At 46.3% G+C, this 87,585-nt stretch carries 90 protein-coding genes; 51 read left to right on the top strand and 39 right to left on the bottom strand.

The features are described 5' to 3' along the window. The 3 genes from PKI34_08220 to PKI34_08230 form a co-directional block, all read right to left on the bottom strand. The coding region (locus tag PKI34_08220; GenBank protein ID HNS17790.1) for a hypothetical protein at nt 1-220 on the bottom strand (220 nt) is incomplete at its 3' end. A gap of 36 nt (nt 221-256) precedes the next feature. Then, nucleotides 257-901 carry a LysE family transporter gene (locus tag PKI34_08225; protein HNS17791.1) on the bottom strand — a complete coding sequence of 215 codons (645 nt, stop codon included), beginning with the start codon at nt 899-901 and terminating at the stop codon, nt 257-259. 11 nt (nt 902-912) lie between these two features. Beyond that, nucleotides 913-2,448 (bottom strand): GH3 auxin-responsive promoter family protein, encoded by a 1,536-nt coding sequence (locus tag PKI34_08230; protein HNS17792.1) that lies wholly within the window; start codon nt 2,446-2,448, stop codon nt 913-915. A gap of 91 nt (nt 2,449-2,539) precedes the next feature. Between PKI34_08230 and PKI34_08235 the strand changes: the two genes are divergently transcribed. Then, complete coding sequence (locus PKI34_08235) at nt 2,540-3,613, top strand: endonuclease/exonuclease/phosphatase family protein (GenBank protein HNS17793.1); 1,074 nt, start codon at nt 2,540-2,542, stop codon at nt 3,611-3,613. Here the strand turns inward: PKI34_08235 and hemW are convergent, their stop codons facing one another. After that, nucleotides 3,614-4,747, bottom strand: coding sequence for a radical SAM family heme chaperone HemW (gene hemW, locus PKI34_08240; GenBank protein ID HNS17794.1), 1,134 nt, complete (start codon nt 4,745-4,747; stop codon nt 3,614-3,616). It abuts the gene before it with no gap. After that, nucleotides 4,747-6,249, bottom strand: a complete 1,503-nt coding sequence (locus tag PKI34_08245) for a HAMP domain-containing sensor histidine kinase (protein HNS17795.1) — start codon at nt 6,247-6,249, stop codon at nt 4,747-4,749. The genes hemW and PKI34_08245 overlap by 1 nt, the downstream gene beginning before the upstream one ends. Before the next feature lie 105 nt (nt 6,250-6,354). Here PKI34_08245 and PKI34_08250 point away from each other — a divergent pair, with 105 nt between their 5' ends. The 6 genes from PKI34_08250 to lipB all read left to right on the top strand — a co-directional run bounded on the left by PKI34_08250 (nt 6,355) and on the right by lipB (nt 11,154). Beyond that, entirely contained in the window at nt 6,355-6,567 is a 213-nt protein-coding gene (locus PKI34_08250) for a hypothetical protein (protein ID HNS17796.1), read from the top strand. A gap of 62 nt (nt 6,568-6,629) precedes the next feature. Continuing rightward, a complete protein-coding gene (menA, locus tag PKI34_08255) occupies nt 6,630-7,589 on the top strand; it encodes a 1,4-dihydroxy-2-naphthoate octaprenyltransferase (GenBank protein HNS17797.1) in 960 nt (319 codons plus the stop codon). Next, nucleotides 7,586-8,239 (top strand): type II CAAX endopeptidase family protein, encoded by a 654-nt coding sequence (locus PKI34_08260; protein ID HNS17798.1) that lies wholly within the window; start codon nt 7,586-7,588, stop codon nt 8,237-8,239. The genes menA and PKI34_08260 overlap by 4 nt, the downstream gene beginning before the upstream one ends. Nucleotides 8,240-8,260: 21 nt before the next feature. Next, complete coding sequence (locus PKI34_08265) at nt 8,261-9,286, top strand: GntG family PLP-dependent aldolase (protein HNS17799.1); 1,026 nt, start codon at nt 8,261-8,263, stop codon at nt 9,284-9,286. Between the two features lie 213 nt (nt 9,287-9,499). Further along, nucleotides 9,500-10,372 carry a lipoyl synthase gene (gene lipA / locus PKI34_08270; GenBank protein HNS17800.1) on the top strand — a complete coding sequence of 291 codons (873 nt, stop codon included), beginning with the start codon at nt 9,500-9,502 and terminating at the stop codon, nt 10,370-10,372. Nucleotides 10,373-10,461: 89 nt separating this feature from the next. After that, on the top strand, nt 10,462-11,154 hold the full coding sequence (gene lipB, locus PKI34_08275; GenBank protein ID HNS17801.1) for a lipoyl(octanoyl) transferase LipB: 693 nt from the start codon (nt 10,462-10,464) through the stop codon (nt 11,152-11,154). A 1-nt stretch (nt 11,155) separates the two neighbouring features. Here lipB and recO read toward each other — a convergent pair whose 3' ends face one another. Together recO and PKI34_08285 are read right to left on the bottom strand one after the other, a co-directional pair. Further along, on the bottom strand, nt 11,156-11,887 hold the full coding sequence (recO, locus tag PKI34_08280) for a DNA repair protein RecO (GenBank protein ID HNS17802.1): 732 nt from the start codon (nt 11,885-11,887) through the stop codon (nt 11,156-11,158). Nucleotides 11,888-11,926: 39 nt separating this feature from the next. After that, nucleotides 11,927-14,251 carry a hypothetical protein gene (locus PKI34_08285; GenBank protein ID HNS17803.1) on the bottom strand — a complete coding sequence of 775 codons (2,325 nt, stop codon included), beginning with the start codon at nt 14,249-14,251 and terminating at the stop codon, nt 11,927-11,929. 178 nt (nt 14,252-14,429) lie between these two features. Here PKI34_08285 and PKI34_08290 point away from each other — a divergent pair, with 178 nt between their 5' ends. The 4 genes from PKI34_08290 (at nt 14,430) to PKI34_08305 (ending at nt 18,098) form a co-directional block, all read left to right on the top strand. Continuing rightward, nucleotides 14,430-14,645 carry a DUF4492 domain-containing protein gene (locus PKI34_08290; protein ID HNS17804.1) on the top strand — a complete coding sequence of 72 codons (216 nt, stop codon included), beginning with the start codon at nt 14,430-14,432 and terminating at the stop codon, nt 14,643-14,645. Further along, complete coding sequence (locus PKI34_08295) at nt 14,642-16,177, top strand: cytochrome ubiquinol oxidase subunit I (protein HNS17805.1); 1,536 nt, start codon at nt 14,642-14,644, stop codon at nt 16,175-16,177. The genes PKI34_08290 and PKI34_08295 overlap by 4 nt, the downstream gene beginning before the upstream one ends. A gap of 11 nt (nt 16,178-16,188) precedes the next feature. Beyond that, the gene (locus PKI34_08300; protein ID HNS17806.1) at nt 16,189-17,316 is read left to right on the top strand and encodes a cytochrome d ubiquinol oxidase subunit II; all 1,128 of its coding nucleotides are present in this window, start codon (nt 16,189-16,191) and stop codon (nt 17,314-17,316) included. Between the two features lie 173 nt (nt 17,317-17,489). Further along, the gene (locus tag PKI34_08305) at nt 17,490-18,098 is read left to right on the top strand and encodes a helix-turn-helix domain-containing protein (GenBank protein HNS17807.1); all 609 of its coding nucleotides are present in this window, start codon (nt 17,490-17,492) and stop codon (nt 18,096-18,098) included. A gap of 13 nt (nt 18,099-18,111) precedes the next feature. Here the strand turns inward: PKI34_08305 and PKI34_08310 are convergent, their stop codons facing one another. Further along, complete coding sequence (locus PKI34_08310) at nt 18,112-18,867, bottom strand: DUF2202 domain-containing protein (protein ID HNS17808.1); 756 nt, start codon at nt 18,865-18,867, stop codon at nt 18,112-18,114. Nucleotides 18,868-19,088: 221 nt separating this feature from the next. On the opposite strand from PKI34_08310, the gene PKI34_08315 reads away from it, so the two are divergent. The 8 genes from PKI34_08315 (at nt 19,089) to ispG (ending at nt 28,693) form a co-directional block, all read left to right on the top strand. Further along, nucleotides 19,089-19,880: a T9SS type A sorting domain-containing protein gene (locus PKI34_08315; protein HNS17809.1), complete on the top strand. Its 792-nt coding sequence runs from the start codon at nt 19,089-19,091 to the stop codon at nt 19,878-19,880. Nucleotides 19,881-19,925: 45 nt separating this feature from the next. After that, the gene (locus PKI34_08320) at nt 19,926-20,174 is read left to right on the top strand and encodes a PqqD family protein (GenBank protein HNS17810.1); all 249 of its coding nucleotides are present in this window, start codon (nt 19,926-19,928) and stop codon (nt 20,172-20,174) included. Further along, on the top strand, nt 20,167-21,213 hold the full coding sequence (locus tag PKI34_08325) for an ATP-grasp domain-containing protein (protein ID HNS17811.1): 1,047 nt from the start codon (nt 20,167-20,169) through the stop codon (nt 21,211-21,213). Before PKI34_08320 ends, PKI34_08325 begins: the two co-directional genes overlap by 8 nt. A gap of 59 nt (nt 21,214-21,272) precedes the next feature. Beyond that, nucleotides 21,273-22,619 carry a hypothetical protein gene (locus PKI34_08330; GenBank protein ID HNS17812.1) on the top strand — a complete coding sequence of 449 codons (1,347 nt, stop codon included), beginning with the start codon at nt 21,273-21,275 and terminating at the stop codon, nt 22,617-22,619. Next, on the top strand, nt 22,616-24,823 hold the full coding sequence (locus PKI34_08335) for an urea transporter (protein HNS17813.1): 2,208 nt from the start codon (nt 22,616-22,618) through the stop codon (nt 24,821-24,823). The genes PKI34_08330 and PKI34_08335 overlap by 4 nt, the downstream gene beginning before the upstream one ends. After that, on the top strand, nt 24,814-26,160 hold the full coding sequence (locus tag PKI34_08340) for a hypothetical protein (GenBank protein ID HNS17814.1): 1,347 nt from the start codon (nt 24,814-24,816) through the stop codon (nt 26,158-26,160). The genes PKI34_08335 and PKI34_08340 overlap by 10 nt, the downstream gene beginning before the upstream one ends. Beyond that, on the top strand, nt 26,157-26,780 hold the full coding sequence (locus PKI34_08345) for a tetratricopeptide repeat protein (GenBank protein HNS17815.1): 624 nt from the start codon (nt 26,157-26,159) through the stop codon (nt 26,778-26,780). The genes PKI34_08340 and PKI34_08345 overlap by 4 nt, the downstream gene beginning before the upstream one ends. Before the next feature lie 260 nt (nt 26,781-27,040). After that, nucleotides 27,041-28,693 carry a (E)-4-hydroxy-3-methylbut-2-enyl-diphosphate synthase gene (ispG, locus tag PKI34_08350; protein ID HNS17816.1) on the top strand — a complete coding sequence of 551 codons (1,653 nt, stop codon included), beginning with the start codon at nt 27,041-27,043 and terminating at the stop codon, nt 28,691-28,693. A gap of 68 nt (nt 28,694-28,761) precedes the next feature. On the opposite strand, the gene PKI34_08355 is transcribed toward ispG, so the two are convergent. Further along, nucleotides 28,762-29,949, bottom strand: a complete 1,188-nt coding sequence (locus PKI34_08355) for a class I SAM-dependent methyltransferase (GenBank protein HNS17817.1) — start codon at nt 29,947-29,949, stop codon at nt 28,762-28,764. Nucleotides 29,950-30,086: 137 nt separating this feature from the next. On the opposite strand from PKI34_08355, the gene PKI34_08360 reads away from it, so the two are divergent. Beyond that, nucleotides 30,087-30,893 (top strand): methyltransferase domain-containing protein, encoded by an 807-nt coding sequence (locus PKI34_08360; GenBank protein ID HNS17818.1) that lies wholly within the window; start codon nt 30,087-30,089, stop codon nt 30,891-30,893. A 7-nt stretch (nt 30,894-30,900) separates the two neighbouring features. After that, nucleotides 30,901-33,492 (top strand): glycoside hydrolase family 2 TIM barrel-domain containing protein, encoded by a 2,592-nt coding sequence (locus PKI34_08365; GenBank protein HNS17819.1) that lies wholly within the window; start codon nt 30,901-30,903, stop codon nt 33,490-33,492. On the opposite strand, the gene PKI34_08370 is transcribed toward PKI34_08365, so the two are convergent. After that, nucleotides 33,478-34,131 carry a SprT family zinc-dependent metalloprotease gene (locus tag PKI34_08370; GenBank protein HNS17820.1) on the bottom strand — a complete coding sequence of 218 codons (654 nt, stop codon included), beginning with the start codon at nt 34,129-34,131 and terminating at the stop codon, nt 33,478-33,480. The genes PKI34_08365 and PKI34_08370 overlap by 15 nt on opposite strands. Nucleotides 34,132-34,264: 133 nt before the next feature. On the opposite strand from PKI34_08370, the gene PKI34_08375 reads away from it, so the two are divergent. Next, nucleotides 34,265-35,494, top strand: coding sequence for an aminotransferase class V-fold PLP-dependent enzyme (locus PKI34_08375; GenBank protein HNS17821.1), 1,230 nt, complete (start codon nt 34,265-34,267; stop codon nt 35,492-35,494). An 89-nt stretch (nt 35,495-35,583) separates the two neighbouring features. Here the strand turns inward: PKI34_08375 and PKI34_08380 are convergent, their stop codons facing one another. Genes PKI34_08380 through PKI34_08390 form a run of 3 tightly spaced genes read right to left on the bottom strand, consistent with a single transcriptional unit; the run spans nt 35,584 to nt 41,015 of the window. After that, nucleotides 35,584-36,921 (bottom strand): TolC family protein, encoded by a 1,338-nt coding sequence (locus tag PKI34_08380; GenBank protein HNS17822.1) that lies wholly within the window; start codon nt 36,919-36,921, stop codon nt 35,584-35,586. Then, the gene (locus PKI34_08385; GenBank protein HNS17823.1) at nt 36,899-39,973 is read right to left on the bottom strand and encodes an efflux RND transporter permease subunit; all 3,075 of its coding nucleotides are present in this window, start codon (nt 39,971-39,973) and stop codon (nt 36,899-36,901) included. The genes PKI34_08380 and PKI34_08385 overlap by 23 nt, the downstream gene beginning before the upstream one ends. A gap of 19 nt (nt 39,974-39,992) precedes the next feature. Beyond that, nucleotides 39,993-41,015 (bottom strand): efflux RND transporter periplasmic adaptor subunit, encoded by a 1,023-nt coding sequence (locus PKI34_08390; GenBank protein HNS17824.1) that lies wholly within the window; start codon nt 41,013-41,015, stop codon nt 39,993-39,995. 169 nt (nt 41,016-41,184) lie between these two features. On the opposite strand from PKI34_08390, the gene PKI34_08395 reads away from it, so the two are divergent. The 5 genes from PKI34_08395 to cobO all read left to right on the top strand — a co-directional run bounded on the left by PKI34_08395 (nt 41,185) and on the right by cobO (nt 44,347). Further along, nucleotides 41,185-41,889, top strand: a complete 705-nt coding sequence (locus PKI34_08395; protein ID HNS17825.1) for a superoxide dismutase — start codon at nt 41,185-41,187, stop codon at nt 41,887-41,889. Between the two features lie 278 nt (nt 41,890-42,167). Further along, a complete protein-coding gene (locus PKI34_08400; protein ID HNS17826.1) occupies nt 42,168-42,893 on the top strand; it encodes a CDP-alcohol phosphatidyltransferase in 726 nt (241 codons plus the stop codon). Next, nucleotides 42,886-43,293 carry a GtrA family protein gene (locus PKI34_08405; GenBank protein ID HNS17827.1) on the top strand — a complete coding sequence of 136 codons (408 nt, stop codon included), beginning with the start codon at nt 42,886-42,888 and terminating at the stop codon, nt 43,291-43,293. Before PKI34_08400 ends, PKI34_08405 begins: the two co-directional genes overlap by 8 nt. Before the next feature lie 95 nt (nt 43,294-43,388). Continuing rightward, nucleotides 43,389-43,829 carry a DUF134 domain-containing protein gene (locus PKI34_08410; protein HNS17828.1) on the top strand — a complete coding sequence of 147 codons (441 nt, stop codon included), beginning with the start codon at nt 43,389-43,391 and terminating at the stop codon, nt 43,827-43,829. After that, nucleotides 43,826-44,347 (top strand): cob(I)yrinic acid a,c-diamide adenosyltransferase, encoded by a 522-nt coding sequence (gene cobO, locus PKI34_08415; protein HNS17829.1) that lies wholly within the window; start codon nt 43,826-43,828, stop codon nt 44,345-44,347. The genes PKI34_08410 and cobO overlap by 4 nt, the downstream gene beginning before the upstream one ends. Here the strand turns inward: cobO and tsaA are convergent. After that, on the bottom strand, nt 44,344-44,844 hold the full coding sequence (gene tsaA / locus PKI34_08420) for a tRNA (N6-threonylcarbamoyladenosine(37)-N6)-methyltransferase TrmO (protein ID HNS17830.1): 501 nt from the start codon (nt 44,842-44,844) through the stop codon (nt 44,344-44,346). The genes cobO and tsaA overlap by 4 nt on opposite strands. Nucleotides 44,845-45,110: 266 nt before the next feature. On the opposite strand from tsaA, the gene PKI34_08425 reads away from it, so the two are divergent. From PKI34_08425 to PKI34_08435, 3 genes are all read left to right on the top strand, one after another. Continuing rightward, nucleotides 45,111-45,890, top strand: coding sequence for an MBL fold metallo-hydrolase (locus PKI34_08425; protein HNS17831.1), 780 nt, complete (start codon nt 45,111-45,113; stop codon nt 45,888-45,890). A gap of 264 nt (nt 45,891-46,154) precedes the next feature. Next, nucleotides 46,155-46,514, top strand: a complete 360-nt coding sequence (locus PKI34_08430) for a DUF5320 domain-containing protein (GenBank protein HNS17832.1) — start codon at nt 46,155-46,157, stop codon at nt 46,512-46,514. Nucleotides 46,515-46,704: 190 nt separating this feature from the next. Continuing rightward, a complete protein-coding gene (locus PKI34_08435; GenBank protein HNS17833.1) occupies nt 46,705-46,986 on the top strand; it encodes a hypothetical protein in 282 nt (93 codons plus the stop codon). A gap of 342 nt (nt 46,987-47,328) precedes the next feature. Here PKI34_08435 and PKI34_08440 read toward each other — a convergent pair whose 3' ends face one another. Beyond that, complete coding sequence (locus tag PKI34_08440) at nt 47,329-48,087, bottom strand: Crp/Fnr family transcriptional regulator (GenBank protein ID HNS17834.1); 759 nt, start codon at nt 48,085-48,087, stop codon at nt 47,329-47,331. Nucleotides 48,088-48,198: 111 nt separating this feature from the next. Between PKI34_08440 and PKI34_08445 the strand changes: the two genes are divergently transcribed. The 16 genes from PKI34_08445 (at nt 48,199) to PKI34_08520 (ending at nt 62,147) form a co-directional block, all read left to right on the top strand. Next, the gene (locus PKI34_08445; GenBank protein HNS17835.1) at nt 48,199-48,624 is read left to right on the top strand and encodes a DsrE/DsrF/DrsH-like family protein; all 426 of its coding nucleotides are present in this window, start codon (nt 48,199-48,201) and stop codon (nt 48,622-48,624) included. A gap of 19 nt (nt 48,625-48,643) precedes the next feature. Next, on the top strand, nt 48,644-48,892 hold the full coding sequence (locus tag PKI34_08450) for a sulfurtransferase TusA family protein (GenBank protein ID HNS17836.1): 249 nt from the start codon (nt 48,644-48,646) through the stop codon (nt 48,890-48,892). A gap of 5 nt (nt 48,893-48,897) precedes the next feature. After that, nucleotides 48,898-49,311, top strand: coding sequence for a hydrogenase iron-sulfur subunit (locus tag PKI34_08455; GenBank protein ID HNS17837.1), 414 nt, complete (start codon nt 48,898-48,900; stop codon nt 49,309-49,311). After that, nucleotides 49,308-50,609 (top strand): CoB--CoM heterodisulfide reductase iron-sulfur subunit A family protein, encoded by a 1,302-nt coding sequence (locus tag PKI34_08460; protein ID HNS17838.1) that lies wholly within the window; start codon nt 49,308-49,310, stop codon nt 50,607-50,609. Before PKI34_08455 ends, PKI34_08460 begins: the two co-directional genes overlap by 4 nt. A 59-nt stretch (nt 50,610-50,668) precedes the next feature. Further along, entirely contained in the window at nt 50,669-52,555 is a 1,887-nt protein-coding gene (locus PKI34_08465) for a CoB--CoM heterodisulfide reductase iron-sulfur subunit A family protein (protein ID HNS17839.1), read from the top strand. A gap of 31 nt (nt 52,556-52,586) precedes the next feature. Beyond that, a complete protein-coding gene (locus PKI34_08470) occupies nt 52,587-52,865 on the top strand; it encodes a hypothetical protein (GenBank protein HNS17840.1) in 279 nt (92 codons plus the stop codon). After that, nucleotides 52,858-54,006 carry a 4Fe-4S dicluster domain-containing protein gene (locus PKI34_08475; GenBank protein HNS17841.1) on the top strand — a complete coding sequence of 383 codons (1,149 nt, stop codon included), beginning with the start codon at nt 52,858-52,860 and terminating at the stop codon, nt 54,004-54,006. The genes PKI34_08470 and PKI34_08475 overlap by 8 nt, the downstream gene beginning before the upstream one ends. A gap of 136 nt (nt 54,007-54,142) precedes the next feature. Next, entirely contained in the window at nt 54,143-54,835 is a 693-nt protein-coding gene (locus tag PKI34_08480) for a Crp/Fnr family transcriptional regulator (protein ID HNS17842.1), read from the top strand. 305 nt (nt 54,836-55,140) lie between these two features. Beyond that, complete coding sequence (locus PKI34_08485; GenBank protein HNS17843.1) at nt 55,141-55,629, top strand: hypothetical protein; 489 nt, start codon at nt 55,141-55,143, stop codon at nt 55,627-55,629. Between the two features lie 52 nt (nt 55,630-55,681). Further along, nucleotides 55,682-56,218, top strand: coding sequence for a class I SAM-dependent methyltransferase (locus PKI34_08490; protein HNS17844.1), 537 nt, complete (start codon nt 55,682-55,684; stop codon nt 56,216-56,218). A 406-nt stretch (nt 56,219-56,624) separates the two neighbouring features. Beyond that, a complete protein-coding gene (locus PKI34_08495; GenBank protein HNS17845.1) occupies nt 56,625-56,945 on the top strand; it encodes a hypothetical protein in 321 nt (106 codons plus the stop codon). 755 nt (nt 56,946-57,700) lie between these two features. Continuing rightward, nucleotides 57,701-58,357 (top strand): class I SAM-dependent methyltransferase, encoded by a 657-nt coding sequence (locus tag PKI34_08500; protein HNS17846.1) that lies wholly within the window; start codon nt 57,701-57,703, stop codon nt 58,355-58,357. A gap of 156 nt (nt 58,358-58,513) precedes the next feature. Further along, entirely contained in the window at nt 58,514-60,367 is a 1,854-nt protein-coding gene (locus PKI34_08505) for an FAD-dependent oxidoreductase (protein HNS17847.1), read from the top strand. A gap of 36 nt (nt 60,368-60,403) precedes the next feature. After that, nucleotides 60,404-60,628 (top strand): hypothetical protein, encoded by a 225-nt coding sequence (locus tag PKI34_08510; GenBank protein ID HNS17848.1) that lies wholly within the window; start codon nt 60,404-60,406, stop codon nt 60,626-60,628. 12 nt (nt 60,629-60,640) lie between these two features. After that, the gene (locus tag PKI34_08515) at nt 60,641-61,516 is read left to right on the top strand and encodes a pyridoxamine kinase (protein HNS17849.1); all 876 of its coding nucleotides are present in this window, start codon (nt 60,641-60,643) and stop codon (nt 61,514-61,516) included. 43 nt (nt 61,517-61,559) lie between these two features. Continuing rightward, nucleotides 61,560-62,147: a uracil-DNA glycosylase gene (locus PKI34_08520; protein ID HNS17850.1), complete on the top strand. Its 588-nt coding sequence runs from the start codon at nt 61,560-61,562 to the stop codon at nt 62,145-62,147. A gap of 269 nt (nt 62,148-62,416) precedes the next feature. Here the strand turns inward: PKI34_08520 and PKI34_08525 are convergent, their stop codons facing one another. The 23 genes from PKI34_08525 to PKI34_08635 form a co-directional block, all read right to left on the bottom strand. After that, nucleotides 62,417-62,926 (bottom strand): NifB/NifX family molybdenum-iron cluster-binding protein, encoded by a 510-nt coding sequence (locus PKI34_08525; protein HNS17851.1) that lies wholly within the window; start codon nt 62,924-62,926, stop codon nt 62,417-62,419. A 78-nt stretch (nt 62,927-63,004) separates the two neighbouring features. Continuing rightward, on the bottom strand, nt 63,005-63,367 hold the full coding sequence (locus PKI34_08530; protein HNS17852.1) for a DUF1684 domain-containing protein: 363 nt from the start codon (nt 63,365-63,367) through the stop codon (nt 63,005-63,007). 66 nt (nt 63,368-63,433) lie between these two features. Then, a complete protein-coding gene (locus PKI34_08535) occupies nt 63,434-64,579 on the bottom strand; it encodes a cytochrome c peroxidase (GenBank protein HNS17853.1) in 1,146 nt (381 codons plus the stop codon). Between the two features lie 37 nt (nt 64,580-64,616). Then, nucleotides 64,617-65,465 (bottom strand): hypothetical protein, encoded by an 849-nt coding sequence (locus PKI34_08540; GenBank protein HNS17854.1) that lies wholly within the window; start codon nt 65,463-65,465, stop codon nt 64,617-64,619. A gap of 102 nt (nt 65,466-65,567) precedes the next feature. Next, nucleotides 65,568-65,942, bottom strand: coding sequence for a hypothetical protein (locus tag PKI34_08545; protein ID HNS17855.1), 375 nt, complete (start codon nt 65,940-65,942; stop codon nt 65,568-65,570). Between the two features lie 12 nt (nt 65,943-65,954). After that, nucleotides 65,955-68,270: a TonB-dependent receptor gene (locus tag PKI34_08550; protein HNS17856.1), complete on the bottom strand. Its 2,316-nt coding sequence runs from the start codon at nt 68,268-68,270 to the stop codon at nt 65,955-65,957. Between the two features lie 81 nt (nt 68,271-68,351). After that, on the bottom strand, nt 68,352-69,533 hold the full coding sequence (locus PKI34_08555) for an aminotransferase class I/II-fold pyridoxal phosphate-dependent enzyme (protein ID HNS17857.1): 1,182 nt from the start codon (nt 69,531-69,533) through the stop codon (nt 68,352-68,354). 62 nt (nt 69,534-69,595) lie between these two features. Continuing rightward, nucleotides 69,596-70,474, bottom strand: coding sequence for a 4-hydroxy-tetrahydrodipicolinate synthase (dapA, locus tag PKI34_08560; GenBank protein ID HNS17858.1), 879 nt, complete (start codon nt 70,472-70,474; stop codon nt 69,596-69,598). 177 nt (nt 70,475-70,651) lie between these two features. After that, nucleotides 70,652-71,512: an ATP-binding protein gene (locus tag PKI34_08565; protein ID HNS17859.1), complete on the bottom strand. Its 861-nt coding sequence runs from the start codon at nt 71,510-71,512 to the stop codon at nt 70,652-70,654. Next, nucleotides 71,487-72,377, bottom strand: a complete 891-nt coding sequence (locus tag PKI34_08570) for an ATP-binding protein (GenBank protein ID HNS17860.1) — start codon at nt 72,375-72,377, stop codon at nt 71,487-71,489. Before PKI34_08570 ends, PKI34_08565 begins: the two co-directional genes overlap by 26 nt. Further along, nucleotides 72,370-72,813, bottom strand: coding sequence for a CGGC domain-containing protein (locus tag PKI34_08575; GenBank protein ID HNS17861.1), 444 nt, complete (start codon nt 72,811-72,813; stop codon nt 72,370-72,372). The genes PKI34_08570 and PKI34_08575 overlap by 8 nt, the downstream gene beginning before the upstream one ends. A 14-nt stretch (nt 72,814-72,827) precedes the next feature. Continuing rightward, entirely contained in the window at nt 72,828-73,199 is a 372-nt protein-coding gene (locus PKI34_08580; GenBank protein ID HNS17862.1) for a NifB/NifX family molybdenum-iron cluster-binding protein, read from the bottom strand. Between the two features lie 21 nt (nt 73,200-73,220). Next, nucleotides 73,221-73,457: a DUF5320 domain-containing protein gene (locus PKI34_08585; GenBank protein ID HNS17863.1), complete on the bottom strand. Its 237-nt coding sequence runs from the start codon at nt 73,455-73,457 to the stop codon at nt 73,221-73,223. A 13-nt stretch (nt 73,458-73,470) separates the two neighbouring features. Then, nucleotides 73,471-73,788, bottom strand: coding sequence for a NifB/NifX family molybdenum-iron cluster-binding protein (locus tag PKI34_08590; protein HNS17864.1), 318 nt, complete (start codon nt 73,786-73,788; stop codon nt 73,471-73,473). A gap of 1 nt (nt 73,789) precedes the next feature. Beyond that, nucleotides 73,790-74,383 (bottom strand): DUF134 domain-containing protein, encoded by a 594-nt coding sequence (locus tag PKI34_08595; GenBank protein ID HNS17865.1) that lies wholly within the window; start codon nt 74,381-74,383, stop codon nt 73,790-73,792. 80 nt (nt 74,384-74,463) lie between these two features. After that, nucleotides 74,464-75,516 (bottom strand): ACR3 family arsenite efflux transporter, encoded by a 1,053-nt coding sequence (gene arsB / locus PKI34_08600; protein ID HNS17866.1) that lies wholly within the window; start codon nt 75,514-75,516, stop codon nt 74,464-74,466. A gap of 17 nt (nt 75,517-75,533) precedes the next feature. Next, complete coding sequence (locus tag PKI34_08605; protein HNS17867.1) at nt 75,534-75,974, bottom strand: arsenate reductase ArsC; 441 nt, start codon at nt 75,972-75,974, stop codon at nt 75,534-75,536. Nucleotides 75,975-76,008: 34 nt separating this feature from the next. Then, complete coding sequence (locus PKI34_08610) at nt 76,009-78,492, bottom strand: multiheme c-type cytochrome (GenBank protein HNS17868.1); 2,484 nt, start codon at nt 78,490-78,492, stop codon at nt 76,009-76,011. 121 nt (nt 78,493-78,613) lie between these two features. Continuing rightward, a complete protein-coding gene (locus tag PKI34_08615; protein ID HNS17869.1) occupies nt 78,614-79,954 on the bottom strand; it encodes a permease in 1,341 nt (446 codons plus the stop codon). A gap of 55 nt (nt 79,955-80,009) precedes the next feature. After that, on the bottom strand, nt 80,010-80,708 hold the full coding sequence (locus PKI34_08620) for an aromatic aminobenezylarsenical efflux permease ArsG family transporter (GenBank protein HNS17870.1): 699 nt from the start codon (nt 80,706-80,708) through the stop codon (nt 80,010-80,012). 4 nt (nt 80,709-80,712) lie between these two features. Next, nucleotides 80,713-81,141: a nitrophenyl compound nitroreductase subunit ArsF family protein gene (locus PKI34_08625; GenBank protein ID HNS17871.1), complete on the bottom strand. Its 429-nt coding sequence runs from the start codon at nt 81,139-81,141 to the stop codon at nt 80,713-80,715. 14 nt (nt 81,142-81,155) lie between these two features. Next, entirely contained in the window at nt 81,156-81,395 is a 240-nt protein-coding gene (locus tag PKI34_08630; protein ID HNS17872.1) for a thioredoxin family protein, read from the bottom strand. A gap of 13 nt (nt 81,396-81,408) precedes the next feature. Then, entirely contained in the window at nt 81,409-81,753 is a 345-nt protein-coding gene (locus PKI34_08635) for a winged helix-turn-helix domain-containing protein (GenBank protein HNS17873.1), read from the bottom strand. 374 nt (nt 81,754-82,127) lie between these two features. Between PKI34_08635 and PKI34_08640 the strand changes: the two genes are divergently transcribed. From PKI34_08640 to PKI34_08660, 5 genes are all read left to right on the top strand, one after another. Beyond that, the gene (locus PKI34_08640; GenBank protein ID HNS17874.1) at nt 82,128-83,426 is read left to right on the top strand and encodes a tyrosine-type recombinase/integrase; all 1,299 of its coding nucleotides are present in this window, start codon (nt 82,128-82,130) and stop codon (nt 83,424-83,426) included. After that, nucleotides 83,419-84,222, top strand: a complete 804-nt coding sequence (locus tag PKI34_08645) for a hypothetical protein (protein ID HNS17875.1) — start codon at nt 83,419-83,421, stop codon at nt 84,220-84,222. The genes PKI34_08640 and PKI34_08645 overlap by 8 nt, the downstream gene beginning before the upstream one ends. Before the next feature lie 166 nt (nt 84,223-84,388). Beyond that, nucleotides 84,389-84,658 carry a helix-turn-helix domain-containing protein gene (locus PKI34_08650; GenBank protein HNS17876.1) on the top strand — a complete coding sequence of 90 codons (270 nt, stop codon included), beginning with the start codon at nt 84,389-84,391 and terminating at the stop codon, nt 84,656-84,658. A 3-nt stretch (nt 84,659-84,661) separates the two neighbouring features. Then, on the top strand, nt 84,662-85,951 hold the full coding sequence (locus PKI34_08655) for a phage/plasmid primase, P4 family (protein ID HNS17877.1): 1,290 nt from the start codon (nt 84,662-84,664) through the stop codon (nt 85,949-85,951). A 270-nt stretch (nt 85,952-86,221) separates the two neighbouring features. After that, a complete protein-coding gene (locus PKI34_08660) occupies nt 86,222-87,220 on the top strand; it encodes a toprim domain-containing protein (protein HNS17878.1) in 999 nt (332 codons plus the stop codon). A 67-nt stretch (nt 87,221-87,287) separates the two neighbouring features. Here the strand turns inward: PKI34_08660 and PKI34_08665 are convergent. Beyond that, nucleotides 87,288-87,585 (bottom strand): hypothetical protein (locus PKI34_08665; protein ID HNS17879.1); only part of this gene is annotated, 298 nt, incomplete at its 5' end.

The following is an 87,585-nucleotide window of genomic DNA, read 5'->3' on the forward strand; positions in this document are numbered from 1 at the left end:
CAGAAAATGTCATCAATCCTCCCCACCCCTTGTTGTCTTTTTTATTCATCAGTGACAGCCCCAGAATGATGATGCCTCCCAGAAGGATGATCAATCCCATCAAGAATAAGATCTTCTGCGGGGTCTCTTTTGGATAAAAGGTCAGCAGGCCCCCGAACAGGATGAAAACACATCCCAGGATGAAAAGGAACCACCAGTTTTTTGATAAATTTGATTTCATAGGCCACTTTTTATGTTGAATGAATCCGAATTGGGGTCAAAGCCATTCAAGAGAAACTTTAACAATGAGAAAAATGCCAAAAGCAATGAGTGCGATTCCAACGGCGCGGTTGATCCAGAGCTGGGTCCTGGGCCGGATATAGAGACTGATTTTGTTACCGATGAAACTTTTTAGCAAGTCGAGGGAGAAGGTGGTCGCCAGGGTTCCGCTAAAAAATACAAGTGTGTAGATCAATAGTTTTCCTTCCTCAGCCCTGGAAGCGACCCAGCTTATGGCTGTAAACCAGAAGATCAGAAGGAAGGGATTCAGAAAATTAAGGAAGAAACCCTTGAAGATATAGGTCAGCGGGCCGGGTCTTTTGGTGGGGGTTTTGTACTTGGGACTTCGGCGCAGCAGAATCTCCGGTTTTCGGTTGAAGGTCCATAATCCAAATGCGATCAGAATTATTCCCCCGATCATTCCGATATAAATCCGGCTTGATGGGGTAGTGATGATGATACTTGCTCCAAGGTAGCAAATGGTAATGAGGACTGCATCGCTTAAAAGAACGCCCAGTGCGATGAAGAAAGCCATGTTGAAACCTCGCTGCAGGCTTGTCTGGAGGATGGTGATGAAGGATGGCCCGGCCGTAACGGAAATCAGTAACCCAAGTATGACACCCTGAAGAAAGATGTTGAACATTTTCTGTCCAGTTATTTGGTTAAACTATCCAGATAAGCTGCCCATTTCTCTAAGGATTCATTTCGTAACACACGCGGAAATTTATGCTGGGCACCTTCTTTACCACAGATCTTCATCCAGTCGTAAAAAACCCTTGAGGGATGGATCTCCACGATCACATCACGGATGGCAGCTTTGCGTTCAACACGGTAATCATCGTTGAGCACTTTCAGGTATTCATCAATTTTTTTTGCAGCAACTTCCGGACTGATCGCACTATCGGTTCCAAGGTACCATTTATGCGCGAACAGTGACCCGGACTGAATGGGTGTGACGGTGAATTCGCGCACTTCGATCTTGCACTCATCCTCAAGCATCTTGACCGCCCTGTTCATGTTCTCCAGCGAAAGATGCTCTCCGCATATGTTCAGATAATGCTTAGTGCGGCCGGTGATGACAAGCTCGCACCACTCAGCGGAGGTAAACTTGATCGTATCACCGATCACATAACGCCAGGCACCGGCACACGAACTGAGCAACAACACGTACTCGACACCTTCCTTCACCTCTGCTAACGTAAGTGTTTCAGGTTCTGCCTTCAGATTCCCAAGCTCGTCGATGTTCCGGTCGTTGAATGGTATGAATTCATAGAAAAGCCCGTTGTCGGTGACCAGCTGCATCGCATGTGGAGCCGGATAGGACTGATACGCAATGAATCCCTCGCTGGCAAGGTAAGTCTCCATATAGGTCAGTGGGTGGGACAGCAATTTTTCAAAGCCGTTTTTGTAAGGATCAAAGGACACCCCTCCGTGAACAAAGATTGAAAGGCTTGGCCATAGTTCATGGATGGTTTTCAACTGGTAATGCTGGATGATCTTCTCCATCAGGATCTGCAACCACGCGGGTACACCGACAATGACTCCAATATCCCAGTTTATGGCATTTTTGACGATCTCATCCAGTTTGGTGGCCCAATCCTTTTCTTTGGCGATTCGCTTACCGGGCTTGTAAAAATGCTGGAACCAGAAGGGTATCCCACTGGCTGTTATGCCTGAGAGATCTCCCTCATAATAAGTGCCATTATAGTTGAGGTGGGTGCTGCCGCCGAGCATCAGGACCCCCTTGTCGTAAAACTCGGGAGGGAAGTCATAGTGGACCAGCGACAGAAGCTGACGGACACTGGTCTTCCGGATGGCTCTGACCATGTCGTTGGTCACGGGGATGTACTTGCTTGAAGCCTCGGATGTCCCGGAACTCAATGCAAAATATTTCACCCTGCCCGGCCATGTTACATAGGCTTCCCCATTCAGTGCCCGATACCACCAGTGTTTGAAAATCGAATTATAATCCTGGATGGGAATTCTTTCCCTGAATTCATTCACGATATCATCCGACCGAACAATGCTGTTGAAGTCATAGTGTTCACCAAAATGGGTGAACTGGGCCTTTTTCAACAACTTCTTCAGAACCCCTTTCTGTTCTTCATATCGATCCCGGTGCCTGATCTCTTTGGGTAACTTACTCCGTAACTCAATCGTTTTTTTCAGGATAGATCCAAGGATAGGCATGAACCAAAGATTTTAAAGTGGAGTAAAAGTACAAAAATTAATAAAAGGCACAATCGGTCAGAATGATGTAATTTTATACAAAATATGCGACATGGTTGAATGGATAAAAATCGCCCTGTGGATCGTACTGGTCCCTCTGGGCCTGATCATTCTCTATCTGGCAGGTGTCATCATCTGGGGAATGATTACCCTGTATGCCCCACCCCCGGTTGAAAACAGTGCTGTTCCTAAACCCTGCACGGATAACACGCTCCCGGAGGATACACTGACACTGATCACCTGGAATATTGGTTATGGAGGACTTGGAAAAGAGATGGACTTTTTTTATGAAGGCGGTGTAAGGGTCCGGCCGGAACGAGATCTGTATGATCGTTACCGGAAGGGAATTTTGGATCAATTGTACCGCCTGGGGAATATTGATCTGTTTCTTTTTCAGGAAGTTGATCAAAGCGCAAAACGGAGTTATCACGATGACCAGGTGAAACGGATCCAGGGTGTCCTACCCGGATACCACACGCTGTTCGCGTTCAACTACCGGGTCAGGTTTGTGCCTCTGCCATTTTTGCATCCCATGGGTGACGTGCAAAGCGGCCTGTTGACTGCAAGCCGGTTCTGTCCGCAGACAGCCAGTCGGTATGCCTTCCCCCCCGATGAATCCTGGCCCACGCGGTTGTTCATGTTGCAGAGGTGTTTCCTGCTGACAGAACTAACCGTGAATGATCAGCCGTTAACATTGATCAATACGCATCATTCCGCTTACGATGAAACCGGGGAAGCCAAGTCAATGCAGCTCGAGATACTCCGGAAGGAGGCAACGGATGCTTATCAAAAGGGTCACTATGTGATCGCCGGTGGCGACTGGAACCAGAATCCGCCGGATTTCCGCCAGGAAAGGATCACCAGCGGCGATGCCCTGAAAACCATCGATCCCCTTATCCCCGCCGGGCTGATGCCCTCCGGATGGAAATGGGTCTATGATCCCTCCCAGCCCACCAACCGGGACGTCGATAAGCCTTATGCAAAAGGAGCGACCCGCACAACACTCATCGATTTTTTTCTGGTCTCTCCCAATGTGGAAGTGGTTGAAGTGAAGACGGTCCCGGTGCATTTTGAGTTTACCGACCACCAGCCTGTGGTGTTGAAAGTCAGGCTTATCAGGGATTGATCATTCACCCATCAGAAAGAGATCAGAGGTGATGCGGTCGGCAAACAGTTTCCCGGTATGGGTCAGTTTCAGAACATCCTTCTCTGAAATAAGATGTCCTGATTTTATCCAGCCGGCTGCCTGCCCGAGCAGATAGTCATTGTACATTCTGCCGAACCGTTCCAGAACCACCTCAGTGTTGCATCCCCACACCGTACGGAGGGAGGTCATCACATATTCATTGTACTTCTGATCCCGGCTCAGTATCTCCACTTCAATATCAGGTTGACCGTTCCGGATGGATTCAATATAGGTCCTGACATCTACCCGGTTCCATTGCCTGGAAATACCGTTGTACGAATGTGCCGACGGACCCAGTCCCAGGTAAGGTTCACCGGTCCAGTAGCCAATGTTGTGACGTGATTCGTTTTTTTCTTTGCAGAAGTTGGAAATTTCATAATGGGCATATCCATTTTTCCGCATTTCATCACAAAGCAGGTTAAAATGGTCCACCATGGCCTCTTCATCGGGGGAAACGGCTTTTCCTCTGATGATTAGCTTTTCCAGAGATGTTCCGGGCTCAACGGTCAGTGCGTAGGCAGAGATGTGGGGGATATCCAGTGAAAAAGCGATCTGAAGATTTTCAGCCCATTTCTCTCTGGTCAGGGTGGGTATGCCATAGATCAGGTCGACGCTGAGATTGAGAAATCCTTTATCCTGTGCCCGTTTTATGGAATCAAGGGCTACCCTTGCAGAATGGATCCGGTTCAGGAAATGAAGGTCGTCATCAAAGAAGGATTGGATGCCTATGCTTAAACGATTGACTGGCAGGGTGCGGAGGTCGCTCAGGTATTTTCCCGTCAGGTCGTCCGGATTGGCCTCAAGGGTGATCTCTGCGTCATCTGCAATTTGAAAGATACGGTTCAAATCCCCGAAGATCCGTGCCAGGTCTCCGGCCGTCAGAAGGGAAGGCGTCCCCCCGCCGAAATAGACCGTTTGCACAGGTACGGTTGAGAGATAGTTGCTGCGCAGGATGATCTCCTTTGTCAGTGCATCAGTGAAATACTGTTTATGCTGCAACAGGGTTGAGGAATAGAAATTACAGTAATGACATTTCTTCCTGCAGAACGGGATATGAAGGTAGATGCCGGGCATTACCTGTTCAAAACGATGCGAAACGTGGTTCCCTGGTCCACAACGGAGGATTTGACGAAGATCTTTCCATTGTGATAATCCTTGATGATCCGCTTGGAAAGTGTCAGTCCAAGCCCCCAGCCTCTTTTTTTACTGGTGTAGCCCGGTGAGAAGATCGTTTTTTGATGTGACCGGGGAATGCCTTTTCCGGTATCGGTCACATCAACGAACACCCGTTTGATGTCTTCGGAAACCGTGATGCTGATCGAACCATTTCCGCCCATGGCATCAATGGCATTTTTACACAGATTTTCAATGACCCAGCCAAAAAGGTTTGTATTCAGGGGCAGAATGATTTCATGCTCCCGGGGTACATTGATCGTATAGTGTATCTTTTTGGAAGACCTGTTTTTAATGTATTCAATGGCATCATAGATCGCCTCCACAACGTTTTCAGGTGAGAGTTTCGGGGGAGAACCAATTTTGGAGAACCGTTCGGTGATATTTTCAAGCCGGTTCACGTCTTTTTCAATTTCCTGGACGATTTTGTTGTCGAGTTGCTTCAGTTTGAGCAATTCGATCCAGGCGATCATGGAGGAAATGGGCGTGCCGAGCTGATGGGCGGTTTCCTTCGACATACCAACCCATACCTGGTTTTGTTCCGATCTGCGGGCGGTGCTGAACAGTAAATAGGCGATGATCAGAAACAGCCCGATCACACCGAATTGAACATAGGGGTAGTACCGGAGCTGTGTCAGGAGATACGAATCTTTCCAGAAAATAAACCAGGTACCCTGCTCCACAAGGTCGAGCCGGATAGGCTCGTTCTGACTGGCCATTTCGTCAAGGATCTGCCTGACATAATTCGTGTCGGCAATTTTAAGGGAATCAATATTCCCAAATTCCAGCACCCTGGATTTGGTACTGTCGGTGATAATGACAGGGACCGATGCGGAGTTGAGGACCACCTCGGAGATAAACGACCTGACCATATCATCCAGGTAGGACCGAAGCTCTGAATAGGTCTTGGAATCCCTGTAATAAAGATAGCTGACATTCCCGTAAGTACTGACCTTTACAGGTTCATAAAGGGAGAACTCCTCCTTGAGCTTTCCATCCAGGTATTGAATGTCCCCTAACAAAAAATCAACATTTTTTACTCCGAGGATCCGGCCCATACTATCGGTTTGAATGACCGGAATGGTGGTGTTGCCTGCAATGATATCGGAATAGAAGGTCAGTTCTTCTGAGTTTTCTGCATAGATGAGACGCTTCGTGGCCTCGGCAAGCAATTCCACCCTTTTTCGTTCTTCGGCCTTGAGTGACTCAAAAAAATCTTCCGTATAATCCACCAGGCTCACCCGCCGCTGAATGGCATTTGCCCATATCCGGATATTGCTTTTTTCCTCACTTGCAATCTTACTCACCGTGTTATTGGAGTACCAGAGGGAAGCAGCCACGATCACCGCGGCTATCACAAAAAGACTGAGCTTCCAGCGTTTTTTTTGAGTATAGATGTTCAATTCCCTTGAAAACTATAAGATCAGGTCACAAACTTTTATAATTTTGACAAAAATAAGGTAAATCAGATATTTAACTACTGAAGCAACGGTTTTATTGTTCAGGCCATGGCGGAAAAAAAATCCAGAAGTGCTGTCGGATACTATCGTTCCAGAGCTGGTCTGCCACCGGGAACACTGACCTATTATGATCCATCCGGGTCGCCGGAAACCAACATCCACCTTACGATTTACAACAGATCAGATTTTGAGTTTTCGCTTGCTGAAAAGAAAGCGGCGGTTGTGAACAAGGTCGTCTTCAGAATGTTTATTGTTCGTTGATGAAATATGATCCCGTTCCTCTGGTAACAGAGCAACGGCAGAATAAAAAACCGAATTTAAAAATGGATCGACCGGTCAAAATGAATTTCTTTAAAAAATGGCTCATCTGCAGCCGCCCATTTTCTTTTCCGGCAAGCACGATGCCTGTGGTATTTGGTTCAGTAGGCGCTGCAGCCTATGGCGGTAACGCATTCAAACCCGGATTATTCATCCTGTCTCTCCTGGGAATGGTCGTTCTTCATTCGGCTGCCAACATTCTCAGCGATATCAACGATTATAAAAAAGGGCTTGACCGGGTTCCGATACCTGTGAGCGGGGGTGTGGTAAGGGGAATGATTACGCTGAAAGAGGCGCTGGTCGCTTCTGCAATTCTGTTTCTTGCCGGGGCGCTGATCGGTTTCTATCTTGCCTGGAAGAGCGGACCCCTGCTGCTGGCTATTGGGGGACTCGGTCTTCTGGTAGGCATCTTCTATACCCGCGGGGGAAAGATATCCCTGAAATATCACGCGCTGGGTGATCTGGCCGTATTTCTGAACTTCGGCATACTGGGTTCCCTGGGCTCCTGGTATGTCCAGTCCGGCTCATTCTCCTGGATACCCGTAGTGTGGGCCGTTCCCATGGCAATGCACGTGATCGCCATCCTGCACGCCAACAACTGGCGCGACATTGTGTCGGATAAGAAAGGAGATATTACCACGATAGCGTCTTTGCTGGGGGATAATGGATCGCTGCGGTACTATGCCTTTATGATCTTCGGACCTTTTGCCATTGTACTGGGATTGATCTTCGCACCGAGGATCTTACCCGGAGATATCCCGGCCATGCCACTGCCGTTCCTGTTGACCCTGATGGCCCTTCCCCTGGCCGTCAAACTCTGGCACAAAGCCATCCGGCGGAAAGAACCTATTGATCCGCTCGACTTTATAGCCCTGGATGGAGCCACCGCTAAGCTTAACCTGTTGTTTGGCACCCTGTGCACGGTGGCACTGCTGCTCAATGTCGTAATCCTTAATTTAAAATGAAACGGAACTTCCTGCCGCACCACAGATTGGTCTGGATGGTCATTCTTCTGGGTGTGGGAATCTTTGTCCCACTGTTTGTCATTCAGCACATCGGAGGGCTGGATTTCTGGTGGTGGATGAGCCTCAATCTGTTCATTCTTGTTTTGCTCGGTTTTCTACTGGACAGGAACTGGCTTTCTTCCCTGTGCTCAGATTTTTCGAGCCATGTTTCCCGAAAACTGATCATCGCCCTCGCATCGGTTATCGTCCTTTATTTTGTGTTTTATATCGGTAACCTCCTCTCGCGTGCGTGGTTTTCGTTTGCAGGCGATCAGATAACAGGGGTTTATCATTTCAAGGGTGCAACCTCCCCTGCAAGGATCCTCGTTTTGATGGCACTGGTGATCGGCCCTGGGGAAGAACTTTACTGGAGGGGATTTGTACAGCGGCATCTGTCATTCCGGTATGGAAAATGGACCGGGTTCCTCCTGGCGACTTCGCTTTACACGGTGGTCCATCTCGCCACCGGTAATTTCATGCTGGTAATGGCGGCATTGATCTGCGGCCTGTTCTGGGGCTGGCTGTATCATCGATACCATTCCATGGTGATCAACATCCTGTCGCATACGCTCTGGGATATTGCGGTGTTCATCGTGTTACCATTTTCGTAATTTTGCTTTAAAAATTAATCTATGAGGAGTCCGATCGATTTGCGCAGCGACACCGTCACCCGCCCCACGCCGGGCATGCTAAAGGCGATGATGAATGCCAACGTGGGCGATGATGTCTTGGGTGACGACCCGACGGTCATAGCCCTGGAGGAACGGGCAGCCACTCTTTTTGGAAAAGAGGATGCCGTTTATTGTCCTTCCGGCACCATGACGAACCAGATTGCCGTTAAGGTACATACCCGACCCGGCGACGAAGTGATCTGCGATGCCCTTTCCCATGTCTATCATTATGAGGGAGGCGGCCTGATGGCCAACTCGGGCGTGTCGGTCCGGCTGGTGAAAGGCGACAGGGGCCGTTTCACATCAGGGGATGTTCTTGGGAACATCAATCCGGATGATATCCATCATCCCAGAACCAGCCTGGTGATCATCGAGAACACCTGCAACAAAGGAGGCGGAAGCATCTGGGATATCGGGGAGATCCGGCGGATCTACCTTGCCTGCCAGGCTCACGGACTGAAGCTTCATCTCGACGGTGCCCGGATCTTCAATGCGCTGGCCGAAACCGGGGAATCGCCCCTGCAATACGGGCAGCTGTTTGATTCGGTCTCCGTTTGCCTTTCCAAAGGCCTGGGGGCCCCGGTCGGCTCCCTGCTGATCGGGGATAAAGGATTCATCAATCAGACCAGGCGCGTCCGCAAACTTTTCGGCGGTGCCATGCGTCAGTCAGGCTTTCTGGCCGCTGCAGGACTCTATGCGTTCGAACACCATACGGAACGGGTGAAAGAAGATCATCAGAGAGCAAAAGCTCTTGCCCAAACCCTTTCAGGGCTCCCGTATGTAAAAGAAATTTTGCCGGTGGATACCAACATCGTCGTCTTTACCCTTGAGGATACGGTTTCCACAGACACATGCCTGGCGAAACTCAGGGAGGCTGATGTTCTTGCCCTTGACTTCGGCCCTCAGAAAATCCGGATGATCACCCACCTGGATGTTGGCGATGAGGAAATTGATCAGGTGATCAAAGTGGTGAAGAATCTTTTTTGAATAGCGATTACTCATAATCCAGATAGAGATAGAGGTAGAAGTAGAAATTGAAATTAGAAAGGATATCAGAGATATGAGAATCAACAGAAATCTAATATCAACCCTCCTTTGTGATTTCTCCTTCGCCTGCCACCTCTACTTCTATTTGAATAATCGTTAATGGTTATTGTATTATTATTTTTGTGAGTGATTACGCTGATACTTTGACAACCGATGATTCAACATCCTTATTCCAGACGGCCCCCCTGGTTGAAGATCAAACTACCGGCAGGAAAACAGTACGTGCAGGTCAAGGACATTGTCCATCAGCATAAGCTTCATACGATCTGTGAAAGCGGGCACTGCCCGAATATCGCCGATTGTTGGGGAAGGGGCACTGCCACCTTCATGATCCTGGGGGATATCTGTACACGTTCCTGTAAGTTCTGTAATGTGAAGACAGGCCGTCCGTTGCCACCAGAGCCCACCGAACCAATGCAACTTGCTCATTCAGTTCTTCTTATGAATCTGACGCATTGCGTGGTCACCTCTGTCGATCGCGATGACCTTGCGGATAAAGGCGCTGCAGCCTGGGCAGCAACGATCAGGGCAATCAAGGAACTGAATCCCCACACCACCATCGAGGCCCTGATCCCTGATTTCGACGGGGATGCCGGCCGTATCCGGCAGGTGATCCAGAGCGCACCTGAAGTCGTTTCGCACAATATGGAAACGGTCAGACGGCTCACCCCCATGATCCGAAGCCGTGCACAGTACGATGTCAGCCTCAGCGTGCTCCGGATCATCGCTGAATCAGGTGTTGTGGCAAAATCCGGAATCATGGTCGGACTGGGGGAAAGCGAAGAGGAAGTGGCTGAGACCATGGATGAGCTCCTGGCTGCCGGGTGCACCGTACTGACCATCGGGCAGTACCTGCAGCCAACACGGAAACACCTTCCGGTAGCGGCCTATGTCACCCCGGAGCAATTTGAAAAGTACCGTGTTCAGGGCCTGCAGAAGGGCTTTCGCTTTGTGGAAAGCAGCCCCCTGGTACGGTCGTCTTACCGGGCGGAAAGACACGTGTGCCGATATCTGATGAATGATTAACCGATATCAGATATTTGATTTATATCGACAATCCAATCATAAATCAACTATCGGTTAATCGTTCATCAGATATCAAAACAGTTTAATACATGAAAGTAAGATATGAAGACCTCGGCCTGATCTCCTTCAGGGAGGCGTGGGACTACCAGGAAAAGTTGTTCCAGCAGATCATTCGGCAGAAAACGGGTATGGAATCCGTCCCGGAAGAGCGTAAAGCCCTGGCAGGGCACCTTCTTTTTTGCGAGCACCCGCACGTCTATACGCTTGGAAAAAGCGGTGCGGAGAGGAATTTGCTCATCACGGAGGAGATGATGCAAAAAAAAAGAATTTCCTTTTTCCGGATCAACCGCGGCGGAGATATCACCTATCACGGTCCGGGACAACTGGTGGGTTATCCCATCCTTGACCTGGACGCTTTTCATCTGACGATCCGCAGGTACATCCATGTTCTGGAAGAAGCCGTGATCCGGACGCTGGATTTCTATGGCGTGAACGGCGAACGGCTGGAAGGTGCCACTGGAGTTTGGCTTGATCCGCATACCTTTCCACGGAAAATATGCGCCATCGGGGTGCGGGCAAGCCGAAATGTGACCATGCACGGATTTGCATTCAACATCAATACCGACCTCAGTTTTTTTCAGTTCATCAATCCCTGTGGATTTACCAATAAGGGATCAACATCCCTGCAGAAAGAAACAGACATCCCGGGGGATATGATCCAGGTGAAAAAGTTACTGCTTGCCCATCTTGCGGAGCTGATAGGCTTTGTGCCTGTCGAATGATTCAGGAGAATACTTCCCGAAGTATGTGATGCGACTTTATATCCCTGACAAAGGGAGAGTGCATCCCCAAATAAGCAAGGATCCCTTCCAGTAGTTCATTACGGCAAGCCGAAGGAAGCTTCAGCCGGCAAATGGTATCGTAGTCCGTGTGAAGAACCTCAGAAAAGATCCGGGTCAGGGGGGGATCCATATACAGTCCCGGAATCTCCTTGCCGGAATAAAATTCCCCCTCACTCATGTTGAAATACGGATCACGGTCAGAAAAATTGTTTCTGGGTGAAAATCCAAGAAGACGTGCAAGACGTACAAGAAATACCAGGTGGTAGTTTGAAACGGATCCGGTACTCTCATCAAGGTTCACAAGGGAATGATGTATGAAACCAAACAACTCCGGGTTGGCTTCTTCCTCACGGATCGTTTTGTTCAGGATGTCCATCATGAAAATCAGGACTGCGGTTTTCCGGATATCCTGAAGCACAGTTTCATACAGGTGCTCACAGCGGACTTCCCGGATATGCTGGAGGGTGTGCTTCTCATTTTTACTGACGACCATTTCCAGCAGCATTCCGGGTTGAAAAAGCGAATAGGGGATCCTGGCCTTTTTGTTTCTGACCCCTTTGATCATATAGGATTGCAGGCCGTATTTTTCAGTATAGATTCTGGCAACGATACTGCTTTCACCGAACGACACATGGTGGAACACAACTCCCCGGCTATGAATCATTTCAGGCATGGAGGAAGCAGAATTGAATGGGTCAGCCTGACAATTTTGTTAATTAATGAACAAAATTTTTGTCACCATCGTATCGGAACCATCTTCGTTGCTGATGAAGACCAGATAGACACCTGTCCGGACCTTTCTTCCATCGAAATTTCGTCCATACCAGATCGCCTGCCCTCCTTCGATTTCAGGAGCAAACACCAGCGTGCCGCTGATATCTGTGATCTTCACATCCACAACATCGTTACCAAGTCCCCTGATGGCGATGGGTCCGTCGTATCCTTCCCTGACAGGGTTCGGATAGGCATATACGTCCGTAATGACAGGTGGCGGTGGCGTGGCGGTGCTTTTATACGAAATGATCCCTTTGGCTGTTCCGAAAAAGACTTCTCCGTCATCGTTGATCACAATGCTGGTGATGGAGTTGGAAAGCAGCGGACTGTCACTTTCGTCGAAATGGAGAATTTCCCTGGTGCCATCCTCCGACATCAGAAAAACCCCGGCACGGTCGGTCCCGAACCATTTCCGGTTCGCTCCGTCAATGGTGATGCAGGTCACCGTTTCTGTTTCCAGGAGATACTGAACATATCCGTCCTGTTCGACCAGGATACGCTGTGCATCATAGTTCCCACCTGTGAAAACATTTCCGGGAGAATAAATGACCGCCACTCCTTCATCGGATCCGATCCACAGTTCGCCTTCCTGGTCCACGGCAGCACTGAGGATCTTCAAGCCGGGGAGTGCACCATTGCCTGCATTGGAACTCAGCTTTCGCATCTGATCATCAGCCGGCTGATCGAGCGTATGATTGTCGTTGAAGACCAGCAGTCCGTGATCCCTGACCAGTATCCATTTCTGATCTGCACTGTCGATCACGATCTCACCTGCATCAATGCCGGAGGCTGCGGAACCCAGATTAAAAGAAGCCCAGGTTCCATCGTTTTTCTTTACGCAAAGCAGGTTTGCAGCATTCGAGTTCGTGACCCAGAGGTTATGGTCATGATCGAAACAGAGCCCCCCGACATTGATCCTTCCGGTCCCGGTGAACTGCTGAAGGGTGCTGTTTTCATCCGTGTAGATCTCAAAAAGTGCGTTGTTCCTGATCTCGTACACCCCATTGCCCCAGGATCCGATAAAGACCGTTTTGGGATTCGCCGGATCCACTTCCACCACAACCATGTCGCGGGCAGGTTCCAATTCGGGTTGTTTCTTATAATCCAGGTAATCCCAGCTGTTTTCGATAAACCAGTAGACCTCTCCTCTTTTCCAGACATTGCCCCAGGAAGCATCCCTGCCGCCCGGAACAACATACAGGTCTTTCCCCCTAACCGACATGTCAAAAACATTGACCGATTTGGGTCCGTTCGGCCTTATCACATCAGCGCTCCAGCCATTGTTATAAGTCTTCAGCAACCCGTAGTAACGATCAGCCACCCATACAGACCCTTCTTCATCAAGGATGGCATCGTTGGGGGCAATCCAGATATCACTGGGCTGATAGGTAAAATAGATCCTGGTCAGAGCCTGATCATAGACTGCGACATTATAAATATTTGCAAAAAGCAGCTGACCGTAATTGACCTGGATGCTCTTTTTTGTGGAAAAGGAAGGTGAATCGAATCTTTGCCAGCTGGTTCCGTCAAACGTGAAGATTGTATCCGCATCATATTCCTCGTGAACATTATTGGCAAATACTTTTCCGGCAAAGTACTCGATGTGGTTGTAGACGAGATCAGGATGGGGTACATTCATGTCTTTTGTCCATGAATTATAATCCGACAGGTTGGCGCTGTTCAGGGAGGCCCTGTAGATCCCGCTTTCAGTGGCAGCGAAAATATGATTGTTTTCATCAAAAGTGAGATCGGATACGTTGATCTGGCTTCCGTCCGGGCCAATGTAATAGGTATCGGCGATCTCTTCCTTTTCGAGATCCAGCACAACGATCCCGAATCCGCAGGCCAGATAGGCGTACTGATCCCTGAAACAAATACGGTTGATCGTTTTCTTTCCGAGGATCGGCTTGCGGTAAATATCCGAGATGTTGGTGATCGTATTGCCCCTGATCAGATCCATGTTGGTATTGGTATAGGCGATCACCAGTGTTTGAAGGGCGGTGTGGTAATTGATCGTACTGATCCCGATATCGGACAATCCGGTCACCTTGTTCAGCCTCATCAGGCTATTATCCGTTTTGTCAAAATAAAATATGCTGTAAGGTGTGGAGCAATAAATCCGGCTTTCAGCCTCCGTGAGGGAAATACCTTCAAAGTAAGGAAGATGTTCGCGCCATTGTCCGATACCTATTTCCTGAGCAAAGGATGAGTAATTGCCAAGAAAGAAAAAAAAGATCGGAACAAGGGTAGTGAAAAGTTTCATTATCAATGAATTTTGAACTGCAAACATACGAATCTTTACCCTTTGATAAACTGTTTACAATTCGAAATATTGTATGGTTAAGCCTGATAAAGGGGACAAGCGTGCAAATAATCAATAAAATTTTGCCGGAAAAATATTAATATTTATTTTTACGCATATTAATGAATTCATCAGATTTATGTCACTGATCAGGAAGATTTACAGGTTTTATTACGATGGGTTCCACCAGATGACCGTCGGCAAAACCCTCTGGCTAATCATATTCATCAAGCTGTTTATCATGTTTGCTGTATTCAGGTTGTTTTTCTTCCCGGATTTTCTCAACTCAAAATTTCGCTCTGAAAAAGAAAAAGGTGACTATGTCATCGAACAATTAACAACCAAACCTCATTGATTATGGATGCATCACTGGTCGACTGGTCGAGAGCCCAATTTGCGCTTACGGCGATTTACCACTGGCTGTTTGTTCCGCTTACGCTGGGTTTATCATTCATCATTGCCTTCATGGAAACCCTGTACGTGAGAACAGGCAATGAAGAATGGAAGCGGATCACCAAATTCTGGATGACCCTGTTCGGAGTGAACTTTGCCATAGGCGTAGCCACGGGTATCATCCTTGAATTTGAGTTCGGAACCAACTGGAGCAATTACTCCTGGTTTGTGGGCGACATTTTCGGTGCCCCGCTGGCCGTTGAAGGGATCATGGCCTTCTTCCTGGAAAGCACGTTTATAGCGGTCATGTTTTTTGGATGGAACAAGGTGAGCCAGAAGTTTCACCTGGCCTCGACATGGCTGGTGGCGGTCGGGGCAAGCCTGTCGGCCCTCTGGATCCTGGTGGCCAATGCCTGGATGCAGTACCCGGTTGGCATGCGCTTCAATCCCGAAACAGCCCGGAATGAAATGGTGAATTTCTGGGTGGTGCTGTTCTCACCGGTTGCCATCAATAAGTTCCTGCATACGGTGACCTCAGGTTATGTGCTGGCTTCCGTGTTCGTGGTGGGTGTCAGCGCGTGGTTCCTTCTCCGGAACCGGCATCAGCTGCTGGCAAAACGGAGCATCATCATTGCGTCCGTTTTTGGCCTGATCATGTCGTTTTTTCTGATCCTGACCGGTGACGGGTCGGCCCGGCTGCTCGCCCGGCATCAACCCGTGAAATTCGCCGCCATGGAGAACCTCTACGAGGGAACGACCCATGCCCCCCTGGCAGCCGTAGGGATCCTTTCAGGGACCAGAAATGAACACCGGCAGAGGGAATTCCTGCTGAAGATTGAAATACCCAGCCTGTTGTCGCTCATGGCTTTCCACGATGCAAAAGCCTATGTGCCCGGAATAAAGGACCTGATACACGGGAACCCGGAGCGCAGCATCATCTCTGTTGAGGAGAAGATGGCAAAAGGCAGGCTGGCAGTGACCGCACTGAAGAATTTCAAGGAAGCCAAAGAAGAAGGGAACCTGTCCAGGGCCGATTCGGCCAGGGTGATCTTCGAGGAGAACTTTGCCTACTTTGGTTACGGTCACCTGACGGACGTTCATCAAGCCATACCACCAATCTCCCCGACCTTCTACTCCTTCCGAATCATGGTGGTGCTGGGAATGTGGTTTGTGCTCCTTTTTCTTCTGTCCCTTTATTTTGTCCTGCGAAGGAAACAGCCGAAGTGGAGATGGTTGCTGTATGCTGCCGTGTTGAGCATCCCGCTGGCCTACCTGGCATCGGAAATGGGGTGGCTGGTAGCTGAATTCGGCCGCCAGCCCTGGGTGATACAGGATCTGATGCCCACGTCGGTGGCAGTCTCAAGCCTTACGGCAGGCAGCGTGAAGCTGACATTCAGTCTTTTCGCCATTACTTTCACCCTGCTTCTGATCGCCGATATCAAAATTATGACCCGACAGATAAAACTTGGACCTAAAGATGGAGGAACCCTATAATGTTCGGAAACATGTCTCATTTTGCCCTGCAACAGTACTGGTGGATCATCGTGTCCCTGCTGGCTTCGTTCCTCGTTTTCCTGCTCTTTGTGCAGGGAGGGCAAACCCTTGTCTACCGCCTCGGGAAAACCGAAACCGAGCGTTCCCTGATCATTAACGTCCTGGGACGGAAATGGGAGTTCACCTTTACGACACTGGTCACCTTCGGAGGTGCCTTTTTTGCCTCTTTCCCATTGTTCTACAGCACCAGCTTCGGAGGTGCATACTGGGTCTGGATGCTTATTCTTTTCGCTTTCGTCATCCAGGCTGTTTCGTATGAATACCGGAGAAAACCCAATAATTTCCTGGGGCACCGCACCTACGAAACGTTCCTTTTGGTCAACGGCGCCGTTGGAACCATTTTACTGGGTACAGCCGTCTCCACTTTTTTCACGGGATCGCTTTTTTCAGTCAACGAATACAATTTTTCCCGGTGGGAAACGCCTTTTCACGGACTCGAAGCAGCCGTCAACGTTCAGAACCTGTCGCTGGGGCTTGCCGTCTTCTTCCTTTCCCGTGTGCTTGCGGTCCTTTATTTCTTCAGGAATGTCGATCATGCGGAAGTCATTGCCAGAGCACGTAAACAGTTACTCTTCGATGCCATTCCCTTTGTCGTGTTTTTCCTGGTTTTTACAGTAATGCTGCTGCTGAAAGAAGGTTTTGCCGTGGATCCGGTTACGGGTGTCGTCTCGATGGAACCTCATAAATATTTTCATAACCTGATCCAGATGCCGGTGGTCCTGATCCTGTTCCTGGCAGGTGTGTTGATGGTGCTGCTCGGGATCATCCGCCCTGTCCTTCACTTCATAAAATGCCACGATAAAGGCATCTGGGCTGCCGGCATCGGTACGGTTCTGACTGTGTTTTCGCTCTTTCTGGTTGCCGGATTCAACAATACGGCGTATTATCCTTCAACCTACGACCTGCAGAGCTCACTGACCATCCGGAACAGTTCATCGAGCCATTATACCCTTACGGCCATGAGCTATGTTTCCTTACTGGTGCCGTTCGTGCTGGCGTATATCGTTTATACCTGGCGGGCCATCAATAAAAAGAAGATCGATGCCAGCGAACTGGAAAGCGAAAGCCATAAATATTAATCAACGGATAATTAACTCACTATGATAGCACAGATCCTCTGGTTCCTAAGCCTCCCCGTGATCATTTTCATTGCCTACAGGCTGGCACTGGTGGCCATTAAAAGGTTTGAGAAAACCAGGTAACATTTTGCCGGCTGTTTATATGCTAACTTTGCGGAACGATCCCTCCTTCTATGGAAGAGCCGAATACGTCATACGAGCAATCAACCACCCTGCGTTTGAAAAATATGATCTGCCAGTGCTGTATTCGTATGGTCAGGGAGGAACTGGAAAAAATGGGTGTGAAAGTGAATTCCATAGGCCTTGGGGAGGCGGATATCACCTACAATATCGCGGATCCGGGATTTGACCGGATCCGGAAAGCACTGGCAGAAAAAGGGTTTGAACTCATCCACAACAGGGAAGAATTCATCGTTGAACAGATCAAGATCGCTGTGATCGAACTGATCCATTTTTCGAACAACAGCAATTCGATCATCCGGAATTCAGACTACCTGGTGGATAAAATCCAGCTTTCCTATCAGCATCTGTCCAACCTGTTCTCTCAACATGAAAAGATGACACTTGAAAAGTTCATCATCCTGCATAAGATTGAAAAAGTAAAGGAGTTGATCTCCTATGACGAACTGACCCTGAGTGAAATTGCTTATCAGATGGGCTACAGCAGCGTGCAGTACCTTTCAACGCAATTTAAGAATATTACGGGTATGTCGGTGACAGAATACAAAAAGGATCCGGTAAAGAACCGGATCCCGCTGGATGACCTGCTAAAGAAAGAATAAACCGTTGGTTCGCTTACAGGGTATTCATGCACCCGCAACCGCCAAAGCCCGGTTCATGGTCTGAGCCGATGATCTCATCGAAATATTCCTGGCTGATGTACTGGGGAGTGTAGCCAGCACCGCGGAATACAAGGTTCCTGTAAAAAGCACGCATGTGATTTCTTGAACCGCGCTCAAGGTTTTCAAATACCCAGGAAATGTCCAGGTTGTCGATTGACTCCTCGAGCAAATGATGCAGATCGAATATGTCCAGGTCCTCGATGGTCGCACCTGCAGTCAACGCTTCGATCAATGAGTTGTCAGCCAGATCGGTCAACTCATTGTACGCTGCCTGTAAATCCTGATTGACAAATACTCCTGGCTGATGACCTTCGCCCGGATCCGGCAGCTCATATTTTTCGATGAGAAGTTTGACCATCCCGGTGTGTTGCGTTTCACTCTTCGATATGTTATTGAAAATGGGAATGGGGTACAGAGCGTAGGCAAATACATATACATCCCTGGCCAGCAGCTCTTCTTCCCGCATCAGCATTAACGCTTCCACCTCTTCCTCGCTCAATTCTTCAAAAGGAAAATCATCAATGCAGTTGTCGGCGGATTCCATGGGAATGGGCTCAAATAATCCTGTCAGGAGAATGGTTTGTTTCAACTCAGCTGCCGTACGTTCCGGTGTGCTTACATCGGCAGTCTTACTGCAACCCAGGACAGCCAGGCTCATGATGGCCAATCCTGACAAGAAATAACTGAAAAAAGATTTTTTCGTTTTCATGGCATTTTTATTTATATGAATAGCTTTAATTGAATGATGCAAAATTGGCACGGAAATTCTACATCCCTGTTATGGAATTTAAGGAAAGTTTTATGACATTCCGGCCAGATGAGCCATTATAAGTGACAGAATCCCAAAATATTAAAATACCATAACATAATTATGAAATTATGTACATCAGCACCTGTTAAATCAGCGTTATTTTGTAAAAAATTTGACCGATGAAAAGAATCATTATCATTTTATGGACAGGGCTGCTTTTTCATCAGGGCTTTGCTCAGGTAAACCTGGAAACCATTTATCAGGTTTCCGGGGCCCTGGCCCAGCTCGAAACTTCAGGGCCCAAATATTATGTGATGGACTGGACCAATGTTCAATGCAGGATTTACAACATGGACCATTCACTATGGAAAACAGTCACGCTTACGGTACCAACCGGGTACTATCTGTATGACATCCGTTATGTTTCGGAACATCTCTTCAACACGGACGACCTGGTTGAACTGGCTGTCACTTATTACTACTATGAGGAGGCGGGACAATATTATATTTATGGGAGTAAAATCGTCAATGAACTGGGAGAAGAACTGGCCACCATACCGGGGGCTTCTTATTTTCAGGTTTATGACGCCGGTGACCTTGGCCGGAAATTTCTTGCCTATGTTTACGATTACTCTGTGTACCCTTATCCGGTTCAAACCTGGGTGTACGATCTGCCGGGGGAAGGAAATTCCAGTGGCATCATCCATCCGGATCATTCATTTGCCTTGTCAGACCCTTATCCCAATCCGGCAAACTCTTTCGTAAACATAACCTATCATCTGCCTGCTGGTCTGACCAACCCTGAACTTCAGGTAATTGATCTGCAGGGCAGGATCCTAAAAAGCTATCCCATCAGCCGTGAGCGTGAAACCTATCAGTTGGATATCCGTATGTATCCAAAAGGAGTATATTTGTACAGGATAGCTGCAAACTCTTATTTTTCTGAGAGTTTCAGGCTGATCAAACCATAATGGACCGATGATCGTACAAGCTTCAATGCGTCAATTCAAAAGGATATGAAATTAAAGGAAAATATCGCCATCAGTGAGTCAGGTTATCTTTTTAATCCTTCCACCGGAGAGTCATTCATTGTCAATCCCCTGGGCATGGAAGTTCTGCAGCTGGTGAAAAAAGGCAGGTCGTTCGGCGACATATCAAAAGAGATCCTGTCCCATTACAGTGTGGACACCATCACGTTTGAAAAGGACTACAACGATTTTATCCATCAGCTCAGGCAGTATCTTTTAATAGGCAGCGATGAATAAAAGAAGGGCTACAATTGGTATTTCAGGGCTCAATGCCATTGACAGTCCCGGCCCCGGCATGGCCGTGGCCATGGGATTGCGTGAAGCAAAATCAATTGACGCAAGGATCATAGGACTAGCCTATGAATCACTGGAGCCCATGATTTACATGCACGACCTGATCGACAAAACCTATCAGCTTCCTTATCCATCATCCGGGAGCGATATGATCCTTTCAAGACTTGAGTATGTCCAGGAGATGGAACACATGGATGTGATCATCCCGAATTTTGATGCGGAGCTGTATTCTTTCATGAAGATTGAACAGCAGCTGAAAAGGATGGGCATCCATATGTTCCTCCCCACCCTTGAACAGTATGAAGAACGACATAAGGTCAACCTTTCGAAGTTCGGAGAGAAGTACGATATCCTGGTGCCCCATGGTAAAGCGGTCTTTGAGACGAAGGAGGTATTCGACATCAAGTCGGAGTTCACCTTCCCTTTGCTTGTGAAAGGAAAGTGGTACGATGCATATATCGCCTATAATATCGAACAGGTGCTGACCTGTTTCAACAAGATCAGTGCAAAATGGGGTCTGCCGGTGATCCTGCAGAAATTTGTACACGGATCAGAGTATAATGTGACAGGCCTTGGCGATGGTAAAGGAACCACGGTGGCTGCAGTGGCCATGCGCAAGCAGTATATCACGGATAAGGGAAAGGCCTGGGCCGGGATTTCCATTGACGACGCCTACCTGCTCGAACTCACCCGTAAGTTTGTCAGTGCAACGAAGTGGCGCGGCGCTTTTGAGCTGGAGATGATCAAAACCCAGGATAATAAATATTACCTGCTGGAGATCAATCCACGTATCCCCGCCTGGACCTATCTTGCCGTCGGGGTGGGCCAGAACATACCGGAAGCCCTGGTACGGATGGCTCTTGGGATGAAAGTCCTGCCCTATGAAATATATGATGTGGGAAAACTCTTCATCCGGTATTCAAAAGACATGATCGTCGACAGGGAAGAGTTTGAAAAACTTTCGATGACCGGTGAATTGTGATCCCCGCCGGGAGCCATCTGAAAATAATAAGCGATTAAAAGACAGAAATCACTTCAATCATGGAAAAACAACGATATGAACGTCCGATCCTGAAGAAACTGGAAATGGGTATGCCCGGTAAATTTGGCATAGCCGCAAACCTGCCTCCAACGACCCATATTGATGGGATCAGTGTGGATTCACTGGTGGACAGCTATGGGTCACCTGTTTTTATCCTTTCTGAAAAAACCATCAGGTCGGTTTACAGTAAGGCAAAACGTGCGTTTACCACCCGTTACCCCAAGGTACAGTTTGCCTGGTCCTACAAGACCAATTACCTGAATGCAGTTTGCCGGATCTATCATCAGGAGGGTTCCTGGGCGGAGGTCGTTTCGGGATTTGAATACGATAAGGCCCTTGCTAACGGAGTGGAGGGCCAGCACATCATCTTCAACGGGCCTGATAAATCGGCGGTGTACCTCGAAAAAGCCATCCGTAACGATTCCATCCTGCACATTGATCACCTGGATGAATTATATACAATCATTGAGCTGACCGAAAAATGTGCCAAGAAGCCCAAGGTGGCTATCCGTGTGAATATGGATACCGGTATTCAGCCCATGTGGGACAGGTTTGGGTTCAATTATGAGAACGGCCAGGCCTGGGACGCCCTCAACAAGATCATGCATTCCGGGAAACTTGAGCTGGTGGGACTTCATACGCATATCGGCACATTCATCATGAGCCCCCAGGCGTATGGTGTCGCTGCCCAGAAGCTCGCCGATCTTGCCATCGGTATCCGGCAGAAGTATGACCATACCATCAAATACATCGATCTGGGAGGCGGTTTTGCATCGGCCAATACCCTGAAAGGATTCTACTATCCCGGCAGTGATACCAATCCATCCTTCGATGATTATGCGGAAGCCATTACCTCCGCCCTGCTCAACGCTCAGTTTACGCCCGAAAACCTTCCGCTGCTCATCCTTGAGACCGGCAGGGCGCTGATCGATGAAGCAGGTTATCTGCTGGGAACCGTCGTTGCCAATAAAAGACTTTCCACGGGCAAGCGGACAACCATCGTTGATGTTGGCGTCAACCTGCTGTTCACTTCTTTCTGGTACGAACATAAGCTCACCCCTGCGCGTCATTACTCACAGTACACCGAAGCCACCACCGTTTATGGCCCGCTTTGCATGAACATTGACGTCATCAGGGAAAATGTCAATCTTCCGCTGCTGAACAAAGGCGATCACTTTGTCGTTCATCACGTGGGAGCCTATAACATGACCCAGTGGATGCAGTTCATCACCCTGCGTCCAAACATCATATTAATTGACCGGGACGGGAATGCCCATGTGATCCGTGATAACGAAACCCTTGAAAATGTTACCAATATGGAGCACGTTCCCCCGCACCTGAAATGATCCCAGGCCTGAACCATATCAAAGCCCTGTTCCCCAGTTTTATACGAAGCATACTGAATAGCTATGCACAGGTCTTCTTTTCAGATCACCGGATATTTGCCGTGATCCTGATCGTGGTCTCTTTCTTTGATGTTTATGCCGGGATCAGCGGACTGCTGGCCGTGATCCTATCCAACACAGTTGCTTACCTGATTGGGTTTAATGCCACATTCATCAAAAGAGGATATTATGGATTCAACAGCCTGCTGGTAGGCCTGGGACTGGGTATTTACTACCAGCCTTCTGTTGAATTTTATCTGCTGATCTTCTTTACAAGCCTCCTGACACTGATGCTTGCTGTTATGATGGAGGGAGTCATCGGGAAATATTACCTGCCCTACCTGAGCATTCCCTTTTTGTTTGGTATCTGGATGGTCTTGCTGGCTTCCCGTCAGTTTCACGCTCTGAATATCAGTGAACGGGGCATTTATATGCTCAACGAAATGTATGCCCTGGGCGGTCTGAACCTGGTCAAAGTGTACGACTGGTTTGTAAGGCTTGCCCTGCCCAGCTCACTGGAGGTTTATTTCCGGTCACTGGGTGCGATCTTCTTTCAATATCATCTGTTTGCAGGCATGCTGATCGCACTCGGACTGATCATTTATTCACGCATCGCTTTCGTGCTCTCACTGGCTGGGTATTATCTGGCTTATGCATTCTTTCATCTTTTCGGCGGTGATTTTACAGCCCTCAATTATTCCTATATCGGTTTCAACTTTATCCTGACTTCCATTGCCGTCGGGGGATACTTCATCATTCCCTCCCGGTATTCCTACCTGTGGGTGGCACTGCTGACCCCCCTGACCATCATCGTGATCATCAGTGCCGGAACGCTGTTCTCCATCCTTCAGCTCTCCATCTATTCCTTGCCCTTCAACATCATTGTCCTGCTGTTCCTTTATATTCTGAAGTTCAGGGAGAGATACCTGAAATCACCACAGGTTGTGATGGTTCAGCATTTTTCACCGGAAAGGAACCTTTATTCCCACCTGAATTATTTCAGCCGGTTCAATCCTTCGTTGCAGGTGAGCCTGTCACTGCCGGTTTACGGAGAATGGAAGGTAACCCAGGGTCATAAAGGAGAACACACCCATCAGCATGCCTGGCAGCATGCCTGGGATTTTGAAATTGAGGATGATGAAGGTCACACCTTCCATCGGTCAGGAAAAGATCCGGAGGATTATTATGCATACGGCAAACCGGTGATCGCCCCTGCCGACGGATGGGTGGAGGAAATACAGGATGGGATTGACGATAACCCGGTCGGGGAGATCAACACTGTTCACAACTGGGGGAATACGATCGTTCTCCGTCACGCGGATTCTCTGTACACAAAGATCAGCCATCTGAAGAAAGAGTCGCTCAAAGTAAAAGTGGGTGACAAGGTCAAAAAAGGAACCCCGCTTGCACTGTGTGGAAACTCAGGCCGTTCACCAGTTCCGCATGTCCATTTTCAGGTGCAGAATGAACCATACATCGGTGCCCCTACCCTTGATTACCCCCTCAGCAACGTGGTTCACACAGAAGGCAGCCAAACCCGGCTGGCCACCTGGGACGTTCCTGAAAAGGGCGACCTGGTCTCCAACATTGCAAGACACCGGGTACTGGAAAAAGCATTCCATTTCATACCGGGACAAATCCTGCTTCTGAATGTCACTGAACCGGGATCACCAGTTCATCAGGAAGTGCTTGCCGTTAAGGTCGATTCATTGAATAACCGGTATATCCAGTGCGAAAGGACAGGGGCAATGGCTTATTTTAAGGACGACGACTCGGTTTTCTATTTTACAGGGTACCAGGGCTCTAAACGTACGGTCCTCTATTATTTTTTCCTGGCCCATTTTAAAGTGATAAAAGGATTCTACCAAAACATGACCATTGAGGACGCCTTGCCTGCGGACCTCTTCCATAACCGTTTCCTCCTTTTTCTTCAGGATTTGATCGCCCCCTTCTGGATCTTCATCCGGTCTGTTTACAGGATGACGTATACCGGTATCGAGGATCAGTTATCCAGCCCGGTCATCCTCCTGCAGGCTTCCTGCGAAACCCGGATGTTCAACTCCGTTTCCAAAAATATCCGGTTTGAGATACGCGTTGGGGAAAAAGGGGTCCTGGAATTCAATGTAATAAAGGATCATTACATCACGGAGGTAAAATGCACCTGAAAATTTACATCCTATCAGGTCTGATGTTATGGTCTACCTTTCTTTACGCAGAAGATAACCCGGATTTTTTGGAGGTGGACTCAACCACATATGGTCTGTACCTCCGTGAACAATGGGTCGAACTGATCGACGCCGGAAATGACTATTTACGTTTAGGATATGATTATTATTACCTTCGGATGCGCATGGGAATAGCCCATTATGAACTGAATAATTTCATCAGAGCGGTTGACCATTTCACCGTGGCCCTGAAGCACAATGAAGAAGATCCTGCAGCACTCACCTATATCTATTATTCCTTTATCCAGCTGAACAGAAGGGATGCGGCCGATCGTACACTTGGTCAGCTGCCTGAAGAAGATGCAACGAAAATACGTTCCGGCAAAAGGAATGTCCTGGATATGGTGTATGTTGAATCAGGCCCTTTGATCAGTTCCGGGAAGGAGATCAACGGCCATATGGACCTGGATGGCGTTGACAACATTTACGGTGAGATCGACCATTTAATTCGCGATTCCTGGTACAATGGGATTGGTTTTCTGGCCAGAGTTGCTCCTTTCATGCGGTTGCAGGTAAGTTATTTGAATCTGTTCCAGGGAAGGACAGCGCAGGTAATGGCCGGTGATTCACTCCTTTTTGATGAGGATCATTCGCTTCAGCAACACCAGTTCTACATCAGCCCCTCACTGCGATTTGGTAAAGGATTTTCGCTGGTGCCGGCTTTCCATTATCTTGGCATTACCTATGACCAGCTCCATGCTCAGTACGATCAGAAAACGAAAAGTTACCTATTCGATATGGATACCGTTCACCAGAAGGATTACCTGGTTTCCCTCAGCCTGAACAAGGACCTTTCACCGGTGAGCCTGACCCTCACGGGAACCTATGCAAAGCTGAACCAGTACGATCATTACCAGGCAGAAGTTGCCCTTACCTTTTATCCAAAAGGGAACCTCGATATATATTCCCAGACAGTTGGCCGGTTCATTTATGGAAGGGAAGACCATTTTCTTTTCGCCGAAACCGCCGGACTGAAATTGATGAAAGGATGGTGGCTGGAGGCATCGGCCACATTTGGCGAAGCTGCGGAGTTTTTTGAAAAAAATGGTTATGTTGTGTACAATTTACCGGAAGATCTCCTATTGAAATGGGGTATGCAGACCTATTATCAAATCAATGACCACCTGCAGGTCAGCCTGAAATATGAAAATCTTTACCGGGAAAGCCTTTTTCTGCGCTATTTTTATGAAGAGAACTCCGGGCAATATCTTCGTGAATACAAACCGTTTACATATCATCAACATTTTATAATAGGAAGTTTAAAATGGTTCTTATGAAAAACATTCGCTTAAGCTTACAGATGATCCTACTGTTGATCCTGCCAGTATCCCTGATCCGGGCACAGGATTACCCCGCCATGCAACAGGCCTTTGGCGTGAGTTACAGCTATGAAAGCAAGGGGGAATACACCAAAGCCATCGATGAGCTCAAAAAGTTCTATCGGGAGGATTCCTATGAAATTAATGTTCGGTTAGGCTGGTTGTCGTATTTATCAGGTGCGTTCACTGAATCCGCGGCATATTACGAAAGAGCCATCACCCTGATGCCCATGTCCGTCGAAGCCCGAATGGGTTATGCCCTTCCCTCTTCAGCCATGGGGAACTGGAACCTGGTCATCAAACGATACGAAGAGATCCTGGCCATCGATCCGAATCACTCGGTGACGAATTATCGTTTGGCTTCCATTTATTATAACCGGAAAGATTACCAGAAAGCTTTTTCCTATCTTGAGAAAATTGCGAATCATTACCCTTTTGATTACGATATTGCCATCCTTTACGCCTGGACCAATTTTCAACTCGGAAAACTCCGGGAGGCCAAAGTTCTTTTCAACAAAGCTTTGTTGATCAGGCCACTGGATGGATCTGCGCAGGAAGGATTAAAACTGATCCAATGATGTGATCGCATTGTCTTTTTTATGGAATGGTTTTTGTAAGATTCTGACATAGGTTTTGATGTTTGATTTTAGTTTAGGTAGTACAAAGCGATGAGGCTGCTTCCGGTTTGGGGCAGCCTCACGGCTTATGGTGAGGAGAGAGGAGAGAGGAGAGAGGAGAGAGGAGAGAGGAGAGTTTTGATGTAATTTTACAGGTGAATGCTTTTAGGGCTGACAACAATTTTTATATGAGCTTAAACCCCTGTAAATCAGATGATGGCTTGTCTTCCCCAGTCCGGTTCAGGACAAGAGAGGTGATGGTCGGGGATATCCCAATGGGCGATGCTCATCCCATCAGGATACAATCGATGACCACTGTCCCGACAATGGACACGGGACTGACCGTCAAACAGATTATCCGGCTGGCCAGGGCAGGCTGTGAATATGTAAGGATCACAACCCGGAATGTACAAGAAGCCGAAAACCTGGCGGCAATAAAGAATGAACTGAGGCAGAGAAGATATGCCACTCCGTTGATAGCGGATGTTCATTTCAATCCGTCCGTGGCAGAAACAGCAGCCCGGATCGTTGAAAAGGTCAGGATCAATCCCGGCAACTTCTTATCCGACGACAGAATCACTCCGGATGCAAGCGAGGAACGGATCAGCGAGCTGATCCGGGAACAAATCAAGCCTTTGATCCGGATCTGCAAAGATCACGGGACCGCTCTGCGCATTGGCAGCAACCATGGCTCGCTCTCGGGATGGATCATTGACCGATACGGCGATACCCCGCTGGGCATGGTGGAGTCGGCGCTTCAGTTTGCCAGGATTTGCCGCAGTGAAAATTTCCACAACCTGGTGATCTCCATGAAATCCAGCAATACGAGGGTGATGGTCTATTCCAACCGCCTGCTGGTTCAACGGATGATGGCAGAGGGGATGGATTACCCCGTTCATCTTGGAGTGACTGAGGCCGGAGAAGGGGAAGATGGCCGGATCAAATCGGCCATTGGCATTGGTACACTCCTCAGGGAAGGGATCGGGGATACGATACGGGTGTCGCTGACAGAAGAGCCGGAAAAGGAGATACCGGTGGCTGGTTTGATTGTCAGGTCGGCGGTCGGCGGTCGGCGGTCAGCGGCTTGTACCGGGGAAAGCATAGACCAGGGACCAGCGCTCAGAGGTTTGACTGAATACCTGAGAAGGGAGACGCTGCAGGTGGGTGACTTGGGCGGAGGAAAGGTTCCCGTTGTGGCGACGGATGAACCTTTACCGGGTCAGGTCATCACGGTTAACCCAGGTGAGCTGACGGAAGCGTTGATCTCCAAAATGAAAAAAGATCCTGCTGCCGTTCTGATTGCCACCGGTGATTTTGATAGCGGTCCTTCAGCTCTGCGGGCTTTGTTTATGAAGCTGAATGAATCTCATTGCCTGGTACCGGTCATCATCAGGATACGCTATCCCCAGTTGGAACCGCAGGAGCTGCTGATCAGGAGCTCTATGGATTTCGGTGGGTTACTGATCGACGGACTGGGCGACGGGATCTGGATCGATGCGGAAGGAAGGCCCCGTGATGAAATCAATGCATTATCCTACGGCATCCTTCAGGGAAGCCGGTGCCGTTTTTCCAGAACGGAATTCATCGCCTGTCCATCCTGCGGAAGAACCCTTTTCAATATCCAGGAAACGCTGCACCGGATCAAGGAACGGATGGGTCATCTGAAGAACCTGAAAATTGCGGTCATGGGCTGCATCGTCAATGGTCCAGGCGAGATGGCCGACGCCGACTATGGTTACGTGGGTGCCGGCCCCGGTAAAGTTACGCTCTACAAAGGCAAAACCCTTATCCGGAAAAATGTGGACCAGAAGGATGCCCTCAATGCACTGGAAGAACTGATCAGGTTAAATGGGGACTGGATGGATATCCGATGAACGATTAACCGAACTCTGATCTCTGATTTATTTCAGATTTATATCCCAAATCAAATATCCGTTAATCGTCAATCTGATATCTTTATTGCCATTCCCTTCAGATACATTCCCTCCGGGAAACTGAGCACGACCGGATGATCCGGTGCCTGGGTGAGCCACTGCAGGATACGAGCTTCCTTACCGGCATCCAGTGCTGCGTCAGCCACGATTTTACCGAACAGCTCGCGGGTCACCAGACCGGAGCAGGAGAAGGTAACAAGCGTTCCGTTTGGACGTAATAATTTGAATGCCAGTAGGTTAATATCTTTATATCCCCGACTTGCCTTTTCAAGCTGGCTCCGGGATTCGGCAAATTTTGGCGGATCAAGGATGATCAGGTCAAACGACCGGGCTTCATCACGGAACAATCTGAGCCTGTGAAAGACGTCATCTTCGATGAAGGTTGCCCGGGATGCATCAAGATTATTGACGGAAAGGGTTTGCCGTGCCAGCTGGAGTGCCTCGGCCGAAGTTTCAACGCTGCAGACCGAAGCAGCACCTCCCGCCAATGCAGCCGCCGTGAAACTGCCTGTATAGCAAAAGCAATTCAAGACATCCCTGTTCTCGCTCAGCGAGGCAACGATGGATCGGTTGACCGACTGATCGAGGTAAAAGCCGGTCTTGTGGCCTTTTTTCACATCGACGGGATAGGTCAGGTCATTGATATTTATGTGTACCAGATCCGGGGGTTGCTGACCCGCAAGTACGCCAGCCTTCGGAGCAAGCCCCTCTTTCAGCCTGACCTCCGCATCTGAACGTTCATAGATGCCCCTGCAGGGGATCAAAGCTTCCAGGATCCGGACAATGGTATCCTTCCAGCGTTCAGCCCCTGCAGAAAGAAACTGGCAAACCATGAAATCGCCGTATTTATCGATGATCACACCGGGCAATCCATCGTTTTCAGCATAGACCAGCCTGCATGCTGCGGACAGGGAACCGCCGTATAGTAGTTGCCTGTAGAGGATGGCCTTTTTAAGACGTCTTTGAAAAAAAGTTTCATCCACCTCTTCCACGGGATCAAAGGTCCAGATGCGCACGATGATCTGGGATGCGGGGGATATCGCTCCCCTGGCAAGCCATTTCCCTGAGGAGGAGACGATCTCCATGGTTTGGCCCGGCTCGGCCGCTTTGTCGATTTTTCCCACTGCTCCGGAAAAGATCCACGGGTGCCGGCGGAGAACGGATCGTTCACGGTCTGGCTTGAGGTGAAGAAGCATGGGGAGGGTTATTTCATTTCACGGGAAATGTGTAAATATATAGAAAATATCCCGTAGCAATGAACATCCTTCATTCTTCATTCTTCATTCTTCATTCTTCATAATAAAACCGTAATTTCGTTATTCTATTGATCCATATGCAGGAACGGCATAAAAACAAGGAGCAGTATTTTCAGGAACAGTCCTATACCACCCGGAAATACGTCATCCCCTTCATCCAGGAATGCTGTCCATTGAATGAGCGGACCCGGGTGCTGGAGATCGGGTGCGGGGAAGGTGGCAACCTGAAGCCTTTCCTCGACATGGGCTGCCAGGTGACGGGAATTGAACTTTCGGAAAGCAAGATCCAACTGGCCCGGTCATTTCTTGATCATCCGGATTATAAGAACAGGCTCCGCCTTATTGCAGAGAATATTTACAAAGTGCATGACCCGACCGTAAAAGCGGATCTGATCATCCTGAGGGATGTGATCGAACACCTTCCCGGCCAGGAGCAGTTTATGATGCACGTGAAACTGTTCCTTTATCCCGGCGGCAGGATCTTTTTTGCCTTTCCACCCTGGTATAATCCCTATGGAGGGCACCAGCAGGTTTGCCGCAGCAGGATTCTCAGCCGCCTGCCCTATTTCCATTTGCTGCCTTCTTTTCTTTACAGGTTTATCCTGAAGGTTTTCGGCGAAAGTGAAGGGACCATCCAGGGGCTGATGGAAATCAAAGAGACCGGCCTGTCCATTGAGCGGTTTGAACGAATATTGAAAAAGAAACACTACAGCATAGAAAAGAGGCAGCATTACCTGATCAACCCGAACTATGAAATCAAATTCAAGCTGAAACCCAGGAAGCAGAACAGGTTCATTGCGGCGTTACCTTTTGTCAGGGATTTTCTGACCACCTCGGGTTATTACCTCGTATCTGCGGATAAGAACACCTCTTACCATAAATAGTCAGTGAATGAGAAATTTGATTTTACTTCTGATGACTGGGATGTTTTTGGCATCCTGTTATCCGAAAAGGGATGCTGCTGACCTGATCCGTCTCGGGCTGGACCAAGGCTGGGAATTCCGCCAGGCGGATACGGGCAAATGGATGCCTGCGATGGTTCCCGGAACGGTCCACACCGATCTTCTGGACAATAACAGGATCGAAGACCCTTTTTACCGTTTGAACGAAAGGCACCTGCAATGGATCGATAAAACGGACTGGGAATACAGGACCAATTTCAAGGCTGACCCGAACATACTCCGGAAAGACAATCTGGATCTCGTTTTTGAAGGACTGGACACGTATGCGGAGATTTACCTGAATGACCAGCTCATTCTGACAACAGACAATATGTTCAGGACCTGGAGAGCCGGCTGTAAAGACCACATTCGGAAAGGAGATAATTCACTCAGGATCAGGTTCTTATCACCTATTAACGAAGGTCTGAAAAAGCTGCGGGCCCACGGTTATCCCCTGCCTGCCTCCAACGACCAGTCAGAAACCGGGGGCGTTGGCGATCAGAGGATAAGTCCATTTGTCAGAAAGGCACCGTATCATTTCGGGTGGGACTGGGGTCCGCGGCTGGTGACCTCCGGCATCTGGCGTCCTGTCAGCCTGGAAGCGTGGGACAATGTCCGGATCAGGGATCTGCAAGTCCTGACTAAGAACCTTGAACCGGATCAGGCTGATCTGGAGGCACAGTTTAACGTTCTTGCCGTTAAAGAAGTTCAGCTGGATGCCAGGATCTATGCTGACAGTGTACTTATCCGGGAAGAGACCCTTGCGCTGGTACCGGGAGAGAATCCCGTGAACATTGCTTTCACCATCCCGAATCCCGGGCTCTGGTGGCCCAATGGCCTGGGTGATCAGAAGATCTACGGGATCAAAGTCGTGCTGGGCCGGGGATCAGAAATGGCCGGTGAAGCTGAGACAACCACCGGTCTGAGGACCCTCCGCCTGGTACAGGATCCGGATCCGGACGGCAGTGGCAAAAGCTTTTACTTTGAGATTAACGGAGTACCTGTTTTTGCAAAGGGGGCCAATTACATACCGAACGATGTCTTTTTGACGCGTGTCACTCCTGACAGGTATGAATATATGGTAAGTTCGGCGGCCGAGGCCAACATGAACATGCTTCGTGTCTGGGGAGGAGGGATTTACGAAAATGATCTTTTTTACGATCTGTGTGATCAATACGGGATCATGGTGTGGCAGGATTTTATGTTTGCCTGTTCGATGCACCCGGGCGATGATGATTTTCTGGAGAGTGTCAGGCTGGAGGCTACCGATAACGTAAAACGGTTGCGCAATCATCCTTCGATTGTCCTCTGGTGCGGCAACAATGAAATTGAGACAGCCTGGGCCGAATGGGATGAAAACAGGGGATGGGGATGGAAACAATTGTATAACCGCGAACAGCGAACGGCGATCTGGAAGGCGTACGATACGCTGTTTCACAAGATACTCCCTGATGTCGTGGCCACCTGTGATCCGGAAGTGCCTTACTGGCATTCGTCACCATCGGCGGGATTGGGAAAGCTGGCCGGATACGATACGAAATCAGGCGACATGCATTACTGGGGGGTGTGGCATGGCCAGCATCCCTTCAGCGATTTCAGGAAGTACCGGGCCCGGTTCATGAGTGAATATGGGTTCCAGTCGTTCCCGGAATTCAATTCGGTGAAGAAATACACCCTGCCGGAGGATCATTCGATTGAATCGGAAGTGATGATGTCGCACCAGCGCAGTGGCATTGGAAACCTGCGTATCCGGCAGTACATGGACCCAGATTATCGGATCCCATCGGATTTCGAACCATTCCTGTATGTCGGTCAGCTGCTGCAGGCGGAAGCCATTAAAATGGCCATTGAAAGCCACCGGTCCGACAGGCCCTACTGCATGGGAACCCTCTACTGGCAGATCAATGATTGCTGGCCCGTGGCATCCTGGTCGGGCATCGATTATTATGGCCGTTGGAAAGCATTGCATTATTTCGTCCGGGAGGCATTCAAACCGGTTGCCCTGGTGATGGATGAACAGGAGGGGAACGTAAGGGTGCATATCGTTTCAGACCTTCCTGAAACGCAAACGGCCATGCTCGTAATGAAGATCATACGTTTTGACGGCCGGGAGCTGTGGCGGGAATCGTTTCCTGTTCATTTTCCGGCACAGTCCTCGTCCCTCTGTTTCGAAAAAGATATCCCGGGGTTGGACACGGCCACTTGCGTGATGGTTGCCACCCTCAGCAGCGGAGGCATCGTTTATGATTCCGGCCTTCACTATTTCGCACGGCCAAAATTCCTGAAACTTGGCGATCCGGAATTGACAGTGGAAATAAGCGATACAGATAATCTCTTCGAGGTCACACTTACCTGTAAAGCGTTGGCAAAGAATGTTTTTCTGACAACTGAAGGGGTTGAGGGACAGTTTTCGGATAATTTTTTCGATATCCTCCCTGGGGATCAGAAAAAGATTACATTTCCAAAATCAGGGACGCTGGCAGAGTTTAAGGCTCGGCTGAAGATCATGCATCTTCAGCAAACCGCATCAGTATTCCTTTAGAATCCTTTTTCTTTCCTTATAATCCGGCAGGATGGAGGCAACCTTATTCCAGAACCTTTGTGAGTGGTTCTTTTCAACGGTGTGGCACAACTCATGGACCACAACATAATCGATCACCGTTTCAGGGGTCAGGATGAGACGCCAGGAGAAGCAGAGCCGGTTGGCCGGGCTGCAGGATCCCCATCTGGTCCGGGCACCGGTGACCGTGATGCCGGTATGCCGGAATCCATATGTTTCGGCATAGTGGCGGACACGTTCCGAAATGGTCCGGAGTGTTTCGTGGGCATACCAGTATATCATAGCCCGCTCAGGATTGGCCAGGTACCGCTCGGGGAACAGGATGTGATTATCGTTCAGATGGATGGAGCGCTCGCTGGAGGTGATGGTCAGCGGATACTGCTTTCCTTTGTACCGGAACAGCTCTCCATCCTTGAAAGGATTCATTCTGTGGACATCCTGTCTTTGTTGAACCTGCTGAAGCTTTTTAGTGATCCAGCTCCGTTTGTGTTCGACCAGGGCTTCAATTTCGGTCATGGTTGCTTGCAGGGGAGCACGGACGACCAGGCGTGCATCGCGGGTGATGATCAGGGCGATGGTATGGCGGCGGGAACGGATGATGCGGGAGATGGGAATCTTCATTAACACCAAAAGTATCTATTTTATCGTATATCTATACAAATCTATAAGGCCCGTAGGGCATTAATATGAGTAGAAAACGGAGAAATCATGATTTTTTCCCTATTTTCGTCATATTATACAATTTGAAGATACCATGCCCCTTGATCTTGATTTTATCCGCAGCCAGTTCCCCGCCCTGGATGGTAACTGGATCTATTTTGACAACGCCGGCGGAACACAGACAGCCCGGCAGGTGGGCGAACGACTCACCGATTACCTGTTCCATACAAACGTCCAGCTGGGTGCCTCCTACAGGATTTCAGAGCTGGCAGGTCAGCGTGTGAAGGATGCACAGGCTGCCTGGGCAAAATGGATCCACGCACAGGACCCATCGGAGATCATTTTCGGCCCCTCAACCACCCAGTTGCTGCAGAACCTTTCGAAATCATTCAGCCTGGCCTTCCAACCCGGCGACGAGGTGATCGTCACCAACTGCGACCACGAAGCCAATATCGGCCCCTGGAGATACCTGGAACGTTTTGGGATCATCGTGAAAGAATGGAAGATCAGCCCGGATGATTTCCGGCTGCACACCGAAAGCCTTCAGCCTCTGCTGACAGAAAGGACACGCCTGGTAGCCTTTACCCATGTTTCCAATATTCTCGGGACGATAAATCCTGTCAGGGAATTGACGGCTTTTATTCACGAACATGGTGCGATGGTATGCGTGGATGGCGTGGCCTATGCACCGCACCGGAGCATTAACGTAACGGACTGGGATGTTGATTTTTATGTTTTTAGCCTGTACAAGGTCTATGGCCCCCATTATTCCTTGCTTTATGGTAAAAGGAAGCACCTGGAGGCATTGCCCGGGATCAATCATTTTTTCATTCAGGAGGATGAGATCCCTTATAAACTGCAACCGGGAAATGTCAACTTTGAGCTGACCTTTTCCCTGACGGGGATCCTTGATTACTTTAACCTGGCCGCATCCCATCATAACGGAATGAATTCGGTGAATACCTGTTTTCCTGATGCCGTGTTGTTTGATCAACTTGCCCGGCAGGAGGAGGAACTTGCTGCTCTTCTCCTGGATTTTCTCTCATCCCAATCGGGCATCCGCATCATCGGTGAAAAAACTTCAGACAGATTTCTCCGTGTTCCGACCATTTCGTTCATTTCTGAAAAGATACGCAGCGATCGGGCAGTCGTTCAGGTCGATCCTCACCGGATCGGGATCCGGTACGGCGACTTTTACGCCCACCGCCTGATCCGGGATCTCGGTTTACAGGAGAGAAAGGGAGTGATCCGGGTGAGTATGGTGCATTATAATACGGTCGGGGAAGTCAGAAAGCTTATTGGGGCATTTGAGCGAATTTTATAAGTAATGATTTACGAACAGAGGAACACAGATCTTTGATTTCTGACCTGAATTCAAAGATCAAAACTGAACACTCCTCTGTTCGTCATTCATTACTTCCCATCAAGCATTTTCGAAAGTTCTCCGCTGATCCGAAGCAGGTCGGTCTCGGCTTTTTTGGCGAGAAACTGTGAAAGAAGCAGCTGATACTGTGCATCAATGTACTTTTTCTGGATCTCGCGAAGGTCAATGTCGTTGATGGTACCAAGCCGGTATTTTTCAAAGGCCACCTCGAGGTTCTTCCGGGCAACATCCTGGTTGATCCGCTCAATCTGAACAATTTCCAGCTGGGTGAGGTAATCCGTGTAGATTTTGTAAAGGTCGTTGGCAATGGTCAGCTCGGTGTCCTTCACCAGGTACTCATTCGTATTGATCGATAGTTTGGCATTCTGGACAGTCCGGTTCACATTCAGGCCATCGAAAATGGGATACGACAGGGAAACGCCGAGCGATGGCCCCAGGCTGTGGCTGTATTCAGCAAAACCGGTTTCGGAGTTGATCTGGTTGTACGTGTATCCTGCATTGAAATTAAGCCGTGGATAACGTTGAGAACGTGCATCCTTTAATTCAAATGAACTGATATTCAGATTATTACGTGCTATAAGCAATTCGTTGTTCTGTCTCAGGGCTCTGGCTAGCAAGTCATCGTATAAGAGGGGCCCCGACAAGGTGATTGAGTCGGTGAGGATAAACGTATCCAAAGGATCCAGCGCCATCAGCCGGTTCAGGTCGGCCATGGTTTGTTTCAGTGCCGACATTTCCCGGATCAGGTTGATACTGTCGGTGTTCATATCCACTGTTGCCTGCAGAAGCTGCATCTCCGATCCGGCTCCCAGGTCGATCTTGGCGCGCGTTATGTTTCTTCGCTCCCTTGAAAGATTGAGGGCGTCCTGCATCACGGCGATCAGTTTCTGTTGCTGGATCACCCCGAAGTAGTTTAGAATGATTGCGGAGACCGTATTTTCCATGGCGACGCGGACCTCAGTCCGCCCGGTGCCTTCCAGGATCTCGAGCATGTCTTTGTTGGCAAACATGCTCAATCCGTCGAAGAGTGTCCAGGATAGCTGTACCCCTGTGTTCAGCGACCGGTTCCTGGCATTGTCGATATCTTTCACTGTGCCATTGAACATTTCCTGGTGAGTGCTGGTGAACGTATTGTTCTGGGTACCGCTCAGGTTCACAAGGGGCAGGAATCCGGCATTCCCATAAGTGTTGTTGTTGCTGGCAACCTGGGCATGGTTTTGTTGTATGATGATCGAATAATTGTTTTTCAAGCCGGTTCCAACAGCCTGGTATAAGCTCAGGGATTGCTGGGCAGCGCCGGTAAGCCAGCCGGTGAACGACAGCAGAAGGATCAACAGGAGGTTTTTAGCTTTCAATCGTGGTAACATGATCGGCTTTCTTGATTTTTCTGGACATATAGGTATACAGTGCCGGGATCACAAAAAGGGTCAGGATGAGCGAAAAGACCAGTCCTCCGATGATCGTAATCCCCATGGGAACGCGGCTGTGGGAAGCTGCTCCCAGCGACAGGGCAATGGGAAGGGCGCCCAGCGCGGTGGCCAGGCTGGTCATCAGGATGGGCCTCAGGCGGCGCGTGGCTGCATCGATCACCGCTTCGCGGAGCTCCAGACCTGCTGCCTTTCGCTGGTTGGCAAATTCGACGATCAGAATGCCGTTCTTGGTTACGATCCCGATGAGCACGATGACACCGATCTCGCTGAAAATGTTGATCGTCTGCCCGAACATCCACAGCGAAAGTACGGCTCCTGCCACTGCAAGCGGCACCGTAAACATGATGATCAGGGGGTCGATGTAGCTTTCAAACTGGGCGGCCAAAACCAGGAAGATCAGGACCAGGGCCAGTACGAAAGCGAATAAAAGACTTTTTGAACTGTCCTCGTATTCTTTGGATGTGCCTGCCAGTGCTGTCGAAAAGGATGGATCCAGTGTTTCTTTCGCGATCCTTCTCATCTCCTCGATTCCCTGGCCCAGGGTAACGCCCTTGGCTGGTTGGGCCGACACTCTGGCTGAAACATACCGGTTGTAACGGTAAAGCTGGGGAGGGTTGCTTTGCTCGGAAAGTTTTACCACGTTATCGATCTGGATCAGTTCATTGCGGTTGTTACGCACGTAGATCGAAGTGAGATCAAGGGGTTCGCTCCTGTTTTCCCGCGTTGCCTGCCCGATCACCTGGTATTGTTTGTTGTTCATGATGAAATAACCATACCGCTGGCCGCTGAAGTACAGCTGGAGACTTTCAGCCACATCCCGAACATTGATTCCCAGGGCCCTTGCCCGGTCACGGTCGATCTCTACGGCGATCTCAGGTTTTGTGAACTGAAGGTTGATATCCACCACCTGGAATTTTGGACTGGTCTGTGCCATTTCCATGAATTCAGGGATGATCGTTCTCAGTTTTTCAAAATTGGGCGACTGAATCACAAATTGCACCGGCAATCCTCCTCCGCGGCCTGCCCCGATGGTTTGTTCCTGTGTGGCAAATGAGCGGGCGAAGTTAAACCTTCGCAGCACAGGACCCAGGTCGTCAACGATTTCCTGCTGGGTTCGTTCCCGATCAGAGGGATCCGTCAGTGTTGCCCGGATAAAGCCGTAATTGGTGGAAGAGGCCGAACCCCAGCCCGGTGCCGTCATTGCCAGCATCGCTTCTTTTTCAGGAATGGAGTCGATGATGGCCAGCATTTGAAGCATATAATCATCCATCAGCTCAAACGAAGTGCCTTCAGGTGCGGTACAGCTGACGCTAAAGCGGCTTTTATCTTCCAGGGGGGCAAGTTCGGACGGGATCAAGGCGCCGATACCCAGGATGAGGGCTGCTGAAACGGCAATGATCACCAGGGCCAGCCACCGGTGGCGGATAAATTTGCGGAGGGCAAGATTATAGCCGTTGATGAAGCTATCGATCCACTGTTCCGTCTTCAGAAACAGTCCACTGTGTTTAACATTTTTTCGCAGCAGGCGTGAGCTCATCATGGGTGTGAGTGTCAGCGAGACCACCGCGGAGACCAGAACAGTCCCTGCGACTACCACGCCGAATTCCCGAAATAACCTTCCTGTCAGTCCGCTGAGAAAGATGATCGGCATGAAGACTGCCGCCAGGGTGACGGTCGTGGAGATGATGGCAAAATAGATCTCTTTGGCTCCCCTGTGACCTGCTTCGATGGGAGGGATACCCGATTCCACCTTGTGATAGATGTTCTCCAGCACCACGATAGCATCATCCACCACAAGTCCGGTAGCCAGCACGATCGCAAGAAGGGTCAGTATGTTGATGGAGAATCCGGCTATATACATGATGAAAAATCCGCTGATCAGTGAGATCGGGATGGCGATCACGGGGATCAGGGTGGTTCGCCAGTTTCTGAGAAAGACAAAGATTACCAGTACGACCAAGGCAAAGGCGATCAGGAGGGTATCAAAGACCTCGGTGATGGCTTTACGAATCGTTTTTGTCGTATCCATGGCTATTCCCAGCCTGATGTCGGAGGGCAGGTCAACTTTGATCTGTTCTGTCCTTTTGTAGACCTCGTCGGCAATGGCAATCTGGTTTGCACCTGGCTGAGGGACGACGGCAACACCGACCAGGGGGATCCCGTTGTTGCCCCGCATGATGGTCCGTTCATTTTCAGGAACCAGTATGGCATGACCGATGTCACGGAAACGCACCAGGGACCCGTTGGATTCGCGGATGATCATATTATTGAATTCTTCAGGCGTGGTGAGCCGGCCCTGCGTCCGGATGACCATTTCGGTCCGGTATCCTTCGATGCGGCCGGAGGGTAACTCCACGTTTTCCCTTGTCAGTGCATCCCTCACATCCGAGGGAGTCAACCGGTAACTGACCAGAAGGGCAGGGTCCATCATCAGCTTGATGGCGTATTTACGCTCCCCCCAGATTCGGACCTCGCTTACCCCCGGGATGGTCTGGAGCCTTTCCTTGAATACGATGTTGGCAATATCCGAGAGCTCCATCAGGTCACGCGCACTGCTCTGCAGGGTCATCAAGAGGATGGGTGAGGCATCGGCATCTGATTTTGTAATGATGGGGGGGTCGCAGTCCTTGGGAAGGTTCCGGCTGGCACGTGAAACACGGTCACGTACATCGTTGGCAGCCGCTTCCATATCCACCCCCAGCTCAAATTCGACCGTAATGCTACTGCGGCCATCGCTGCTGGTGGAGGTGAGCGACCGTATGCCGGCCACTCCATTGATCGATTCTTCCAGGGGCTCGGTGATCTGTGACTCGATCACATCGGCATTGGCACCCACATAACTTGTTGAAACCGAAACGACAGGAGGATCAACGCTCGGATATTCCCTTACCCCTAAAAAAGTATATCCGATGATGCCAAACAGGATAATGACGATCGAAATGACACTTGCCAGTACGGGACGATTGATGCTTAAGGATGAGATATTCATGGCCGCAGGAAGTTGAAGGTCAGAAAGACTCCTGTATACGCACGCTTACCCGCATGTCATTCCTCAGCTGCAATATACCGGTGGTGATCACCGTATCACCCGGGATCAGGCCTTCCGGTACCTGAACCTCGTAATCCGTACGAATCCCGGTAGTGACATACTGCGTTCTGACTTTACCCTCCCTGCATAGGAATACCTTTTCTCCCCTGATATCCGGGATCAGCGCTTCGGAAGGAACAACCAGCGCATCCGTGACGGTCTGCAGGATGATCTCCACTTTGGCAAATGCACCCGGAACAAGTTTATTCTGCGGATTAGGACACTTCGCTCTGACCGTGAATGAGCGTGTCAGAAGATCAATCCGGGGTTCAAGGGCATAGATGATCCCCTCAAAGGCATTCTCCGATCCGGCAACCGAGAATTTCACTGCAGAGCCCTTGTGGATATAATTGATGTATTTTTCAGGAATGGTAAATTCGATCTTGATGGGATCCGTTTGTTGCATCCGTGCAACCACCAGGGAAGGAGAGGCATACCCGCCTGTGCTGACATAGCGCAGCCCGATGTAACCGCTGAAAGGCGCATAAATGGAGGTTTTCGCGATCTGCGACCGCACCAGCTCAATTTCAGCCTCGACAACACCCAGCTGGTTCTGGGAGATCTGGTACTCTTCCTCGGTGACAGCTTTGATCTCCAGAAGTTTTTGCTTTCGGTAAAGATCATCCTGTGCCAGTTTTTCCTCCAGTTGCAGCTTTTTGAGCTGTGCCTGCAGCTCTGAATCGTCAATTTTCACCAGAAGGCTTCCCCTGCTGATAAATGAACCCTCTTCAAAGTGAATGGCGATGACACGGCCTGAAGTCTCCGGCCTTACTTCCACTTCTTCATTGGCCAGCAAAGAACCGGTGGTGGTTATCTTTTGCTCCAGATGCCGGGGTTGAACGATGACCGCCCTTACTTCGACAGGGCGGACAGAGGTTCCGGCTGAGGACACAGGTGAAGACTCCTGTTTGCACCCCGCCGTCAACAAAAATAACAAAACCATAAGAAATATGGGCGTTACGCTGCGCAAGACATTCATAATCAAATAAGTAAGTGATAGATATTCTCAACCACCGGAGTTGAATCGGGGGGACGAAGTTACGAATTTGTTCAAACCGTTGAACAATGCTCAACATAAATTGTTATATAACTGTTTAAATATGAATTTAATCATGAAAGCAAAATCAATTTTAACCTTACTAATGTTCATAACGACCATGACAGCACACATTTCATCATTCAGCCAGAAACTTACAGCCCAAAGCGGGAAAGCGGGCTTTGAATTCCCCTCATTGCCTTACAGCTACGATGCCCTGGAACCATTCATTGATAAAATGACGATGGAGATCCATTACACGAAACATCACCGTGCGTACTACGATAATTTTTTGAAAGCCATCGCAGGAACGGATTGGGAAAGCAAGTCGCTCAAGGATTTGTTTGCCAGTGTCAGCAAGGCACCGGCAGCGACCCGGAACAACGGCGGAGGATATTACAATCATATCCTTTTTTGGGAGAATATGGCCCCGCAGGGGCAGGGAGGCCAGATGTCGGCAGCGTTGAAAATGGCGGTTGAGGAGGCGTTTGGTAGCGTCGAAGAATTCATCAGGCAGTTCAATGATGCGGCTAAAGGGCGTTTTGGAAGCGGCTGGGCCTGGCTTGTGAAAGATGATCAGGGTAAGTTGTTCATCAGTTCCACGCCTAACCAGGATAATCCGTTGATGGATGTCGCTGAAAAAAGAGGAACTCCCCTGCTGGCACTGGATGTGTGGGAACACGCCTATTATCTGAAATATCAGAATCGCCGGCCCGATTACATTGAGGCGTTCTGGAACGTTGTGAACTGGAATGCCGTCAATGAGCGGTTTGGAAAATAAGGATTGCAGAATCCCTATTTTTAAAGGCCCTTTCACCCAACCGGTGAAGGGGTTTTTTATTATACAGCGGTACGATTGAAAAGATTCATAACTTTGTTTGTGGATATGGGAGTAATCAACCCCAAGGATTTTGATTCTCTGTCTCCTCTGTTCAGGAGACTAAGGGGACACAGGCAGGCAAGGTACGTCCTGCGGAAAGTCGCCTTAGATGAGATCAACCTGGTTTATGATAGTTCAGGGACCCTTCCTGTATATTATATCCCCAAAATGAGAGCTTCATGAAATTCACCCATGGAGAGACCAACACTTTACTGAAGAACAGTGAAGCCCTGGAATCCATTGCCCGCGACAGGACCAGGACGAATCTCCTCTGGCCCCTTGAGCGGCAGGCGATCGCCTTCTGGGTGCAGCGCATCCCTTCCTGGATAAGCTCTGACATGCTCACAGCCATAGGTTTTCTGGGAAATCTACTCGTTTTCGTAAGTTACCTCCTGGCAGCTTACATCCACCCATACTATCTTCTGCTCGGTGTTGCCGGTTTCCTGACCTGCTGGTTTGGCGATTCACTGGATGGAAGGATTGCCTATTACCGCAACAAACCCAGGAAATGGTACGGGTTTTCACTGGACATTATCATTGATTGGATCGGCATTATCCTTATCGGACTGGGATATATCATATATGCCGAAGGAATATGGGAACTTCTGGGATATGGTTTCGTGGTTTTATATGGCTGGGAAATGATCATCGCCCTGATCAGGTACAGGATCACCGGAAAGTATTCCATCGATTCCGGACCCCTGGGACCAACAGAGGTCAGGATCGTCCTGTCAGCCATCCTGGTGGCCGAGGTGATCTTTCATGGCTCCATCCAATACTCAGCGGCGGCTATCAGTGTCATTCTGTTGATTGTCAACATCACGGATACAGGAAAGTTATTGAAGACCGCTGACGCGAAGGATGTAACAGAAAGAAAACAGCTACATCCTAAAGAAAATGATTGAAAAACTGGTTGTTTTCACAAAAGCTCAGCTTTCTGCTTTTCTGGGAGGTATGGTTGATTACCTCATCATGATTCTCTTTACCGAAGTTTTTCATTTTCATTACACCGTTTCCATTGTCATCGGTGGTGTTGTGGGGGCGGTCGTCAACTTTACCATCAACAAGAAATGGACCTTTCATTCGAGGACGGTTCCCTATAAGCATTCGGGCTGGCAGCAATTATTGCGGTTTACGCTGGTCGTGCTGAACAGCATTTTGCTCAAGGCATCAGGAACCTATCTCATTACAACATTCCTGAAAACCTACTATATCATCAGCCGAATGCTCTTTGACCTGTCCGTCTCCCTTCTTTTCAACTATATGCTTCAACGGCACTGGGTCTTTAAAAACAAACGGTCTTGACGTAATTTCCCCGGAACATTCTTTTGATAATGAACTTTTGTTCGATTGAATGGTTAACTTTGCACAGATAAAACTATCTGTTCAAACTTTTTCCTATGCCTAACCGGAAAAGATACAGGAGGGTGATGATGCCTCCGATGATGGAAGGATACAAACCTTTTGGCATCCCCCTGCGTGAGTTAAAATCCGTGGTTCTGTTTTACGAGGAGTTTGAGGCATTACGGCTCATGGATTACGAAGATTTAACCCAGGAAGAAGCGGCCCTGAAAATGGGAATTTCACGCCCCACGTTTACAAGGCTCTATGACCGGGCCAGGAAAAATATAGCCAAAGCATTTGTGGAGGGTAAAGCCATCCTCATCCAGGGAGGAACATTCATTACGGATGATTTCTGGTACCGTTGCCCCGACTGCAACGAAACAATGGTAACCATGAAACCGCTGAGGCATTGCAGAAGATGTGATTCGGACAATATCTTCCTTTTGAACAGGAAAATGAAGCGCTCCCCGGAGCCACCAATGCCTTCTGAAAAATGAACACCAGGGGATACATTCAGGTATATACAGGCAACGGAAAGGGTAAGACAACGGCGGCTCTCGGCCTGGCGATCAGGGCAGCCGGGGCAGGCAAGAAAGTGTTCATGGCCCAGTTCGTTAAAGGCAGACCTTATTCGGAACAGGAACTGATTGAACAGCACCTGCCCCAAATTACCATTCGTCAGTACGGCCTGGGGTGTTTCATTATCAACAACCCCACACCTGACGACATCCGAGCCGCACGGGAAGGATTGACAGAGGTTGAAAAAAAGATCGCCTCCGGAGATTATGACCTGATCATCCTGGATGAGGCTACCATTGCCCTTTATTATAACCTTTTCAGTGTGAACGAACTGATTCGGGTCATCCAATCAGGATCCGTGGAAACGGAAATCGTGTTAACAGGAAGGTATGCACCAGCCGAACTGATCCAGATTGCCGACCTGGTGACGGAAATGAAAGAAGTGAAACACTATTTTTCCCGGGGAGTGGAAGCAAGAAAAGGAATTGAATATTAACCATCCTCACCCTTGCTGTTAAAACGACCGTCGTTCCTTGCCGTAGGTAGTTGATCCCATACAGTCGCATACCATCCGGTTTTTAGATTTTTAATTAATTCAAAAGCAGGTATATATGGTTTAATGTCCAACAAAGGTGTGCCATTAAGAATATCCACATTTGCAATGTGAAGAATATTGTTATGGATCGAAATCAGTTCCACGACTGACAATCCGATCGAATTTGGCCTGTTGGGTGCCCGTGTGGCAAACAGCCCCCGTAGCTGATCATCCAGGAAAGGGGTCACTTCCAACTTGTAACCACGGGACATGTGAAAATGATACAAAAGGATGAGGTGGGAGAATCCATCCAGGTCCTTTATTCCGGCAGTGAATTCCGGATACAATTCGATCGTGCCAATGACGCCTGGAGCGGACGACGGCTGGATGGGCATTCCGGTTAGGGTTTCATAAGGAGTATAGATGATGCCGATCGGTTGGTAAATGATTTTATCCATAGGCGGGAACTGATAAAATTGGAGCATATAAATTTACAAATTCTCTGATATTGCTGGCTCAAAACTTCATTTGAGAAAGAAATTCGTAAGAAAATGAATAACTGAAATGAACCCAAGTTCACTTTTTGTTATCTTTACGAAGTTTCAGTGAAGGTTAGTACCACGTAAGGCACTGCAACGAAAATTTTTTTTATCCGGCACTCTTCCTGCAGCATCGAAAAGTTGCCCTGAAGGGGGCCATGCGTCTTACCTCAGAAAATATGGAAATGGTCATTACAATTCTGATCGATGACAATCCAGGAGAGCATTCTCCAGGAGAGCATGGGTTATCTTACCTGATTGAATACGATGGGGTTCGGTTGCTTTTTGATACAGGGCAAAGCGATCTGTTTTTAAGGAATGCTCTGACCATGGGCATTGACATGACCGCGATCGATATCATTGTACTCAGCCATGGCCACTATGACCATGGTAATGGACTTTGCTGTCTTCCAGGCGGGAAATTGGTATGTCATCCGGGGTGCTTTGTGAAAAGATACAGGAAATCAGACAATTCCTATATTGGATTAAATTGTGGCGAAGACGAAATCAGCATTAAATTTGAGCTGTTGACAACAGCAACTCCGTGTAAAATAAGTAAAAAAATATTTTTTCTTGGAGAGATACCCCGTTTTACCGATTTTGAATCAAAAAGAACACCCTATATCCTTGAAGGTGGCATCCCCGACTTTATAATGGACGACAGCGCCATTGCCCTGTTGCTTCCCCACGGAGTGTTCGTTGTTACGGGTTGCGGCCATGCCGGGATTGTCAATACACTGGATCATGCAAAGGAAGTGACCGGTGATAACAGGGTGTACGGCATCCTCGGAGGATTTCACCTGAAAAGGAACGACAGGCAAACAAAAGAGACCATCAGCTATTTGATGAAGAATGATGTCAAACACGTTTATCCGGCGCATTGTACTACTCCACCCGTTCGTTCGGTTTTTCACCAGGTTTTTAAAACCAACCTCCTTAAAACGGGTGATGTGTTAAGGTTTTAATGTACCCCACCCCTGCACCCCTCCCCTGCCAGCAGGGGTGGGGACGGGGGAGGGGTAAATGGGTAAATTCTCTGGGGCTTGCCCCGGAATTAAGGTTCAGGGCTTGCCCTGGAATTCATATCAGTAATTTAAAAAAAATTGAATTAAATGAACATAAGTTCATTTAATGTATTATCTTTGTAATCGTAAAGTTTAAAACACGAAGTTGAAAGATAGACCGATTTACGGGAAACAAAGAGGTTTAACCATTAAAAACAAACAATTATGCCACGAGGAGATCGTACCGGCCCCATGGGACAGGGTTCCATGACCGGAAGAGAACTTGGATTTTGCGCGGGATATGACACGCCCGGGTATGTAAAAGGCGGCGGAATGGGAAGGGGTTTTGGCTTTGGAGGGAGGAGATTCAGAGGAGGCCGTGGATGGGGAGGAGGATGGGGCAGGGCTCAATCTTACGGGGCTTCTTTCCCCGGATACGCCGGAAATCTATACAGGGATCGTGCCCTAAGCAGGGAGGAAGAGATCCGAATGCTGAAAGCGGATGCAGATGCGCTCAAACGAGAACAAAAGGAGATCGAAAAGCGGTTGAGTGATTTGGAGAAGGAGACGGAAACGAAAAGCTGAACAAGCGTGATCGCTCCTGTAAAACGATCAGAGAAAGGTTTTTTTCCTCAGTAATATTTATGTTGTCATTATCCCATGCGTTACTGGGAGTTTGGTGATTTTTTGGCAGGATCAGGTTGGAGCGGGACAATATTGTTGCCAGGTTGAACCATGCCGGTGAATACATTCTGGATTTATATGAACATGATGAATGAGCAGAGTAATCCATTTGCCGGGGAAAGGATCTGTCAAATCATCAACAATAGAGGCTCATAAGGTTATGGCAAAAACAGCACCATTTGATACGTATATTTCTGAATACGAACAATGGTTCGATGATCATCGTTTTGTGTTTTTATCCGAGCTTGAAGCATTACGTAATGTTCTGCCTGATACTGGCAGAGGTGTTGAAATTGTTATTGGGAGCGGAGTCTTTGCTTCTCCGCTTTGGGTATTACGGAGGGATGTGATCCTTCAACCAGGATGCGGGTAAAAGCCCTTAAGCGGGAAATTACATGTCATTGATGGTATTGCCGAAGACCTTCCTTATCAGGACGAAATTTTTGACTTTGAATTGAGGGTAATAACCATTTGTTTTGTTGACGATCCGCAACAATCCATCCGTGAAGTTCACCGTATTTTAAAATCAAATGAGGTGTTTATACTGGGTTATTTTGACAAAGACAGCCGTATAGCAAAACAATACCTCATTGAGAAGGATAAAAGCCTTTTTTATAAGGAAGCCCGCTTTTTTGGGTTGATAAACTTGTGTATTTTTGTTCCAATCATTCTGGTAATCCCATTGGGGGAAGATATTCCTGGGATTTTTGGTAAATTAACCCTTAGTGGTATTGCTGATCTTATAGAGAATATTTTTGTTTAAAATCTGCAAGGATTTTGAATTAACCTGAATGATCCTGTCCTGGGAAAGATCATGAATCATTCGTGTAATGGTTTCCCGGGTAGTTCCGATAAATTCTCCAAGTTCAGAGCGGGTCAGTGGTAGCTGAAAATCATCGCTCTCAAAAATATAATCAGAAAAAAAAAGCAAGGCCTCGGCAAAACTGGCCATTGAATGATTTTGGGTTTTATTGACACAACGCCTGAAATGCACCACCAGATCATTGCTAAGGATTTTTATTATTTCCAGTGCAAATTTTCCGTTATGTTCTATAAATTCCCTGAAAGCAGTAATATCAATAAAACAAGCATCACAATCCTCTAATGCGGTTACGGAATATTTATGCGTACGGTCGGCAAAAATGGCGGAGATACCGGCAAAGATGGGTCCCTTTTCAATTTTCATGATTCCATCTCTTTCCAGTGGTCCTTTCAAATGGATCTTAATTAATCCTGATTGGATAAAAACTACATTGGTCGTAAAAGCACCCTGTTTGATGATAAGTTCACCCTTTTTAAATTGAATATTGACGCTGTTATCGCATAAAGTGACCAATTCTGTTTCATTCAGTACCTTTATGGAAGAGGATCTCATGATACAGTTCAGGCATTTGTTATTATTTTTACCATAATAAGCCATAGCAGACTGGTATCTATTGAACAAAGTTAATACTTTGGATGTGAAATAAGTCACATTTATTTCAAAGAATTTTCACTCCCAGATGTGGCCGTTTGCACATGGGGATTTAAAGGTGCAAAAGAAAGATTATCCAATTTTGTCATTGTTATTTTAAACACAATAGCTATGGAAAACAAAAAATTATGTATGGCTCTTTTTTCTGGGAGCATTGATAAATTAACGGCGGCCGGCATCATACTCAGCGGGGCAGCTGCCGATGATATGGACGTCGATATCTATGTATTACTTCAGGGTGCAAGGGCCTTTAAAAAGGAAATTGGAGATGATGCCTCCAAATTATCCATGGCTGAATACCCGCATCTTAAGGATGAGTTTATGGAATCGCTTGCCAAGCTGAAGGTCTGCACATGGGTTGAGTTCTTCCGGCAGGCAAAGGAACTGACCAATGTAAAGATCCATATTTGCGGGCTTGCGGGCAAGATCTGGGGAGGTGAGAAGCTGGAAGACTTTATCGATTTAGCCGATGACATTGTGGGAATCGGTTCCTACATGACTGCGGCTCAGGAAGCCGATGTACATTTATTCATTTAATAACAAAAAGGAGATAAAAATGACAAGTGAAGACATCAAAAATTTGAAGATTGCAAAAGTGGTGGATGCACGCGGAACAGCATGTCCGGGCCCGCTCCTTGCAGCAAAAAAAGCAATAGGTGAAATTGCCGAGGGTGATATTATGGAAATACTCTCATCCGACGAGGCTACTAAAAATGATGTGCCCAAATGGGCTGTAAAGAAAGGGTATACTTTCCTGGGTGCCGTTGAAGAGTCAGGATACTTTAAGATTTACCTGAAGAAATAACGGTAATGGCAAGCAACAAGCCCAGGATTCTGGTTTTCTCGACAGAAAAAATTTCAGACCCAGCCATCGACCTGGCAGGGCTTCTAAAAATCCATTATCCATCCAGTGTGTATATGATAACCTTGCCCTGCTCCAGTGGAATAAAACCCAGATGGATATTGCATGCATTCGACAAAGGTTTTGATGGGGTGTTTATCGCAGCGGATGGCAGTGATTGCCCATTCAGCAGTCACTGCGAAAGACTGACCGGGGATATTGTTGCCGGAACACATGAGATCATGAAGGCCAGGGGAATGGATCCTGCCCGGTTGAAAATGGCCGCCATCTGTTCGGTTTGCGCAGAGGCGTTTGCCCGGCACATGAAGAACTTCAATGATCATCTTTCAGAAAACCAGAAAAATCAGGCGATCCCATCATGACTACAGACGCACAGACTCTTTTTGATGCACTGGTGATCGGAGGCGGAATTGCCGGTCAGGAATCTGCATTGGATTTGGCAAATTCAGGATTTAGCATCCTGCTGGTAGAGAAAGACCTGTCGCTCGGTGGAAAGATGATCCATCTGAGCAAAGTGTTCCCCACGCTTGATTGTTCAGCCTGCATCACAACACCCAAGGTTTCCGAAACAGCAAGGCATCCGAACATCCATATCCTCACCTACAGTGAAGTCCGTTCGATTGAAAAGATGTCGGAGCATCAATTTAACATTGTTGTTGAAAAGAAACCACGCTATGTCATAGAATCCGCCTGTACGGGCTGCCAGTTATGTGAGGAAAAATGCCCGGTGGTGGTTCAGGATGAATTTCAATGGGACATGGTCGGAAGAAAGGCTGTTTATGTTCCGTTCAGCATTGCCAATCCAAGGGTGGCCGTAATTGATATAGAAAATTGTATTCTTTGTGGTGCCTGTGAGAAAGCATGTCCTGCAGATGCCATTGACTTTACCCAGGAAATCGAGGAATTGCATTTTACGGTCAAATCAGTGGTGATAGCCTCTGGGTTTAACCTGTTTGATGCACAAAAGATAGAGCGTTATGGATTTGGCAGATTCAAAAATGTGGTCACCTCCATGCAAATGGAACGGCAGCTGGTACCCACCAGGCCTTTTAACGCTGTTTTAAGGCCGGGAGATGGTAAAATGCCCGATAACATTGCCTATGTCCTTTGTACCGGCTCCAGGGATGTCACGGTTGGCAATCCGATATGTTCACAGGTTTGCTGCATGTACTCCATCAAACAGGCACAGCTCCTTATGGGTGCCCTTCCCATGGCAGATATCACGATTTATTATCTTCACATCAGGGCTTTCGGTAAAGGATTCGAAGAGTTCTACATGCAGGCCAAAGGAATGGGGGTGGAATTTATCAAAGGGAAAATCGGCCTGATCCGCGAGGACCCCCATGGGGATCTGATCATACGGTATGAAGATATTGAAAAGGGAAGAGTGAAAGAAGCCAGACACGACATGGTGGTGCTTTCCGTCGGAATAGTACCCAATGAGTTACCTGAAGGTCTTTTCAGGAATCAGAATCTTGAACTGGATTCGTTCCGTTTTATTAAACAGACCGATGAACTTGCCAATCCGTCACAAACATCCATTGAGGGTGTGTATGTTGCGGGTACCGCTTCCGGTCCGATGGATATTCCTGATTCAATTGTATCGGCAGGGGCTGCTTCTTCGCAAACTGCATCTTATCTTAGGAGGGTCTTTCAATGAAAAATCGGATTGGGGTTTATATTTGCCAATGCGGATCCAATATTTCTGATTATGTAGATGTGGAACAAGTCAGGAGCATCATTGAAAAGGAAGAAGGAGTGGTCAGTGCCCGAACCATGATGTTTGCCTGTGCCGACTCCTCCCAGAAGGAAATCATCGACGATATCAAAGCGAATAACCTGGATGCCATTGTCGTAGCATCCTGCTCCCCGAAGCTTCACCTTTTCACCTTCCGGAATGTGGCTGAACGTGCAGGATTGAATCCGTACAACTATGTCCAGGCCAATATCCGGGAACAGGTTTCATGGGCACATTCCAATGATCCGAAGGGTGCCACGGTGAAAGCTATCCAGGTTGTCAAATCTGCGGTGGGCAGGGTCAGGTATTCCCAGGCACTTACCAATCCCGTCATTCCTGCTGAAAACATAGTATTGGTTGTTGGAGCCGGTGTTGCCGGCTTGAGGGCAGCGATTGAACTGACGGATATGGGAACGCATGTTTACCTGATCGAACGTGAATTTTTCATTGGGGGGAGAACTTCCCAGTGGAATACACTTTTTACGACCAATGAAACAGGCCAGGAACTCGTCACCCGATTGTACAAAGAACTGAAAGACAGGAAGAACATAACCCTGTTTACAGGAGCAGATATCATCTCCAATTCAGGAAGAGTAGGCGGTTTTGAGGTAAAAATACGCATTCGCCCCCGCTTCATCAACACAGAATGCCAAAAGAAAGATGAATTGGAATTTGAACGGCAGCTTCAAAAGGCCATTGAATTATGCCCCGTGGAGGTTCCTGATGAATTTAATTTCGGGATAACCACACGAAAAGCGATTTTTAAAAATTTTAAAAGCGAATTTCCGAAATGCCCGGTCATTGATAAAGAAAACTGTACCCGGTGCGGTATCTGTGAAAAAGTCTTCGAAGGGATCGATTTTAATCAAAAAGAAGAGATTCTAACCTTAAATGTCGGGGCTATACTCCTTGCCACCGGCTTTGACCCATACGAACCTGAACCCGGTGAATTTGCCTACAAGGAAATAGAAAACGTTATCACGCTTCAGCAATTCAAGCGATTGATCGAATTAAGCCCCGAAAAGCTGGCCTATAAGAAAAAAATGATCCGGGACATTGCCTATATTTATTGTGTGGGAAGTCGTCAGACAAACGGCACTAGAAAGCACTGTTCCAGGTATTGCTGTACCTCTGCCATTCATACTGCTTCCCTTGTCAGGTCAAAATACAAAGGAATTCATAACTTTCATTTTAATAAGGACATCCGGACCTATGGCAAGCAGGAGATCCTTTATAATGATGCAGCATCCCATGGTGATATTTTCATTGAATTTCCTGAAGATTCACCTCCGGAAGTTAAAATTCACAAGAATGAAACCATTGTCACAGCCAATGATTTGCTGACCAACCATATGGATCTGAACGTTAAAGCCGATCTGGTCGTGTTAGTAACAGGCATGGGCCCGCGTAAAAACAACACCATTGCCGATGTCTTAAAAGTACCCATCGGACGTGATAAATTCTTTAACGAAGTTCATCCGAAACTCAAACCGGTGGAAACAGTTATTGATGGGATCTATATTGCCGGAGCCTGCCAGGCCCCCTTCAATATTACGGAAGCCGTGAGGTCATCCCTGACCGCGGCGGCAAAAGCCAATGCTCTCCTTAAAAGAGGAGAAATCATTCTTGAACCCACCAAGGCTGTCATCCATAAAGATCGCTGCTCCGCTTCCGGTAAATGCATTGAAGTATGTCCGTATGGTGCCTTGGAAATGGTTATGAAGAATGGTAAAAAACTGGCAGTGGTGACCGAATCCAAATGCAAAGGTTGTGGGATGTGCCTGCCTGTGTGTCCGGAAAATGCTATCGAGCTCATCGGGTATTCCGACAAAGAAATCGAAACAATGATCGAAGCCCTGGCTGATTGAATCATCAATGCCTCAGTGAATACTACCCAATATGTCGAAGACAATCGATACGATCAAAAAGATGAGAGATGTTTCGGAAATTACCCGAAACAAGAGTAAAGAGTACCTCAGGATCAGGAAACTGATTAAAAAGTCCCTGGAGTCCGGTGATAAAACCATTCCGGAAATTGCCGCAGAGACAGGCCTTTCATCGGATGTGGTCACCTTCTATCTGATGACGCTGCGAAAATTTCATGAAATTGCAGAAGCTGTTCTGGATGACAGGGATGAATATTTTTATTATCGTTTAAAGGGCACAGCGCATGAGTAATATCAATCCAAAGTTTTCAACGGAACTGAAAAAATTTGGTGTGGAAGGGTTCAATGCCTGCTACAATTGCGGTAACTGTACGGCGGTTTGTTCCCTCTCAACAGAACAGAATTCATTCCCAAGAGAAATGGTGCGGTTCAGTGTTCTTGGGCTGGAAAAGGATATTGAGGCTTCAACAAAACCCTGGCTCTGCTACTATTGCGGGGAATGCTCCGAAACCTGCCCCCAGAATGCCCAACCTGCCCAGTTAATGATGGGGCTCAGAAGATACCTGACTGCCAGATACGATTGGACAGGATTAGGATACAAACTCTATACATCAAAATTATGGGAGTTCGGTTCCATTATTTTCCTGGCAGCTATTATTCTGGTGCTTTTCGTACTCTTCCATGGGCCCATGACAACCGAACTAACAGACCAGGGTGGGGTTAAGTTAAATACCTTTGCACCCTGGAAACAGATTGAAATAGGGGACTGGATCATGGCCGGGCTATTGAGTTTTTTCCTGCTTACCAACATTGGTAACATGTACCTGAAGATCCTGCGGAATAACAAGGGAGTGCGGATACCTTTTAAACTTTATTTCACAGAATTCTGGAAATTAATCCTGCATTTTGCCTCTCAAATTGAATTTTCAAAATGCGATACTTTGCGTAGTGGCAAAAAATTTACCGTACAACCCTATTGGATCATTCACTGGTTTCTGATGAGCAGTTATGTAATCATGTTCATCATGATTGTTGTTTTCCTGGGCTGGTTTCAAACCGATATCATCCATCCCTGGATTCATCCTCAGCGATTGCTGGGATACTATGCAACACTTGGCCTGATCATCGGTGTTGTTTACTTTCTCTGGCAACGCTTCCGTAAAAAATCAGAAAAAAGCAAACAAACCCATGTCACCGACTGGACGTTTTTAGTATTGCTTCTATTGACAACCGTTTCAGGAATACTTGTTCATATCTTCAGAGTCAACGGGATGCCTTATCCAACCTACTATGTGTATGTTTTTCATCTTATGGTGCTGTTCCCGATGCTTATGATCGAAGTTCCTTTTTCAAAATGGTCTCACCTGGCTTATCGTCCATTTGCCCTCTATTTTGAAGCGCTGATCACTTCGGCTAAAAAACTCAAAAATTGATCTTTATTTTCTTTCTATTCCCTGGCCTTTTTATGAAATAAAAGTGATGACGTATTAATCAAAATTGTATATTTATAATCCAAAAATAAGTATTTAAACGGAATTACATATTGATATCTCAACTATCGCTTCTGAAATGGACAGATATGTAATAAAAACGAATTGTAACGATTGTTATGCCCGTTCTGATTGTTTTATTCAAAAAATAAAAAAAATAGAAGAATTCTTCAATCTACAAAAAACCCATATTCCTTATAACAAGGGAGAAACAATTATAAAAGAAGGATCCCATGTAACCGATATATTATATATTATAGATGGGTTGGTAAAAGTATATATAGAAAGCCCGGACAAAAATATTATTATAAAACTGCTTAAATCAAAGGATTTCATTGGATTGACATCTTTGTTTGGTGACGACACCTATTATTTCTCTGCCTCTGCATTGAAAGAAACCCGGGTTTGTTCCATTGACCGTGAAAGTATTAAAGATTTAATTAATCAGTGCTGTGATTTTGCCCGTCAGCTCTCTAGCTGGTATTGTAGAGACTACAACCTTATGCTGACCAAATGTTTAAATTTAGGCCTCAGGCAATTGAATGGCAAGCTTGCAAATACGTTGCTATATTTGAATCAGGAAGAATTTAAAGCAATCGATGTGTTTTCTCATATCAGCAGAAACGATTTGGCTGAATTATCAGGAATGTCGATGGAAAGCGTTGTCCGGATTTTATCCGAATTTAACAATGAAAATATAATTGAACTAAAAGGGAAAAGAATTGAGATCAAGAACCTGAAATTGTTAGAAGATATAAACCAAAAAGGGTAATCTGCAACTGGAATTCCCGTACCCTCGTTTGGCTCCATATCGAAAATAGAAAAACTCCTTTAAAAAATGAAGGGCCGGTCAGGCTTCATAAAGCCAATTTTAGAGGCCAAAGTAATACCGGGAGCTGATTGTGCTTTTTCAGCTCAATAAATAATTTGATAAATCTCAATGTTTTATTTATTCTAAAAACCCCTAACTCCTTTATAATTAACCATATAAAGGTTGTAATTTTGTATATGGCTGTTTTTAAACAGCACATTCGGTCTCAACGACCGAAGCTCATTCAATAAAGAAAGGGGGAAATCATGTATAAACCAAAAAGTGAGATCATCGGACAGATTCAGTCGTATCATGCACAGGTAGCTAAACTGTACCGTGAGATTTATGAAAAGACAGAAGATGACAAAATGAGATCATTAATTTCTGACCTGTATGAACTTGAAAAGTCTCGTGAGGATTATCTTGAGAAACACAGGAAAATCGCAGAGGCAATGAATTGTTATCTGGATTTTCCCTGTGAAAAATTATCAAATCAGATCGCTGAGTGCCTCAATGAGGTCCATGCAGGGTGTACAATGGCCATTGAAGACTTAATCAAACTCGAAATTCATTTTGACAATTGTCTTATCAAGCTGTATAATATATTAGCATCTGAAGACAGGCTGAGCGAAACGGTCACTAATATATTTTACTATATGCTGAAAAAAACGAAAAAGGAAGAAACCACCCTTGCCGGTTTGCTATGTAGCTCAAGAAGCAAGGTCCATTTGAGGGTTTCAGCCCCAATGGTTTAACCCATAACCGTTTGATGATCATCATTTTGCGTTCCTGTCGGAAATAGAAGCCATCCGTAAGGTTCTGCCATCCAAGGGAAGGGGTGTCGAAATTGGCGTTGGCAGCGGGCTTTTTGCTTCTGCTTTAGGAATTAAGGAAGGGTGCGACCCTTCTGCAAATATGCGTACAAAAGCCATTGAACGAGGAATTAATGCAATTGAGGGTATTGCCGAAAACCTTCCCTACGAAGATGAAAGCATTGACTTTACTGTAATGGTAACTACCATTTGTTTTGTTGACGATGCCCGGAAAACGTTTCAGGAAATAAAGAGAATTCTGAAACCAGGTGGGGAAGTTATTGTGGCATTTGTTGATAAAAACAGCCCGGTTGGGAAACTATATCTTCGGGGAAAAGAAAACAGCCTTTTTTATAAAGATGCTAACTTTTTCAGTACGGAAGATATCTATAAACTATTGTGGGATAGTGATTTTACAAATGAACAAACCTGCCAGACCATTTTTGGAGCGCTCGACGATATTAAAGAAATCCAGCAACCTGAAAATGGCTTTGGTAAAGGAAGTTTTGTGATAATTAAAGCAAAAAGATGAAATGTAATTAAAATGACATTGGATGCGCCATTTCTTACAGCGAAGGATCGTGATTTTATCCTGGGAGGAAACAAAATCATTCTTAAAGGATTGGTATTGGTAATTGGTTAAATCTATAACATTTTATGCTGGGCATACCGGGTACCGAAAAAACAAATTAACCACACAAACATCTGGACCTGAATGAAATTGCCGGTGGAATAAGTTCTTTTGCAAAGCAATACTCCGGCAAACTGGTAACCGAAACCATGCTAATAAAAGGCTTAAATGATTCTCGTGACGAATTAATACATACCGACCTCACTATTGAAACAAACAACAATTTCTTAGACTCACTAATTGAAGATAAACTCATTGAAAAGCTACAATATAGTGGCCATAATTACTACCTGAGAAAATTCAAAAGATGACCGCATCACGAAACACATCGACCCATAATTTTTATGCCTTTTTGTGGCGTGCCCGTTTTCTGGGTCTGGCCCAAAATTTTATGGATGTTGATACGGTTATTCCTGCCATGCTTGTCGAATCGGGTGGAAAGGCTTTTCATGTTGGCATCATGACCGCCAACATGTTGGATGGGTCAAGTTTCACCCAATTGTTTTTTGCCCCTTACATCAGCAATAAACCCTTTAAAAAGAAATTTCTGCTTCTGGGCATTAATTCACGCATACTTTCACTTTTTGCCCCGGGATTCATTTTATTTTTTTTCACGGTCACCAACTGAAATGGATACTCTGGCTTATTTTTTTATTCATCTCGATTTTTTCGCTGGGCGGCGCTTATACCAACATCAGTTATACCGATATCTGGGGAAAACTGTGAATGAAGATAAAAGAAAAGTGTTCTTTTCTACCAAACAGATCATTGTGGGAATTGTCGTTTTGTCCTCATCCTTTCTGGCTAAGAAAATATTGAACTCTTCGGCATATCCGGTAAATTTTGCATTTATGTTATTCGCGGGGGCATCATTACTTCTGATTGCATCGGGAGGGTTTTGGAAGATAAAAGAAAATATCCCCTCAACATCGAAAATTAAAGGTTTTAGAGAATTTATTAAAACACTACGATCCGATGTAAGAAATTTGTTTACACACCAACTGTAAAAACGGTCGACGATGCATTTGAAAATAACCTGCCGGCGCATTTCGAAAATGTTCAAACAGCCTTTATACAGGTTGAACAGGAAGATGTTGAAAGAGATAAAGATGTTGAAACAAAATTGGTAAAAAACCTGAAATGGATATGCGGGAAAAACCAGGTAAAAGAAGTTGTTCTGCACTCGTTTGCACACCTTTCGGACAGCAAAGCCGAGACTGATTTTACGAAGCATTTTTTTGACAGGGTGGAGGAACGTATGAAAAATGCCGGTTATGAAGTACATCAAACGCCTTTCGGGTATTTTCTCGATTTACAGGTTGATGCCCCCGGCTTTTCCCTTACAAGGGTTTTTAAAGATATTTAACATTAAAAATAATGGATATGAATGAAAAAATTTACCCCGATTCCGGGGTTGAACTCAAAGAATTTGTCGCCCGAAATTACGATAAGGTAATGAATATAGGTTCAATAGGGCTGTACAATGGATTCATAAAAAAAGCTATTAGCGACATGGGTATCCTGCCCGATGACCAAATACTTGATTTAGGTTGCGGAACCGGCAGAAATGCCAAACTGATGTTAGGCTATCTGAAGGAGAAAGGCCATATTACAGGATTAGACATTTCGGAGCATATGGAAAAGCAATTTAAGCGAAAATTTGAAGGGGATAAACGAATAGACTTTATAAACCAACGCGTTGATATTCCATTTAATTTGCAAAAAACATATGATACGATTTTTATCAGTTTTGTTATCCATGGTTTCCCGCATGAAATTCGCAGTACTGTAATTCAAAATGCTTTTGATCATTTAAAACCCGGCGGTACTTTCCATATTCTCGATTTTGCAGAATTTGACATGGATAAAATGCCCGGCCTTCACCGCTTTATCTTTAAAAAAATAGAATGCAAATACGCTTTCGATTTTATTGAGAGAAATTGGAAAGAGATTTTGAATAAAACTGGCTTCGATAATTTTACCGAGCATTTTTATTTTAAAAAATACGTTCGGTTACTAAGCGCTCAAAAAAATGGCTGATAATTCAAATAAGCCCGAATTAATAGCAGTACCCACTAACGATGGAACAACTATTTTCCCAAAAATGCTGGGCATGGCTAAATACTGTTACATTTATTCTGCAACCAGTGCTTACAGATAACAAATAGAAAAAACAGAAGTAAAAATTCTACAACTATGATAAACCTGAAAAATAAATTTATAATGGCTCCATTAAAATTGGGGTATGCTCATGGAGATGGATTGGTAAATGAGAAACATCTTTTTTTCTATGAAAAAAGAAGCAACTATTTAGGGGCAATTATCCTGGAGCCACTCTATCTCGATTCCGGACTGCGTGAGATTCCCACACAGCTTGGAATAGACAATGACGATAAAATACCAGGACTATCTAAGTTGGTTAACGTACTTCATAAAAATGGAGTTAAAGCAATCGCGCATCTTAACCATCCGGGAAGAATGGCAAATCCCAATTTATCCGGTAATTATTTTATTTCTTCCACCAACAAACCCTGTGAAAATGGTGGGGCTGTGCCGGAAATGATGGACCGCGAAATGATGGACAACGTAATTAACAACTTTGTTGAAGCAACGCAACGGGCAGTTCATTGTGGTTTTGATATGATTGAACTGCAGTTCGGGCATGGTTATCTGCTTGCACAATTTTTATCGCCTTCGGTAAATAATCGTTCTGATAACTATAATGGCACTCTCGAAAACAGGGCGAAGTTCCCTCTTGAGGTACTGAACGCCGTGAAAAAAGCTGTAGAGATTCCTTTAATTGCCCGGATTAGTGGAGATGAAATGATAACTCAGGGCTTTCATATAGATGAAATGATTCAATTTTCATTACTCCTTAAAAAAAATGGGATAGAAGCTATTCATGTGTCAGCCGGTTCATCATGTTCGACACCCCCCTGGTTTTTTCAGCACATGTTTGTACCTAAAGGGAGAACATGGGAACTGGCAGGTAAAATAAAGTCAGAAGTGAAAATGCCGGTAATATTTGTGGGGCAGGTCAACACCATTAAAGATATTCAATTGCTCGAGCAGAAATATCATGCCGATTATATTGCTTTAGGCCGTGCACTGGTAGCCGATCCTGATTTCCTTGGCAAATTCTTTGGTTTGGAGAGTGGAAACATTAGGCCATGTCTTGCATGTTCAGAAGGATGTCTTGGCGGGGTTAAATCAGGGCAGGGACTTCAATGTCTTGTAAATCCTGAAGCAGGTAGGGAAACTGAGGTTTTTGAAATAACAAAACAAGCTAAACAATTTGCTATAATCGGGGGTGGGTTATCAGGAATGGAAGCTGCAATAATTTTGAAAAGGAGAGGGCATAATGTTGACCTTTTTGAAAAAAATAAATTGGGAGGACAGTTTAATTTAGCCCCATTGACTCCCAATAAAAAATCAATGGGGCGTTTAGTCCCCTATTTCGTTGAGGAATTAAAAAATAATGGCATAAATATAATTTATAGGGAGGTTATAAAGTCAGATATTATGGGCAAGTACGATGGGGTGATATTTGCGACTGGCTCTAAACCAAAAGTCCCATCCATTGCCGGGTTAAATAAATATTATTGGGCGGATATTCTGCTGGAAGAAAATATACCGGAAAATAAAAAAATATTGATTATTGGCGGAGGATTGATTGGTGTTGATATAGCTACAGCTTTAATAGCGTTAAACAATAAAGTAATTATTGTTAAAAGGACAACTGATTTTGGGGAAGATATGGAAATGATTGCTAAAAATCTTTCATTAAAAATGATGAAAGAAAAAGGAACCGTTTTCAGTGATCATACTAATATTAAAAAGATAGAAGGGAAAACCGTTTTTGCAGAGAAAAATGGAGAGAATATTCAGTTTGAAGATATAGATACAGTTGTGGTTTCTACGGGTATGGAAAGCTATATCCCGTTTAAACCCGAATTTAAAATACCTGTGTATTATATCGGCGATGCCAAATCGGTGGGGAAAGCCCAAAATGCTATTTATGATGCCTACAAATTGGCCCTAACATTATAAAAAGTAAATGAATCTATAAATAGTAACAATTCAAAAATGAACAATCTCGATAAAAACGATGATTGCTTTCAGGTAACCAGTAAACTTATCGGCGAGAAAAAATATAGAGAAGCTATTGGTTTTTTGCAAAAAATAATAGAGACAGATAATAAGAATAAAAAAGCGATAGCTCTTTTGGAACATCTTAAAAAAATAATGGAATACCAAAACAGGGATATATTTGGTTCAACGAATTTAGACATGGATCCCTGGCTGGAATAAAGCAATAATAAAATGCTATCACAACCACCTGTAAAACAAATTGCTGCCATACACGACCTTTCAGGTTGTGGGCGAACTTCGTTATCAGTTGTTATCCCTATCTTGTCGGCCATGGGAATTAAAGTGTGCCCGCTGCCTACTGCCATATTATCCTCACACAGCCGGTACGAAGGATATCACTTTGTTGATCTCACATATCATATGCAGCCTGTTATTGACCACTGGAAAAAACTAAACGTTTTTTTTGACGCCATTTACAGCGGTTTTTTAGGCTCTCATAAACAAATCCGCATTGTTCAGGGAATGATCGATACATTTACCAATGAAGGCCAGCTTGTTGTTATTGACCCGGTTCTTGGAGATAATGGCAAAATGTACGGCCCGATTAAAAAAAAAATGGTATCGGAAATGAAGTCTTTAATTCAAAAGGCCAATATTATAACGCCAAATTTAACCGAATCATCGCTGCTACTGGGAAAACCTTTTAAATCCGATATCAGTGAGAAAGATATTAAAGAATGGATGTTACAATTATCGGACATGGGGCCGGAAATAGTTGTTATTACAAGTGTTCCCGATAAAACTCCCGGCAAAAAATTCTCGGTAATTGCTTATAACAGGAATGACTCCCGATTCTGGAAAGTACCTATTGATTATATCACGGCTGATTTTCCCGGCACCGGTGACTGTTTTACCAGTGTGTTAACAGGTTCATTGTTGCAGGGCGACAGTTTGCCCATAGCGCTCGAAAGGGCAGTGCATTTTATATCGTATGGTGTTAGGGCAACGTTTGGATACCGCTATGACCAAAATCAGGGAATATTACTGGAAAGGGTACTTAACCGGTTAAATTCCCCAATGTCTGTTAGTAGCTATGAGATTATATGACAAAACCGGGATTTTTGTTTATTTCATGTAACACATAATCAATATGAATCCTGAAATAGCAACGCTTAAAGAAGAAATATTACAATGCACAAAATGCGAATTGGCTAAAACACGCCACCATGTGATTTTTGGAGAAGGCAATACAAATGCCTGTATCTTAATCATTGGCGAAGCCCCGGGCAGGGATGAAGATTTGCAGGGAAGGCCCTTCGTTGGTAAATCGGGACAGTTGCTCGACAAGATATTGGATGCCTGCGGGTTTACCCGTAATGAGCATGTTTTTATCAGTAATATTGTAAAATGTCGGCCCCCCGACAACAGGGTTCCAACACAACAGGAAGCATCTGTTTGCATGCCCTGGCTGTTAAAACAGATTGAACTGATAAATCCGAAAATACTGATATTACTTGGCGCTACGGCATTAAAATATATGGCAGGACCAGAATATCGAATTACACGTGAACGCGGAAACTGGCTTAACTGGCAAAACAGACTGGCCATGCCGGTCTACCATCCTGCAGCCCTGCTGCGCGACCCTTCGTTAAAACGTGATACATGGAACGACTTTAAAAAAATTGTTTTCAAATACCGTGAGCTGGTCGACCCGCAGCATTACTCGGAACACGTGTAAAAACATGTTCCTGCTGAAATGCATAAACGAAACCGAAAATCTCTTTAATTTCTTTCGTCTCAGGCAAAACATCCTGTATCAATTTCAGATAACGGTGTTCCTTGCTGAATACAGTCTTTTGGCTTTGGTTAATTTTTGCAATAGCACTTGAGTATCCCCTTAATCTCTCGATCGAGGCCTGCACCGAAAATTGCATCGATAATGACATCGGCGCTTTGAACAGCATCCTTTACCATAGAAATATCCTAAAGGTCAAATTACTACAATTCTCAACTTCTGCCTCTCCTGCCTTTACCACCCCCCATTCCTTTGCCCATTCCTTTGCCCATTCCTCCGCCCATTTTTCTTCCCATTCCTCTGCCATCTTTTTGTCCCATGCCCATGCCTCTTCCTATTCCACGTTCCCCATCCCTATCTCCTGCTTTGCGTGCTGAATGAATCCCATCTTTTAAGGTTGGCTCTATCAATATCGGAACTTCGTCATCCTTAACTTTTTTTACTGCCGCGTTAACTGACATATTACGGCACAGGTAAACTTTACAGCCGTAAGATAATATTTCGTTATATGATGACGGGCCGATATTGCCGACAATAACCTTTTTTACATCCGGGGTAATAAATTTTCCGACGTTTTGATCTTCATCTTTACCAACCCCTGAGAAAGCTTCAAATTCCATAGTCTGCGGATCTATTATCAGGAAATATCCTGAATGACCGAATCTGCCTGATACTTTTGAATCCAATGTATCACCTGATGATGCAACTAAATATTTTTCCATAATCTGAATCCTTTTAATAAATGGTTAATATTGTAAATATCGAATTCTTTGGCAATAGTCTTTTTTTATGCTAAATTACTATTTCCCAATTATATAGTTTTTCTCGCCGGCACGCACCGGTACGTCGAGCCAGTTTCCCGGATCAATATAAGGGCAGGCATAATTTTCACCATATGCACACATATCACCCGTATTTGCAGTATTCCCGGTATAAACATAATTAAGGCCGGCTTCTATGCCAGTTTCCTTAGCTGCCCGTAAGGTTTTTAATGGTGTTGCAGGTACTTCCTTCATTTTATAGGCGGAGAAAAAACTGCTGATATGCCAGGGTACATCCGCCCCCAGTTCAACAGCTACAAAATTTGCCATATCTCTAATTTCTTTCAAATCGTCATTAATTCCGGGTATAATCAAACTGGTAACCTCAAGCCAGATATTCATTTGTTTTATTTTTTTTAAGATTATCGAGTACAGGTTGGGATCGAAGCATTTCCACTAGGGGTATTTTTATGGTCCATTTGGGTCGGAAAAGGCCGGATTGTGTATGAAAACCGTATCGGTCAGTGTCATCAGGAAGGACTTCAGGTCCGCTTTCTCTTTGGGGGTAAGTTGCACCCCTCCCCGTGCGATATGATGCATCAGCGGGTCAATGTTAGGTGACCAGACAAGATAGTGCGAGTAAAAATCGATGACCTCGTCAAGCGTCTTATAACGGCCATCATGCATATAGGGTGCTGTCAGGGCAATATTGCGGAGCGTGGGCGCTTTGTAGGCGCCCAGGTCGGATAGATTACCGGTGATGTGATACCGGTCGCGCGGATCCTCAAATTCGCCCGTGAAAAGGGAATCCTTGCCGTTATTGTAGTAAAGATTCGTTGTCCACAGGGGATTGCCAAAGCCGCCGTGGCAGTGAAAACAGTCAGCCCCTTCTTCCGTAGTAAAGAGAATATAACCCGATAATTCAGATTCGGTCAGCTGCTCCTCTCCCCTCATATAGCGATCAAACTTGCAATCTTTCGATACGAACGTGCGGATGAATTGAGCAATGGCCTTGCTCATACGGTCTACCGTCACATCTTCTGAGCCGAATGCTTTTGCGAAAAGCTCCGGATATCCCTTCACGCTCCGGATCAGTGCTTTGGTGCGGTTGGTGTCGCCCGCCATCTCATGGGGAGCCACAATCCCCATCCAGACCAGTGCTTCCAGGTTCTGTTGCAAGGGGGACGGGTTTTCCTTCGAAATCAGCCCGTTCCATAAATATCCGTTATCGTTCCATACCAGGTTGATCAAGGGAAGCATATAATGGGGTGTCTGCTTTCCTGATAATCCGAATGTCGTTCCACCGGTATACTTCGGGTGATCGATGCCACACTCGAACGAGTTGGACTGAAGATGGCAGGTTGCACAGCTCATCATCGAATCCGGATCGGTCCGTCCTGACATGCGGCCGTCGTAGAACAGGTATCTGCCCAGCTCGATCCCTTCCACCGTCATGGGATTGTCATCGGGGATATTCAATTTTGTGGGATAAAACATCGGGATGTCGAAGAAATAGGGGGTGGGTTGATAGTCTACCTCCTCCTCACGCTGGCACGATACCAGGAACAACTGGCAACTAACAATAAAAAGAAATATAGAAAGCAGTCGATTCATACACTAAAATCAAAGAGCAAAGAGCAAAAAGCAAAACTCAAAAGTTAATTTTCACATTTGATTTTTGAGTTTTGCTCTTTGATATTAAAATCGTGAACACTCCTTCCTTTCCGTTCTCACATCCTATCCGCATGCATTCCTGGCATTGCATGATATTAAAAGGGAACGTAGAAAGGTCGATGGGATGGGGATCAGTGAACCAATGCTCAATGTTCATGCTGACGGCTGCATGCAGCGTATCTCCGGCTGCCATCTGAAAGGAGGATCCGGGCAATGTCACCCGGAAATTATTGTGCACAAATCCGGTAATGTCGTTCACATTGATTGTATCCCCGGAATAGATCTGTCCGATACCCAGGTGAAATTCGAACGGGACGTTTTGTGCCATACCGTCGTTAAGCCATTTCCCGTTTAGTTTCAGATAATGATAGCCTCCCCCCAGCACATCCGGCCAGAACATGTCCCTTTCGGGAGGATTTACAAACATCAGGGAAATATTTTTTTCAGGGCTGATTCCAAACATAAAGGATATGGAATCGTAAGAACCCGGTGGGATCTTGTCGAAAACCTCCCACGTCATGGTCGAAGGAAGATCATGATCCACATAATGCATGTCTTCCCAGTCATCGATCAGAAAATGAGAACCATCGGACTGATGGAAGATCACATCGGAAATGAAATACTGAACCTCGGTGATCAGGTAGTGATTGCCCGCAGCGTTTGTGTAGATCATGGTGTCAATGACAAGCAGCTCGCCGGCAACCTGGTGATGGAATGTAACTATGATCTTGCCATGGTCCGTGGGCTCCGGCTCAGGTTCATCGCCGCCACAAGCCCACATCATGGAAACCACTACCCATACCATCACGATAAAAAGATTCCTCATACTCATCTAACGTTTCCTTTTCATAATCATTATGCCTTTCTCCTCTCTCCTTTCTCCTCTCTCCTCTCTCCTCTCTCCTCTCTCCTTTCTCCTCTCTCCTCTCTAGTACGGCACCGTCCCCGACACGACCACAAAATTCGAGGTATCATACCGGCTTGAAGCTTCCCTGAAGATTTTGCCATCCAACATGATCCGTACCTTGATTTTCGAATTTACGTCATAATAATTGGCTGAAATAAAAAGGATCTCTCCCGGATCCGCCTCAAATGTATACTTCCAGACATCTGATTCACTATCCGTTGAAACTTTTTCGAAAACCACATTCCCCTCATCATTTCGATAACGCACATCAAATCCGGAATCGGAATCAGTGATGCTGTAAGTGATCGTGACTTCCTGTATGGCCTTGTTGCATGAGATCAGCGGAATGATCGCCAGTATGGATAACACCAGCAGATGGCGAATTAAATTCATCATAAGTCATCAATACTATATACTGAATATTAAATTTACATAAAAGTTTCTCCCCGGTTCATAAAGGTCATAGGTGTTGCCGATAATTCTTCGGCTCAAATGCTCATAATAGGCCTTATCGAAAATATTATCGACACCGCCTGTGATGGTAAAATGAGCATTATGATAATAGGAGCAGGAGAATCCTGCAACGAAAAAGCCAGGAGTGGTCTGCTCATAAAATGCCTTTGAAACATGGTTCTGATGGGCTGCGATCCGGCCTTTTATTTTTGGTAACAGCCTCCCCTGTAAGAATTTATATCCAATAACAAGGGTGGATTCAAAAGGAGGAATCTCGGATAATGGATCATTGTTTATGGTCTCTGTGCCGGAAACCTCCCCCTGATCACTGATGATATGCCGAACTGCCTCGTTAATGGTGGCACGGGTATAGGCTGCGATAAAATGAATATACCATTCACTGGAAGGTGTGGACGCATAAGTGAGTTCAAAGCCTCTGAAACGGGCCCTATCGGCATTATAGAACTTCTTGACACCGATCACGCCGCTGGTAGCCGGTTTTTGTTCAACCGGCGGGACAATCTTCCCCGTAATATAATCGGTCACCAGGGAATAAAATCCGTTGACTTCAAAATTTCCGATGTTCGGATCCTTGAACCGGGCTGTGAGATCAACCTGGTTATTGGCTTCCGGTTTCAGCGATGGATTGCCAAGGTAGTCGTAATTGTCGTACCCTACAGGCAAGAGGGTGATGAACCGCTCGGTCATGTCAGGACTTCTGATCCCCCTTCCCAGTGTAAGGCTAAGGGAAAGGGTTGGATTTATCCAGCACTCAAATCCGCCACTGGCACTGAAATTAACGTATTTTGATTCATTATTGTCGTTAAAATAAATGACCGTACCCATTTTCTCAAACGTGATATCGTCGGAATTGGCCTGGTTCAAATCAAGACGTGCTGATGCTATGACATCAAATGGTGTGAGGGATTTGCGAAACTCAGCAAAGAATCCCAGATTGGCGATGACCGCATTGTTCCATATCTGTTCCGTATGGGATGGCATGGTCGGTTGCATGATGAGGGTTTTGACGCGGTCACCGTCTTTGGTGATATGCTCAAAGTCAACGCCCATCAGCAGATTATAGTTTCCGTTGTTAAAACCTCCTTCCAGCCTGCCACCGGTATTAAAAGCCTGGACGATGGTCACTGCCACTACGGTATCTGAATTGGGCCTGTCCTTATTGTCCATGGTATGCTTCACATCCGAACGGTAAAGTTTTACCTTTACAGGCAAGGCCAGTTCTGAAGGATGATCCCAGGTATAATCCAGCGACATCAGCTTTGTTTTATCTTCCCGCATATCCATCGGTAATGCCGGGAAGGCAACATCCTGTCCCATAGAGTAGAGGTAAGAAAACAGCAATTTATGTTGTTTTCCCGGTGTGATGCCGAATTGCCCCTTAACATTGTATTTTTTGCTTTCTGCCTTCACCCGGTTCCCGTTTCCGTCCACATAATCTCCATTTTGCTTGTTATTTCCCGACAGGCTGAAATTCACCAGCCGGTTGGCGCCATTCAGGATCAGGTGCTCTCTTGCCCCGGACGGATTACTCGTATATCCGATCAAAGCAGATCCGTCAATGGAAAACCGTTCACTGAAGCCGGGTTTATGCGTCCTGAGGTTGATGATTCCCCCAAAGGAAGGACCATAGCGGAAGGCATACGGCCCTTTCAGGATCTCCAGGCTCCGAAGGTCCTCAAGATCAATATGGGAGGCCGCCGGATCCATTCGGTTGGGGCAACCGCCTTCTATTTTCTGGCCATCGTCAACCTGAACGTTCAGCTGGCTGTATTTAAATCCACGGATAACCGGATCAACGGTCGAGCCACCCTTGCGTATGCCGGAAACATTTGGAACACTGCGTATGTAAGTGCCGATGTCGGTGACAGAAGACTGGATGATTTGATTTTGATGGACTGTCGACCGGACATAGGGTACCTTCATAGAAGAAGGGTCATCATAAAGTCCTCTGACCTCTATGCCTTCGAGTGTTTTGATCTCCGGTTTGAGAAGGATCTCCAGATGGGTTGTATCCCCCTGCTGCAACGTGATTTTATGAGTATGGGCAAAATAACCCATATGCTTGATCTCCAGTACATATGCGCCAGGTTTGATTCCATCCAGAATGAATTTTCCCCAGGGGTCGGTCACTGTGCCTCTTTCACTGGACTTCAGGAGAATGGCAGCACCAAGGAGGGGGGATTTCGTTTCACTGTCCAGAACGCCACCCTGAATGACACATTGTCCATTGCCCTGTAAATGAAAGACCAAGAGGCAAAGGCAAACTGGAACAGACCAGCCACTGGAGAATATTAAAGAAAAATGAGGCATAAGCTTACAGAATCATTCATTCTAAACGTTTACCAGTCCTTTTTCCAGGTCGTCAATAATATCTTTCATGTCTTCAATGCCAACCGACAACCTGACCAGGTCATCTGTAATGCCGGCGGCAATTTTATTTTCCCTGCTGACGCCTGCGTGTGTCATGGATGCCGGATGCTGGATGAGTGTTTCCACCCCGCCCAGCGAGACGGCCAGCAGGGCCAGATGTACGTTGTCCATCAGTTTTCTTCCGGCCTCATATCCTCCTTTCAGTCCGAAGCTCATCATGGAGCCAGGTCCTTTCATCTGTTTCAGCGCCAGTTCATGCTGAGGGTGGGAGGAAAGACCTGGGTAATTGATCCAGGCGACTTTCGGATGCGATTGCAGGAATTCAGCAACCTTGATGGCATTCTCCTGGGCCCGGTCGATGCGGATACCCAGGGTCTTCACACCGCGCAACACCATGAACGCCTGCGTGGGATCCATGTTACAACCCAGGTAAACCATCGAATGGCGGATCTTTTCATAGAGCGCCTGGTCCCCGGCAACGACGACCCCGCCAACAATGTCCGCGTGACCATTGATGAACTTGGTAATGGAATGCAGCACGATGTCGGCACCAAGTTCGAGGGGTTTTTGCAGGTAAGGGGAGCTGAACGTGTTATCCACGACCAGGATCAACCGGTGTTCCCTGGCTATCCTGGAACAGGCTGCAATGTCGGTGATATCCATCGTGGGATTGGCAGGGGTTTCGATATAGAGCACCCTGGTATTGGGTTTTATGGCTGCTTTTATAAGATCCAGGTTCGATGTGTTGATAAAGGTCATTTCAACACCAAAGCGCGAATAGTCCTTTTCCAGAACACCTCTGACCGGACCGTAAACGGCACCGGTGCTGACAATATGGCTTCCGGCTCCGAGCAGGGCCATAAAGACGCAATTAATGGCTCCCATTCCCGAGCTGGTGGCAATGCCGTCATAGCCGTTCTCCAGTTCGGCGATGTTACGTTCAAAAGCCCGGATCGTGGGATTGGCAATCCGTGTATAGATATAACCATCGCTTTTTCCCGAAAAACAATCGGCCCCGTGCTGGGCATTTTTAAATTGAAAGGTTGATGTCTGGTAAATGGGTACGGTGGCACTACCGAATTCATCTTCAAATGCCCCGGCATGAATTAGTTTGGTATTGAACCCTTTGTCTTTTGTCTTCATAAACAGTATCGTTAATTAATAATCTGTAATAAGAGTGATGCAATATAAAACCGGCTGTCGCCTCATATGAGGCCTTTTTCTTTCAAAATAGAAGCCATGATTACCGTATTGGATTCATTTAAGCCAGTCATCGGGGGACGTAAGGCTCCGCCGATGAGTCCCATGAGCTCCAATGCTTTTTTTGCCCCCATCGGATTGGTTTCAAACCTGCAGGCCTCAAACAAAGGATAATACTCCGTATGGAGCTCTGTTGCCTTTTCATGGTTCCCCTCCAGCGCATGGTGGATCATTTGGGCCATGACATCAGGAACAATATTACCGGCGACAGAAAAGCTGCCAGCTCCCCCAAAGGCGACCAGCGGGTAGGCAGTGGTATCTTTGCCTGTGAATACCAGAAAATCGTCATTTCGGGTCAGATATACAATCTTGGCCAGATGATCGATCATCTTATTCCCATCCTTTGTTCCTACGATATTGGGATGTTTGGCAAGCTGCGCTGTCATTTCAGGAGTAAGTTCCACGCCTGTGCGATTTTTTGAATTATGTAAAATAACAGGGATGGGTGAGGCATCTGCCAGTTGTTCGAAATACTTAAGCAGCGCATAGGCTGTGGGCAATACGAGAAACGGGGAATAAGCAACTGCATAATCCGCACCTGTATCTGCATACATTTTTGCCCGATCGATGGATTGGCGGGTTCCAGGAAGACTGATATCCGGCATGACCGGTATTTTTCCATTGACTTCCTCCACAACAATTTTCAGTACCTGTTTAACCTCATCGTCAGTCAGCAGGGGATTTTCTCCTGTGACGCCCAGCGGAGCAATGCCATCGATATCCGAATTGACTTGCCGCTGCACGAGCTGACGAAGGGTTTTTTCGTCGATGGAATAATCACTTTTAAAGGGAGTGATCAATAATGTAAAAGCACCTTTTTTCATTTTATTTTTTAATTAATGGTATTAATAATTCTGAATTTTTGTTCCCGAATCGTATTTGTTCTGTTCAGGTTTGAGTTTTGTTTTCCTTAGGAGGTGCAAGCCAGTATGTTTCCTTATGGGGACATACTGGCTTGCACAGATCCTATCTTTTATACTGTGATGAAACGATAACCTGAACTATGAATGAATCACTTTCCATATATTTCTGATTTCCCGGCTTACAACAGAGTCAGGGGCCCATTCGATCATGCTTTTACAATTTACCATGGCATCAACTACCTGTGGATCAAAGGGGAGGTTCCCTGCTACCACCACCTTTTTGCTTTTGCAATACTGGTTGATCCTGGTACAAATATCCGGATTTATGTCGTATTTATTGATCACCACCCAGGCCCTCAGCTTGAATTTTCCGGCGATGCCCAGCGTCCGTTCCAGGTCGTGCAGTGCCGAAAGGGTTGGTTCGGTGACAATTACTACCGCATCCACTCCGGTTATCGTGGAAATGACCGGGCAACCGATTCCGGGCGGTCCGTCAAGCAGAATGGTTTCGATCGAATGGTGTTTGGCTGCCTGTTTTGCCCGGTCGCGTAGCTCGTTTACCATTTTACCCGAGTTTTCCTCACCGGGAGCCAGCCGTCCGTAGACCATGATGCCATTTCGGAACTCTCCGGCATACATACGGCTTTGATCGTTTTTAACCATGGTAATGGCATGTTCGGGGCAGATGCGCGAGCATAGGAAGCATCCATCGCAGTACGTATCCGAAATTTTAACGCTCCCCTGGATGACCGAGATGGCATCGAAGCGACAGTATTGGAGGCAGAGGCCACAATGGGTGCACACATCATAGTCGATGACCGCTTTTTGACTGCCCACGTATTCGCGGACTTCCTCATGCAGGGGATTGAACAGGATGTAAAGATTGGCCGCGTCAACATCGCAGTCGACCAGCACCAATCGTTCGCTGAGGGTTGCAAAAGAAGCAACCAGGCTTGATTTTCCCGTTCCTCCCTTACCACTGATGACCGCTATTTCCATAATGTGCTTTTATATGATCCACCACATCAAGCAACTGATCCTGCCATTCACTCTTCGTTTGGGCCACCAGTTTCCCTGAAGAATAAAGACGTGCAATTTTTTCATCATAGGGGATTTCGAGCAGCAGGGGGATGTCCTCATGCTGAAGATAATCATATACGTCCCGGTTTCCAATCCCAGCACGGTTGACAATGACACCGAAGGTTTTGTTCATCGTCCGAAGGGTTTCCACGGATTGTTTCAGGTCGCTCAAGCCAAAAGGGGTAGGTTCAGTGACCAGGAGGACGAAGTCGGCTTTTACCACCGTTTGAATGAACGGGCAGGATGTGCCGGGAGGTGCATCCATAATGGTGATTTGATTGGAACGGCTTTCCTTCAGTGCTGCCTTAATTACGGGAACCGGCGAAAATACACCAATGTCCGTGCGCCCTTCCACCAGCCTTGCCAGGGAATTGATCTGATAGCAAGTGATGGTTCCCAGCGAAACGTCTTTTTCGATGATGGCTTCATCCTGGCAGGCCACCATGCAGGCTCCACAGCCGTGACAGAGGTCTTCGATGACCCGGATGACGTTCATGGGAGGCAGGATAAAAATGGCATTGTAGACGCAGTACGCGTGGCATCTGCCACAGAATGTGCACCTGTCTGTGTCGATGACCGGTATTTTCTGGGTGACAGGCACAGATTTAATCAGGTCACCCTGAAAAAACAGTTTTGCATTGGGTTCCTCTGCATCGCAGTCAATCAACGTAACCGGCACCCCTTTACTATAAAGGGAATGGAACAGGTTGGTCGCGATCAACGTTTTTCCGGTACCCCCTTTCCCGCTGGCAATCGCAATTTTAATGTGTGCCGTATTAGTCATAACTGAGTCTCATCTGCTCATCGGTCAGCGTATCCCGGATGGCCTCCTTCCAGAATTTGTTTTCCCAGGTGCGCAACTTGCTGTGCGTAAGGAAATATTTCTGCGGGATGGGATGGGTTCCGTAGATGACCTTTAATCCATATTTTTCGTTGATGAATTTTTTAAAATGTTCGATGCGGGGACAGGGTGGATAACCTACCAGCAAACCAGTGGCGAGATGAACATGGGTCACCCCGTTTTTTTTCATCTCCGCGGGTGCATACTCAATGTTTCCACCGGGGCATCCTCCACAGGTTGTATAGGCTGCAATCTCTGCCTCCTGGTCCTTATAGATGGAAAAGGCTCCCTCCCGGTCGCGAAATGCCCTGAAGCATTTTCCGCCGGCGCATGTGTGATAGCGATCACAAATGATGATCCCGATTTTGATTTTTTCCATGGTATTGATGTAGTTTAGTCTCCGTGATTGCCATGTTCGTGATGAGGGCCGTGATCGCAATAATTGGCACTCAGGCGTAACTTATTGGCCAGGAAGTCCTCAACAAGTTCCCTGGCTGGTTTGATGGGGGCACCTACGAATGCATTGATCTTCTGCTGATTGAAAAGCATGATCGCCTGTTGCCCCATGCCTCCGGCGATGACATCGGTGACCCCGAACTGCGCTATCCATCGTGGATAGAGACCCGGTACATGCTCAGGGGGAATGACCTCCTTCACTTCCGTTATGCTATCGTTTTCAACATTCACGATCGCAAATGTTTCACAATGTCCGAAATGGGCGCATAACACCCCACTTTCCAATGGAATGGCTATTCGTTTATTCATATCATTCGTTTTTTTAATCCATTAATTTCCGCCCCTGGAACGATTCTGTCTTCCCATACCGCGTCCTCTTCCACCCTTTCCGCGTCCCTGTCCCAACCCTTTTCCTGCAGGATTTTCAGGAAGATCTTCATCCTTTTTGATTTCGTCGTCGGATGTGGTTTGTTTTTTCCGGCCCTTGCCATAATTCGTGCAACGGCCCATTTTGCGGCCTGACATGGGACCCTGCCCTTCAGGACCTGTACGATCAAAACCTGGCATAATAACCTCCTTTTTAATGATTTAACATTTCGATGATCCCATCGATGGTTTTTCCCGGATCTTTCATAACGATCATCTGTATTTTCAGGCTGTCCAGCAATGGTTTGATTTTCATTCCAAACTCTCCTGAGATGACCTTACTGACATTGCGTGATGCAATGAGCTGAACGGATGCCGGCCCCGCTCCATTTTCCACCTCAAGGTTGGGGTTTGGAATGAATTCCATGGCCTTGGTTTCCGTATCGTAAACAACAAAGTAAGCGCAGCGGCCAAACCGCTGATCAATGAATGAATCCAGGGAATTTCCCTGTGATGTGATGGCAACTTTCATATTATTCGTGTTTATAGGTTCTGCAATTCTGGGCGCTATTTCTTTTCATCGGCGCGCCACACTTCGGACAAATCTGCTGGTTGCAGGGCATCCCCGGAATATGCTCCTGCAGATGTCCGCATCCGGGACAGATGCAATGATCCCAACCCTGGTCCGGGTCAGCATCCATCAAAGGTTCCTCCCATTCATAACCTGCAAACTCCCGGCTGCCGCACAGGGGACAGCGCTCCACTTTTGTCATTCGTTCAGGATGATTGAAATGGCAGCAGCACTGATTACACTGGTACCAATCACTATCAAAATAGACCTTTCCTCCTTCAATGGTGATCGGCCTTCCCTCAACAAATGCCCTGGCAATTTTTTCGCGTGCCGATGCATAGATCCGTGTGTAGGTCGGGCGGGAAATTCCCATGACAAGTGAAGCATGATGATGATTGTCTCCATCATAGTCACACAATCGTAACGCTTCGTACTCCTCATATAACAGGTAAACCGGCTCAGGCTTCCTGTTACCCGTTTCAGGGCCATAGGGTTTAAAGCCCTTGATTATCGGGGGATTTACTACTTTTCTTATGCGTTTGAGCCTTGGTGACATGACTTAATGAGCAATAGTTCGCTACAAATATAACGAACATTTGCTCACTAATTATTTTTTTTTTAATTCGGAAGAAAAATTCAGGGTGCCATCTTAAAATAGGCCTTCCGGAACCAGAAGGCCACATTCACCAGCGCAATCATAACAGGCACCTCCACCAGGGGACCAATAACTGCTGCAAAGGCTTCACCCGAGTTGATCCCGAATACCGCGATGGCCACCGCAATGGCCAGTTCAAAGTTATTGCTGGCTGCCGTGAACGACAGGGTGGTGGATTGCTCATACGTGGCCCCCGCTTTCCTGCTCATATAGAAGGAAACAAGGAACATCACCACAAAATAAATGACCAGCGGGATGGCAATCCGGACAACATCCAGCGGGATCCTGACAATGTATTCTCCTTTGAGGGAGAACATGACCAGGATGGTCAACAAAAGGGCAATGAGGGTAAGGGGACTGATTTTGGGTACAAAGTTGGTCTCGTACCATTGTTTGCTTTTAATCCGCATTAAAATGAACCGGGTCAGGAATCCGGTGATGCACGGGATCCCCAGGTAGATAAAAACACTTTTTGCGATCTGGCCGATGGTGATCTGTGAAACGGCTTCATTCACCGGCAACCCGAACCATCCGGGCAGTATGGCAATGAAGAAATAGGCATAAACGGAAAAGAACAGCACCTGGAAAATGGAGTTAAAAGCCACCAGCCCGGCAGCATACTGCCTGTCCCCTTTGGCCAGGTCGTTCCATACGATGACCATGGCAATGCACCGGGCCAGTCCGATCAGGATAAGCCCGTACATGTAATCGACATTGAACCTCAGAAAGACTCTTGCCAAAAGGAACATAAGTATCGGGCCGATGATCCAGTTCTGAACCAGTGATAATCCAAGAACTTTGGTATTCCTGAAGACATCGCCCAACTCTTCGTATTTGACCTTTGCCATGGGTGGATACATCATCACGATCAATCCGATGGCGATGGGAATATTGGTGGTACCGCTCGACATACTGTTCCAGAATCCGGCAACTGAAGGGAAGGCCCATCCGAGAAAAACCCCTGCGAACATGGCAAGGAATATCCACAATGTCAGGTACCGGTCAAGGAATTTCAATCTCGGTTTTGAAGGCATGGCTTTTTCGTTTGGAGTTACTTTCTGCTAAAATCTAACTGCTTGGCAGTCATTGAATCATAAAATGCCCTGAAATCCCGTTGGATCTCATCACGGACCTGCCTGTATTTCTGCAGGGTTTCTTCTGCCGTTCCAATAAACTCTGCCGGATCTTCAAATCCGATGTGCAGCCGTTTGCCCACCTTTCCCGTAAACACGGGACAGGTTTCCCGGGCACCATCACAGACCGTAATGACATAATCAAATTCCAGTGAGGTAAATTCATCGGCATTTTTTGGATGATTGCCCGTCAGATCAATGCACATCTCCGACATGACCGTGATGGTAAAGGGATTGACTTTCCGTGCCGGGTTCGTTCCCGCCGAAAAAACCTGCAGGTTTTTGTCAAATGACTTCAGGAAACCTTCCGCCATCTGGCTGCGGCAACTGTTTCCCGTACACACTATCAGGATTCTCATACTTAGCTAATTTTTGATTTGTGAATTGACAATTTCATGGTGCTTGGTGAAGGTAATGAAGACTTACAGTGGGCTTTCTGCTTAGCATCCTCTCCATCACCATCAGAATAATGGCTATCAGCACTAAAATGAGACTGAGATCAAAAAAGGAATAAAAGATCCAGTTTAGGTTGACCAGCATCATGAATCCACTAAGCAGAGTCATTAGCAGGGTAACGACGCAGAAGCCATTCAATCCCCTGGTGAGAAGAACCCGGTAATTAATGGGAGGTTCTGATCGATTTATCCGCAACAGCAGCAATGATACCAGCAGGGCAATGATAAACAGCCCGACGATAAAATGATTTCCGTCGAGCTGTAGCCGCTCCGGGAGCATATAAAGGGATAATTCCTTATTGAGGAATATCAGGATGAACATCATCGCCAGTCCCACCGCCATGATCAGGCTGGTTATGTTCATCCAAAATTCAGTAAGGTGATCTTTTGCGTACGTTCGGATGAGATGGATGAACAGTAAGACGAGCGCAACGATCAGCAGCACATACAGGATTGGTTTTGCAAAAGATTCCCGTATAATGCCCAGATGCGTGCGGAAAGCGGACAGTCCCAGGGTATTATACTGAGCTTGTGTGACCATTTTGCCATTCTCATCGAAAGGGGTAAGTAATACCTGGGCCGTGAAGAAGTGGCTGCCGTAACTGTGGCAATCCGTACAGCCGTTCGTACCGTAAGCTGCGTTGGCGGGCATCACATCATGGCTGTATTTATGTACGTTACCATAGGGTGAAGCTTCCCAGGGTTCCATATCCATTAGATAGGAATCGTTGCCGGACCGGTACACCCTGTTGTTCATGACCCAGACCACACGCTTGCCTTCCAAAGGATATTTAATGCTTTTCAGCATCTCTGAAACGGATGTGATCAGTGCATCAATTTCTTCGGGCCTGTTCACCTCAACCACACCATCCCCTGAATCATCCGTTATCCTGGACAATTCAGGATAGTTGTAAGCATCCTTGCGGTGGGCGTCCCACATTTTATATACATCGCTCATTCGGGGTTGCATAAGCCCCCCTTTACCTTCAATAAGGATGCCCGGCCAGGAAGAATGGACGCGGTTCATTGGATAAATTTTACCCTGATACCTGACCAGTTCCGGCTTGAAGGTGAAAGTCGGTTTATCCTCATAGCCCATCATTTCGAGGTCACCATAGTGGTTCCAGTAGTTCATATCAGGTCCGTAAAAGGTCCACAGGTATTTGCCCTTGCTTGGGATTTTTGTACCAGGGTTGAACACATCGCTCGCTACATAATGAGCCGATTTTACCGTACGTTCCGGAATATGGCAGGCCTGGCAGGCCATTTTGTCGAGATGGAGCGGAGGCAGCCAGCTGTGTTTTGCAATGGGCGCCCCAAGATACCCGGTGTTGTGGCAATCAGTGCATTCGCGCAGCGTATTGTCCAGGTCGTCCCGAACGTGCCCACCCGGATCGTCCCCCTTGCCAAACTGATGGACCTCCTTTCCTTTTATCCGCTCATCCTCGGCCATGCTGCCGGCGGGGTGGCAGTCAACGCATTTCATTCCCGCTCGCAGGTGCACATCCGTGCGATCCATGAAATTGGCACCGCGTTTCTTGTAACCCGGCTTTGCATGGCACCACAGGCACGTTTCGGTGCGCGGTTCTTTTACGATATGTGGTTCAACCGTTCCATTGGCATTGAACATCTCCTGGTGGTACGACACCGCTACCGGCTGACCGGCTGCCACCGAGCCTGTAACAATGCCAAAACCCGAACCAGCCAGTGCTGCATACCGGTAATTGAGGCTGGTGATCTGCCGGACACGTTCTGTGTTATCATATTCCGGCAAATGGCAGAGAAAACAGTCGGCTTCGATGACCCCGCTTTCCTCCCATCTGGCCTTGTAATAATCCCCGTCCAGGTCATTGGTGCCACCGGATTCGAACTTCTTTTCAGGGTTGATCATTGCCAGGTCATAGCGCAGGTTGTCTCGGTCATATTCCAGGGGACCGCCGCCCGGGTGGCACACGCCGCATAACATTACAAAATCGTACGAGGTCATGTCCAGGAAGGTGGTATGTTCATTGGTTTTGGCTGACAAATAATTGTAAAGCGGAGCAGGGGAGCACCATGAACCCCCGTAGTTGCCCGGCGAGGAGGCCCACTGCACCCTTTCTTTCAGCATTTCGGTGGGCTGCTCATCCTTTCCCTGCTGAAAATGGAAACCCTGCGTGATCAGGTCATAATCGTGGCATTTCCCGCAGGTCTGTTTCGGGGAGTAAGGCTTATCGGAGTTCTTTCCCGTCTTGGGATTGATCGTATCGCCTTCCTCCGTTAGCAAAAAGAATGGGGGGCAAACGCCTGAAAGGGATACGTCGGGTGCAGATATATGAAGCAGAAGTTGCTCAGGTTTTCCCGTATGAAACTGAACATAACTTGCCACAACCAGGCAAACGATGACGATTAAAGGAATACTAAAAACCCATGTCTTTTTCATTGCATCAGATTATGATTTACCAGTGTCAAAGTCATCTAAAATCTTCAAAGCCAATTGATACGTATTTTTAAGGTATAAAAGGATAGTGCTGGTGCAAGTAAGTTGACATTTTTTCCGACTATCAAATGGCTCCATAAAGCATTCCGGACAATGTGGCCATAAGGATCACAAGACCTGAATAGACAATGGTTTTTTGCGTTCCGATCACTCCACGGATGACCAGCATGTTGGGCAACGATAAGGAAGGTCCGGCCAGCAACAGAGCCAGCGCCGGCCCTTTGCCCATTCCTGCGCCGATCAGCCCCTGCACGATCGGAACTTCGGTCAGGGTGGCAAAATACATAAATGCTCCTACAATAGAGGCAAAGAAATTGGAAAGCCCCGAATTTCCTCCCACCAGCCATTGTACCCATTCATTGGGAATGATGCCAGCAATGGCCGTATCATCGTGGGTGGAGCCCAGCAGAAAACCGGCGGTAACGATCCCAATCCCAAGCAATGGCATGATCTGCTTGGCAAAGCCCCAGGCAGATAAGGCCCATTCCCTGTTTTCGTCATCTCTTTTATCAAACAGAGTCATGATGCTCAGGGCAATGATTCCCACTAACATGGGGACCAGGGGAACCAGTTTTGGATTCTCAATAAATGTGGAAGATAACCAGATGGAAAGGGCTGTGATAAAAACCGCTGAAATGACCCATTGCCATTTGATCCTGAGGATAGCGATCAGGGAATAGACCAGCATCAGGCTGAAGAATCCGGTGATATACCACTTATAGGCCCAGAGGTAATACCAGAAGCTGGATGCGTCATCACCGGAAGGTCTGCCCCAGTTGGCAAACACCAGGATGAGGACCAGGGTGAAAAAGTGGAAGGAAGTCTGCCACATCGGCCTTTTTTCAGGGGGAAGCGCAATGTTCATCTGCTCCTCCCTTTTTATTTTTTCCTCCTTATGATAGATCAGCGACATGATGATCCCGATGATGACACTGAATGAAACTGCCCCGATGACGCGGGCAAGACCCATATCAAAACCGAGAATTTTAGCGGTTAGAATGATTGCAAGTATGTTAATGGCCGGGCCGGAATACAAAAAAGCGATTGCTGGTCCCAAACCTGCACCCCGCTTATGGATACTTGAAAAAAGCGGTAAGATCGTGCAGGAGCAGACCGCCAATATTGTTCCGGAGAGTGATGCGACAGTGTAAGCAAGCCACTTTTTGGCATTGGCGCCAAAATAGCGCAGCACAGAACCCTGGCTGACAAAAACTGCAATGACTCCTGCAATAAAGAATGCGGGCAGCAGACAAAGGATGACATGCTCCCGGGCATACCATTTCACCAGGTCGAGCGTGGCATCTATGGCGGTATTGAACCGCACGCTTTCAAGGGGAAGAAAAAAAGCAACACCGAAAATGACAGCGATCCAAAAAAGTATTTTTAATTCTTTTCTGTTTTCCATAAAACCTTTTTTATCAATCATTTCGATTAAATCCGAAATAAAAAGTCAAAAAATTTTAAAAGTAAATGATGATCACATAGTACAGACCAACTCCAATAAAGAGAACCGCCACGATCCTTCTGAACCAGATCTCAAATGTCTTGATCCGATTGTAGATTTTACCGACGTTTCCGACGGCATAAGCCAGCAGCCAGGCAAAGAGGATGACAGGCAAACCGGTGGCTATGGCAAAGACAGCCGGAAGGTAAAGGCCGCTTGCGCTGGCAACGGTCATCGGGATGAGCATGACAAAGTACAATACCCCGCTGTAGGGACAAAAGGCAAGGGCGAAGATGATCCCAAGTAAAAGCGTGCTCCAGTAGCTGCCCTTGCTTTTACCGCCGATCTTTTCTGAAAGTCGGGAGAAGCCGGGAAATTTGATTTTCAGGATATCCAGCATGAACAATCCGATAAGGATCAGCAAGGGTCCCAGCAGTTTCTCGCCCCAGCCCTGGAATACCGATGCTATGTTTATTTTGCTGGCTCCCAAATAGATGATTACTGCCAGACCGGTGTAGGAAATTACCCTGCCCAGGGTATAGACCAATCCCTTGAGAAAAACCTTCCGGCGATCCTCCAGGTCCCTGCTGATGAATCCGATAGCGGAAATATTCGTGGCCAGGGGACAGGGACTGATGGCGGTCATCAGTCCCAGAATGAAAGCGGTCAGGATCGCATATTGGGAAGTATCGAGTATATTTTGCAGGAATTCCATCGGTTTATCCCTTTAATGCCTTTTCAACCGCCTTTTTGATCTCTTCTTTCAGCTTGTCGTAATCGTGGGCATACATAAATCCCTCGCCGGTGATATCAATTTTGGTATCACCATGCACCACCATCAGAGTTTGCATTCCCACGCCCAGTTCATCGGCAATTTCGGCACTGCTCTTTTCATCCAGGTTAACACCTTTGAAGAAATATTCACCGGCTTTGACCTGCTCCGGGAACAGTTCCTCGAAAGCCTTCTTTGACTTTTCTTCAACCGAGATGCAGGTACTGCACCTTCTTTCAAAATGGAAATAGTAAAGGCCGACCTGAGATTTTACTTCGCTGCTGGAAGTGTTTGGCTTTTGTTGTGGCTGGCCACTGCAGGAAAGATGAACCAGGCCCATCATCAGGGCAATGGTTGCCATCAATAACTGTTTCATAGCTTGAATTTTTGTCATTGGTACTTTGTTAAAACTTCTTTGATCTCCTCATACGAGGGAACCCGTCCTTTGATTTCAACCTTTCCATTGACCACCAGGGCCGGTGTGGACATGATCCCGTAGCTCATGATCTCCATGATGTCTTCCACCTTAATGATCGTCGCCTGGATCTGTTCCTTTTCCACCAGATCGCGGACGGTCTTGTCAAGTGTTTTGCATTTGGGGCATCCCGTCCCTAAGATTTTGATTTCCATAACCATTAGAATTTTATTTTGAACATTTTTTAGAACCTGAATTTTCGGCGGATTGATTTAAAAATCTGACCAGTAATTGTTTCATTTCCTCCCAGTTTTCACGGTTAATGCAATACTTAATGAAGGGAGGATTGATTTCACCCTGTATCAATCCTGCATTTTTAAGTTCTTTCAGATGCTCTGAAAGAGTAGAACGCGCAATGGGAAGGTTTTCAGCCATATCCCCGCTGTAGCAGCATTTGTCCATGTTGCTGATGAGATAATCAAGGATGAAGACCCTCACCGGATTGGATAAGGCCTTGCTGAAACGGGCCAGTTTTACCTGATCTTCGGAGAAATAATTTTGTTTTACAACCATTTCATTTAGTATTTCGTCTAAATACGAAACAAAAGTACTATTAATTTATTCAAACGATCTGTAAAAGGATTAAAAAAATTGGATTGAGCGAATCCACGCACGTGTGGTCTTGATAGAGGAAGCTGTTCAAAAAAGAAGGCTGCCTTGAATGCGAGGCAGCCTTCTTGGAATATCTGTACCCGGAGCCGGACTTACTATTATTTAAATCAGGTTAAATGATATTTCGTTAAGATGCTAATAATCAGTACTAATTAATTATGTACATTACCCTGTTTAAATCCGGTTAAATAAAATTTAATAACTTTCTGGGTACTCATTCAGGATACTCATTATTATTTTATAGGTTTGCTTCTCATCCATTATTGCACAAAGAGATGATTGCAAATGTACATTTTTATCTGAAACCGGGAAAACCGAACAAGAAAGGTGAAAAACCCATTGTCATGCGAATTACCTACAACAATCAGCGTTCGGTTATTCATATTGGTTTCATGATTAAACCAAAATACTGGGCAAAGAATCAGTTGGTTTTACCAAATCCGGCGCACGAACCGGATAATTTTCACCAAATAATAAACAAGAGAATTAAGACCTATCGGAAAATAGCCGAAGACACTATCAGCAATGCGATTGAAAATGGAATTTCGCTTTCTGATGCCTACCTGAAGAACCAGATCAAGAATGTGGGTCAAATGGAATCAGGCAAAAAAACATTTTTCACTGCCTTGCAGGAATATATAGATTCAAGTAAATCGACCAAGGCAGAAAGAACTATAAAGGGCTATACAACCACCAAGACATTCTTGAAGGATTTCGAAGATGCTACCGGATTTAACATTGACTTCAATACGATCAATTTGACGTTTTATGATAAGCTAAGAAATTATGCCTTTTTAGAGAGGGAAATACTTGATAATTATTTCGCAAAAATAATTTCTACCCTGAAATCATTTATGAATTGGGCAGGGGACAGGGGTTATCATAAAAACCAGTTCTATTCTAAATTCAAAGCAACTGAAAAGGAAAATGAGGTAATATTTCTGACTCTGGAAGAACTTATGACCCTCAAGGATTTTACGTTCGAAAAAAATAATTATCGGAAAGCAAGAGATATATTTTGTTTTGGATGTTTTACGGGACTTAGAATCTCAGATATCTTACAGTTGACAAGGGATCATGTTAAGAACGGTCAAATTATTAAATCTATACAAAAGACCAGACGTATGGAAATGATCCCGATCAACAAATTCGCCCAGGAAATTATTGATCGCTACCCAAAAGACTCAGCCAGACTTTTACCTAAAATGTCGCAACAAAAATTAAATCAATATATTAAAAAGTGTTGCGAGGAAGCGAAATTCACTGAAATGATCAAGATTGTAAGATTCTCTGGCAACCAACCAACAGAATACACCTATCCTAAACATGAATTAATCACTTCTCATGTTGCCCGAAAGACTTTTATAACAAACTCACTCATGTTAAACATGAATCCCAAGGTAATCAAGGAAATTGTAGGGCATAAAAAGGATAGTACACTAAATAAGTACCTTAAAATAACTGAACAGTTTAAAGCTGACCAGATGAAAAATACCTGGGATCTGGTTGATAAAAAGCCCAGGAAGTCCAAAAAGAAAGGAAAAAACCTAAGAAAAAGTAAAAAAGATGAGTAGGTACGATTATGATGCGGTCGGAACCAGATATAAATACTACCTGGATACTACTTCAGGTAGAATTTACGAGTTTGAACAAGGGAAAGATTTTGCTCAGAAATACATCTTCTTCATGATTAGACATATCCAGAACTTCAATCATGCGCAACTGGATAGACTGCTAGAATTCCATTTCAGAGAAAACTTCGAATCAAACATGGCGGATTTTGAGCATTTTATGATCCTGGTTATCAGACAGGCAAGATATTCTTACTGGAAAGATGATGTATACAATACCGGAAAGATTGAAACCATTTATGACTGGATCAATGATAAGAAAATGATAATCCAGAACAGTAATGGAAAACAGGATGGTGCTGGCTATCATCTCAGGTCTGCAGCAAAGATCGAATGTTTAAGAGATCATGGGAGTCTGCTAAAAATTCTTACTGAGTTAAACAAAAACTATAACACTGGACGCGATAAGTTAATTTTAGACATAGAAGGAAGTATACAAGATTTTGTTTTTGAGAACTTTATCTTCCCTAAATATAATTTCAAGGTTCAGAATGCTTATACGATCAAATGGAACGAAGAATGCAGCCTGCTGATTTCATTAATGTGGTATCTGAATAACAGGGGATACTTTAAACAAAATCAGAAAAAGAAAATAAAATCGTTTTTAAGAAAGGAGTTTGGTGAACAAGGATTTACGGACAGTAACTTTGATAGGTACTGGTATAGAGAAGATGCCAGGGAACTATCCATAGCAAGAATGGAAAAACTAATAGGTATCAGTTTGAAATATTATCTATGATCTTTTAACTTATCAACACGTAAGAATCGGTTTATCATACATATAGCTTTCTTATAAATACAGCCTGCAATTACAGGCTGTATTTTTTTTGCTTAAACCAACCTTTTTCTTTGCCAGCAGAATTCAATCAACTTAAAAATAATCTGCTATGGTAAAATCAATTTTTATGAACTTAAATATCAATGAGTTCAAAGATCTTATCAAAGAATGCCTTTCAGAAGTGAAAGACACGAATCCAACCATGAGAAGTAACCTGGAAGAAGATTTATTGACCCAGCGTCAGGCAGCCAAATATCTGCAGATATCAGAGCCGACAATAATAAAGTGGAAAAAGCAAAAGAAGTTGCCATATTATCAAAACGGCCGAAGCATCCTATACAAGAAATCGGAGCTATTGCAAGCTCTCCGGAAGAATAATCATCTAATCGAAAACTAGCAGATGAATAGCATAGATACACCTAAAAACGATCTGGCGGCAGCAAGACAGATCATCGATTCGATGGATATCTTCTTCTATAATCAGTCCTTTTATTCCTATATTGATCATTACTGGCGGCCGATTGAACTGGAGATCATTAAAAAAAAGATCCTGGAGCTTCTTGATAAAAAGTACCGCCAGGCCCGGGTAAACAATATCGTGGATATTCTCAAACTGATGACGCACAAGACGGAAGATGAGATCAATCTCAATTTTCATGAGTATGCACTGAATACCATGAATGGGATCTACTACCTAAAAGAAGGAAAACTGGTGCCTCACTCTGAAGAGACCAAGAGCATGTTTTCCACCAACCGGATCAATGTCACGGTTGATCCGGAAGCCAGGTGCGAACGTTGGATTCAATTTGTCAATGAAATCTTCGAACCGGATCACGATCGCAGGGATAAGATCAAACTGCTCCAGGAGTTCCTGGGGTACTGCCTGACCTCAATGGTTTCTTTTCAGAAAGCTTTGATACTTCTTGGCACAGGGAGCAATGGGAAAAGCATTATTCTACAGGTCATGGAAAAAATCCTGGGAGAGGACAACTATTCCAGTATTGAACTCAATCAGCTGAGCAATAAGAATTACATTGTCGAACTGCAAAACAAACTGGTAAATTTTTGCAGTGAAATTGACCACAAAGGATCTTTTTCCAGTGGGATTTTTAAACGAATCATCACCGGTGAAACATTGACCGGAGATGCAAAATTTAAGAATCCCATCAAGTTTCAACCCTATTGCAAATTGTTGTTTGCCACCAACGATCTTCCCCAGACCGTTGATACCTCGAAAGGATTCTTCAGAAGGATTTTCATTTTAAAATTCAACCGAAGCTTTGAAGGCGACCATTGCGATCCTGACCTGTTAAAAAAGCTGGACGCAGAAATCAGCGGGATCTTTAACTGGCTGCTGGAGGGCCTGGGACAGCTGATCCATGATCAGGCCTTCACCTTACCTTCAAGTTCTGAAGAAGAAATCTTCAATTACCTGGAAGGATGCAACAGTGTGGTAGCATTCATCAGTGAACGGTGCACGATTGAAAGCAATACCTATGAAGTGTACCAGGACCTGTATGAAAGCTACACGGAATATTGTGCTCAATCCGGCAATAAGCCCTTCAAGAAAGCCAGTTTCCGAAATGAAATCGAGAAGAACTACTCACCCAGGATCCTTTATACACGCAGTGGGGAAAAAGGAAATCATTTTAAAAACGTCCGGATAAAAAATAATACTATATATCCCTGAAAAAACTACACTTTTTACACTTTTGAAGATAACTTATTGAAATATAATTATATAGCAGTGACAATGCCGTGTAAAAACACAAGAAAACCGTGTAAAATCAGTGTAATCTTTTACACGGTTGGCAAAGACCAAGAAATGAAAAGTCCTGTAACTATCCCTTTTTACACGGTATTTACACTGAAATTACACTGCTTAAATAGTTGATATATAATCATATAAAGACAAAAAGTGTAAAAAGTGTAATGATTTACAGATATACACAAATATAAAATGCAGATAGAAGAAGCTAAAAGTATTAAAATCGCGGATTATCTCAGTTCCATTGGGCACAGTCCCGTAAGATGTACAGATAACCGAGAGTTATTTTACCTCTCACCCCTGCGAAACGAAAAGAATCCCAGTTTCAATGTCAATAACCGCAAAAACCTCTGGTATGACCACGGGCTGGGCATCGGAGGCTCGATCCTTGAATTGGTCATGCACCTGCATCATACAGACTGGCGGGGAGCTCTGGAAATATTGGAAGGTAACACTTGTCAACCTCTAATCACAAATAACCTTGCTATGAAAAATGATCCACGTTTATCCGCTGATGATACAGGGAATGAAGGAAACCTGAAGATCATCTCCAATAAAATTATTGAGGATACCCGGTTGAAAGAATACCTGTTCAAACGACAGATCCCTTACCGGATAGCCGTTTTCTTTTTGTCGGAAGTCAGATACAGGATCATTTCCACCGATAAAACCTATTATGCGCTGGCCTTCAGAAATGACAAAGGCGGATATGAACTGCGCAGCCGGTACTTCAAGGGATCCACGAGTCCGAAATACCTGAGCACGGTTCGTGGACCTGATCCGGAGCAAATCAACATTTTTGAAGGCGTATTCGATTTTCTGACTGCTGCCTGTTACTTCAACTCTTTCCCAAATAACACATCCATTATTCTTAATTCCGTCTCGTTTGCAAAGAAAGCAGCGGATATTATTGCCGGGTATTCCAGAGTAAATCTGTACCTTGATAATGATACGGCAGGAAAAGAAACCGTCCGGTTTTTTCAGTCACATCATCCCAATGCAGTGGATCATTCATCACATATCTATCCGGATCATAAAGATTTTAATGAGTTCTGGGAACAAACTTCCAAAAAAACTTACCACAGTTACTTCTTTAGGAGAGGCGAAATCTGTCCCGTAAAAGCTTTTTACCCGGACCTTCCCCATCATGGATTACAATTGAGTGGATCCAACTGGGATCGGCATCATTAATTCCAATCAGGTTTGTGAACAAAAAAAAGGTGCGGCCGTTATGGCCGCACTGCGAAAGGGCGTTCTGTCAGGATTGAACCTGATCAACCACCTGGGCATTGGAGTACAGATAGCGTACCGGAAAGTAGGAATATGTCTTTCCGTATTCATCTCTTCTCTCCACCGGGCGACCCCAGATCAGGAAAGGTCTTGAGTTTTTCTTAACAACCTTTCCGGCTTTGGCCCAGCCTTCATAGGTGTTGAATATGGCATGCTTTGCTGTGGCATAGCTCGCCAGCAGGGCATCATTGATGGTTTTGAATTCACCAGCGTTTCCGCCCTGAACCAAACCGGTACCACTTCCTGAAATAAAATGATGCCACCAA

Source organism: Bacteroidales bacterium, from assembly GCA_035342335.1.
Taxonomy (GTDB): Bacteria; Bacteroidota; Bacteroidia; order Bacteroidales; family JAGONC01; genus JAGONC01.

Coding starts and splice junctions, on each gene's coding strand:
- dapA (HNS17858.1), bottom strand. CDS start 70,474: ATGAAAAAAGGTGCTTTTACATTATTGATCACTCCCTTTAAAAGTGAT.
- PKI34_08425 (HNS17831.1), top strand. CDS start 45,111: ATGGTCATTACAATTCTGATCGATGACAATCCAGGAGAGCATTCTCCA.
- PKI34_08580 (HNS17862.1), bottom strand. CDS start 73,199: ATGAATAAACGAATAGCCATTCCATTGGAAAGTGGGGTGTTATGCGCC.
- PKI34_08395 (HNS17825.1), top strand. CDS start 41,185: ATGAAAGCAAAATCAATTTTAACCTTACTAATGTTCATAACGACCATG.
- PKI34_08645 (HNS17875.1), top strand. CDS start 83,419: ATGAGTAGGTACGATTATGATGCGGTCGGAACCAGATATAAATACTAC.
- PKI34_08595 (HNS17865.1), bottom strand. CDS start 74,383: ATGTCACCAAGGCTCAAACGCATAAGAAAAGTAGTAAATCCCCCGATA.
- PKI34_08530 (HNS17852.1), bottom strand. CDS start 63,367: ATGAATATCTGGCTTGAGGTTACCAGTTTGATTATACCCGGAATTAAT.
- PKI34_08470 (HNS17840.1), top strand. CDS start 52,587: ATGTCGAAGACAATCGATACGATCAAAAAGATGAGAGATGTTTCGGAA.
- menA (HNS17797.1), top strand. CDS start 6,630: ATGGATCGACCGGTCAAAATGAATTTCTTTAAAAAATGGCTCATCTGC.
- PKI34_08370 (HNS17820.1), bottom strand. CDS start 34,131: ATGAAGATTCCCATCTCCCGCATCATCCGTTCCCGCCGCCATACCATC.
- cobO (HNS17829.1), top strand. CDS start 43,826: ATGAACACCAGGGGATACATTCAGGTATATACAGGCAACGGAAAGGGT.
- PKI34_08475 (HNS17841.1), top strand. CDS start 52,858: ATGAGTAATATCAATCCAAAGTTTTCAACGGAACTGAAAAAATTTGGT.
- PKI34_08235 (HNS17793.1), top strand. CDS start 2,540: ATGGTTGAATGGATAAAAATCGCCCTGTGGATCGTACTGGTCCCTCTG.
- PKI34_08535 (HNS17853.1), bottom strand. CDS start 64,579: ATGAATCGACTGCTTTCTATATTTCTTTTTATTGTTAGTTGCCAGTTG.
- PKI34_08620 (HNS17870.1), bottom strand. CDS start 80,708: ATGGAATTCCTGCAAAATATACTCGATACTTCCCAATATGCGATCCTG.
- lipA (HNS17800.1), top strand. CDS start 9,500: ATGATTCAACATCCTTATTCCAGACGGCCCCCCTGGTTGAAGATCAAA.
- PKI34_08655 (HNS17877.1), top strand. CDS start 84,662: ATGAATAGCATAGATACACCTAAAAACGATCTGGCGGCAGCAAGACAG.
- PKI34_08310 (HNS17808.1), bottom strand. CDS start 18,867: ATGAAAACGAAAAAATCTTTTTTCAGTTATTTCTTGTCAGGATTGGCC.
- PKI34_08505 (HNS17847.1), top strand. CDS start 58,514: ATGATAAACCTGAAAAATAAATTTATAATGGCTCCATTAAAATTGGGG.
- PKI34_08265 (HNS17799.1), top strand. CDS start 8,261: ATGAGGAGTCCGATCGATTTGCGCAGCGACACCGTCACCCGCCCCACG.
- PKI34_08480 (HNS17842.1), top strand. CDS start 54,143: ATGGACAGATATGTAATAAAAACGAATTGTAACGATTGTTATGCCCGT.
- PKI34_08230 (HNS17792.1), bottom strand. CDS start 2,448: ATGCCTATCCTTGGATCTATCCTGAAAAAAACGATTGAGTTACGGAGT.
- PKI34_08555 (HNS17857.1), bottom strand. CDS start 69,533: ATGAAGACAAAAGACAAAGGGTTCAATACCAAACTAATTCATGCCGGG.
- PKI34_08605 (HNS17867.1), bottom strand. CDS start 75,974: ATGAGAATCCTGATAGTGTGTACGGGAAACAGTTGCCGCAGCCAGATG.
- PKI34_08400 (HNS17826.1), top strand. CDS start 42,168: ATGAAATTCACCCATGGAGAGACCAACACTTTACTGAAGAACAGTGAA.
- PKI34_08320 (HNS17810.1), top strand. CDS start 19,926: ATGAAATTAAAGGAAAATATCGCCATCAGTGAGTCAGGTTATCTTTTT.
- PKI34_08575 (HNS17861.1), bottom strand. CDS start 72,813: ATGGAAAAAATCAAAATCGGGATCATCATTTGTGATCGCTATCACACA.
- hemW (HNS17794.1), bottom strand. CDS start 4,747: ATGCCCGGCATCTACCTTCATATCCCGTTCTGCAGGAAGAAATGTCAT.
- PKI34_08315 (HNS17809.1), top strand. CDS start 19,089: ATGAAAAGAATCATTATCATTTTATGGACAGGGCTGCTTTTTCATCAG.
- PKI34_08430 (HNS17832.1), top strand. CDS start 46,155: ATGCCACGAGGAGATCGTACCGGCCCCATGGGACAGGGTTCCATGACC.
- arsB (HNS17866.1), bottom strand. CDS start 75,516: ATGCCTTCAAAACCGAGATTGAAATTCCTTGACCGGTACCTGACATTG.
- PKI34_08615 (HNS17869.1), bottom strand. CDS start 79,954: ATGGAAAACAGAAAAGAATTAAAAATACTTTTTTGGATCGCTGTCATT.
- PKI34_08525 (HNS17851.1), bottom strand. CDS start 62,926: ATGGAAAAATATTTAGTTGCATCATCAGGTGATACATTGGATTCAAAA.
- PKI34_08570 (HNS17860.1), bottom strand. CDS start 72,377: ATGACTAATACGGCACACATTAAAATTGCGATTGCCAGCGGGAAAGGG.
- PKI34_08660 (HNS17878.1), top strand. CDS start 86,222: ATGCAGATAGAAGAAGCTAAAAGTATTAAAATCGCGGATTATCTCAGT.
- recO (HNS17802.1), bottom strand. CDS start 11,887: ATGCCTGAAATGATTCATAGCCGGGGAGTTGTGTTCCACCATGTGTCG.
- PKI34_08405 (HNS17827.1), top strand. CDS start 42,886: ATGATTGAAAAACTGGTTGTTTTCACAAAAGCTCAGCTTTCTGCTTTT.
- PKI34_08300 (HNS17806.1), top strand. CDS start 16,189: ATGTCTCATTTTGCCCTGCAACAGTACTGGTGGATCATCGTGTCCCTG.
- lipB (HNS17801.1), top strand. CDS start 10,462: ATGAAAGTAAGATATGAAGACCTCGGCCTGATCTCCTTCAGGGAGGCG.
- PKI34_08500 (HNS17846.1), top strand. CDS start 57,701: ATGAATGAAAAAATTTACCCCGATTCCGGGGTTGAACTCAAAGAATTT.
- PKI34_08390 (HNS17824.1), bottom strand. CDS start 41,015: ATGGTTTTGTTATTTTTGTTGACGGCGGGGTGCAAACAGGAGTCTTCA.
- PKI34_08325 (HNS17811.1), top strand. CDS start 20,167: ATGAATAAAAGAAGGGCTACAATTGGTATTTCAGGGCTCAATGCCATT.
- PKI34_08520 (HNS17850.1), top strand. CDS start 61,560: ATGAATCCTGAAATAGCAACGCTTAAAGAAGAAATATTACAATGCACA.
- PKI34_08460 (HNS17838.1), top strand. CDS start 49,308: ATGACTACAGACGCACAGACTCTTTTTGATGCACTGGTGATCGGAGGC.
- PKI34_08250 (HNS17796.1), top strand. CDS start 6,355: ATGGCGGAAAAAAAATCCAGAAGTGCTGTCGGATACTATCGTTCCAGA.
- PKI34_08345 (HNS17815.1), top strand. CDS start 26,157: ATGAAAAACATTCGCTTAAGCTTACAGATGATCCTACTGTTGATCCTG.
- PKI34_08260 (HNS17798.1), top strand. CDS start 7,586: ATGAAACGGAACTTCCTGCCGCACCACAGATTGGTCTGGATGGTCATT.
- PKI34_08610 (HNS17868.1), bottom strand. CDS start 78,492: ATGAAAAAGACATGGGTTTTTAGTATTCCTTTAATCGTCATCGTTTGC.
- PKI34_08435 (HNS17833.1), top strand. CDS start 46,705: ATGAGCAGAGTAATCCATTTGCCGGGGAAAGGATCTGTCAAATCATCA.
- PKI34_08510 (HNS17848.1), top strand. CDS start 60,404: ATGAACAATCTCGATAAAAACGATGATTGCTTTCAGGTAACCAGTAAA.
- PKI34_08365 (HNS17819.1), top strand. CDS start 30,901: ATGAGAAATTTGATTTTACTTCTGATGACTGGGATGTTTTTGGCATCC.
- PKI34_08540 (HNS17854.1), bottom strand. CDS start 65,465: ATGAGGAATCTTTTTATCGTGATGGTATGGGTAGTGGTTTCCATGATG.
- PKI34_08625 (HNS17871.1), bottom strand. CDS start 81,141: ATGAAACAGTTATTGATGGCAACCATTGCCCTGATGATGGGCCTGGTT.
- PKI34_08385 (HNS17823.1), bottom strand. CDS start 39,973: ATGAATATCTCATCCTTAAGCATCAATCGTCCCGTACTGGCAAGTGTC.
- PKI34_08485 (HNS17843.1), top strand. CDS start 55,141: ATGTATAAACCAAAAAGTGAGATCATCGGACAGATTCAGTCGTATCAT.
- tsaA (HNS17830.1), bottom strand. CDS start 44,844: ATGGATAAAATCATTTACCAACCGATCGGCATCATCTATACTCCTTAT.
- PKI34_08290 (HNS17804.1), top strand. CDS start 14,430: ATGTCACTGATCAGGAAGATTTACAGGTTTTATTACGATGGGTTCCAC.
- PKI34_08450 (HNS17836.1), top strand. CDS start 48,644: ATGACAAGTGAAGACATCAAAAATTTGAAGATTGCAAAAGTGGTGGAT.
- PKI34_08585 (HNS17863.1), bottom strand. CDS start 73,457: ATGCCAGGTTTTGATCGTACAGGTCCTGAAGGGCAGGGTCCCATGTCA.
- PKI34_08335 (HNS17813.1), top strand. CDS start 22,616: ATGATCCCAGGCCTGAACCATATCAAAGCCCTGTTCCCCAGTTTTATA.
- PKI34_08590 (HNS17864.1), bottom strand. CDS start 73,788: ATGAAAGTTGCCATCACATCACAGGGAAATTCCCTGGATTCATTCATT.
- PKI34_08305 (HNS17807.1), top strand. CDS start 17,490: ATGGAAGAGCCGAATACGTCATACGAGCAATCAACCACCCTGCGTTTG.
- PKI34_08515 (HNS17849.1), top strand. CDS start 60,641: ATGCTATCACAACCACCTGTAAAACAAATTGCTGCCATACACGACCTT.
- PKI34_08630 (HNS17872.1), bottom strand. CDS start 81,395: ATGGAAATCAAAATCTTAGGGACGGGATGCCCCAAATGCAAAACACTT.
- PKI34_08360 (HNS17818.1), top strand. CDS start 30,087: ATGCAGGAACGGCATAAAAACAAGGAGCAGTATTTTCAGGAACAGTCC.
- PKI34_08565 (HNS17859.1), bottom strand. CDS start 71,512: ATGGAAATAGCGGTCATCAGTGGTAAGGGAGGAACGGGAAAATCAAGC.
- PKI34_08375 (HNS17821.1), top strand. CDS start 34,265: ATGCCCCTTGATCTTGATTTTATCCGCAGCCAGTTCCCCGCCCTGGAT.
- PKI34_08495 (HNS17845.1), top strand. CDS start 56,625: ATGACCGCATCACGAAACACATCGACCCATAATTTTTATGCCTTTTTG.
- PKI34_08640 (HNS17874.1), top strand. CDS start 82,128: ATGATTGCAAATGTACATTTTTATCTGAAACCGGGAAAACCGAACAAG.
- PKI34_08650 (HNS17876.1), top strand. CDS start 84,389: ATGAACTTAAATATCAATGAGTTCAAAGATCTTATCAAAGAATGCCTT.
- PKI34_08225 (HNS17791.1), bottom strand. CDS start 901: ATGTTCAACATCTTTCTTCAGGGTGTCATACTTGGGTTACTGATTTCC.
- PKI34_08285 (HNS17803.1), bottom strand. CDS start 14,251: ATGAAACTTTTCACTACCCTTGTTCCGATCTTTTTTTTCTTTCTTGGC.
- PKI34_08445 (HNS17835.1), top strand. CDS start 48,199: ATGGAAAACAAAAAATTATGTATGGCTCTTTTTTCTGGGAGCATTGAT.
- PKI34_08455 (HNS17837.1), top strand. CDS start 48,898: ATGGCAAGCAACAAGCCCAGGATTCTGGTTTTCTCGACAGAAAAAATT.
- PKI34_08410 (HNS17828.1), top strand. CDS start 43,389: ATGCCTAACCGGAAAAGATACAGGAGGGTGATGATGCCTCCGATGATG.
- PKI34_08635 (HNS17873.1), bottom strand. CDS start 81,753: ATGGTTGTAAAACAAAATTATTTCTCCGAAGATCAGGTAAAACTGGCC.
- PKI34_08380 (HNS17822.1), bottom strand. CDS start 36,921: ATGTTACCACGATTGAAAGCTAAAAACCTCCTGTTGATCCTTCTGCTG.
- PKI34_08355 (HNS17817.1), bottom strand. CDS start 29,949: ATGCTTCTTCACCTCAAGCCAGACCGTGAACGATCCGTTCTCCGCCGG.
- PKI34_08340 (HNS17814.1), top strand. CDS start 24,814: ATGCACCTGAAAATTTACATCCTATCAGGTCTGATGTTATGGTCTACC.
- PKI34_08330 (HNS17812.1), top strand. CDS start 21,273: ATGGAAAAACAACGATATGAACGTCCGATCCTGAAGAAACTGGAAATG.
- PKI34_08545 (HNS17855.1), bottom strand. CDS start 65,942: ATGATGAATTTAATTCGCCATCTGCTGGTGTTATCCATACTGGCGATC.